Annotated in this window: 88 protein-coding genes, 1 tRNA gene and 1 pseudogene (2 of these 90 cut by a window edge); 35 read left to right on the forward strand and 55 right to left on the reverse strand. The window is 72.5% G+C overall.

Annotation, left to right across the window (positions count from 1 at the left end; all coding sequences use genetic code 11):
• Nucleotides 1-506, reverse strand: the 5' portion of a protein-coding gene (locus ABZ714_RS09915; protein ID WP_358824663.1) for an ABC transporter ATP-binding protein. It extends 265 nt beyond the left edge of the window; only the first 506 of its 771 coding nucleotides appear in the window; its start codon is at nt 504-506; its stop codon lies beyond the left edge, outside the window.
• Nucleotides 507-615: 109 nt separating this feature from the next.
• Here ABZ714_RS09915 and ABZ714_RS09920 point away from each other — a divergent pair, with 109 nt between their 5' ends.
• Both ABZ714_RS09920 and ABZ714_RS09925 read left to right on the forward strand, forming a co-directional pair.
• On the forward strand, nt 616-1,887 hold the full coding sequence (locus ABZ714_RS09920; protein WP_358824664.1) for a histidine kinase: 1,272 nt from the start codon (nt 616-618) through the stop codon (nt 1,885-1,887).
• On the forward strand, nt 1,884-2,549 hold the full coding sequence (locus ABZ714_RS09925) for a response regulator transcription factor (protein WP_358824665.1): 666 nt from the start codon (nt 1,884-1,886) through the stop codon (nt 2,547-2,549). The genes ABZ714_RS09920 and ABZ714_RS09925 overlap by 4 nt, the downstream gene beginning before the upstream one ends.
• 768 nt (nt 2,550-3,317) lie before the next feature.
• Here ABZ714_RS09925 and ABZ714_RS09930 read toward each other — a convergent pair.
• Nucleotides 3,318-4,415: a helix-turn-helix transcriptional regulator gene (locus ABZ714_RS09930; protein ID WP_358824666.1), complete on the reverse strand. Its 1,098-nt coding sequence runs from the start codon at nt 4,413-4,415 to the stop codon at nt 3,318-3,320.
• A 757-nt stretch (nt 4,416-5,172) separates the two neighbouring features.
• On the opposite strand from ABZ714_RS09930, the gene ABZ714_RS09935 reads away from it, so the two are divergent.
• Nucleotides 5,173-6,039: a MerR family transcriptional regulator gene (locus tag ABZ714_RS09935; protein WP_358824667.1), complete on the forward strand. Its 867-nt coding sequence runs from the start codon at nt 5,173-5,175 to the stop codon at nt 6,037-6,039.
• A gap of 57 nt (nt 6,040-6,096) precedes the next feature.
• Here ABZ714_RS09935 and ABZ714_RS09940 read toward each other — a convergent pair whose 3' ends face one another.
• The 4 genes from ABZ714_RS09940 to ABZ714_RS09955 form a co-directional block, all read right to left on the reverse strand.
• Nucleotides 6,097-8,316, reverse strand: a complete 2,220-nt coding sequence (locus tag ABZ714_RS09940) for a 3-hydroxyacyl-CoA dehydrogenase NAD-binding domain-containing protein (RefSeq protein ID WP_358824668.1) — start codon at nt 8,314-8,316, stop codon at nt 6,097-6,099.
• A 76-nt stretch (nt 8,317-8,392) separates the two neighbouring features.
• The gene (locus ABZ714_RS09945) at nt 8,393-9,613 is read right to left on the reverse strand and encodes an acetyl-CoA C-acetyltransferase (RefSeq protein WP_358824669.1); all 1,221 of its coding nucleotides are present in this window, start codon (nt 9,611-9,613) and stop codon (nt 8,393-8,395) included.
• A gap of 89 nt (nt 9,614-9,702) precedes the next feature.
• A complete protein-coding gene (locus tag ABZ714_RS09950) occupies nt 9,703-10,932 on the reverse strand; it encodes a CaiB/BaiF CoA-transferase family protein (protein ID WP_358824670.1) in 1,230 nt (409 codons plus the stop codon).
• 303 nt (nt 10,933-11,235) lie between these two features.
• Nucleotides 11,236-11,856, reverse strand: coding sequence for a TOPRIM nucleotidyl transferase/hydrolase domain-containing protein (locus ABZ714_RS09955; RefSeq protein ID WP_358824671.1), 621 nt, complete (start codon nt 11,854-11,856; stop codon nt 11,236-11,238).
• A gap of 117 nt (nt 11,857-11,973) precedes the next feature.
• On the opposite strand from ABZ714_RS09955, the gene ABZ714_RS09960 reads away from it, so the two are divergent.
• Nucleotides 11,974-12,438, forward strand: coding sequence for an NUDIX domain-containing protein (locus ABZ714_RS09960; RefSeq protein WP_358824672.1), 465 nt, complete (start codon nt 11,974-11,976; stop codon nt 12,436-12,438).
• 25 nt (nt 12,439-12,463) lie between these two features.
• Here the strand turns inward: ABZ714_RS09960 and ABZ714_RS09965 are convergent, their stop codons facing one another.
• The gene (locus ABZ714_RS09965; RefSeq protein ID WP_358824673.1) at nt 12,464-13,165 is read right to left on the reverse strand and encodes an endonuclease V; all 702 of its coding nucleotides are present in this window, start codon (nt 13,163-13,165) and stop codon (nt 12,464-12,466) included.
• A 101-nt stretch (nt 13,166-13,266) separates the two neighbouring features.
• On the opposite strand from ABZ714_RS09965, the gene ABZ714_RS09970 reads away from it, so the two are divergent.
• The 5 genes from ABZ714_RS09970 to ABZ714_RS09990 all read left to right on the forward strand — a co-directional run bounded on the left by ABZ714_RS09970 (nt 13,267) and on the right by ABZ714_RS09990 (nt 20,193).
• Nucleotides 13,267-13,566 carry a YciI family protein gene (locus ABZ714_RS09970; protein WP_358824674.1) on the forward strand — a complete coding sequence of 100 codons (300 nt, stop codon included), beginning with the start codon at nt 13,267-13,269 and terminating at the stop codon, nt 13,564-13,566.
• Between the two features lie 203 nt (nt 13,567-13,769).
• Entirely contained in the window at nt 13,770-14,192 is a 423-nt protein-coding gene (locus ABZ714_RS09975) for an SsgA family sporulation/cell division regulator (RefSeq protein WP_358824675.1), read from the forward strand.
• A 735-nt stretch (nt 14,193-14,927) separates the two neighbouring features.
• Entirely contained in the window at nt 14,928-16,595 is a 1,668-nt protein-coding gene (locus tag ABZ714_RS09980; RefSeq protein WP_358824676.1) for an ATP-binding cassette domain-containing protein, read from the forward strand.
• 128 nt (nt 16,596-16,723) lie between these two features.
• Nucleotides 16,724-19,036: an excinuclease ABC subunit UvrA gene (locus ABZ714_RS09985; RefSeq protein WP_358824677.1), complete on the forward strand. Its 2,313-nt coding sequence runs from the start codon at nt 16,724-16,726 to the stop codon at nt 19,034-19,036.
• A 182-nt stretch (nt 19,037-19,218) separates the two neighbouring features.
• Nucleotides 19,219-20,193: an acyl-ACP desaturase gene (locus ABZ714_RS09990; protein ID WP_358824678.1), complete on the forward strand. Its 975-nt coding sequence runs from the start codon at nt 19,219-19,221 to the stop codon at nt 20,191-20,193.
• A gap of 29 nt (nt 20,194-20,222) precedes the next feature.
• Here the strand turns inward: ABZ714_RS09990 and ABZ714_RS09995 are convergent, their stop codons facing one another.
• The 3 genes from ABZ714_RS09995 to ABZ714_RS10005 form a co-directional block, all read right to left on the reverse strand.
• A complete protein-coding gene (locus tag ABZ714_RS09995) occupies nt 20,223-20,468 on the reverse strand; it encodes a WhiB family transcriptional regulator (protein ID WP_358824679.1) in 246 nt (81 codons plus the stop codon).
• 159 nt (nt 20,469-20,627) lie between these two features.
• Nucleotides 20,628-21,425: a VOC family protein gene (locus ABZ714_RS10000; protein ID WP_358824680.1), complete on the reverse strand. Its 798-nt coding sequence runs from the start codon at nt 21,423-21,425 to the stop codon at nt 20,628-20,630.
• A 236-nt stretch (nt 21,426-21,661) separates the two neighbouring features.
• On the reverse strand, nt 21,662-22,645 hold the full coding sequence (locus ABZ714_RS10005) for a multicopper oxidase domain-containing protein (RefSeq protein ID WP_358824681.1): 984 nt from the start codon (nt 22,643-22,645) through the stop codon (nt 21,662-21,664).
• A gap of 287 nt (nt 22,646-22,932) precedes the next feature.
• On the opposite strand from ABZ714_RS10005, the gene ABZ714_RS10010 reads away from it, so the two are divergent.
• Entirely contained in the window at nt 22,933-25,359 is a 2,427-nt protein-coding gene (locus ABZ714_RS10010) for a ThuA domain-containing protein (protein WP_358824758.1), read from the forward strand.
• 92 nt (nt 25,360-25,451) lie between these two features.
• Entirely contained in the window at nt 25,452-27,692 is a 2,241-nt protein-coding gene (locus tag ABZ714_RS10015) for a family 16 glycoside hydrolase (protein ID WP_358824759.1), read from the forward strand.
• 54 nt (nt 27,693-27,746) lie between these two features.
• Here ABZ714_RS10015 and ligD read toward each other — a convergent pair whose 3' ends face one another.
• Nucleotides 27,747-28,820 (reverse strand): non-homologous end-joining DNA ligase, encoded by a 1,074-nt coding sequence (ligD, locus tag ABZ714_RS10020; RefSeq protein ID WP_358824682.1) that lies wholly within the window; start codon nt 28,818-28,820, stop codon nt 27,747-27,749.
• 62 nt (nt 28,821-28,882) lie between these two features.
• Here ligD and ABZ714_RS10025 point away from each other — a divergent pair, with 62 nt between their 5' ends.
• Nucleotides 28,883-29,956 (forward strand): ATP-dependent DNA ligase, encoded by a 1,074-nt coding sequence (locus ABZ714_RS10025; RefSeq protein ID WP_358824683.1) that lies wholly within the window; start codon nt 28,883-28,885, stop codon nt 29,954-29,956.
• A gap of 204 nt (nt 29,957-30,160) precedes the next feature.
• Complete coding sequence (locus ABZ714_RS10030; RefSeq protein WP_358824684.1) at nt 30,161-30,418, forward strand: hypothetical protein; 258 nt, start codon at nt 30,161-30,163, stop codon at nt 30,416-30,418.
• A gap of 82 nt (nt 30,419-30,500) precedes the next feature.
• Here the strand turns inward: ABZ714_RS10030 and ABZ714_RS10035 are convergent, their stop codons facing one another.
• The 4 genes from ABZ714_RS10035 to ABZ714_RS10050 all read right to left on the reverse strand — a co-directional run bounded on the left by ABZ714_RS10035 (nt 30,501) and on the right by ABZ714_RS10050 (nt 35,975).
• Nucleotides 30,501-30,938, reverse strand: a complete 438-nt coding sequence (locus tag ABZ714_RS10035; RefSeq protein ID WP_358824685.1) for a YchJ family protein — start codon at nt 30,936-30,938, stop codon at nt 30,501-30,503.
• 32 nt (nt 30,939-30,970) lie between these two features.
• Nucleotides 30,971-34,264 carry a hypothetical protein gene (locus ABZ714_RS10040; protein WP_358824686.1) on the reverse strand — a complete coding sequence of 1,098 codons (3,294 nt, stop codon included), beginning with the start codon at nt 34,262-34,264 and terminating at the stop codon, nt 30,971-30,973.
• Nucleotides 34,265-34,388: 124 nt separating this feature from the next.
• Nucleotides 34,389-35,048, reverse strand: a complete 660-nt coding sequence (locus tag ABZ714_RS10045; protein ID WP_358824687.1) for an isochorismatase family protein — start codon at nt 35,046-35,048, stop codon at nt 34,389-34,391.
• A gap of 141 nt (nt 35,049-35,189) precedes the next feature.
• A complete protein-coding gene (locus tag ABZ714_RS10050) occupies nt 35,190-35,975 on the reverse strand; it encodes a TSUP family transporter (protein WP_358824688.1) in 786 nt (261 codons plus the stop codon).
• A 151-nt stretch (nt 35,976-36,126) separates the two neighbouring features.
• Here ABZ714_RS10050 and ABZ714_RS10055 point away from each other — a divergent pair, with 151 nt between their 5' ends.
• Complete coding sequence (locus ABZ714_RS10055) at nt 36,127-36,720, forward strand: hypothetical protein (protein WP_358824689.1); 594 nt, start codon at nt 36,127-36,129, stop codon at nt 36,718-36,720.
• 241 nt (nt 36,721-36,961) lie between these two features.
• Here the strand turns inward: ABZ714_RS10055 and ABZ714_RS10060 are convergent, their stop codons facing one another.
• Both ABZ714_RS10060 and ABZ714_RS10065 read right to left on the reverse strand, forming a co-directional pair.
• Nucleotides 36,962-37,198: a DUF397 domain-containing protein gene (locus ABZ714_RS10060; protein ID WP_358824690.1), complete on the reverse strand. Its 237-nt coding sequence runs from the start codon at nt 37,196-37,198 to the stop codon at nt 36,962-36,964.
• On the reverse strand, nt 37,199-38,059 hold the full coding sequence (locus ABZ714_RS10065) for a helix-turn-helix transcriptional regulator (protein ID WP_358824691.1): 861 nt from the start codon (nt 38,057-38,059) through the stop codon (nt 37,199-37,201).
• Between the two features lie 127 nt (nt 38,060-38,186).
• On the opposite strand from ABZ714_RS10065, the gene ABZ714_RS10070 reads away from it, so the two are divergent.
• The 3 genes from ABZ714_RS10070 (at nt 38,187) to ABZ714_RS10080 (ending at nt 39,721) form a co-directional block, all read left to right on the forward strand.
• Nucleotides 38,187-38,678 (forward strand): ATP-binding protein, encoded by a 492-nt coding sequence (locus tag ABZ714_RS10070; protein WP_358824692.1) that lies wholly within the window; start codon nt 38,187-38,189, stop codon nt 38,676-38,678.
• 287 nt (nt 38,679-38,965) lie between these two features.
• Nucleotides 38,966-39,352 carry a hypothetical protein gene (locus ABZ714_RS10075; RefSeq protein WP_358824760.1) on the forward strand — a complete coding sequence of 129 codons (387 nt, stop codon included), beginning with the start codon at nt 38,966-38,968 and terminating at the stop codon, nt 39,350-39,352.
• A 75-nt stretch (nt 39,353-39,427) separates the two neighbouring features.
• The gene (locus ABZ714_RS10080; RefSeq protein ID WP_358824693.1) at nt 39,428-39,721 is read left to right on the forward strand and encodes a hypothetical protein; all 294 of its coding nucleotides are present in this window, start codon (nt 39,428-39,430) and stop codon (nt 39,719-39,721) included.
• Nucleotides 39,722-40,239: 518 nt separating this feature from the next.
• Here the strand turns inward: ABZ714_RS10080 and ABZ714_RS10085 are convergent.
• Nucleotides 40,240-41,316 (reverse strand): transcriptional regulator, encoded by a 1,077-nt coding sequence (locus ABZ714_RS10085; RefSeq protein ID WP_358824694.1) that lies wholly within the window; start codon nt 41,314-41,316, stop codon nt 40,240-40,242.
• A gap of 235 nt (nt 41,317-41,551) precedes the next feature.
• On the opposite strand from ABZ714_RS10085, the gene ABZ714_RS10090 reads away from it, so the two are divergent.
• The 3 genes from ABZ714_RS10090 to ABZ714_RS10100 all read left to right on the forward strand — a co-directional run bounded on the left by ABZ714_RS10090 (nt 41,552) and on the right by ABZ714_RS10100 (nt 44,412).
• On the forward strand, nt 41,552-42,235 hold the full coding sequence (locus ABZ714_RS10090) for a helix-turn-helix transcriptional regulator (RefSeq protein ID WP_358824695.1): 684 nt from the start codon (nt 41,552-41,554) through the stop codon (nt 42,233-42,235).
• Between the two features lie 122 nt (nt 42,236-42,357).
• Nucleotides 42,358-42,894, forward strand: a complete 537-nt coding sequence (locus tag ABZ714_RS10095; RefSeq protein WP_358824761.1) for a toxin-antitoxin system, toxin component — start codon at nt 42,358-42,360, stop codon at nt 42,892-42,894.
• 297 nt (nt 42,895-43,191) lie between these two features.
• A complete protein-coding gene (locus tag ABZ714_RS10100) occupies nt 43,192-44,412 on the forward strand; it encodes an ROK family protein (RefSeq protein ID WP_358824762.1) in 1,221 nt (406 codons plus the stop codon).
• A 22-nt stretch (nt 44,413-44,434) separates the two neighbouring features.
• On the opposite strand, the gene xylA is transcribed toward ABZ714_RS10100, so the two are convergent.
• Nucleotides 44,435-45,628: a xylose isomerase gene (xylA, locus tag ABZ714_RS10105; protein ID WP_358824696.1), complete on the reverse strand. Its 1,194-nt coding sequence runs from the start codon at nt 45,626-45,628 to the stop codon at nt 44,435-44,437.
• A 182-nt stretch (nt 45,629-45,810) separates the two neighbouring features.
• Between xylA and ABZ714_RS10110 the strand changes: the two genes are divergently transcribed.
• From ABZ714_RS10110 to ABZ714_RS10125, 4 genes are all read left to right on the forward strand, one after another.
• Nucleotides 45,811-47,349 carry an FGGY family carbohydrate kinase gene (locus ABZ714_RS10110; protein WP_358824697.1) on the forward strand — a complete coding sequence of 513 codons (1,539 nt, stop codon included), beginning with the start codon at nt 45,811-45,813 and terminating at the stop codon, nt 47,347-47,349.
• Nucleotides 47,350-47,952: 603 nt separating this feature from the next.
• Complete coding sequence (locus ABZ714_RS10115; RefSeq protein ID WP_358824698.1) at nt 47,953-48,423, forward strand: TrkA C-terminal domain-containing protein; 471 nt, start codon at nt 47,953-47,955, stop codon at nt 48,421-48,423.
• A 3-nt stretch (nt 48,424-48,426) separates the two neighbouring features.
• Nucleotides 48,427-49,776, forward strand: a complete 1,350-nt coding sequence (locus ABZ714_RS10120) for a cation:proton antiporter (RefSeq protein WP_358824699.1) — start codon at nt 48,427-48,429, stop codon at nt 49,774-49,776.
• Entirely contained in the window at nt 49,773-50,594 is an 822-nt protein-coding gene (locus tag ABZ714_RS10125) for an N-formylglutamate amidohydrolase (RefSeq protein WP_358824700.1), read from the forward strand. The genes ABZ714_RS10120 and ABZ714_RS10125 overlap by 4 nt, the downstream gene beginning before the upstream one ends.
• Nucleotides 50,595-50,704: 110 nt before the next feature.
• On the opposite strand, the gene ABZ714_RS10130 is transcribed toward ABZ714_RS10125, so the two are convergent.
• The 10 genes from ABZ714_RS10130 to kdpF all read right to left on the reverse strand — a co-directional run bounded on the left by ABZ714_RS10130 (nt 50,705) and on the right by kdpF (nt 65,397).
• Nucleotides 50,705-51,220: a hypothetical protein gene (locus tag ABZ714_RS10130; RefSeq protein ID WP_358824701.1), complete on the reverse strand. Its 516-nt coding sequence runs from the start codon at nt 51,218-51,220 to the stop codon at nt 50,705-50,707.
• A complete protein-coding gene (locus tag ABZ714_RS10135; RefSeq protein WP_358824702.1) occupies nt 51,217-52,152 on the reverse strand; it encodes a hypothetical protein in 936 nt (311 codons plus the stop codon). The genes ABZ714_RS10130 and ABZ714_RS10135 overlap by 4 nt, the downstream gene beginning before the upstream one ends.
• A complete protein-coding gene (locus ABZ714_RS10140) occupies nt 52,149-52,625 on the reverse strand; it encodes a hypothetical protein (protein WP_358824703.1) in 477 nt (158 codons plus the stop codon). Before ABZ714_RS10140 ends, ABZ714_RS10135 begins: the two co-directional genes overlap by 4 nt.
• A 1-nt stretch (nt 52,626) precedes the next feature.
• Entirely contained in the window at nt 52,627-56,709 is a 4,083-nt protein-coding gene (locus ABZ714_RS10145) for a hypothetical protein (RefSeq protein ID WP_358824704.1), read from the reverse strand.
• A gap of 326 nt (nt 56,710-57,035) precedes the next feature.
• The gene (locus ABZ714_RS10150) at nt 57,036-58,802 is read right to left on the reverse strand and encodes an ABC transporter ATP-binding protein (protein ID WP_358824705.1); all 1,767 of its coding nucleotides are present in this window, start codon (nt 58,800-58,802) and stop codon (nt 57,036-57,038) included.
• Entirely contained in the window at nt 58,799-60,610 is a 1,812-nt protein-coding gene (locus tag ABZ714_RS10155) for an ABC transporter ATP-binding protein (RefSeq protein WP_358824706.1), read from the reverse strand. Before ABZ714_RS10155 ends, ABZ714_RS10150 begins: the two co-directional genes overlap by 4 nt.
• 216 nt (nt 60,611-60,826) lie before the next feature.
• The gene (locus ABZ714_RS10160) at nt 60,827-61,504 is read right to left on the reverse strand and encodes a potassium-transporting ATPase subunit C (RefSeq protein WP_358824707.1); all 678 of its coding nucleotides are present in this window, start codon (nt 61,502-61,504) and stop codon (nt 60,827-60,829) included.
• Between the two features lie 5 nt (nt 61,505-61,509).
• Nucleotides 61,510-63,615, reverse strand: a complete 2,106-nt coding sequence (gene kdpB, locus ABZ714_RS10165; RefSeq protein WP_358824708.1) for a potassium-transporting ATPase subunit KdpB — start codon at nt 63,613-63,615, stop codon at nt 61,510-61,512.
• On the reverse strand, nt 63,612-65,300 hold the full coding sequence (kdpA, locus tag ABZ714_RS10170; protein WP_358824709.1) for a potassium-transporting ATPase subunit KdpA: 1,689 nt from the start codon (nt 65,298-65,300) through the stop codon (nt 63,612-63,614). Before kdpA ends, kdpB (ABZ714_RS10165) begins: the two co-directional genes overlap by 4 nt.
• 7 nt (nt 65,301-65,307) lie before the next feature.
• Nucleotides 65,308-65,397 carry a K(+)-transporting ATPase subunit F gene (gene kdpF, locus ABZ714_RS10175; RefSeq protein WP_358824710.1) on the reverse strand — a complete coding sequence of 30 codons (90 nt, stop codon included), beginning with the start codon at nt 65,395-65,397 and terminating at the stop codon, nt 65,308-65,310.
• A 301-nt stretch (nt 65,398-65,698) separates the two neighbouring features.
• On the opposite strand from kdpF, the gene ABZ714_RS10180 reads away from it, so the two are divergent.
• Entirely contained in the window at nt 65,699-67,699 is a 2,001-nt protein-coding gene (locus tag ABZ714_RS10180; RefSeq protein ID WP_358824711.1) for an amino acid transporter, read from the forward strand.
• A gap of 88 nt (nt 67,700-67,787) precedes the next feature.
• On the forward strand, nt 67,788-68,768 hold the full coding sequence (locus ABZ714_RS10185; RefSeq protein WP_358824712.1) for an endonuclease/exonuclease/phosphatase family protein: 981 nt from the start codon (nt 67,788-67,790) through the stop codon (nt 68,766-68,768).
• A 15-nt stretch (nt 68,769-68,783) separates the two neighbouring features.
• Here ABZ714_RS10185 and ABZ714_RS10190 read toward each other — a convergent pair whose 3' ends face one another.
• The 3 genes from ABZ714_RS10190 to ABZ714_RS10200 all read right to left on the reverse strand — a co-directional run bounded on the left by ABZ714_RS10190 (nt 68,784) and on the right by ABZ714_RS10200 (nt 79,333).
• The gene (locus tag ABZ714_RS10190; protein ID WP_358824713.1) at nt 68,784-75,458 is read right to left on the reverse strand and encodes a hypothetical protein; all 6,675 of its coding nucleotides are present in this window, start codon (nt 75,456-75,458) and stop codon (nt 68,784-68,786) included.
• Between the two features lie 62 nt (nt 75,459-75,520).
• The gene (locus tag ABZ714_RS10195; protein ID WP_358824714.1) at nt 75,521-77,851 is read right to left on the reverse strand and encodes a hypothetical protein; all 2,331 of its coding nucleotides are present in this window, start codon (nt 77,849-77,851) and stop codon (nt 75,521-75,523) included.
• 633 nt (nt 77,852-78,484) lie between these two features.
• Nucleotides 78,485-79,333: an NmrA family NAD(P)-binding protein gene (locus tag ABZ714_RS10200; protein ID WP_358824715.1), complete on the reverse strand. Its 849-nt coding sequence runs from the start codon at nt 79,331-79,333 to the stop codon at nt 78,485-78,487.
• A 63-nt stretch (nt 79,334-79,396) separates the two neighbouring features.
• On the opposite strand from ABZ714_RS10200, the gene ABZ714_RS10205 reads away from it, so the two are divergent.
• Nucleotides 79,397-79,738 carry a helix-turn-helix domain-containing protein gene (locus ABZ714_RS10205; protein ID WP_358824716.1) on the forward strand — a complete coding sequence of 114 codons (342 nt, stop codon included), beginning with the start codon at nt 79,397-79,399 and terminating at the stop codon, nt 79,736-79,738.
• 28 nt (nt 79,739-79,766) lie between these two features.
• Here the strand turns inward: ABZ714_RS10205 and ABZ714_RS10210 are convergent, their stop codons facing one another.
• Complete coding sequence (locus ABZ714_RS10210; protein ID WP_358824717.1) at nt 79,767-80,231, reverse strand: ATP-binding protein; 465 nt, start codon at nt 80,229-80,231, stop codon at nt 79,767-79,769.
• A gap of 166 nt (nt 80,232-80,397) precedes the next feature.
• On the opposite strand from ABZ714_RS10210, the pseudogene ABZ714_RS10215 reads away from it, so the two are divergent.
• Both ABZ714_RS10215 and ABZ714_RS10220 read left to right on the forward strand, forming a co-directional pair.
• Nucleotides 80,398-81,263, forward strand: a pseudogene (locus ABZ714_RS10215) (helix-turn-helix transcriptional regulator).
• Nucleotides 81,260-81,502: a DUF397 domain-containing protein gene (locus ABZ714_RS10220; protein WP_358824718.1), complete on the forward strand. Its 243-nt coding sequence runs from the start codon at nt 81,260-81,262 to the stop codon at nt 81,500-81,502. Before ABZ714_RS10215 ends, ABZ714_RS10220 begins: the two are co-directional and overlap by 4 nt.
• A 46-nt stretch (nt 81,503-81,548) precedes the next feature.
• Here the strand turns inward: ABZ714_RS10220 and ABZ714_RS10225 are convergent, their stop codons facing one another.
• The gene (locus ABZ714_RS10225; RefSeq protein WP_358824719.1) at nt 81,549-82,502 is read right to left on the reverse strand and encodes an oxidoreductase; all 954 of its coding nucleotides are present in this window, start codon (nt 82,500-82,502) and stop codon (nt 81,549-81,551) included.
• An 87-nt stretch (nt 82,503-82,589) separates the two neighbouring features.
• A complete protein-coding gene (locus ABZ714_RS10230) occupies nt 82,590-83,060 on the reverse strand; it encodes a hypothetical protein (RefSeq protein WP_358824720.1) in 471 nt (156 codons plus the stop codon).
• Nucleotides 83,061-83,348: 288 nt separating this feature from the next.
• On the opposite strand from ABZ714_RS10230, the gene ABZ714_RS10235 reads away from it, so the two are divergent.
• Nucleotides 83,349-84,053, forward strand: a complete 705-nt coding sequence (locus tag ABZ714_RS10235; protein WP_358824721.1) for an SDR family oxidoreductase — start codon at nt 83,349-83,351, stop codon at nt 84,051-84,053.
• A 30-nt stretch (nt 84,054-84,083) separates the two neighbouring features.
• On the opposite strand, the gene ABZ714_RS10240 is transcribed toward ABZ714_RS10235, so the two are convergent.
• The gene (locus ABZ714_RS10240; protein WP_358824722.1) at nt 84,084-84,821 is read right to left on the reverse strand and encodes a TetR/AcrR family transcriptional regulator C-terminal domain-containing protein; all 738 of its coding nucleotides are present in this window, start codon (nt 84,819-84,821) and stop codon (nt 84,084-84,086) included.
• Nucleotides 84,822-85,071: 250 nt separating this feature from the next.
• On the opposite strand from ABZ714_RS10240, the gene ABZ714_RS10245 reads away from it, so the two are divergent.
• Nucleotides 85,072-85,524 carry a DUF1801 domain-containing protein gene (locus ABZ714_RS10245; protein WP_358824723.1) on the forward strand — a complete coding sequence of 151 codons (453 nt, stop codon included), beginning with the start codon at nt 85,072-85,074 and terminating at the stop codon, nt 85,522-85,524.
• 63 nt (nt 85,525-85,587) lie between these two features.
• Here the strand turns inward: ABZ714_RS10245 and ABZ714_RS10250 are convergent, their stop codons facing one another.
• Nucleotides 85,588-85,995 carry a MerR family transcriptional regulator gene (locus ABZ714_RS10250; RefSeq protein ID WP_358824724.1) on the reverse strand — a complete coding sequence of 136 codons (408 nt, stop codon included), beginning with the start codon at nt 85,993-85,995 and terminating at the stop codon, nt 85,588-85,590.
• A 50-nt stretch (nt 85,996-86,045) separates the two neighbouring features.
• Between ABZ714_RS10250 and ABZ714_RS10255 the strand changes: the two genes are divergently transcribed.
• Entirely contained in the window at nt 86,046-86,951 is a 906-nt protein-coding gene (locus ABZ714_RS10255) for an NAD(P)-binding domain-containing protein (RefSeq protein ID WP_358824725.1), read from the forward strand.
• A gap of 582 nt (nt 86,952-87,533) precedes the next feature.
• Here the strand turns inward: ABZ714_RS10255 and ABZ714_RS10260 are convergent.
• Nucleotides 87,534-87,965, reverse strand: coding sequence for a hypothetical protein (locus tag ABZ714_RS10260; RefSeq protein ID WP_358824726.1), 432 nt, complete (start codon nt 87,963-87,965; stop codon nt 87,534-87,536).
• A 1,120-nt stretch (nt 87,966-89,085) separates the two neighbouring features.
• On the opposite strand from ABZ714_RS10260, the gene ABZ714_RS10265 reads away from it, so the two are divergent.
• Complete coding sequence (locus tag ABZ714_RS10265) at nt 89,086-93,000, forward strand: hypothetical protein (protein WP_358824727.1); 3,915 nt, start codon at nt 89,086-89,088, stop codon at nt 92,998-93,000.
• Between the two features lie 10 nt (nt 93,001-93,010).
• Here the strand turns inward: ABZ714_RS10265 and ABZ714_RS10270 are convergent, their stop codons facing one another.
• The 4 genes from ABZ714_RS10270 to ABZ714_RS10285 form a co-directional block, all read right to left on the reverse strand.
• Entirely contained in the window at nt 93,011-93,670 is a 660-nt protein-coding gene (locus tag ABZ714_RS10270; RefSeq protein WP_358824728.1) for an arylamine N-acetyltransferase, read from the reverse strand.
• Nucleotides 93,671-93,759: 89 nt separating this feature from the next.
• The gene (locus tag ABZ714_RS10275) at nt 93,760-94,041 is read right to left on the reverse strand and encodes a hypothetical protein (protein WP_358824729.1); all 282 of its coding nucleotides are present in this window, start codon (nt 94,039-94,041) and stop codon (nt 93,760-93,762) included.
• Between the two features lie 32 nt (nt 94,042-94,073).
• Complete coding sequence (locus ABZ714_RS10280) at nt 94,074-94,973, reverse strand: macrolide 2'-phosphotransferase (RefSeq protein WP_358824730.1); 900 nt, start codon at nt 94,971-94,973, stop codon at nt 94,074-94,076.
• A 75-nt stretch (nt 94,974-95,048) separates the two neighbouring features.
• Entirely contained in the window at nt 95,049-95,915 is an 867-nt protein-coding gene (locus ABZ714_RS10285) for an alpha/beta hydrolase (protein WP_358824731.1), read from the reverse strand.
• A 105-nt stretch (nt 95,916-96,020) separates the two neighbouring features.
• Between ABZ714_RS10285 and ABZ714_RS10290 the strand changes: the two genes are divergently transcribed.
• On the forward strand, nt 96,021-96,500 hold the full coding sequence (locus ABZ714_RS10290; protein ID WP_358824732.1) for a CGNR zinc finger domain-containing protein: 480 nt from the start codon (nt 96,021-96,023) through the stop codon (nt 96,498-96,500).
• Here ABZ714_RS10290 and ABZ714_RS10295 read toward each other — a convergent pair.
• On the reverse strand, nt 96,482-97,480 hold the full coding sequence (locus ABZ714_RS10295) for a WYL domain-containing protein (protein WP_358824733.1): 999 nt from the start codon (nt 97,478-97,480) through the stop codon (nt 96,482-96,484). The two genes, ABZ714_RS10290 and ABZ714_RS10295, sit on opposite strands and share 19 nt — an antisense overlap.
• Before the next feature lie 137 nt (nt 97,481-97,617).
• Here ABZ714_RS10295 and ABZ714_RS10300 point away from each other — a divergent pair, with 137 nt between their 5' ends.
• Nucleotides 97,618-98,040, forward strand: a complete 423-nt coding sequence (locus ABZ714_RS10300; protein WP_358824734.1) for a VOC family protein — start codon at nt 97,618-97,620, stop codon at nt 98,038-98,040.
• Between the two features lie 44 nt (nt 98,041-98,084).
• Here ABZ714_RS10300 and kdpB (ABZ714_RS10305) read toward each other — a convergent pair whose 3' ends face one another.
• From kdpB (ABZ714_RS10305) to ABZ714_RS10360, 12 genes are all read right to left on the reverse strand, one after another.
• On the reverse strand, nt 98,085-100,238 hold the full coding sequence (kdpB, locus tag ABZ714_RS10305) for a potassium-transporting ATPase subunit KdpB (RefSeq protein WP_358824735.1): 2,154 nt from the start codon (nt 100,236-100,238) through the stop codon (nt 98,085-98,087).
• Nucleotides 100,239-100,619: 381 nt separating this feature from the next.
• A tRNA-Leu gene (locus tag ABZ714_RS10310) sits at nt 100,620-100,707 on the reverse strand.
• 531 nt (nt 100,708-101,238) lie between these two features.
• Complete coding sequence (locus tag ABZ714_RS10315; RefSeq protein ID WP_358824736.1) at nt 101,239-102,381, reverse strand: sugar phosphate isomerase/epimerase family protein; 1,143 nt, start codon at nt 102,379-102,381, stop codon at nt 101,239-101,241.
• Nucleotides 102,382-102,458: 77 nt separating this feature from the next.
• Nucleotides 102,459-103,916, reverse strand: a complete 1,458-nt coding sequence (locus ABZ714_RS10320; RefSeq protein ID WP_358824737.1) for a nucleotide pyrophosphatase/phosphodiesterase family protein — start codon at nt 103,914-103,916, stop codon at nt 102,459-102,461.
• Nucleotides 103,913-105,094, reverse strand: a complete 1,182-nt coding sequence (gene eboE, locus ABZ714_RS10325; protein ID WP_358824738.1) for a metabolite traffic protein EboE — start codon at nt 105,092-105,094, stop codon at nt 103,913-103,915. Before eboE ends, ABZ714_RS10320 begins: the two co-directional genes overlap by 4 nt.
• Nucleotides 105,095-105,113: 19 nt before the next feature.
• Nucleotides 105,114-105,974 carry a TatD family hydrolase gene (locus ABZ714_RS10330; RefSeq protein WP_358824739.1) on the reverse strand — a complete coding sequence of 287 codons (861 nt, stop codon included), beginning with the start codon at nt 105,972-105,974 and terminating at the stop codon, nt 105,114-105,116.
• Between the two features lie 4 nt (nt 105,975-105,978).
• Nucleotides 105,979-106,617 carry an EboA domain-containing protein gene (locus ABZ714_RS10335; protein WP_358824740.1) on the reverse strand — a complete coding sequence of 213 codons (639 nt, stop codon included), beginning with the start codon at nt 106,615-106,617 and terminating at the stop codon, nt 105,979-105,981.
• Complete coding sequence (locus tag ABZ714_RS10340) at nt 106,611-107,477, reverse strand: sugar phosphate isomerase/epimerase family protein (protein ID WP_358824741.1); 867 nt, start codon at nt 107,475-107,477, stop codon at nt 106,611-106,613. Before ABZ714_RS10340 ends, ABZ714_RS10335 begins: the two co-directional genes overlap by 7 nt.
• Before the next feature lie 97 nt (nt 107,478-107,574).
• Entirely contained in the window at nt 107,575-109,704 is a 2,130-nt protein-coding gene (locus ABZ714_RS10345; RefSeq protein WP_358824742.1) for a UbiA family prenyltransferase, read from the reverse strand.
• Nucleotides 109,701-110,855 (reverse strand): inositol-3-phosphate synthase, encoded by a 1,155-nt coding sequence (locus ABZ714_RS10350; protein ID WP_358824763.1) that lies wholly within the window; start codon nt 110,853-110,855, stop codon nt 109,701-109,703. Before ABZ714_RS10350 ends, ABZ714_RS10345 begins: the two co-directional genes overlap by 4 nt.
• Nucleotides 110,856-111,237: 382 nt before the next feature.
• Complete coding sequence (locus ABZ714_RS10355; protein ID WP_358824743.1) at nt 111,238-114,951, reverse strand: ThuA domain-containing protein; 3,714 nt, start codon at nt 114,949-114,951, stop codon at nt 111,238-111,240.
• Between the two features lie 266 nt (nt 114,952-115,217).
• Nucleotides 115,218-115,343, reverse strand: partial view of a sugar phosphate isomerase/epimerase family protein gene (locus tag ABZ714_RS10360; protein ID WP_358824744.1) — the end only. It continues 879 nt past the right edge of the window; the window shows 126 of its 1,005 coding nt (coding positions 880-1,005); its start codon lies beyond the right edge, outside the window; the stop codon is at nt 115,218-115,220.

The raw sequence follows: 115,343 nt of genomic DNA on the forward strand, positions 1-115,343 counted from the left end.
ATGAGGGCCCGGGCGATGGCGACCCGCTGCTGCTGGCCGCCGGAGAGCCCGCCGGGCCGGTGCCGGGCGCGGTCGGCGAGCCCCACGCCGGCGAGGGCGCGGGCGACGTCGGCCGGGTCGGGGCGGCGTCCGGCGAGCCGGAGGGGAAGGGCGACGTTCTGCTCGGCGGTGAGCGCGGAGACCAGGTTGAACGCCTGGAAGACAAAGCCGACGCGGTCGCGGCGGAGCAGGGTCAGTCCGGTCTCGTCGAGTCCGCCGAGGTCGGTGCCGTCGATCACGATCCGGCCCGAGGTGGGGCGTTCGAGTCCGGCGGCGCAGTGCAGCAGGGTCGACTTCCCTGATCCGGAGGGGCCCATCACGGCGGTGAGGGTGCCTCGGGCGAAGGCCAGGTCGACGGCGTCGAGGGCGGTGACCTCGCCGTCTCCGGCGCCGTAGCGCTTGGTCAGGCCGTGCAGGGCGACGGGCGGGCGGGGTGGTGCCTGGGACGGGACGGTTTCGGTGGGCATGCCGTCGATTCCACCGGGGCGGCGGCTCCGGCACACGGGCCGCCGGACTACTTCTCGTACTCCATCTGGCACTACTGTGCCGGGTCTTCGCGGCGGATACGGTCGCGGGATGATTCCTCGTACGGCGCTGGAGGCGCTGACCCGGCGGCCCCTGCGGTTTCTCCTGACGTCCTGGCCCTGGCGGTCGGCCGGGTATCTCCTGGGCGGCGGGCTGCTGGGGGTGGGCGGCTGGGTGGCGGTCGGCGGGCTGCTGGCGGCCCGGTCCCGGCTGGGGCCGGGGGTGGCGGTGGGCGGTTCGGTCGCGGTCCTCGCGTTCGTCGTCGCGGTCGCGGGTCCGCTGGAGCGGCGCAGGCTGCGGCTGGTGGACCGGGACGCGGCCCGGGAGCCGGTCGGGAGGCCGTCGGCGGACCGGGGCCGGACCGGGTGGCGGGACACGGGCTACGGGGCGCTCTCGGTACTCGCCGCGGGCTGGGCGGATCTGGCTCTGCTGATCGTCGCCGGGGGCGTGCCAGCGTTTCTGCTGACCGCGCCGCTTCAGCCGTCGGCACCGCTGTGGGCCCGGATCGCGGGTCCCGTCGCCGGGGTGTTCGTGGTGCCGGTGGCGGCGTATCCGGTGACGGCGTGGGCGGGGGCACGGGCGATGGTGGCCCGGGCGGTTCTGCTGCCCCGGGAGGGCGAACTGCGCGAGGTGCGGCGGTCGCGGGCCCGGCTGATGGACGCCTACGAGTCGGAGCGCCGCCGGATCGAACGGGATCTGCACGACGGGGCCCAGCAGCGGCTGGTGGCGCTGTCGGTGAAGCTGGGGCTGGCGGGGCTCGATCTGCCGCCGGGGTCCCGGGCGGCGCGTGAGGTCGCGGAGGCGCACCGGATGGCGAAGGACGCGCTGGCCGAACTGCGGGAGCTGATCCGGGGCGTCCATCCGCAGGTACTGAGCGAGCGGGGGCTGGCGGCGGCGGTCCGGGACGTGGCGGGGCGCTCACCGCTGCCGGTCGATCTCGAACTGCGGCTGGCGGGGCGGCTGCCGTCGTCGGTGGAGGTCGCGGCGTACTACGCGGTGTCGGAGGCGCTGACGAACGCGGCCCGGCACAGCGGCGCGGCACGCTGCCGGGTCGGCGGCGCGCTGACGGGCGGCACGCTGGTGGTGGAGGTCTCGGACGACGGCCGCGGCGGGGCGGACCCGGGCGGCGGTACGGGTCTGACGGGGCTGGCGGACCGGGTGGCGGCGGTCGACGGCCGGATGCTGCTGTCGAGTCCGCCCGGCGGGCCGACCCGGCTGCGGGTGGAGATCCCGGTCGAGGGGGCGGTGGACGGCTTCCAGGATGCCGGGGCCGGTGTCGGGGCTGCGGGCGCCGTTTCGGCCGGTCGCGGGGTGGGCGGATGAGCGGCGGGCTGACGGTGGTCGTCGCGGAGGACTCGGTTCTGCTGCGCGAGGGGCTCGTGGGGCTGCTGGAACGGTTCGGATACCGGGTCGCCGCGGCCGTCGGTGACGGGCCGTCGCTGGTGGCGGCGGCGCTGGCGCACGACCCCGATGTGGTGATCGCCGATGTCCGGATGCCCCCGGGCTTCGGGGACGAGGGGCTGCGCGCGGTCCGGGAACTCCAGCGGCTGCGGCCGTCGCTGGGGGCGCTGGTCCTGAGCCAGTACGTGGAGCAGACCTTCGCCGACGAGCTGGTGACGGCCCGGCCGGGCGCGGGCACCGGATATCTCCTGAAGGACCGGATCGGGGACGTCGAGGAGTTCATGGCGGCGATCGCCCGGGTAGCGGCCGGGGGCACGGTGGTGGACCCCGAGGTGGTACGCCAGTTGCTGGCCCGCCGCCGCGATCCGCTGGCCCGGCTCACGCCCCGGGAGCGGGAGGTCCTGGCGCTGGTCGCGGAGGGGCGTTCGAACGCGGCGGTGGCCAGGGCGCTCTTCGTGACGGACGCGGCGGTCGCCAAGCACATCGCGGGCATCCTCCAGAAGCTCGACCTGCCCCCGGCACCGGACGACCACCGCCGGGTCCGCGCGGTCCTGGCCTACCTCCGGGACGCGGCCTCCCCCTGACGAGCCCTGCCGGTGGGCCCGCGGGCGTCACGGGCGGGTCCGGACACGACGCCCCGTACGCGCTCGCCCCCGTAGCGCTTCGGGCGCGGCAGGCGCCCCGGCGTCTCGGATGAGTGAGCGGCGTCCGGTGTGTGCGCCCGCGAGGCCCCGACCGCCGGCCCCGAGGGCAAGTCCACACGGCGGGCTCCGCCCCTGGGGCGTATCCGGAAGTCGCGCCTGGCACGCGACGCCCGGCACGCGCGCTCTCCTCCGTAGCCCTTCGGGCACGAACGGCTCCCCGATCCACCAGCCGGTGCCGGGCAGTCCCGCCGCCTGTACGTTGCCAGGGGACCCCCGGCGCCCCGGCCCTCCGGGGCACCGCCCCGAAACCACCCGGGCCGCGCCCGGCACCCTGGTGTTCTTCGCGGTCCGCGGACCGTGGTGGGCTGATCGCGCGGTTCCGCCCCCTACGCCTGGCGGCGTGGGGGGACCCCCAGCGCCCCTGGGTTGCCCTCCTCACCGCCCTCGCAGAGAGCCGGGTGCCCCTTGCCAGGGGCGACGCCGGGGAGAGTGTCGAGCGGCCCTGGTAGTCCCCCATCGCCGAAGGCATAGGGGGCGGAACCGCACGACAAGCCGGCCACGGTCCGCAGGCCGGGCGAAACCCGCAGACGCTGGGCACAGTCCGGGTAGTTCGGGGCGGTGCCCCTGAGGGCCGAGGCGCTGGGGCACGCGAGCCCCGGCAGGATCCGGACCGGCCGCGCGGCGGGCCGGCCCGCGACAATCCCGTCGTCACACCCGGGCCGAGGCGGCTCCCAGGGCGCTCATGTGCTGGGCCATCAGCAGGGCGACCAACTCGCGGCGGCTGCGGACGCCCGTTTTGGTGAAGACGGACTTCAGATGGTCCTGCACGGTCGCCGGGGTGAGATAGAGCGTACGGGCTATCTCCTGGGTGCTGTGGCCCCGGAGGGTGTGCAGCGCCACCTCCTGTTCCCGGGCGCTGAGCCGGTGTGCCATCAGGGTCAGGGGCATCACATCGAGCGGGGAGGCGGGCTGGGCCACCACCGCGACCCGGCCGTCCGCGCGGCCGTCGAGCAGGGACGCGTGCAGTGACAGCCACTCCCCGGCGGGGCCGCGCAGCCGGGCGACGGCAGGGGCGGTCGGGTGTCCGGCCGCGGCATTGGTCCGGGCCCGCTGGGCGACCACGACGACGGCGGTCGGCACCCCGCGGACCCGGGTCATGTCCTCGGTGAGCGCGGCCAGCAGCTCTTGGGCCTGCAGATCGGCGCTGACCAGCCGCCCGTCGGGGCCGACGACCAGTACGGCGGGGATCTGCGCGGGCCCGGTGAGTGTGCCCGGTGCGATGACGGCGGCGTCCCGCAGCGCCTCGGCGACCGCCCGCGCCACCCGTTCGGCCAGCCGGATCTCCCGGGGGGCGTACGGCCGGGCGTCCTCGCCCCGCATCAGGGCGGCGGCGCCCCACCGGCCGCCCTGGGCGTCGAGATTCATCCGCAGTTCGTCGGCGAAGCCGAAGCCCTGGAGGAGGTCGCGGTAGCGGACGCTCTCCTCGGGCCGGCCGCCGGTGGCCCGGTGGACGGTGTCGGCGAGCCGCCCGGTGCCCCGGATGCCGTGGAAGCGGGTGGGGTCGTCGGACCGGACCTCCAGCTCCACGGCCCGGTCGAACCCCTCGGGCGCGAGGTCGGTGGAGACGGTGGAGGTGATGAAGCCCGTGACGGGGTCGGCGCCGTGCCAGCACCCGGCGTCGAACCCGAGGACGGGCCGGAGCAGTTCGTGAACCTCCTGGAAGAACACCTCCAACGGCAGTCCCGCCCGGCCGAGTTCGGCGACGGCGCCCAGCGTTCTGCGTTCGACATCACGGAACGAGGTCACGGGACTACCATACGAGCGCGCCCGCCGACCTCCCACTTCACTGGGATGTCTTCGGCCATCGCCGGCCGACATGATCGGTCCCGGCTCCCCCGGCCCCAGGAGGAGCCGAGCCTCGTCGTCGCCCCACAGGTCGCCGCGCCGAACCGACGCGATCGTCTCTCGGCCCCTCACCGGGCCGGTCCGCCGTTTCGATCCGTCGTCGCACCACTGTTCCTCCTCCACACCGACCGCCTGACCGCCGCCACACTCCCGAGGAGTTGATGCCTTCACAGGGCCGCCGCGCGTCCTCCGGCAAGAGGACGCGCCACGCCGCCCCGGCCGCGCCGGGCCCGGAACGCCGACACCACGCATCCGGGCCCGGGGATTCCCGGCCGTCCCCGGGCCCGGCACCACGGACGGGCCCCACCACCCCGGCCGCACCGTAGCCGCGCCCACCGGAGCCCCGCCTCTTCCGCGAGAGGGGTGGGGCTCCGTCAGTCCCCGGACGCCGCCGCCGAGGCGCCCGTCGCCCGCCGCTGGAGACCCGGCACCGCCCGGAGCGCTCCGGTGTCCGCCCTCCGCGGACCGCCGGCCGGGGAACACCCTCCCCACCCGCTCCGTTGCCGCGTCGGCGTCCCCACGGATGTAGTCGATCGTGGACATGGCTCCACCGTAAGCACCGCCACTGACAGTGGCCCGGGTCTTTCGACAGTGCCGGTGAGACAGCAATACTGTGCCACCCGGGGTGTGGACGACGCCCGGGGAAGTGAGGCGCGAAATGGCTGGCGGCACCACCGCGGTCCACGGGACCGGCGGCGTGGACGGGCCGACGCTGACGGTGGACGAACTGGCCGCGCGGGCGGGTGTCACCGTACGGACCGTACGGTTCTACGGGACCCGCGGCCTGCTGCCGCCGCCGGTGATCGGACCGCGGCGGGTGGGCCGTTACGGGCCCGAGCATCTGTCGCGGCTCGCCCTGATCGAGGAGTTGCAGCGGCAGGGCATGACCCTCGCCGCGATCGAGCGGTATCTGGAGCAGTTGCCGCCGGATATCGGGGCGCAGGATCTGGCGATCCACCGGGCGCTGGTGGCGACCTGGGTGCCGGACTCGGCCGAGGTGGTGAGCCGGGACGGGCTGGCCCGGCGGCTGGGGCGGGCGCTCGACGACGCCGATGTGGAGCGGCTGGCCGCGATGGGGGCGGTGGCGCCGGGGCCGGAGCCGGGGACGTTCCGGGTCGATCCGGGGCTGTTGCCGCTGGCCGCGGAGCTGCTCGACATCCCGATCCCGTACGAGACGATTCTCGCCGCCCGGACGGTGCTGGTGGAGCATGCCCGTTCGGTGGCGTACGAGCTGACGCGGCTGCTCCGGGACGAGGTGTGGCAGCCGATCCGGGACCGGGGCGGGGTCGGCGGCGTCGGCCGGGACGGCGGGGCGGACGCGGTGGGCCCGGCGGACGCCGAGAGTGCCGCCGAGGATCTGCGGAATCTGTCGGCGCCGATCCGGCCTCTGGTGGTCCAGGCCCTGGTCACCGCCTTCCAGCGGTCCCTGAAGGAGGAGTTGCGTACCGCCTTCGCCGAGCCCGGGGCCGCCACGGATACCGGTACCGGGCCCGGCCCGGGCTCCGGCGCGCTGTCGGGCGGGTGAGGCGGGCGGCCGGCCCGGCTTCGTCGCCGGGGCCCGCCGCCCGTGCCGTTGGCCGCCCTACTCGGCCGCGTCCGTGAAGCGTTCGCCCCGCTCCGCCTTCGTCACCAGCAGCGCCGGGGGTTCGAACCGCTCGCCGTACCGGGCGGCCAGTTCGCGCGCCCTGGCGACGAAGCCGGGCAGGCCGCCCTCGTACCCGTTGGCGTACTGGAGGACCCCGCCGGTCCAGGCGGGGAAGCCGATCCCCGTCACCGAGCCGATGTTGGCGTCGGCGACCGAGGTCAGCACGTTCTCCTCCAGACAGCGCACCGCGTCCAGCGCCTCCGAGAAGAGCATCCGCTCCCGCAGGTCGTCGAAGGGGACCTCGGGGGCGTCCGGCCGGCCGAAGTGCTCCTTCAGTCCCGGCCAGAGCCCGGTCCTGGCGCCGTCGGGCCCGTACTCGTAGAAGCCCGCTCCCCCGGCCCGGCCGGTCCGGCCGAACTCGTCGACCATCCGGTCGATCACCGCGTCCGCCGGGTGCGGGCTCCATTCGCCGCCCGCGTCCGTCACGGCGCGCCGGGTCTCCTCGCGGATCCGGCGCGGCAGGGTCAGCGTCAGTTCGTCCATCAGGGCGAGGACCTTCGCCGGATATCCGGCCTGGGCGGCGGCCTGTTCGACGGAGGCGGCCGGTACGCCCTCGCCGATCATGGCGACGCCCTCGTTGACGAACCGTCCGATGACCCGGGAGGTGAAGAACCCCCGGGAGTCATTGACCACGATCGGGGTCTTGTTGATCTGCCGGACCAGGTCGAACGCTCTGGCCAGCGCCTCGTCCCCGGTCTTTTGGCCCTTGATGATCTCCACCAGCGGCATCTTGTCGACGGGTGAGAAGAAGTGCAGTCCGACGAAGTCGGCGGGCCGGTCGACGCCTTCGGCCAGTTCGGTGATGGGCAGGGTGGAGGTGTTGGAGCAGAGCAGCGCGCCGGGCGCGACGGCGGACTGTGCCTCGCGGAAGACCCGGTGCTTGAGCGCCGTGTCCTCGAAGACCGCCTCGATCACGGCGTCACAGCCCGCGAGGTCGGCGAGGTCGGCGGTCGGGGTGATCCGGGCGAGCAGCGCGTCCCGCTTCGCCGCCGTCGTCCGTCCCCGGGCGAGGGCCTTGTCGAGGATCCGGGCGGAGTACGCCTTGCCCCGCTCGGCGGCTTCGGTGTCGACGTCCTTGAGCACCACGTCGATCCCGGCCCTGGCGCAGGCGTAGGCGATGCCCGCGCCCATCATCCCGGCGCCGAGGACGGCGACTTTGGTGACGGGTCGCGGTTCGACGCCCCGGGGGCGGGCGGCGCCCGCGTTGACGGCCTGGAGGTCGAAGAAGAACGCCTGCATCATGTTCTTCGCGGTCTGCCCGGTGACCAGTTCGGTGAAGTAGCGCGCCTCGATGACCTGGGCGGTCTCGAAGTCGACCTGGGAGCCCTCGACGGCGGCGGCGAGGATGTTGCGCGGCGCGGGGTAGGGCGCCCCGCCGGTCTGCTTCTTCAGATTCGCCGGGTAGGCGGGCAGATCGGCGGCGAACCGGGGGCTGGCGGGGGTGCCGCCGGGGATCCGGTAGCCCTTGACGTCCCACGGCTGCCGTGACTCGGGATGGGTGTCGATATAGGCCCGGGCCAGGGCCAGCAGCTCCTCCCCGGTCCCAGCGACCTCGTCCACGAGTCCGTGCTCCAGGGCCCGGCGGGGCGGGTACTGGGTGCCCTGGAGGAGGACTTTGAGCAGCGCGTCGGCGATCCCGAGGAGCCGTACGGTACGGGTCACGCCGCCTGCGGCGGGCAGCAGGCCCAGGGTGACCTCGGGCAGGCCGATCCGGGCGCCGGGGGCGTCGAGGGCGATCCGGTGGTGGCAGGCGAGGGCGATCTCGTAGCCGCCGCCGAGGGCCGTGCCGTTGACGGCGGCGACGACGGGCACGCCGAGGGTCTCGATCCGGCGCAGGGCGCGCTTCACGGCCATCCCGGTCTCGAACGCGGTGGCCGCGTCCTCGGGGCCGAGCCGGATCATCTCCTTGAGGTCGCCGCCCGCGAAGAAGGTCTTCTTGGCGGAGGTGACGACGATGCCGCGGATGGTGTCGCGTTCGGCCTCGGCGCGGTCGGCGATCGCGGTGAGGGAGGCCACGAACGCCCGGTTCATGGTGTTGGCGGACTGGTTCGGGTCGTCGAGGACGAGGGTGACGACTCCGGTGTCGTCGGCTTCCCAGCGGATGGTGCTGCCGGTGGCGGTCTCGGTGGTCGCGGTGGTCGCGGTGCTGCTGGTCATGGCTGCGGTCTCCGGGAGGGTGGCGGAAGGCGGCGGCGGGGTACGGCGTCGGCGCGGACGTCTGGAGCCGTACGGGTCAGGACGTGACGCGTTCGACCACGGTGGCGACGCCCATGCCGCCGCCGACGCAGAGGGTCACCAGTCCGTACCGCAGCTCGCGGCGCTCCAGTTCGTCGACGAGGGTGCCGAGGATCATCGCCCCGGTGGCGCCGAGGGGATGGCCGAGGGCGATCGCCCCGCCGTTGACGTTGACCCGGTCGAGGCTGATGTCCATATCCCGGGCGAACCGCAGGACGACCCCCGCGAACGCCTCGTTGATCTCGATCAGGTCCATGTCGTCGATGGTGAGTCCGGCCCGGGCGAGCGCCTTGCGGGTGGCGGGCGCGGGGCCGGTGAGCATGATGGTGGGTTCGGAACCGGAGACCGCGGCGGAGACGATCCGGGCCCGGGGGCGGAGCCCGTACCGCTCGCCGGTCTCCGCGGTCCCGACGGCGACGAGGGCGGCGCCGTCCACGATGCCGGAGGAGTTGCCCGCGTGGTGGACGTGGTCGATCCGCTCGATCCAGTGGTACTTCTGCAGGGCGACGGCGTCGAAGCCGCCGAGGTCGCCGATACCGGCGAAGGCGGGCTTGAGGGCGGCGAGGGAGTCGGCGGTGGTGCCGGGGCGCAGATGTTCGTCCCGGTCGAGGACGACCAGGCCGTTGCGGTCGCGGACGGGGATCACGGACCGGTCGAACCGGCCGTCCTTCCACGCGGCGGCGGCCCGCTCCTGGGAGAGGGCCGCGTATTCGTCGACGTCGCGGCGGGTGAAGCCCTCGATGGTGGCGATCAGATCGGCGCCGATGCCCTGGGGGACGAAGCCGACGGTGTGGTTGGTCATCGGGTCGGCGAACCAGGCGCCGCCGTCGGAGGCCATCGGGACCCGGGACATGGATTCCACACCGCCGGCGAGTACCAGGTCCTCCCAGCCGGAACGGACCTTCATCGCGGCCATGTTGACGGCTTCGAGCCCGGAGGCGCAGAAGCGGTTCTCCTGTACTCCGGCGACGGTGTCGGGCAGTCCGGCGGCGATCGCGGCGATCCTGGCGATGTCGGAGCCCTGGTCGCCGACGGGTCCGACGACCCCGAGGACGATGTCGTCGACGGCGGCCGGGTCGAGTCCGGGGTGGCGTTCCAGCAGTTCCCGGATCAATCCGACGACCAGGTCGATCGGCTTGGTCCCGTGCAGGGCGCCGTTGGCCTTGCCGCGCCCGCGCGGGGTGCGGATCGCGTCGTACACATACGCTTCGGTGCTCAAGACGACTGCCTTTCGGGGAGGGTCCTTCGGGCGGGTGGTTGACGTCGACGGGGGGGGTACGGCGGCGGTACGGCGCCGGGCCCGGTGCCTCAGCGGTCGGCGGCGGGCCCCGGTGGCCCGGACTCGGCGGCGGGCTCGGAAGACCCGGCGGGCTCGGCGGCACCGGTCCCGGACGGCTCGCCGGTACGGCCGGGCAGCCCCCAGTCCCGGGCCACGGAGACGGCGTCGGCGCCGGGCAGCGCCGGTCCGGTCCGGACGGAGCCGGGGGTGGCGGAGAACCGGGGCGCGGGCGCGGGCTGGGTGATCCCGCCGTGCCGGACGAAGGTCCCACGGGCGGCGAGCTGCGGATGGCGGGGCGCCTCGCGCAGGGAGAGTACGGGGGCGACACAGGCGTCGGTGCCCTCGAAGACCTCGGTCCATTCGGCCCGGGTGCGCTCCGCGAACCGGGCGGCGACGGCGTCGCGGAGCTCGGGCCAGCGGTCGAAGTCCTTACGGGCGGGGATCCGGTCCGCGATGCCGAGGAGGGCCACGAACTCGTCGTAGAAGCGCTGTTCGAGGGCGCCGACGGCCATGTATCCGCCGTCGGAGGTCCGGTAGCAGCCGTAGAAGGGGCAGCCGCCGTCGAGGAGGTTGGCGCCGCGCCGGTCCTGCCAGCCGCCCGCGGCCATCATTCCGTGGATCATCGTGGCGAGATGGGCGGTGCCGTCGACCACGGCCGCGTCGACGACCTGGCCCGTACCGCCTTCGGTCCTGGCGTGCTGAAGGGCCGCGAGCACGCCGATCACGAGATAGAGGGAGCCGCCCGCGTAGTCGCCGAGGAGATTGGCGGGGACGGCGGGGGCCTCGTCGGCCTGCCCGATCATGCCGAGCGCGCCGGTGACGGCGATATAGCCGATGTCGTGGCCCGCGCGGTCGGCGAGGGGTCCGTCCTGGCCCCAGCCCGTCATCCGGCCGTAGACCAGCCGGGGGTTGCGGGCGAGACAGGCGTCGGGGCCGATGCCGAGCCGTTCGGCGACCCCGGGCCGGTAGCCCTCGACGAGTACGTCGGCCCGCTCGACCAGGTCGAGTACGGCGGCGGGCCCGTCGTCGGCCTTGAGGTCGATCAGCACGGACCGCTTGTTGCGATTGGTGAGGTCGTACGCGGGATCGATGCCGAGCCCGGCACCACCGGGCCGGTCCACCCGGACGACATCGGCGCCGAGGTCGGCGAGGAGCATCGCGGCGAACGGGCCCGGGCCGATCCCGGCGAGTTCGACCACCCGGACTCCGGCGAGCGGTCCGCCTCCCGTGGTCGGTCGGGATGTCGGCGGCGGTGTCATCGGGCCCCCAGCGTAGATATGACACAACTGATGTAACACCAGTGATGGTAAGAACGTGTTCCACCGCGGACAAGGGTTTCCCCGCGACGGCCGGGCCGATTCGCCCGCCCGGACTGTACGCGGCCGGACGGCGCGAGCGCCCGCGCCACCGGGCCCGGACGGCCCGGGTGCGTACGGATGCCCGAACGCGCGGGACGCGCGCACCGACGGATGCCTGGGGACGCGTACGGACATCCTGCCCCCGGCCGCACCGGTCCGGTCCGCGCCCCGCCGCGCGGCTTCCCCGTGCCGCGCCCGGCCGGGTCAGAGGTCCGCGAGCAACTGCTCCAGAGGGCGCGGTACGCGGTCGGGTTCCAGCGCCTCCACCAGCACCCGGCCGTAGTGGATCTTGCGGCCCTTCTTGGTGCCGAGGAACCGCCGCAGCCGCTGCCCCTCGGGGCGGGCCCGCTGCGCGGGCTGGCGCAGAAAGGTGTCCAGGGGGCGGCCGTCGCCCTCGGCGCGGATGATCTCGGCGACCCGCTCGGTCCCGAGCGCGCGGATCAGTTCGTCCTCCAGGTCGGCCGCGCAGACGAAGAACCCGGGCCCGCCCCCGGCACCGGCGCCTTCCCAGCCGCGCGCGTAATAGGGGCGTTCGGCCTCGTCGCAGAGTCCGGTCAGCCGGAGTCCCAGTCCGGTCGGGCCGAGGAACCGGGCGAACCGTCCGGCGTTCATCGCCCCGCCCATCGGGAGTACGTGCACCCCTTCGGCACCGGGGTCCCGGCCGTGGCGGGCGGCGAGCGCGTCGACGGCGGCGGCGTCGCTGAGCCCTTCGAGCAGGACGACCGTACGGATGCCCAGTCGCGCGGCCAGCTCCCGCGCGGGTTCGCCGGGGCCGCCGGCCGCCCAGCTCAGGACGGCGTGCTGAAAGGGTCTCGTATCGGTCATGGACCAAGTCTGGGCCGGTCACGGCCGTCCCCGGTAAGGATTTTCGGGGGTTGGGGATCTTCGGCCGGCCGGTAGCGTCGGTGGTTCGCGTCGTCAGGGGATCGGGGAGTGGGAGAGATGGCCGACACGGGCAGGGGGATCCGGCTCCGGGTCTCGGCCTATGCCGTCGTGGTGCGGGGCGACCGGCTGCCGCCGGCCCGGCTGGCGGAGTCGTCGCCCGTCTTCGAGCCGGGTCTCTGGCATCTGCCGGGCGGCGGGATCGACCCGGGAGAGCAGTCGGCCGAGGCGCCGGCCCGGGAGTTGTGGGAGGAGACGGGGCTGGAGCCGGCCGCCGTCAGGCTGCTCGACGCCCGGACCTACCCGGCCCGGCGGCTCGGCGTCGACTGGCAGCTGACGGGTCTGCTGTACGCGGTGGACGTGGCGCCGGGAGCCCGGGTGCGGGCCGAGACCGGCGGTTCGACGGACGCGGCGGTCTGGCTCCCGTGGGCGGGGTTGCGGGAGGCGGAACTCTCCCCGGCGGCGGCCGACGCGGTCCGGCTGCCGCGGTCCGGTACGGGCGGCGCGGCACCGGGCCTTCCGTAGCGGCGGGAGCGGTGCCCTCGCGCCGTCAACGGCCGGCGCCCACCGCCTCCGCGAGGGCGTCGCGGCAGAGCCGGTCGGCGTGCCGGGTGGTCTCGGGTATCCGGTAGCGGGGGGTGAGACGCAGGGTGTGGGCGCAGGCCGCGTCGAGGGTCACTCGGTGTCCCACGGAGACGTAGACCGGTTTCACCCCGTCCCTGGTGCGCAGGGCGCGGCCGACCTCCGTACCGTCGTCGGCGGTCAGGGGGCTGGTCGCGCCGCGTTCGGCGCCCGGGTCCGCGGCGGTGAGATGGAAGGGGTTCTTGGCGACGCCGATGGCGGGCAGTCCGGTGAGGACGCCCAGATGGCTGGCGAGTCCGAACCTGCGGGGGTGCGCGAGCCCGTAGCCGTCGCAGACGACCAGACCGGGATCGGTGCCCAGGGCCTCCAGCGCCGCGAGTACGGCGGGGATCTCCCGGAAGGCCAGCAGCCCTGGTACGTAGGGGAAGGCGACCCGGCCCACGGCGGTCGCCCGCGCCACCACGTCGAGAGTCGTCCCGTCGAGGGTGACGGCAGCCGCCGCGACCAGGTCGCGTTCGTCGTCGTACGCCACGTCGACCCCGGTCACCGGGCCCGTACCGACCGGCGGGCCGGGCTCGTCGGTGACCACCCGGTGGCGGAGTTCGTCCTGTACGGCCAGGGCCGCCGCCGCGTCGCGCGGCCAGCCCCCGGGAATGTCGATCAGCGTCATGGTGGGCCCACCCTATGTGCCGGTCACCCGGCGGCGGGCGGCCCCGGCGACGGCCGCCGGCCTCGGTGGACCGGCGCCTCCCGTGCCGTAGATTGACGGACATGTTCGTACTGGAGCTGACGTACACCGGACCCCTGGAGCGGGCCGACGCGCTGATGGACGCCCATATCGCGTGGGTGGACCGGCTGTTCGCGGAGGGTGTGTTCATCGCGTCGGGGCGGAAGAACCCCCGGGACGGCGGGGTGATCCTGGCCGTCGGCGACGACCGGGCGCGGATCGAGGAGATCGTCGCGGGTGATCCCTTCACGGCCGACGGTGTCTGCGTCTACCGGATCACCGAGTTCACGGTGGCCCGGACCGCCCCCGAGCTGGACCGTTTCCGGCAGCAGCCGGTCGGCTGACATCCGCCGTACCGTCGCCGGGCCGGGCGCGGGAACGGTCTCCGTGCCGGTATCGGAACCGGACGGGCCCGTTCGGTTCCGGCGGGAGACGGTGACGCAGCTCACGCACCCGGCCAGTGCACCCCTACCCCGGGTCCCCACGTCCTCATCTGTGTCAGGAAGGCGTCCACGGGCCCGAGCGCGTGCATCAGCAAGGGGGACCAATGTCCACAGTCACCGTCGTCGAGCAGACCGTGAGCGCCCGGATCGTCGCCTCGGCCCCGCGCGCCGAGCCCGTACGGGCCGTACTCCGGTACGAGACCCATGACCCGTACGCGGTCCGGATGGCGTTCCCGGCCGACGCGACCCTGGAGGGGAACGACCTCGCCTGGGCCTTCGCCCGGGAGTTGCTGGCCACGGGGACGGACCGGCCCGCCGGTGACGGCGACGTCCGGATCCGGCCGTACGGCTACGACCGTACGGTGGTCGAGTTCCACGCCCCCGAGGGCGTCGCCGTCGTCCATGTCCTCACCTCGGAGATACGGCGCTTCCTCGCGCGGGTGGAACTCCTGGTCCCGGCCGGAGCGGAGAGCCGCCACCTCGATCTGGACGAGGACCTGGCGGAACTCCTCCGCGACGCGCTCTGACCGCCGGGCCCGCCTCCCCCGGAGCCCCGCGCCCCGGGCCGCGCCGTCACCGGGCGCCTCTGCCCCGGGTCTCGCCCGGCGACCGCGCGTTGTTTGCGGTCTGCGGGCCGCCTGTGGCCGTTCGCGCAGTTCCCCGCGCCCCTGGTTGCTCCTCCTCTCGGCCCCGAAAAGCTGGCCCCCTTTCAGAGCGGCGCTGGGGAGAGCATTTAGGGGCTCGGGGAACTGCGAGACAAGCCACAGGCGGCCCGCAGGCCGCGAACAAGATCAGGTCGCCGGGCGCGGCCCGGAGGTGAAGCGGCAACCCGGAGGGCCGAGGCGCCAAGGCCCTTCGGCGCGGCACCCCGGGAGCGGCCCGGCCGCATGGCGCGAGTAAATACATTGCCGCCCCCGAAGCCGCCCCGTTACGCTTCACTCGTTCCTGTTGCCGCCGATTGGAGAAGGACGTTGCTCGACTGAGGTCCGGGACACCGTGCGCGGGTCACCGTCGTTTCCGACGGGTGGCCGCCGTGTGTGCGACCTCGGGCTACGAGCCGTTCTTCCGGGCCGGGAGCTCTCCCCGCCGAGCACCGTGACCGCCTTCCGAGCGCTCCGGTCGCTCCGTCCGTCCTGCCGTGCGCGCCTTGGTGGCCGCCTGCCGTGACGGGTTCCGGTCGCTCCCGGCCGGCTCCTCTCCGTCGGCGTACGCACCCGGTGTCTCCTCCGTTGCCCTCACCCCTCTCGCGACAGGAGACCTGTATGTCTACCGTTTCCACCCATATCAGCTGTGCCGATCTCGACTTCTCCTGGTCCGACGGTACGGAGGTGTTCCATGGCTTCCAGCTCTCCGTCGGCCCCGGCCGGACGGGTCTGATCGGCCGTAACGGCTCCGGCAAGTCGACCTTGCTGAAGCTGATCGCGGGTGAGCTGACTCCGGCGGGCGGCTCGGTCCGTGCCGTCGGCGAGATCGGCTATCTGCCGCAGAACCTGGTGCTGGACACCGGGATGCCGGTGGACCGGGCCCTGGGTATCGCCGAGACCCGTGCCGCGCTCCATGCCATCGAGGGCGGCGACGCCGACGAGCGGCATTTCGCCGTGGTCGGTGACGACTGGGACGTCGAGGAGCGGGCCCGGGCGGTCCTGGACCAGCTCGGTCTCGGCCGGATCGGGCTCGACCGGACGATCGGCGAGGTCTCCGGCGGCGAGGGCGTTCTGCTGCGGCTGGCGGCGCTGCTGCTGGCCCGGCCCGGTGTGCTGCTGCTGGACGAGCCGACGAACAATCTGGACCGGTTCGCCCGGCGGCGGCTGTACGACGCGGTCGCCGCCTGGTCCGGGGTGATGGTCGTGGTCAGTCATGACCGTGAACTGCTGGAGCTGGTCGACCAGGTCGCCGATCTCCGGGACGGCGGTGTCACCTGGTACGGCGGCACGTTCTCGGAGTACGAGGAGGCGCTGGCCGCCGAGCAGGAGGCCGCCGAGCGGATGGTGCGGGTGGCCGAGGCCGATGTGAAGCGGCAGAAGCGGGAGCTGGTGGAGTCCCGGACCAAGCTCGCCAGACGGCGGTCGTTCGCGAAGAAGGCCCAGATCGAGAAGCGGGTACCGAAGGTGATCGCGAACAATCGCAAGAGCATGGCGCAGGAGTCGGCGGGCAAGTACCGGACGTTGCACGTCGAGCGGCTCGCCGGGGCGCGGGAGCGGCTGGACGAGGCGCTGGAGGCGGTCAGGGACGACGACGAGATCCGGATCGAGCTGCCGTATACGACGGTCCATCCGGGCCGTGAGGTGCTGCGGCTCTCGGAGCTGCGGCTGGCGTACGGCACGGAGGTGCGCGGTGTCCTCGACATCCGGGGTCCGGAGCGGATCGCCCTGGTCGGGCGGAACGGTGCGGGCAAGACCACTTTGCTGCGGACGATCGCGGGCGAGCTGGCCCCGGTCTCGGGCGAGGCGGAGACGCTCGTTCCGCTGCGGTTTCTGCCTCAGCGGCTCGATGTGCTCGACGACGAGCTGAGTGTGGTCGGCAATGTCGCCCGGGTGGCGCCCGACGCGACGGCCAACCGGATCCGGGCCCGGCTGGCGCGCTTCCTCTTCAAGGGGGCGAAGGCGGACCAGCTCGCCGGAACCCTCTCCGGTGGCGAGCGGTTCCGGGCGGCGCTGGCGTCGCTGCTGCTGGCGGAGCCCGCGCCGCAGTTGCTGCTGTTGGACGAGCCGACGAACAATCTGGACATGGCGAGCGTCCAGAAGCTGACCAGCGCGCTGGCCGCGTACGAGGGGGCGCTGATCGTGGCGAGCCACGATGTGCCGTTCCTGGAGTCGATCGGGGTCACCCGGTGGCTGCTGCTCGACGGCGGGCTGTACGAGACCGACGCCGAGTCCGTCCGCGAGGGCGCCCTGCGGGCTCCGGAGCAGGAGGAGGCGGCGGGAGTGTAGCCGGTACGGTTCCGGCCCCGGGGCGCACCCGCTGCCCCGGGGCCGTACGGTCCCGCCGTGGAACCCTGCGACGGTCTTCGCCGGAATCCCGACAGAAGGTGTCGGGATTCCGGCTTAGCGTCGGCTCCATGCCTGAGCAGAACAACATCGTCATCACCGGGGCGCGGGAGAACAACCTGCGCGATGTCTCCCTCGCCGTACCCAAGAACAGGATCACCGTCTTCACGGGTGTCTCGGGCTCCGGTAAGTCGTCCCTCGTCTTCGACACCATCGCCGTGGAGTCGCAGCGGCAGCTCAACGAGACCTTCACCTCCTTCATCCGCAACCGGCTGCCGAAGTACGAACGGCCGCAGGCGGACGCCATCGACGAACTGTCCGTGGCGATCGTGGTCGACCAGAAGCCGGTCGGCGGCAACGCCCGCTCCACCGTCGGCACGATGACCGATATCTACTCCTTCCTCAGGGTGCTCTTCTCCCGGCACGGCACCCCGCCCGCCGGTCCGGCGACCGCCTACTCCTTCAACGATCCGACCGGGATGTGTCCCGACTGCGACGGGATCGGCCGGACCGTCGAACTCGATGTCGACCGGGCGATCGACGTCTCCCGCTCCCTGGCCGGTGGCGCGCTGTTGCTGCCGGGGCTCTCGGTCGGCGCCTGGGAGTGGAAGCTGTATGCCGAATCCGGCCATTTCGATGCCGACAAGCCGCTGCGGGAGTACACCCCGGAGGAGCGCGAGCTGCTGCTGTACGGGAAGGACTTCTCGGTCCGGCTGGAGATGAAGTCGGGCTCGTTCGACATGCGGTTCGAGGGCATCGTCAACCGCTTCACCCGGCTCTCCCTGAAACGCGACACGGGCGGAATGTCCGAGAAGCGCCGGGAGGCCATCGAACGGTTCACGGTCCGGCGGCCGTGCCGGGCCTGCGGCGGGGAGCGGCTCAACGCGGCGGCCCGGGCCAGCCGGATCGGCGGTCTGACGATCGCCGACTGGACCCGGATGGAGGTGGCCGATCTGGTGGGAGTACTGGCCCGGATCGAGGATCCGGTGGCCGCGCCGGTCGCCGCCGCCGCACGGGAGCGGCTGGAGCGGCTGGTGGGGATCGGTCTTGGCTATCTCTCCCTCGACCGGGAGACCACCACCCTCTCCGGGGGCGAGGGCCAGCGGCTGAAGATGGTCCGCCATCTCGGCAGCTCCCTCACCGGGCTGACCTTCGTCTTCGACGAGCCGAGCGTCGGGCTGCACCCCCGCGACGTGGGCCGGATGAACGACCTGCTGGTCCGGCTGCGGGACCGGGGCAATACGGTCCTGGTGGTGGAGCACGATCCCGATGTGATCGCGATCGCGGACCATGTGGTCGACATGGGGCCGCGCGCGGGCGTCCACGGCGGCCGGGTGGTGTACGAGGGCCCGGTGGGCCCGCTGCGGGCGGCCGACACCCTCACCGGGCGGTGTCTGCGCCGCCGTACGCCGCTCAAGGAGAGCTTTCGGACACCGTCCGGCTGGCTGCCGGTGACCGGGGCGGACCGGCACAACCTGAAGGGGATCGACGTCCGGTTCCCGGCCGGGGTGCTCACCGCCGTCACCGGGGTCGCGGGCTCCGGGAAGTCGACCCTGGTGTCGGAGGTCTTCACGGCCGCGTACCCGGAGGCGATCGTGATCGACCAGGGCGCGATCACCGCGTCGGTACGCTCCACCCCGGCGTCGTATCTGGGTCTGATGGACCACATCCGTACCGTCTTCGCCAAGGCCAACGGGGTGGAGCCGGGGCTGTTCAGCTTCAACTCGAAGGGCGCGTGCGGGGAGTGCTCGGGGCGGGGTGTGATCCATACCGATCTGGCGTTCATGGATCCGGTGACCACGGTCTGCCCGGTCTGCGAGGGGCGTCGTTTCCAGGATCACGTACTGGCCCACCGGGTCCGGGGGCGGTCGATCGTCGACGTCCTGGACCTGACGGCGGCCGGGGCGATCGAGTTCTTCGGCGACGAGCCCCGGATGCTGGGCAGGCTCACGGCGCTCGACCGGGTCGGCCTCACGTATCTCACGCTCGGGCAGCCGTTGAGCACCCTCTCCGGCGGAGAGCGGCAGCGGCTGAAACTCGCCACGCAACTGCACCGTACGGGCAGTGTCTACGTGCTCGACGAGCCGACGTCCGGACTCCATATGGCGGATGTCGACACCCTGATCGGGTTGCTGGACCAGCTGGTCGACGCCGGGAACTCGGTGATCTGCGTGGAGCACGACATGGATGTGGTCAAGCAGGCCGACTGGGTGATCGATCTGGGGCCCGACGGCGGAAAGCACGGCGGTGAGCTGGTCTTCGAGGGGACCCCGGCGGGGCTGCTGGAGCACCCCGATTCGTTCACGGCCGAATACCTCCGGCGCGATCCGGGGCTCATCGGTTCGGCGACCCGGCCGAGTGGTCTATCTCTCGTACGACGCTGAACCCATCCGAAACCGGCCAGGTGAACCGGCTCCCACCTGGGAATATCACCGAATGTGAGCGACGCGCTCCGGACCCGGCTTGGAGGAAGGCTTACCCCACCCTTAACCTACGGTCTCGTAACCTACGAATCCGTAGGTAGCGCCTGCCGACCAGGCGTCTCTCCCGTCCCCTGGAGCCACCCGTGACCATCACTTCTCCCCACCTCGGCAGTTCGGAAGCGTGGACCGATGCCCGGCTGCTGTTCGCGCTCGAAGAGGTGGTCGAGAAGGAGCTGAACCGTCATCTGAAGGTGGCGAAGGACTGGATGCCGCACGAGTACGTGCCGTTCTCGGACGGGCGCAACTTCCCGGGCCAGTTCGACGACGGGGTGGCCTGGGAGCGGGAGCAGTCGAAGGTCACCGACATAGGACGTATCGCGCTCGTGGTGAATCTGCTGACGGAGGACAACCTCCCCAGCTACCACCACGAGATCGCCACCCTCTTCGGCCGGGACGGCGCGTGGGGCACCTGGGTGCACCGCTGGACCGCCGAGGAGGGCCGGCACGGCATCGTGATGCGCGACTACCTGCTGACCTCGCGCGCCGTCGACCCGGACAAGCTGGAGCAGTTCCGGATGGCGCACATGGCGGAGGGCTTCGAGTCCGACAACCGGCATTCGATGCTGCACTCGGTGGCGTACGTCGCCTTCCAGGAGCTGGCGACCCGGGTCTCCCACCGCAATACGGGCCACCAGTCGGGCGACCCCGTCTGCGACCGGATGCTGGCCCGGATCGCCACGGACGAGAACCTGCACATGGTGTTCTACCGGAATCTGCTGAGCGCGGCCTTCGAGCTGGCTCCGGATCTGACCATGCAGGCCGTCCGGGACGTGGTGGTCAACTTCCGGATGCCGGGCCACGGTATGCCGGGCTTCGAGCGGGCCGCCGCGCAGATGGCGATCGGCGGGATCTACAACATGCGGATCCACCATGACGACGTGCTCGCGCCGGTGATCCGCTTCCTGAAGGTCATGGAGATCGGCGACCTGGGCCCGGAGGGTCTGAAGGCGCAGGAGGAGCTGGGGCTCTACATGGGCGGCCTGAACGCGGAGGCGGCCAAGTTCGACGAGCGCCTCGCCGCCCGCCGCGCCCGCCTGGACGCCCGCGCCGACCGCTGAGGGCGAGCGAGACGAACCGAGCCCGCAGATCAAGCAGCGCGGTTTTTCAGGATGTGGCGTTCTTTCTCGGAGAGGCCGCCCCAGACGCCGAACTTCTCGTCGTTCTCCAGTGCGTACTGGAGACATGCGACCCGGCCTTCGCAGGCCCGGCAGAGGCGCTTGGCTTCGCGGGTGGAGGAGCCGGGGGCGGGGAAGAAGAACTCGGGGCCGGTCTGGGCACAGAGCGCCGTCTCCTGCCAGGAGAGGTCCTCGGTGGCGGTGATGTTCTGCTGCATGGCCACCACGGTGGCCCATCGCGATAAACGCTTCATCAATGACGCATCAACACGGGTACCGGCCGGGCGTTGTCGCGGGTCGGGCGGGGCTTGTGCCGGGGTACCGGAGGCACCGCCGACGGGGCCCGGCGCGGGTGCCTTGCCCGTCCTGCCTGGTGGTCACGCCTGCTGTGGCGAGGGGGTCATGACGAAGAATCGCGCACCGGTCGGGTCGTCGATCATGGCGAATCTGCCGACGCCGGGCATGTCGACGGGTTCCATGGTGATGGTTCCTCCGGCGTCCCGGGCTTGGGTGACGGTGGCGTCGCAGTCCTGGGCGAGGAAGTACGGCAGCCAGGTCGGCTGGTGCAGCGGCCCTTCGTCGCCGAGTGGCGCGATTCCGCCGAACATGTCGTCGGCGGTCTGTCCTTCGGGGTGGATCATCGTGTAGCCGGGTCCGTCGCCGCCGCCCGGCATGGGCATGGTGGTGGTGCCCCAGGCGAAGACGGCTGAGTAGAAGGCGAGGGCGGCGGGTACGTCGGCGGTGTTGAGTTCGACCCAGAACAGGGCGTCGGGCGCGTCGACCAGGTCGAGGCCTTTGTTGGTGCCGGGTTGCCAGACGGCGAAGCCCGCGCCTTGGGGGTCGGCGAAGACGGCCATCCGTCCGAGGTCCATCACGTCCATGGGTTCGGCGACGACGGTTCCGCCGGAGGACTGGACGGTCGCGGCGGTGCGGTCGGCGTCGGTGGTCTGGAAGTAGAGGTTCCACGCGGTGGGTCCTTGGTCGGCGGGGACGGTCATGCCTCCGGCGACGGTCTTGCCGTCGAGTTGGAAGAGTCCGTATCCGCCGAATTCGGGCCCGCCGGGCTGGTGTGTCCAGCCGAGGACGGCCTGGTAGAAGCGGGCGGCGGCGTCGAGGTCGGGGGTGCTGATGTCCAGCCAGACGGGTGAGCCGGGCACATAGCGCGTGGTGAGCATGATGACTGGCGCCTCTCGTGTGGACGGATCCCCGCCCGCTCAGTCTCGCGCAGCCCCAGGGGGCCCGCATCCGGATCCCCGTACCCCCGGAACGGGGGCGACCGGCCCGGAGGTACGGCCGGTGAGCGGCCCGACGCGCCCCGTACACCCCGCCCCTTCGTACGCGTCTTTACGTGTCTTTGCGCGTCTCTACGTGTCTTTGCGCGTCGGCCCCGCGCCCGTATCCGCGCGGTCGCTCAGTGGTGACCGCCCGGACCGCCCGGGTCGTGGCCGGGGATCGTTCCGTCGGGTTTGGCGATCAGCAGCAGGCCCGCCATGCCCATGTCGGAGTGGCTCTGCACATGGCAGTGGTACATCCAGGCCCCGGCGCCCACCCCCTCCCCCGCGATGATCTGGAGGCCGAAGGAGTCCGCCGGGCCGGTGATCTTGTTGTCGATCACCCGGCTGGGGTCGTTGGGGCCGGTCAGCAGGCCGGTCCGGTTGTCGGCCCAGCGATGACCGTGGATATGGAAGGTGTGGTAGTACTCGCCGTGCGTGATCATGACGATCTCGACCCGGTCGCCCACCGTCGCTTTGAAGTCGGGACCGGTGTGCCCCGGCTTGTTGTTGATCGTCATGTCGTTGAAGACGACGGTGAACTGCTTGTCGGGCAGGATGTCGCCCTTGCGCCGGACGACGAGGGGGCCGTAGAGGCCCTTGCGGATGCCGCCGGTGCCGTGGTCCGTACCGACGACATGGTCGTGGTAGTGCCAGTATCCGGCGCTGCCCGCCCGCCAGGTGCCGTCGGCGCGGCGACCGGGGGCGTGGGTCCGCCAGGTGTGGGTCCGGGTGGCGCCGGGTTCGACATGGCTGCGGTTGAGCTTGGTGCCGTCGTTGTCGATGTCGAAGTCCACGCCGTGGACATGCAGGCTGACCGCGACGTCGAGCAGGTTCTCGAACTCGATGTGCAGGGTGTCGCCTTCGTTGAGTTCGATCATCGGGCCGGGGATGGTGGGTTTGCCCTTCTCCAGGCCGTAGCCGAGCTGACCGTCCGCCAGTTTCTCGGCGTAGAGCTTCATATGGCGGACCTTGCCCCCGGCGGGCGCGGTCCTGGGCAGGGTGGCGGCGAGTGGCCCGGCCGCCGCCGGGGCGCCGTTACCGGCGAGTGAGACCGAGGTGACCCCCGTGGCCGCGACCGCGCTTCCCGCCAGCACTTTCCGGTTGAAGCTCCGTCTGTCCATGGCGAACTCCCCACTCCGTTCGGGCGACTGACGGGGCGCGCGCCACCCCGGAGGACGGCCATACCGTAGCCCGGGGATCTTTGTTTATCCACACTCAGGACAAAGTTTGTTCTTCTACGGTCATACCTATTGGCGAACCGCGAAAAGAGGTCTAGCTTCCTTTGCTGTCGTCGGCTGCTGTCGGCTGGTGCCATGACCACCAAGGAATGGATGACCCCATGCAGCGCGCACCACACCACAGGTCCAGATCTCGAACCCGCGCCCCGGGGCGCGTCTGCGCGGCGGCCCTGGGGGTCGCCGCACTCACCGCTTCCCTGCTCGGCGGAGTATCGCCGGCCACCGCCGGTACCCCGCCGGAACCCCGGACGACAACGATGTCCCTGCCCTCGCCACCGGGCGGCAAGAACGTCCGGGTCCTGGTCTTCCACGGTTCGGCCACCGCCGAGTCCCCGCTGGTCGACGCCGGCATCGAGGCGGTGGAGTCGATCGGCCTCAGCGGGCCGGCCGCGGGCCGCTTCGCCACCGAGGCCACCGGCGACCCGGCCGTGTTCACCGACGCGGCCCGGCTCGGCCGGTTCAACGCGGTGGTCTTTCTGACCGGCGGCGGCGATGTGCTGGACCCGGAGCAGGAGGCGGGTCTCGAAACGTATCTGGAGGCCGGTGGCGGCTTCCTCGGAGTCCATGACGCGGCGCGGACGGAGCCGTACTCCGGCTGGTTCACCGGACTGATCGGGGCCCGGCCGACCGGGGCGCCGAGTCCGGTGCAGCGGGCCGTGATCGAGGTCGGGGACCGGCTGCATCCGGCCACCAAGTCGCTGCCGCTCCAGTGGAAGCGGCCGGACAAATGGTTCAACTGGGCGGTGAATCCATCGGGTTCGGTCCATACCGTGGCCCGGCTGAAGGAGAGTTCGATCACCCCGGCCGCCAAGCCCAACGGCTGGGACCACCCGGTGTCGTGGTGCCGGGACTACGACGGCGGCCGGTCCTTCTACACCGCTATGGGCGGTACGGTCGACAGCTTCGCCGAGACCGACTTCCGGGACCATCTGCGCGGGGCGCTGGCCTGGACGACCCGGTTGTCCCGCGCCGACTGCAAGGCCACCATCGACGCCAACTACACGGCCGAGCGGGTCACCAAGCCCAATCAGCCGGGGCGACACGATCAGATCGGGGAGCCGCACGGGCTGGTCACGGCCCCGGACGGCAAGGTGTTCTACATCGGCCGGGGCGGCGCCGACAGCACCAAGCCGGTGGTGACCGACTGGAGCGACCCGAATATCGGCAAGGGCGCCGGTGAGATCCATGTCTACGATCCGGCCACCCGGCAGGTGACCCTCGCGGGGGCGCTCTCCGTCTTCGGCAACAAGGGCGGCGGGGACGAGCTGATCAAGAACGAGGAGGGGCTGCTCGGGATCGAGCTGGACCCCGGCTTCGCGGCCAACGGCTGGATCTATCTGCATTACACCCCGCATTCGGAGATCGACCGGGAGAAGCGGATGGCGGACCGCCGGGTCTCCCGCTTCGTCTACGACCACACCACCGGCAGGCTCGACCCGGCCAGTGAGAAGGTCCTGCTGAGCTGGCCGGTGCAGATCCACAGCTGCTGCCACTCGGGCGGCGGGCTGGCCTGGGACTCGAAGGGCAATCTCTATATCGCCACCGGGGACAACAACTCGTCCCGGTTCAGCGACGGCTACTCGGGCAACAACCCGCAGCCGAACTACCAGGGGGTCTCCTTCGCGGACGCCCGTCGCACCTCCGGCAACACCAACAACCTCAACGGCAAGATCCTCCGGATCAAGCCACGGCCCGACGGTACGTACACCCTCCCGGCGGGCAATCTCTTCACCGGCGACGAGTCGGCCGAGGGCGGCGGGAAAACCCGGGGCGAGATCTATGTGATGGGTGTCCGCAACCCGTCCAGGATCTTCGTCGACAAGAAGACCGACATCCTCTACGCGGGCTGGGTCGGCCCGGACGCCGGGGCGCCGTCCCCGACCTGGGGCCCGGCCAAGTACGACACCTTCGCCGCCATCACCGAGGCGGGGAACCACGGCTGGCCGTTCTGTATGGGCAACAACCAGCCCTACCGGGACCGGGGACCCGCCGACCCCGCGAAACCTCTGGGCTGGTACGACTGCTCGGCGCCGAAGAACGAGTCGCCGAACAACGACGGTCTGGTGAATCTGCCGCCGGTCACCCCGAACACGATCTGGTACGCCCCGCAGGGCGGCGGCCCGGACTTCCCGCGGAACGCCGACGGCGTACCGAGCTACCAGCTGGCGGAGCAGAAGCTGCTGCTGCCCTGGCTGAAGGGCGGGGCGCAGGCCACCATGACGGGCCCGGTCTACCGCTACGACCCGGCGAGTACATCCGCCGTGAAGTGGCCCGCGCACTGGGACGGCAAGTGGTTCGTCGGCGACTTCTACGACGGCGACCAGCCCCGGCACGCCGTACTGACCGATCCGAAGACGGTCGGCAAGGGCGGTCTGCCGGTCCACGCCGAATCGCTGAAGAAGATCGTCCCGGTCGGCGCGAACGGCATCCGCAACCTCATGGACTGGAAGTTCGCGCCGGACGGATCGCTGTACGTCCTCGACTACGGGCGCGGCTTCTTCACCTCCGACGCGCGCTCGGCGCTCTGGCGGATCACCTACAAGGGCGGCGACGCGACCCCGTCGGCGGACCTGCTGGCACGGAAGGCGGCACGGTGAGCACGATACGGAAGAGCGGCCCGAGACCGCGCGGAGCGGGCGGTATCCGGCGCGCGACGGGCCCGTGGGCGGCCGTGGTGGCGGCCCTGGCGATGGTCGTCGGCCTGCTGTCGGCGGTGGCGTACGGCCAGGACGGCCCCGGCGGGCCGGACCGTACCGACCGGACCGCCGCAGCCGCCGCCGAGCAGGCCGTGCGGAGCGGACAGCAGGGCCGGGCGGACCGGCGTGCCGCGCCGGCCGCGGCGCAGACCCTCACCTGGACGGCGGGCGATCCGATCGACCGCTATCTCACCTTCCCGGCCACGGCGGTGGCGGGCCGGACCACGATCGTCTTCGAGAACAGCCGGGCGTCGGGGAACACCACGGGGATGCCGCACACCCTGACCTTCGACGTCTCGGACCCCGAGTTCAACAACGACGTACCGCTGAACATCCTGGCCAACCCCGGTGACGACCAGGGCGGCAAGCACACCGCCGAGGTGACCCTCACCCCCGGGCGCTATCGCTTCTACTGCACGATCCCCGGGCACGGCCAGATGCAGGGCATCCTGACGGTCTCCGATCCGGCGGGCGAGGACACCACGGCGCCGGTGACCGAGGCGAAGGTGACGGGCGACCGGAACTCCGACGGCGCGTACATCGGGGTCGCCACGGTCGCGGTGACGGCGACCGACGAGGGTTCGGGCGTCGAGCGGATCGAGTACGCCACCGGGACCGACGGCCCGTGGCAGTCGTACACCGGGCCGGTGGTCGTCAACACCGTCGGGGAGCACCGGATCCGCTACCGGGCCACCGACCGGGCCGGGAACACGGCGGCCGGGAAGTCGGTGGACTTCCGGGTGGCGGCCCCGCCGACCGGGGACCGTACGCCGCCGGAGACCTCGGCGGCGGTCAGCGGTGAACGCGACGCCCAGGGCCGCTATCTCGATCTGGCGACCGTGACGGTGACGGCGTCCGACACCGGTTCCGGCGTCAACACCATCGAGTACGCGATGGGCGCCGATGGTGCCTGGCAGCCGTACACCGCCCCGGTGATGGTGCATCAGCCGGGTACGCACACGGTCCGCTACCGGGCCACCGACCGGGCCGGGAACGCCGCCGCCCCGAAGTCCGCCGAGTTCACGGTGGTCACACCGCCGCAGCCGGACACCACCCCGCCCGTGACGGGCGCGGATGTGACGGGGCCCCGGAACTCCGACGGGGCGTACCTCGGCGCGGCCCGGGTCGCGGTGAGCGCCGCGGACCACGGCGGTTCGGGGGTGGAGCGGATCGAGTACTCCCTCGACGGCGGCCCCTATCTCGGCTACACCGGGCCCGTGGTCGTCGACCGGCTCGGCTATCACACGCTCCACTACCGGGCGACGGACAAGGCGGGCAATACCTCGGCGGCGCTGAAGGTCACGTTCACGGTCGCCGAGGGCGGCGGGGTTCCGGCGCCGAGCTGCCCCGAGTGGGACGAGCGGCTGACCGTGATCGTGGGCACCGTCGACTCCGGGGTGCCCAACCGGATGACCCGGTCCCGGTGCACGGTCAACGAGCTGATCGAGGACGAGAAGGCGTGGTCGTCGCACGCCCTCTTCCTCAAGCATGTCGACCAGGTGCTGGACCGGCTGCTGGAGGACGGGGTGATCGACGCCCGCGAGCACCGGAGGGTGTACGCGGCGGCCAAGGCGTCCGGACTCGGCAAGCCGGGGCGGAACACCGGCTACCAGGACCTCTTCGACGGGACACGGAAGTCGTTCGACCGCTGGCAGCACGTCGGCGGCGGCTCGTTCGCGCTCAATGAGGACGGCTCGATGACCAGCGGCACCACCCGGGGCGGGCTCGGCATGCTCTGGTTCCCGCAGCGCCGGTTCGGGGACTTCTCCCTCAAGCTCCAGTGGCGGGACGACGCCCCGGGTACGGGCCACGCCAATAGCGGGGTCTTCGTCCGCTTCCCGTATGTCCACGAGAATCCGGAGGAACCGCGTCCGGAGTGGGTGGCCATCAAGTACGGGCACGAGGTGCAGGTCCTGGACCGGCCGGACGGCGATATGTACAAGACGGGGTCCGTCTACGGCTTCGACCGGGTCGGGCTGGCCGGGGCCGGGGTGACGCCCAAGGGCACGTGGAACGACTACGAGATCCGGGTGGTCGGCCAGTCGTACTCGGTCTACCGCGACGGGGTGCTGATCAACCGGTTCGAGAACACGGCGGGTCAGAGCTTCGCGCCGCCGCGCTCGGGCGACGTCGGAACGGACGGCCGCCGGTACGCGCTCGGCCATCTCGGCCTCCAGGTGCACGGGACGACCGATGTGGTGTCGTACCGGAACATCCGGATCCAGGAGCTGTGACACCCGGTCGCTGACCGGACGGCGGGCCCCCGCTTCGGCGGGGGCCCGTTCGGGCTACGGCTGCTCGGCCTGTTCCGGGTCCGCCGCTTTCTTCGGGTCCGCCGGGCCGTCCGGCCGCTCCGGCTTCTTCGCCCGGCTGGGCTGGACCCGCTTCGGTTCGCCGGGCATCTTCGGATACTCCGGCGGATAGGGCAGATCTCCCAGGCCGTGGTCGGCCTCGTCCTTGCGGGCGACCTCCAGCAGCTCCTCCAGGCCGAACCGGTGGTCGTCCATATCGGCGTGGACGTCACCGATCTCGGCATAGCGGACGGGCATGGTCCGGATGTCGAAGTCCTCCGGCCGGGCGTCGTCGATCTCGTCCCAGCGCAGCGGCGCGGAGACCGGGGCGTGCGGACGCGGGCGGACGGAGTAGGCGGAGGCGATGGTCCGGTCGCGGGCGGTCTGGTTGTAGTCGACGAAGATCCGCTCGCCGCGCTCCTCCTTCCACCATTTGATGGTCACCCGGTCCGGCATCCGGCGCTCCAGCAGCCGGCCGCAGGCGATGGCGGCCCGGCGGACCTGGACGAAGGTCCAGTCGGGGGTGATGGGGACGAAGACATGCAGCCCGCGTCCGCCGGAGGTCTTGGGCCAGCCGCGCAGCCCCACTCCGTCCAGGACGTCCCGCAGCTCGTGGGCGGCCCGGACGGCGTCCTCGTAGCCGGTACCCGGCTGGGGGTCGAGGTCGATCCGGAGTTCGTCCGGGTGGTCGGTGTCGTCGCGCCGTACCGGCCAGGGATGGAAGGTGACGGCGCCCAGATTGGCGGCCCAGACGACGGCAGCCGGTTCGGTGGGGCACATCTCGTCGGCGGACCGGCCGCTGGGGAAGGTGATGTGGGCGGTGGGAATCCAGTCGGGCAGATACTTGGGGGCCCGTTTCTGGAAGAAGGACTCCCCCGTCACTCCGTCGGGGTAACGCTCCAGGGTCGTCGGGCGGTCGCGCAGGGCGCGGGTGATGCCGTCGCCGACGGCCAGGTAGTAGCGGACCATGTCCAGCTTGGTGTATCCGCGCTCGGGAAAGTAGATCTTGTCGGGGTTGGAGACCTTGACGGTCCGCTCCCCCACTTCCAGTTCCATCGCTCGGCCGGCCATGTCCGTCAGGGTATGCCGGGCCGACTTTTGCCGCATTCCATGTGATACCTGACAATCCTGCTATGGATCTCCCGGTGATGCCGCCCGTCAAGCCGATGCTGGCCAAGTCCGTGAAGACCATCCCGCCCGATATGCAGTACGAGGCCAAATGGGACGGCTTCCGGGCCGTGATCCACCGGGACGGCGACGAGATCGTCATCGGGTCCCGGACCGGTAAGCCGCTGACCCGCTATTTCCCCGAACTGGTGGCGGCGCTGGCGGCCGAACTCCCGGACCGCTGCGTGGTCGACGGCGAGATCGTGATCGTGCACGGCGGCCGGCTCGACTTCGACCGGCTCACCGAGCGCATCCACCCCGCCGACTCCCGGGTCCGGATGCTCGCCGAGCGGACCCCGGCCTCCTTCGTCGCCTTCGATCTGCTCGCCCTCGGCGACGACTCCCATCTCGACACCCCCCTGGCGGAGCGCCGGGTCCTGCTCACCGAGGCGCTGCGCGCCGCCCGGCCACCGGTCCATCTGGCGCCCGCCACCACGGACCGGGAGCTGGCCCTGACCTGGTTCGACCGGTACGAGGGCGCGGGCCTCGACGGAGTCGTCGCCAAACCGCTCGATCTGCCCTACCGGCCCGACACCCGGCTGATGTTCAAGATCAAGCACGAGCGGACGGCCGATGTCGTCGTCGCCGGGTACCGCTTCCACAAGAGCGGCCCGATCGTGGGGTCCCTGCTGCTCGGGCTCCACGACTCCACCGGCGCGCTCCAGCACGTCGGGGTCTGTGCCGCGTTCCCGATGAAGCGCCGGGCCGAACTGGTGGCGGAGCTGGAGCCGCTGCGGATGGACCCGGCCGACGACCATCCCTGGGCGGCCTGGGCGGACGCGAGCGCCCATGAGTCGTCCCGGCTGCCGGGCGCGGTGAGCCGCTGGACCGGGAAGAAGGACCTGTCCTGGGTGGCGCTGCGGCCGGAGCGGGTCGCGGAGGTGGCGTACGACCATATGGAAGGCACTCGATTCCGCCATACGGTCCAGTTCCGCCGCTGGCGCCCCGACCGGACCCCGGCGAGCTGCACATATGCCCAGCTGGAGGAGCCGGTGGGCTATGACCTCGGTGAGGTGCTGGCGGCACCGGGCGGGGCGTGACACACCGTCAGCGGTCAACCCTGGGCGTCAACTCCCCGACGTCGTATGATGATCGATTCGGGTGTGCGGTGCACATTGTCGTAAGGTATGTCGCCGGTGCGGCCGGTGGCACGGGCCCGGGCGAGTCCCCGCGGTGCGCACCTCCCGTACGGCCCCGTCGCTCCGGTCGAATCCGACCGCCGGGCAAGAGAAGGACTGGACACCGTGACCGCGTCACCACTCGTTCCCGTACCGATTCCCGACCGTGTCGCGGCTCTGATCGGCTCCTGTATGCCCACCCATGTACTGACGGCCGAGATGGAGGCGGACAGCGCGATGCGGGAGATGATCCTGCTGCGGGCGCCGCTGCCCGGCCCCGCCTGGGCGGACCGGGAACGGCTGCTGTCGGAGGTGGCCCGGGCGAACAAGGTCCTGGCGGCTTACAACCCCCGGCTGATGGTGCTCCCGGACGGCCACCACTGACAGCCGTCCCGGCCTCCGGTCACTGCCGGGTCACTCGGGTTACCGCGTTTGCTCCGGTAACTCCGGTTACTCCGTACTCCGGCTACTCGATGAAGGTGCCGTCGATGTAGACCCATGCCCCGTCGACCCGGCCGAAGGTACTGCGCTCGTGCAGCTCTCCGCGCTGCCCCCGCTGCCGGTAGCGGGCCCGGAAGGTGACCGTGCCCGTGGTGTGGAACGCGCTCCCCTCGGTGGTGTCGGTGATCTCCAGCCCCTCCCAGACCGTCCGCAGGTCGAGTTCGAGCGCCGGCGGACGGGTGTCCGGGTGCCAGGTCCGCAGGAGATACGGGACGTCCCCGGCGACGAACGCGGTGTAGCGGGAGCGCATCAGCAGCTCGGCGGTGGGCGCCGCCGCCGTACCGGAGTGGAACCGCCCGCAGCACTCCCCGTAGGCGGCGGGCAGCCCGCAGGGACAGGGCGTCTCGGCGGTGAGCCGTTCGGGAGCGGGCGCGCGCCGGGCGCGGGCGGGTCGTGAGGCCATGGGTCCATTGTCGTGCGCGGGCGGTCGGGGGACTAATCGACGGGGTCGCCGGATATCCGCGGGTTCTCGGCGAGGAAGCGGCGGGCACGGTCGATGACGAGGGATCCCTCGTTGGCTGCGGCCTGGTCCGTCTCCAGGGCCTCGGCGACGACGGTCCGGAGCAGTTGCCGGGCGTCGTAGCCGAGCGGCAGATCGCAGAGCTCCACCAGGTCCGGGATGTCCCGGGCCGCGAGATAACGCAGTTGGCTCAGAACGTCGTCACGGAACCCCTGGTCGTCGCCGTGGCCCTCCATCGCCCGGAGCATCAGCCGGGCGGTCCGCTGGTAGTCGTAGATCCCGGTCTCGGCCAGTCGGCGGAGGGTCTCGGCCGGCAACCGGTCCGCATCGCGCTCCAGTTGTCGGTAGAGGAGCCCCGAGAGAGCCCTTCTGCCCTCCATCGGCATCTCACCGCCCCGGCTCACCGAGGCGAGACAGTTCCAGTACGCCTCGGCCAGCGTCTCGCCGTCCGCGCGCGTACCGCTCAGCAGCCACAGCTTCGTCAGCCGGTGGGCGACCGAGCTGACCTCGCCGTCCGGGCCGCCCGTGAACGTCGTCACCGCCTCCGGCATCAGGCTCAGGAACGGGTCCACCGCGTGCAGCACGATCGAGTCGTTCTTGCCGCCCGAGACCACCATCTTGTGGCGGATCTGCTCGGGCCTCGACCGGACCCAGTCGGCGGTACGGCCCGGGACGTCGTCCGTCAGCCGGACGCCCTGGAACCAGTCGAGCCGGACCGGCTCCTGGGTGATGCCGTCGAAGGCCGGGGTGATCTCCAGATCCTGGTGCTCACCGCGCCAGGCCTGCCGGATCGAGAGGGCGAGGGCGAACTCCGTCCACTCGGACTCCCGGAACGCCGCTCGCCAGAGCAGGGCCCTGCGGTGCCACAGGGCGGCGGTGTGTTCCATGCCGGGGAAGAGCTGGCTCGCCAGCAGCCGACCGGTGACCAGGACGGTCAGCAGGACGATGTTCGCCGAGTACAGCCCGTGCCGGGAGGAGGTGGCGCGGGTCTCGGGGCGGTAGTCGGCATAGCCGTGTTCGGTTCTGGTGCGGTGGTCGGTGAGGACGGTGAGCAGCAGGCCGCCGAGGCGTTCCCGGTCGGCCTCGGGGATCCGGGCGATCCGGGCGGCGGCGAAGGGGAGGATCTGGCGGGAGGCGAGGGTGGCGTACGACAGCACGACGTAGAGCAGGTCGTCCTCGACCCGGGTCCGGCCGACGGCGAGGGCCGGGCGCTGGCCGAGCAGCGATTCCAGGAGCTGGACGGCGAGCCGGGCGACCAGATACTCGCCGAAGGTGGCGTGCAGGAACTCGAACGTCACCATCCGCTCGTTGTCGCGGAACGCCTGGGCGCGCTGGACGAAGAAGAACCGGCCGAGGGCGATCTCGCCCCGGCTGAGCGAGCTCTGGAAGTCGTGGGCGACGGCGGCCTCGCGGCCCAGGATCGCCGCCAGATCCGCTTCGGCCTCCTGGGAGGTGATCCACTGGCGGCGGCGGTTGAGCATGCCGAAGGAGATCAGGGAGAGCCGCTGGATCTCCTGCTCGGCCCGGTCCTCCAGCTCCCGCTTCGGCAGCCCCGGATTGGACTTCATCACCTCTCGGGTGGCGAAGGAGGTCAGCAACTCCTCGTAGAGCGCGGCCTCGTCGAATTCGACCCCGGGGCCCGCCGCCCGCTGGAGGGCGTTGTCGGTGCCGTCGTAGAGGGCGAGCATCAGCAGCAGCAGCGGCTGGGAGGCGAGGGCCGGATGCCGTATCGCGACCTCTGCGGGGAGCGGGGCGAGGCCGCGGCCGGCCAGATATCCGGCGTTGATCCGGTTCCACCAGCCGAGCCAGAGTTCCACCTGCCGGGCGGTGAAGGGTTCGAGGCGGAGGGCGACCGTGCCCTCCGGGTAGCGGGGGCGGTCGGCGACGGCGGTCCGGCTGGTGACGATCGCGTAGACCGGGCGGCCCTGGTCGGCCTCGCGTTCCTGGAAGCGGGTGACGCGGGTGAGGAAGTCGGACTGGCTGACGCCGGTGGCCTGGAGGAGTTCGTCGTAGCCGTCGAAGAGGAGGACGGGGACGGCGTCCCCGGCGGCGCGGACGAGTTCGGGCCAGGTGACGCGCTCCCCGGTGGCCGCGCGCACGGCGTACTCGATCTGGTCCTGGACGTCGGCGTCGGCGGGGACCTCGCGCAGCAGGACCCGTACCGGCAGATAGCCCGCCTGCGGCAGCCGGGCCGCGAGGATCTTCGTCAGTACGGATTTGCCCGCACCGGGCTGGCCGAGGACGACGAGCGGGGTCCGGGTGTACTGGGGCTGGGTGAACAGCCCGGCCAGGCATTCGGGGAGATCGGATCGGACGTCCGCCGGGCTCCACCAGTTCTCGTCGGCGGGGCCGTCGGCGCCGGGGACGACTTCGCGGAGCCGGAAGTCGGGGTCGATGTAGCCGTCGCCGAGGCTGGGCAGCATGACTCCGGCGGGGGCGTTGCCCTCGGCGAGGATGGCGCGGTCGAGGGCGGCGCGGTAGCCGGTGACGAGGGACGCGGCGGCGTGGCGCGGGGCCTGGGCGGCGGTCAGTCCGTGGAGGGTCGACTCGATTCCGGTGAGGGACTGGCGGACGGCGACCCGGGTGGCCTGGTGCTCGATCTGGCCGGACCAGAAGCCGAACTCGGGGACTTCCTGGGCGAGCTGGGTGTACAGCTCCTGGTAGCGGTCGACGGCCCGGTCGGCGAGGGAGTCGTCCATCCGGGCGATCCGGGTCCTGGCGGTGTCGTCGAGGCCGTCGTAGAGCGCGAGGCCCCGGACGAAGTCGGTGAGGGCGCGCCAGAAGTGCCCGTAGTGGGCGTGGACCTGTCCGAGGTTCTCCTCGTACGGCCGGTGGGGTGCGGGCGGGCCGACCGGGAAGTCGGCGAGGGCTCCGAAGAGGTCGGGGCCGGGGGCGCCGCCCCCGCCGGTGACCGCGACCTGTTCACGGCCGGTCAGCTCCAGGTCCTGGAGCCGGAAGGGCAGTTCGGTCTCGCCGAGTTCCTCGAACCACGCGGTGATCACCAGCACGGTGTGGGCGGCGGCGATCCGTTCCGTACGGGTCGCCCGGTCGGCGTCGTTCAGTCCGCCGCGCAGCTCGGACGTCAGCTCGCGGCCGAGCCGCAGTACGCGGCCCTGGACGTCGAGCAGATTGAGCACGGCGTCGCTGACGCCGCCCGTCGCCACGGAGAGCGCTCCCCCGAGCGCCCGGTCCGCGGCGGCGAGTCCGGCGCCGTCACCGGTCAGGATCGCCACCGCGTCCCGGTAGTTGAGCTGTCGCCGTCCCCGCACCCCGAACCCCCGTCATTCCCCTGCCGCCTCGTCCGGGCGGCCCTGTCCGCGTCCGGTCTACCACGGGCCCGGAGGTCGCCGAGGGGATCCCGGACCATCGTTGTGATCTGTCCGTCCGATACGGTCATGCGCCGTGCCCGGGCGGTTCGTCACCGGCCCCGGGGCCGGTGAACGGTACGTGCTCCGCCGCCGTCACGAACTCCGGGTCGGAGCCCAGGGCGTGTTCGGCGACGCGGGAGACCACGGTCGGCGGGATGTCGTCCAGCCCGTAGGTGGCATGGGTGTCATGGGGCAGGACGACGCGCAGTCCGTGCTCCGTCGCGCCGAAGGCCGTGGCGCTGACGCACATCTCCGACAGCACGCCCGCTATCACGACGCTCCGCACTCCGTGGCGGTCGACGAGGTCCCCGAGGCCGGTGCCGTCGAAGCCGTCGTCGGACGATTTGGCGACCACCACCTCACGGACCGACTCGATCACCGGGAGATACAGCTCCCAGCCCGGCGCGCCGGGCTCGTCCACGGCGTCCGGCTCCCCGTCATTGCGGAGATGGACCACGAGGGCGCCCGCCGCGCGGGCCCGCTCCAGCAGCCGGGTGAGCCGGTCGACCAGCTTTCCGGCGTCGGGCACGGCCTCGGGACCGGCGAGGAAGGCGGTCTGCGCGTCCACCAGGATCAGGGCGTCGACGGGGGCGGTGGCCACGGCTCTGCGGGGCACCGAATGCCATACGCCGTCCCGGACGAACCCACCGCCGTCGGAGGGCTCGGGCTCCGCGGATTCCACCATGCTCACACCGCCTCGTACTCGAAGGTGATCACACCGTACGTGATCGCGGCGGATCGCTCCCGGGCCTGTGGACAAACCGCTGACCGGCCCGGAAACGGCTGCCGCGGAAGCCGGAGGACCCGCCCGGCGACCGGCCCGGCGTCAGCCCGCCCACTGGTCGAACGCCAGCTTCGCCACCAGGCCCAGGACCACCGTCAGCAGTACACCCCGGACGAAGCCGCTGCCCTTGCTCAGCGCCATCCGGGCCCCGACGGTCGCCCCGGCGAGATTGAACACGGCCAGCGCGGCGGCCAGTTGCCACAGGACGGAGCCCTGGTAGGCGAACATCGCCAGCGCGCCCGCGTTGGTGCACACATTGACCACCTTCGCCGTGGCGGACGCGGCCACCAGATCGAGATGGAGTACGGCGGTGAGCGCGAGGACCAGGAACGTGCCGGTGCCGGGGCCGAAGAGGCCGTCGTAGAAGCCGATTCCGCCGCCGACCAGGACGACCGCGGTCAGGATCCGAGCCCGGGTGATCTCGGCCGGCCGCTCCGTGCCCGCGGTCCCGAACCCGGGGCGCAGCAGGACGAAAGCGGCCACGCCGACCAGGACGACCATGATGACGGGCCGCAGGACGGAGCTGCTGATGCCCGCCGCGAAGAAGGCCCCGAGCGTCGATCCGGCGAGCGCGGCCAGTCCGATCCGTACGGCCGTACGGATGTCGACGGTGGCCCGGCGCAGATAGGTGACGGCGGCGCCCGTGGTGCCCACGATGGCCACGGCCTTGTTGGTGCCGAGGATCTGGGCCGCCGGGGCCTGCGGCAGGCCGAGCAGGAGGGCGGGGAGCAGCAGCAGTCCGCCGCCGCCCACGACGGCGTCGATCCAGCCCGCCGCCGCGGCGGCGACGGCGAGGGCGATCAGGGTGGTCATCGGTATATCGGGCACGCGGCGACCCTAGATCGCCTGGTCGGGCAGGATCGCACCGGGTCGGACCGTACGGCCGCGCGAATCGCCGGAAGGCCCCGGGCGCGGAGTCCGGGTGCTCCCGGCGACGCGCCGGTGCGGATCTCCCGCCCCGGTCGATACGGTGGCGCCCATGGACGAGGAGCAGCACCGCGAGATGTCCGACCGGATCCTGAACTCGGCGGCGACGATGCTGGCGTCAGTCGGCTACGAGGACCTGGGGATACCGCGGATCGCGGCCGGGGCGGGGGTGCCCGAGCCGGTGGCGCGGGAGCTGTTCCCGGACCGGAACGCGGTCGTCGTGACGCTGGTCGGCCGGTGGCTGCGGCAGGATGTGGAGATCGCGGAGCGGGTTCTCGGCGGCCCGCTGCCGGAGCGGCCCCGGCAGTTGATCACCTTGCTGCTCGACGCGTACGCGGAGCGCTTCCGGCGGTATCCGGGCTATCACCAGGTGTGGTTCGTGGGGCCGCGGATGGCGGCGCTCAAGGACGAGGCGCGTCGTACGGACGAGGCGATCGCGGAGCTGGCGCACCGGGTGCTGGTCCGGGAGTACGGAATGCCGGACGACGAGGAGTCGCGCCGCCGGGTGGGGCTGGCGGTGCAGGTGGCGAGCAATCTGCTGGATCTGGCCTTCCGGGAGGACCCGGCGGGCGATCCGGGGGTGCTGGCCGAGGCGGGCGGCATGCTGGGCCGCTACTTGTTCGCCCCGGACGACGACCGGGACTGAGGCACGACGGGGACTCCGGGCCGGGGACGATCCGCGCCCGGCCCCGATCCCGGCCGGGCCCGGAAACGACGAACGGCGTGCGGGGCCGGGCCTGCACGCCGTTCGTCGTTTCCGGACGACTGGGATAACGAGGGTAAACAGCCGTCGGACGGGGATCTGTCGGTCATGGGAACCATCAATATCGGTGAGCGGAAGCGAATCCGGAACGGAATGGAGCGGGGAGCGGGAACCGGAGGGCTGCTCAGGTGAGCAGGAAATCGGCCTTGCCGGACTTGGCGCCCTGGATGAAGGCGGCGATCTCGCCGGGGGTGTAGATCAGCGCCGGGCCTTCGGGGTCGGCGGACTGTCTGACGGCGACCCGGCCGTCGGCCAGCTTCATCGTCTCGAAGCAGTTGCCGCCGTTACCGCCGCTCCACGGCTTGTGCCAGCCCACGTCGCCCAGCTCGGTGGCGGGCATGCCGTTGTATACGTGTTCCATTCATAGCTCCTTGCGGAGATCGTTGAGGATCTCCTTCGTGCGTTGTGCAGTCGCGGCCTGGGCCGCCATGCGGTCCAGAACCTCAAGGTGCGAGGCGACCTCGGGGCGGGCGTCGAGATAGACGGCCCCGCTGAGGTACTCGCTGTACACCATGTCCGGGAGCTCGGGGACTGCGAACCGGAACAGCACGAACGGCCCGTAGGTGCCGGGGTGGTGTCCGGACGCGAACTCCGCGATCTGCAGGGTGACATGGGGCAGTTCGGCGCCTTCGAGCAGTCGGTCGATCTGCTCGCGCATGACGCCGGGGCCGCCGACGGGCCTGCGGAACACCGTCTCGTCCATGATCACCCACAGTCTGGGTGCGTCGGGCTGGAGCAGCAGGGACTGCCGCTCCATCCGCAGCGCCACATGGCGCTCGATGTCATCGGGGTCGGTCTGTCCGATGGCTCCGCTGAGCATGATCGCCCGGGAGTAGTCCTCGGTCTGCAGCAGACCGGGGACGAAGTGGGGCTCGTACGCCCGGATCAGGCTGGCCGCGCCCTCCAGGCTGACGTACATGCTGAACCAGCCGGGCAGGACGTCGTGGAACCGCTGCCACCAGCCGGGCTTGTTGGCCTCCTCGGCGAGTTCGATGAAGCCGCGGGCCTCCTCCTCGCTGATGCCGTAGGCGTCCAGCAGCAGTTGGACGTACGGGATCTTCAGCGCGACCTCGGCGGTCTCCATCCGGCGAATGGTGCCCGCGGCGACCCGGAGGACCTTCGCGGCCTCCTCGCGCCTGAGTCCGGCGCGCTCGCGCAGATCCTGCAGGCGCTTGCCGAGGACGACCTGCCCCACCGTGGGGGCGGACCGCGGTTCACTCACTTCGAAGACCTCCCCACGTGCTGATGCGTGCAGTGTGCCACGCGCCCAGTGTCGCTGAATATGCCCACTCTGAAAAATTCACAGTGACCCTTGCCAAAATGTCGATTGCAGCGCGACAGTGTTGGTTGTGAACCACGACACGCGCCACGCCCCACTCCTGGATCCGTGCTCGGAGGCCGACCACCACCGGTACGGCTTCGAGCTCCCGGCGCGCGTCGAGTACGTCTCCAGAGCCCGCCGTCTCACCGGGGACCGGCTGCGCTGCTGGGGGATCGGCGGGGACACCCACGACACCGCCATGCTGGTGATATCCGAGCTGGTGACCAATGCCGTGGTGCACAGCGGCAGCCATCTGGTCGCCTGCGAACTGCTCAACGGCGTGGAGCAACTGCGGATCAGCGTGCGGGACCAGGGGTGCGGCCCCTCGGGCCCGCAGGTCTGCCATTCACGCGAGGCGGAGGAACGGGGCCGGGGACTGCTGCTCGTGGAGGCGGTCTCCAGCTCGTGGGGCGCGCATTCGGCCCTGTACGGCGCCGGCCGGACCGTCTGGGCCGAGCTGGCGCACACACACATTCCGTACGGCGTCTCCTTCCCGAGGGGTTCGGAGGGGCCGTGCTGAGGCACTACGCGGTTCTCCACCGGGCCGGTCGCGGGGGCGCCGGGGTCGTCGTCGGGGCACACGCCCCCGGCGCGGACCGAGGCACGCCGACCGTACGCGGGTATCGCCCGCGGTACGTCGCCGGGTACGGGCCGGATGCCCGCACCCGCTCCGGGCCCGGGCCCCGTACGCTCGCCGGTCCCGAGCCCCGTACCGTCTCCGGCGGTCCGGAGCACCAGGGCCGCGGGTCCGCCATCCGCACCACGGTGGTCACGTACGGTCACCGCGCCGGGCGTGGTGCCGAAGCCATCGGCACCACGGGCGGCCCGGACGACCGGGACCGTACGATCCGGCTCGAACTGCCGCCCGTCCTCCTGCCCGCCCTGGGCAGGGACGCGGTCGGGGTGCCCGCCCGCTTCGGTTTCCGGCTGCTGGGCGGGCTGCCGAGGAGCGGCTGTGTCTACGCCGACGCGGACTGGTGGTGGTGGATCGTCCCCGCCGGGTCCGACGACGGGGTGACCTGGCCGCTGCCCGCGCACTACGCCCCCGGGGCACGGGTCCCGGGGATCCGTCCCCGGCTCGTCCACCGGCCCGACGACCACAGTCCCTACACTCCGCCCATTCCTCTCTATCTGCTGGCCTGCCAGCTCACCGGTACCGCGCCCCGGTGGGCGGGCGCCGGTGGAACCGGTTAGCCGGAACCGGCCGTGATCACTCCGGATCCGGTCACCGAACCACTCGCCATGGGCCGGGCGGATAGGCTTTCCCGCATGTCGGAAGCCAATTCGGCCCCCGAACGAACGGGGCTCACACCACGCCAGGCACGCCGGGTACGCGTCGTCCTCTCCACCGTGATCATGGTCGCGGTAGGGGCGGTGCTGACCCTGCGGCTCGGCAGCACGCATTCGGTACTGACGATGGGCTTCTACGGTGTCGCACTGATCATGTCGGGCAGTGCGCTGGTGCTCAGCAAGGCCGGACGGACCAGAGTCGCCACGGCGGTCCTCGGCGCCGGGGTCGCCCTGGTGCTCGCCGCGGAATGGGCCGTGGCTTCGTTCCGGTGACCCGCCCCGGGCGACGACGGCGCCCGGGAGCACTCGGGACACCGGGGCGGAGGGGGGAAACGGGGGAACAGGGGGAAAAGGGGGGAATGGGGAAGGGGGAGAGGTCCGGGCCTCCGCTTGGGGAAGTCGGGGGCCCGGACCTCGAACACCTCGGCCGAAGGGCGCCGTCGGGACGCCGTAGGCCGTTCGCGGCCCGGCCCGTACCACGGGCCGGGCCGTTTCTCCGCGCCCTCCTGACGGCTCCCCCGCCCGCCGGCGGGAAAGCAGGCGGCGACACCGGCCACGGGCTGTACGGCAGACCGGACGGCCACCGCGCGCAGAGGCGCTCACCGCTGGATTACGGGGCGGGCCGACGGGCCGCCCGGACGCTCCGCCGCTCCGGCGGAACTCTGCTGGGACATGCGGACATGCTGCTGCCGCCGGTCGGGCCTGACAAGGCCCTCACCCTTCGGAGTGGCCAATTCCGGATATTTTCGGCCTCGGTGACATACCGTCACCGTCGCGGGGTGTCCGGCCGCTCAGGCCCCGCCGACCGCACGCAGATGCGTCTTGGACTTCTTCCGCCGGGCGTCGGGCGCGCCGGGTGTGCCGAACTCCCGCAGGACCAGGGTCATCCGGGTGTAGCCGCACTCCTCCAGCGTCGCCGGGGTCTCGTCGACGATCCGGCACTCCGCCCGGCCCCAGCGGGGGTCGGGGTGGTAGACCGTCCGCACGGCGCCGTCGTGATGGACGGCGGCGGCGCCCGTGGCGCGCACCCAGTGCGGCAGCCCGCTGCGGAAGGCCGCGTCCATGATGGGGTCGTCCTCGATGTCCCGGCGAATGGCCTGAAGCACACCGTCGTCGGCGTACCGCTCCAGCGCCGTCTCCAACTGGGCCAGCAGCGGCAGGCACCAGCCGGTCTCCCGGTCGGCGAGCACCGATCCGGCGTCCGGGTGGAAGAGGACGAACCGCAGGAAGTTCTGGTCCGGCATCGCGGTGGGATGCGCCCCGACCTCCCGGAACAGCTCCTCGAACGCCGGGTTGGCATGGGCCACGTCCCAGCGCCGGTCGAAGAGGACCGAGGGCAGCGGGACGGCGTCCATCATGACCGCGTAGTCCCGCAGATAGGCCTGGGTGGCGGGGTCGGCGGGCGGGGTCGGCGCCGAGCGCGGCGGCGGGGACGTGATCGGCGGGAACGGCAGCAGCGGACCGACCGGGGTACGCCGCGGGAAGGCGGCGCCCGAGGGCCGCGCGGGCCCCAGTGGCAGGACGTCCTTGCGGGCGGGCGGCTGGGCGGAGGCCGGCATCTCCCGGTCGACAGCCAGCCGGAACAGCCAGCCGCCCTCCTGGTCGGTCATCTCCAGCGCCTTGACCAGAGCGTGCAGCCGCTCCTCGGTCCACTCGTGGGCGGGGGTACGCTCCCAGCTGCCGTACGCCCCGGTGCTGATGTCCAGCCGGGCCGCCACATCGGCCTCGCTCAGACCCAGCTCCTCACGGCGCCCGCGGACCAGGTCGGCGAATCTCCGCGACCGCAGACTGCCCCGGCCGCTCCCGGTCCCCGTGCATCCCCGACGCCCGTGGACACCAGGACGGTCGACCCCCGTCTCATGTGTCATCGAGAACGCCACCCTTCTCGAATTTCTCGCCGCGGCGGCGTCATTGATCTTCACCCCGCCCCGCGATCCTGCTCCTGCTCAGCAGAGCATGTCAACTATCGTGGCATTCTGCGCCCCTGACCGCATGGATCCCGCCACAGCTGTGGCAAAAGCTGGTTGACCGGCTCCGAAACCGTTAATCTCCGGGCAGCCAACTGTGTGCGGAGCCCTCTCGCGTGATCTAGGAGACCTACTGGTGACAGACGGCTTCTCGGTTCCGGGTCCGGCAGCCGCGGACACCCTGGCGGCTTCCGTGACCCGTGTCGCCGAACTCGCGGACCGACTCGGACTGAGCCACGGCGAGGTCTTCGACGTCCATCAGCTCTCGGAGGCGTCCGGTGTGCCCGCCGATGTGGCCACCGCCCTCCTCGAAGGGCGCCCGGCCGGGGAGCCCGACCTCCAGGCGCGCTTCCTCCAGCGCCTCGACCTGCTCCGCACCACCCGGCTGAAGCCCAACGGACGCCGCTACACCCAGCAGGAGATCGCGGACGGCGCGGGGATGTCCCGCCAGCAGGCCGGTGCCCTGATCAACGGCGACCGGCGGCCGACCATGGAGCACTGCGACGCGATCCAGCGGTTCTTCGGCGTCCATGCCGGATTCCTCACCGCCGACGACACCCAGGCGCTCAACGACGCCCTGCTGAGAACCGAGCAGCGGCTGCTGACGGACTTCGCCGTGGACGGCGATCCGCTGGAGCGGCTGCTGCTCGACCACGGGGTACGCGGGATCGCCTGGCGGGCGGCCCAGCTCCCCACGGACAAACACCGCGACAAGGTCACCGAATGGCTCGACATGCTGCTGGAGAGCGTCAAGCCGACCGGGCGCGGCGAATCGGCCGATTCCGGCCCGGCGAACGGCCTGAACCAGACGGAAACCTGACTTCAGCACCGGCCCCGGTTCGCGCGAGGATGCGGAGGGGCCGGTCCGCGGAGCGCGCGGACGCGGCCGGACGGCGAGGGGCGCCGAGGGGGGAGAGGAGAACGGTGAGCATAGGCAAGCAGATGCGTCGGCTCTGCGGTGAGCTGGTAGCCGCGATCGATCTGCCCGCGCCCGCGGAGCCCGCCGATCTCTACGCGGCCCTCTGCGCCGGGATGAGCGCGCAGCGGGGCCGGCCGGTGCTGTTCCGTACGGCCGTCTTCCCGCCGGGGACCGCGAGCGGTCTCTGGCTCGACATGACCGAACAGGATCTGATCGTGATCGAGGAGCGAACCGCACCCGATCATCAACTGGTCATCCTCGGTCATGAGTTGTGGCATATGAAGGCGGGGCACCGCTCCCACCATGTGGAGGGCGCCCAGGTCGCCGCCCGGCTGCTCTCCGACGACGCCGATCTGCGGGACACGGTCCTCTCGGTGGCCGCCAGGACCCGCTTCGACCAGTGCGAGGAGAACGAGGCGGAGAGCTTCGGACTGCTGCTCGGCAGCCGCTGCCGCCCCTGGCTGGCCGGTCCCGGACCGGCCGGGCGCGGCACCCACCCGCGCGACGGGCTCGCGGGCCGTATCGAGGCGTCGCTGGGTTACCGCGGACCCCAGGGCTGACGCCGTATGGACAGAGCCGCGCGATCCGCGCGGGCCGACCACCCGGTGACGCACCGGGCCGACGTCCCGCTCCCCTCCCCCGGGCCCGCCCCGGCGACGCTCCCGGGCCCCGGTCCAGGTCCCGGACCCGTGGCGGCGGGGCCCGGTCCGGCCGCCCCCGGGGCGACGGCGGGAGGCCCCGCCGGAGGAGCGGCGGGGGCGGCGGGGGGATCCGCCGGGATCGCCGCCACCTCCCGGGGCGGGGCCGCCGCGAGCCGCCCGGCCCCGGGCGGAGCCGTACGTTCCGGTCGTGATCCGCTGGAGCCCAAGGCCGGGCGGGACACCGTACGGCGCCATAACCTCAGCCTCGTCCTGCGCGCGGTCCGCGACGCCGGGGAGACCACCCGCGCCGGGGTCTCCGCCCGGGTCGGACTGACCAGGGCCGCGATCTCGTCCCTGGTCGAGCAGTTGCTGGAGGCGGGCTTCCTCTCCGAGTCGGGCAAGACGTTCAGCGGCCAGGCGGGCCGGCCGGGGACGGTACTGAAGGTGGCCAGGACCGGAGTCGCGGGCCTCGGCGTCGAGATCAATGTCGACTACGTCTCCGTCTGCGTCGTCGATCTCGCGGGCACCGACCGGGTCCGCCTGGTGGAACACCTCGACAACCGGGGCGCGGCCCCCGCCCGGGTCCTGGCCCGGGCGGCCAGGATCGCCTCCCGGGCCCTGGTCTCCGCCGCCGAACAGGAGCTCCATCCGGTCGGCGCGGCGCTCGCCCTCCCCGGGCTCGTCGCCTCCGGAGCGGTCCGTTCCGCACCCAATCTCGGCTGGAACCGGGTGCCCGCCGAGACCCTGTTCGCCGAGTCCCTGGCCGCCCAGCGCCCCCGGCTGCCCGCCCTCCCGGTCCGCGCCGAGAACGAGGCGAACCTGGCGGCGCTGGCCGAGCTGTGGTTCGGCGGCCTCGGCGACGCCCGTACCTTCGTCTATCTCAGCGGGGAGATCGGGGTCGGCGGCGCGCTGGTACTCGGCGGCGAACTGCTGCGCGGCGCACACGGCTTCGCCGGGGAGATCGGCCATGCCGTGGTGGCCCCCGACGGGCCCGAGTGCCGCTGCGGCGCCCGGGGCTGCCTGGAGCAGTACGCGGGCCAGTCGGCGCTGCTGCGGGCCGCCGGGCTCGACGAGTCCGACGGTGCCACGGCCGTCGCCGAGCTGGCCCATCGCGCCCGCGCGGGCGACGAGCGGGCCCTGCTCGCGCTGGCCCGGGCGGGGATGATGCTGGGCCGGGTGCTCGCGGCGGCGGTCAATCTCTTCGACCCGGACGCGGTGGTGCTGGGCGGGATCTACCGGCCGCTGAGCCCCTGGCTGGGCCCGCCCGCCTCCCGTGAACTGGCGGGGCGGGTGGTCTCGGGCCTCTGGCCGGTGGCCGCCGCTCGGCTGCGGGCGTCGTCCCCGTCGACGGACGCGGTCCGGGGCGCGGCGGGCCTGGTCGTCCAGGACGTCCTCACGGATCCCCTGGCGTACACGGGCCGGGTGACGGCCGGCTGACACACCGGCCGGCGGGAGCGGGTCAGCCGACGCCGAGCAGATGGTCGAGGGCGAGCTGGTCCAGCGCCTCGAAGGCCATTCCGCGTTCCGCCGCCGCCTCGGTGTCGAAGAGTTCGTACGCGGACGGGTCCGCCAGCAGCCCTTCGAGTCCGTCGGCGGCGGTGGGGACGGCGAGTTCGCCGAGCCGGGCGGCGCGCAGCGCGTCCCGGACCCGGGGGTCGGCCCGGAAGGCGGCGGCCCGGTCCTTGAGGATCAGATAGTTCCGCATACATCCGGCGGCCGAGGCCCACACCCCGGTGGTGTCCTCGGTGCGCGGCGGTTTGAAGTCGAAGTGCCGGGGGCCCTGGTATCCCGCCGACTCCAGCAGGTCGACCAGCCAGAAGGCGGAGCGGGGGTCGGCGGCGCCGAAGCGGAGGTCCTGGTCGTATTTGACGCCGCTCTGGCTGTTGAGATCGATATGGAGGAGTCTGCCCGCCCACAGGGCCTGGGCGACGCCGTGCGTGATGTTCAGTCCTGCCATCTGCTCATGGCCGACCTCCGGATTGACCCCGAAGAGGGCGGGTCGCTCCAGCCGTTCGATGAAGGCGAGGACGTGGCCGACGGTCGGCAGCAACAGATCCCCCCGGGGTTCGTTGGGCTTGGGTTCGAGGGCGAACCGCAGGGGCAAGCCCTGGGCGGTGACATAGTCGGCGAGCAGGTCGAACGCTTCCTTCAGCCGGTCGAGCGCGGTCCTGACGTCCTTGGCGGCACCGGACTCGGCGCCCTCGCGCCCGCCCCAGGCGACATAGACCCGGGCCCCGAGTTCGGCGGCGAGGTCGATATTGCGGATGGTCTTGCGGAGCGCGTACCGCCGGATGTCGCGGTCGTTGGCGGTGAAGGCGCCGTCCTTGAAGACGGGGTGGGTGAAGAGGTTGGTGGTGGCCATGGGGACGACGAGGCCGGTGGTGTCGAGGGCGGCACGGAAGCGGGCGATCCGGCGATCCCGCTCGGGCTCCGAGGCGTCGGAGGGGATGAGGTCGTCGTCGTGGAAAGTGACTCCGTACGCCCCGAGGCCGGCGAGGCGGTGCACGGTCTCGACCGGGTCGAGGGGCGGCCGGGTGGCGTCGCCGAAGGGGTCACGGCCCTGCCAGCCGACCGTCCAGAGTCCGAAGCTGAACCGGTCCTCCGGGGTGGGGAGATATCTCCCGGCCGTCGTTGCGCTGCCTGCTGCCGACATGGTGGTGACCGCCTTCGATCGCGAGGTGACGAGATGTTTGTTCGGTCGGATGACTAATGCGATACCAAGGAAGCACAGCGACCGTGAGATGCGATAGGGGCACAACCCCTGTCGCCTCGGCGGAGGTTGGCGTAATTTGTTCGCCGGACATCCAAATGGATCGCGCACAAAGAGGTGGAGCGATGCCCGCTCGGGCCGTGGTCATCGGTGTGGACAGCTCGACCCAGTCGGCGAAGGCGGTGGTCACGGACGCGGAGACCGGTCGCGCGCTGGCCGTCGGCCGGGCCGCGCACGAGGTCGGCGGGGTCGGGGGCGCCCGGGAGAGCGATCCGGAGGGGTGGTGGTCGGCCCTGCGGGACGCCGTCGCGCGCGGACTCTCGGAGGCGGGCGTTCCGGCGTCGGCGGTGACGGGGATCGCGGTGGCGGGCCAGCAGCACGGTCTGGTCGTCCTCGACCGGGCGGGCCGTCCGGTCCGTCCGGCCCTGCTGTGGAACGACACCCGCTCGGCGCCGCAGGCCGCCGCGCTGACGGAGGCGTTCGGTGAGGCGTTCGGCGGGTCACCGGACGGCACGGCGTACGGCGACGGCAGCGACGACGACGGCGCTCGCGTATGGGCCTTCCGGACCGGTTCGGCCCCGGTCGCGGCGGTCACCGCGGCCAAGTGGCGCTGGCTAACCGAGCGCGAACCGGAGTCCGCGTCCGCCGCGGCGGCCGTACGGCTCCCCCACGACTTCCTCACCGAGCGGCTCTGCGGGGTCGCGGTGACCGACCCGGGCGACGCGTCGGGCACCGGCTGGTACGCGACGGGCACAGGGGCGTACGACCCCGAAGTCCTCGCGCTCATCGGACTCGACCCGGGGCTGCTGCCCGAGGTCGCCCCGACCGGCGGGACCCGGGCCGGGACCCTCACCGCCCCGGCGGCGGACCACCTCGGACTGCCCCCGGGGATCGCGGTCGCCGCGGGCACGGGCGACAACATGGCGGCGGCCGTCGGGCTCGGTCTCGGCGGGGCGGGTCTGCTGGACTCCCCCGTACTGAGCCTCGGTACGTCCGGCACGGTCTACGCGGCGACCCGGGTCCGGCCCGTGACCCCGGCGCTCTCCGGATTCGCCGCCACCGACGGTACGTATCTGCCACTGGCCTGCACCCTGAACTGCACGCTCGCGGTGGACCGGATCGCGGAACTGCTCGGGCTCGGCCGGGAGGCGGCCGAGGCCGGTGGCGAACTGGTCCTGCTGCCGTATCTCGACGGCGAACGGACCCCCGATCTGCCGGGCGCCTCCGGAACGCTGACCGGACTGCGGCACGCCACGTCCCGTCAGCAGATCCTGGGCGCCGCGTACGAGGGGGCGGTGGTCTCGGTACTGCGCGCCCTGGACGAAGTCCTCGCCGCCTGCGGTCTCGACCCCTCCCGGCCGGAGACGGCGGCGCTGCCGCTGCGGTTGATCGGCGGCGGGGCGCGGGGGCGGCACTGGGTGGAGACCGTACGCCGCCTCTCCGGCCGCCCCTTGATCCTGCCCGCGGCGACGGATCCGACGGCCCTCGGCGCGGCGGCGCTGGCCGCGGCGGCGGTGTCGGGGGCTGACCCGGTCGCGATCTCCGCCGCCTGGGCCGAGGCGGGCCCGGCACCGACGGAACTCCCCGGGCTGGAGCGGGACGCCGGGACGTGGGACCGCGTCTCGACGGCGATCGACGCGCTGGCGTCGGAGCGCCGCCTCTGACAACCGGGCCGCGCCGCGCGCCTTCCGGACCGGCCCGCGCCCTGTGCCTTCGGCGATGGGGCCCCAGCGTCTCGGCCCTCCGGGTGAGGCCCACGCCATCCGCCCGGCCGGGCGAAGGCCGTCGGGCGACCGCGCGCCTTCTGTGGCTGGTCGCGCAGTTCCCCGCGCCCCTCAATGCTCCCCCGAGCGCCGGCCCTGAAAGGGGCCCGCCCACGGCAGGAGGGACCCGCCTCCGGGAAAGAGCGGTCAGGAGGGCGACCCAGGTGGCGCGGAGGGTCCCCCCACGCCGCCAGGCGTAGGGGGCGGAACTGCGAGACCAGCCACGGACGGTCCGCAGGCCGCCGACAACATCAGGGCGCCGGGCCGTCCTGGGCCGAGCGCGCGATTCTCCGCACCCCAAAGGACTCTCCGCCGCCCGAAAGCAGGGGGCACAGCTCAGGGCCCCAGGGGCGCGGGAACCCCGCATACCTCAACGGCGCCAGCAGAGCCCCGGCATGTACACCGTAAGATGCGTCCGTTCTACCCACCTTTCGCCGCTCGACGGCCCGGCGCATCCCCTGCGGCGGTCCCGCGGGCGGCTCTGTCACGCCCCGGGAGGCGACCATGGGCACTCGTCGGACCTCATTGCCGGGAGTCGGTACGCAATACGACTTCACGACCGAGGCGGGTCGGCATATCTCCGTCGTCGTACACCACGACGGACGCCGGTTCCTGGGCTTCTACAAGTCGGACGACCCCGACGCCTGTGTGGTGGAGGTCCCGTTGTCCTCCGCCGAGGCCACGGCGCTGGCGCATCTGATCGACCCGGAGCCGATCGACGCCGTCCGCACCGACGGCATCGATCTGGTGACCGAGCACATCCTGATCGGCACCCGCTCGCCTTACATCGGCGAGGTGCTGGGCGAGACCCGGGCCCGGGCGCGTACCGGTGCCTCGATCGTCGCCGTACTGCGCCGTACGGGGGCCCACCCCTCCCCCGGCCCGGACTTCCGTTTCGCCCTCGGGGACACCCTGGTAGCCGTCGGCACCCGTGAGGGTGTCGACGCCCTCACCGAGATCATCGCGGAAGGCTGAGCCGTGCACCACACCACGACACTCCTGATCGAACTCGGGGCGATCATCCTCGGGCTCGGTCTGATAGGCCGGTTCGCGGGCCGGATCGGGCTCTCCCCCATTCCGCTGTATCTGCTGGTGGGGCTGGCGTTCGGGACCGGCGGACTGCTGCCGATGAGCGCCAGTGAGGACTTCGTCGCGGTCGGCGCCGAGATCGGCGTGATCCTGCTGCTGCTTCTGCTCGGTCTGGAGTACAGCGCCTCCGAACTCGTCGGCAGTCTCAAGACGCAGTATCCGTCCGGTCTGGTGGACTTCGTCCTGAACGCGGTGCCGGGCGCGGCGGCGGCGCTGCTGCTGGGCTGGGGCCCGGTCGCGGCGGTCGCCCTGGCGGGCGTCACCTGGATCTCCTCCTCCGGCGTGATCGCCAAGGTGCTCACGGACCTGGAGCGGCTGGGCAACCGGGAGACCCCGGTGATCCTGGGCATCCTGGTGATGGAGGACCTGGCGATGGCGGTCTATCTGCCGCTGCTGACGGCCCTGCTCGCCGGGGTCGGTCTGGCGGGCGGCAGTGTGACGCTGCTGATCGCGCTCGGGACCGTCGGTATCGTGCTCTATCTGGCGCTCCGTCACGGCCGGGTGATCAGCCGGGCCGTGAACTCCGACAATCCGGAGATGCTGCTGCTGGTGGTGCTGGGGCTGACGCTGCTGGTCGCGGGCGTGGCGCAGGAGCTCCAGGTGTCGGCGGCGGTCGGCGCGTTCCTGGTCGGTATCGCGCTCTCGGGCGAGGTCGCGGAGGGCGCCCGCAAGCTGCTGACGCCGCTGCGTGACCTGTTCGCGGCGGTGTTCTTCGTCTTCTTCGGTCTGTCGACGGACCCGACGGAGATCCCGCCGGTCCTGCTGCCCGCGCTGCTGCTGGCGGTCGTCACGGCCGCCACCAAGATCGGTACGGGCTGGTACGCGGCGAAGCGCGCGGGCATCGGCCCCAAGGGGCGGCTGCGGGCGGGCGGCGCGCTGGTGGCGCGCGGCGAGTTCTCCATCGTGATCGCGGGCCTCGCGGTGGCGTCGGAGCCGAGGATCGGCCCGATCGCGACGGCGTACGTCCTCATTCTGGTGATCCTGGGTCCGCTGGCCGCGCGCTGGACGGAGCCCTGTCTGCTGCGGTTCGTGGACGGCGGCGGGCCGGTGGCCGCATCCGCTCCGGCTCCGGACGACTGCGAGCCCGCACAGGTCGTGGTGGCCCCGAAGACGGCCGATGACACCCCGTCCACGGCGAAGACCGCCGAGGGGATCTCCGTGGAGGACGCCGACCCCGTACGGGACCCGGTGGCGGCCGAGGACCCCGTGGTCCGCCGGGCCGCCGAGGACCCGGCGTGACTCCGGAGCCGTACCGGCTGATCCCCGGCGCCCCGGACTCCCCGGTCCTGCTGCACGTCCCGCACTCGTCCCGGACGATCCCGCCGGACGTCCGATCGGCCCTGCTGCCGGACGACGCGGCGCTGGCCCGGGAGCTGGACCACATCACGGACGCGCATACGGCCCCGCTCGCCGAGGCCGCCGCGAGGCGCTGCGGCGGCCGGGAGCCCTGGCGGTTCGTCAACGGGCTCTCCCGGCTCGTGGTCGACCCGGAGCGGTTCCCCGACGAGCGGGAGGAGATGCTCGCGGTCGGTATGGGCGCGGTCTACACCCGGACCACCCACGGCGAGCCGCTGCGCCCGGCGGACACGGATCCGGGCCCGCTGGTCACCCGGTTCTTCGAGCCGTACGCCCGGGCCGTGACCGAGGCGGTCGCGGACCGGATCGCGGCGACCGGGCGCGCGGTGCTGGTCGACGTCCACTCCTACCCGAGCGCCCGGCTGCCGTACGAACTCCACGGCGACGGGCCGCGTCCGCCGGTCTGTCTGGGCACGGACGCGGGCCACACCCCGCCGTGGCTGGTCGCCGCGGCGGAACGGGCCTTCGGCGGTTTCGGCGGTACGGCCCCGGACACCCCGTTCGCCGGGACGTACATCCCGCTGGCGTACTACGGGGACCCGAGGGTGACCGGTCTGATGATCGAGATCCGCCGGGATCTGTATATGACGGAGCCGGGCGGCGAGCCGCATGACGGCCTCGACGCCCTGGCCACGGCTCTCGCCGCCCTGGTGGACGCGATCGGCGCGCACCGGGACCGAACGGGGACCGAGCGGGACTGAACGGGGCCGTACGGCACCGGCCAGGCGACGGGCGGCCCCGGCCGGAACGTGGGAACACGCTCCGGCCGGGGCCGTCTTCGTTCACCGCCCGGTCGGGCCGGCGGACACGGTCACAACCTGGCGGACGAGGCGTTGTTGTTCTTGACCCCGGAGTTCAGGTCGACCGCGGGCCAGTAGTCCCCGCAGGTCGGACCGAAGGTCTGGTTCGGACCGCTGTAACCGGAGTTGTAGTACACCCGGTACGACACCGAGCACTCCCCGTTGGCCGCCGAAGCCGCGTTGTTCTTGACCGGCTGGCCGTCACCGCTGTTGCTGAGGACACAGACGGCGGCGCTCCAGTTCATCTGGCCGGCCGTGAAGACGTACACCACCTGGGCCACACCGTTCGGCGAGTATCCGGCGTGATTGGGGATGTCCTTGTTCGAGACGAAACAGGGGCTGTCCGAGTACCAGGTCTGGCCACCACGGCTGTTGTAGTGCAGGGCGAAGCAGTAACGGTTCCCCGAGGAGCCGCAGGCGTCCGCCTCGTAGGAGATCGGCACCGCCGCCGCGGGGGCCGGTGCCGGGCCGAGCGCGGCCAGGGCTCCGGCCGCCACCACTCCGGCGGTCCTCTTCCAGATGGTCATCGCTCGGCCCCCGTCTCGTATGCCCGTCGTGCCTGTGCCGTACCGGTGTCCTTGGTCCGCTTCTCGGCGGCGAGCCGGTCCGCGTCCGCCTGGATCGCCGTCCGCTGCCGGGCGGTCTCCTCACCGTGCCAGATCCCGATCAGCCCGGTCCGCTCCTTGCAGGTGACATCGGCGACCGCGTGGGCGATCTCCTTCGTGTCGGGCTTCGGGTTCTGCAGCCGGATGCCGTACCGCTCCAGGTCGTCCAGCGGATGCTCCCGGTCGTAGCCTTCCGCCTTCATACAGGCCGCCCAGCGGCCGACCGCGGCCACCACCGCCGGAGCTTCGCGGGACGCCTCGAAGGACTTCAGGCCGAGCCGTTCCGCATGGGGTGACCGGGGTACGGGGAACATCCGGCGCGCCTCGCCCCGGCAGCCGCCTTCGGGTACCGCCCGCCCCTGGTACGCCCCGTCGACGAGTTGCTCCCCCGCCCCGGTGAAGACGGCGGTCTCCGCGCCCGGCGCGGGCTCCCAGTGGGGTGCCTCGGGTACGTCCCTGGGCAGGTGATAGCCGTACTTGGTGACCGAGGCGAGGTCGGAGACCCCGTAGCGCCGCCCCAGTCCGGTATCGACCTGGACGGCGACGGACCGCGGATCGGCCCGCGGGGGCCCGAAGTCGGCGAATCCGTAGCGCGCCATGCACGAGCGCCACTGGTCCGCCACGACTGTCTGGCGGACGTAGCCGTCGGCGGGCTGAACGATGTACTGGTCGACGGGGAGGGCCAGGCCCTTGGTCAGGCCGCTCCCGGGCGCCGTGGGCAGGGCGGTGGCCGCGACCGGTGGCGGGTTTCCCGGGGCGGCACCACCGGAGGAACCTTCCGTTTGTGGTGTTCCACAGCCGGCGAGCACCGCCGCGATCGCCGCGGCGCTCACCGTGATGGACAGCTTTCTCACGTCACGAGACCTTTCGGTGTGGTGGACGGATCGGCATGGGGGGAGGGCGACAGCCGCTCGTCGCAGCCGTCTCCGGGCCGTGGCAGGGTTACCCGGGTGCCGCTGTTCAGCGGCAGTGGAACGACGAAGCGATAGCAGCGGGCGGGCGTGTCCCCGGTCGCCGGATAGACGACGGTGATACCGAGAGCGGTGGACCCGGTGTCGGTCCGCCACTGCCCGTTCCGCGCCGCGTGGGCGATGTCCTCGGTGCTGAGGTCTCCGTCGCGCGCGGCGTACTCCAGCCGGTTTCGCGTCACCTCGGCGGCGGCGGCCGTCGTGGGCTTCTTGGGCGGTTCGGCCGAGCGGCCGAAGAATTCGGTGGCCGCCAGGGACACCAGTACGAGGAATCCGGCGGCCAGGAGTGCGGCGATCGCCGGGACGACGGCGCACCCACCCGCCACGGAGCGGGTGCGCCGACGGGAGTCCTCCGTCATCTCAGGGCGTTCCTTGATATCCGATGGCCTGCAGCCGTGCTTGCATGACCGTCGCGTAGCCGGTGGTCCCGGCGTTCTTGGGGTGGAAGGATTCACGGCTCAGGCACTTGCCGCCCAGGGCGCCCCAGAGGCAGGCGGCCGGGACGGCGGCGGGGTCGCCGAGATGGAAGTCGCCGTCACCGTTGGGGCCGAGGACGAATTTGTTGATCCATTCGTCGGTGTCGCAGCCGCCGTGGCCGACGAAGGCGCTCACCGGGTCGGCGTAGTCGATCTTCATCTGGCCGGGACCGGTCCGCAGGAGGTCGGTGAGCGTCCGCTGCCGGGTGTTGGCGTAGCCGACCAGTTCCGCCAGGGCCTGCACCTCCGTCAGGTCGTAGTAGAGCGATCCGCTGCACTTCTCGGTACGGCTCAGGAGTTCCGGATAGCCCATCAGAACGATCCTCGCCTGCGGCGCCCGGGCCGCCACCGTCGCGAGGACGGCTTCGAGGTCGGGGATCATCCGGTCGACGACACCGCGGTACTTGGGCAGGAACCCGGCGTCGTTGGCGCAGTTGCTCAGTCCTCCGCACTCCTGCATGGCGGCGGCGAAGCCGCCCTCGTCATTGCCGCCGAGGGTCAGCATCACCAGGGTCGTATCGGGGCTGAGCACTCCCGAGTCGGTCTGGAGGACCTCGCCGAACCGGCCCTCCCGGTGCGGCTGCGGCAGATTGCCGCTGGGTACCGCGGCGACATCCTTCGTCATCGCCCCGGAGCAGGCCGTGAAGCCCAGTTCGGCGGCGGTTCCGAAGCCGTCGGTGAGGGTGCCGAGGGGAGTCGTGTTACCGGGGAGCACCAGCTTCCGGGCCCAGGCGTTGTCGCTGCGGCGGCAGGCGTTCCACTGGGCGGTGCCGTGGTCCTTGTCGCTCTCCCGGGAGTACGCCCCCGCGCCCTCGCCGGAGGTGAAGGAGTCACCGAGTACCGCGACGACATGTCTGGGTTTGGCGGGCAGCGGCTGGAAGGCGACGGCGTCCCACGCCACGTCCTCGTCACCGGTGCCGTCCAGGGCCGTACTCGCGAGTCTCACCCGTGGGGTGCCGTTGACCCGGTAGACGCCGAGGGAGACCCATTTGTTGGACTTGTGTTCCTGGCCCAGGGTTCTGCTGCGGGTGAAGGCGCCCGTGCCGGTGTCGATCTCGTACCGGGCCTGTTGGGTGTGCGCGCCGTGGTCGGGGACGTGGACCAGGATCCTCACCCACTGGTCGAAGGTACGGCTCGGGGTCCAGGTCCCGGTGGTCAGCAGCCGTTGGCCGTCGGCGGAGGAGGGTTTGCGGGTATGGGTGAACCAGAAGTGGTCGCCGTAGCCCGCCCCGATCTGATGGAGGTCCATCTTCCCCGGATAGTGGCCGTTGGAGGCGGCGAAGGTGAAGCCGAATGTTCCACCGGATCCGCTCGCCCCACAGGTATGACCGGATTGGCCGGTTGGCGTGACCCCGCTGGGGATGTCGTCGACGACGACGGTTCCGGCCGGAAGCCCGTGGTCGCACCTCGGCGGGTACGAGGTGTTCTCATTGGGTTGCTCCGGGTAAGTGGTGTTGAACCGGTGGACCGGGTATCCGCATTCGGCGGCGGCCTCACAGTTCTTCCAGGTGACCTCGTGATGCCACCAGCACTTCAGATACAGCGGATTGTTCTCGTCGGGGTCGCCGGGCAGCAGGCAGGGGCCACGGCCGGTCTGGTTGGACGCGCCGTCACTGATCTTCCCGGGGTCGCAGTCGTTGGCGGCCGTGCAGAAGAGCATGTTCGGGGGCTTGGCCCGGGTACGGAAGGCATTGTTGTTCCACCAGGCGGGCCGGTAGCCCACCACCATCTCACCGGGCTTGGCCATCGCCGAGATCGGGCGGCCCGCCCAGCCGATCACCTTCTCCTGGTAGGGCCAGTCCTGCGGGTGCGCGGCGTGCGAGTAGTCGTCGCCGCCACCGGCCGCTTCGAGGAAGGGCAGCCGGTTCTCCTTCCACAGCGGGTTGGCGGGGTTGTTGGTCCAGCCCACGCCCCATTTACCGCTGTTGTGTCCGGCCGCCGACTGGGGGTAGAAGCCGGAGTTGTAGGCCCACAGCGCGAAGAACCAGCTCTCGATGTGCTTGGGATTGCCGCCGTTGACGGTCATTCCCGCGATCCGGGTCTCATTCCACTTGGAGGCCAGGATCTGCGCTCCGTAGGCGATGTTCGCGGAGTAGTCGAGTGCGGCGGCTTCCTTCTGCGCGGTGGTCAGGGTGTGATCCGCCAGCCGCATTCCGTCGGTGACCTGGGAAATGCCGTAGCCGCAGTCGGCTTTCGACCAGTTGACGGCCCAGGGGTCGGACTGGTTTCCGTCGGACGAGTAGGAGACTCCGTAGTAATTGCCGATCAGCGAGTTTCCGGTGAGTCCCGGCACCACCGTCCGGGTGGCCTGCCACATATTGGACTCCTGCGCGGTCACCCCGAGCATGATCTGGGACGGGATGTGGTATTCGTCCGCGCGGTCGACCACGCCGTTGGGATCGCCCTCCAGAACGGGGAGCGGGAAGAGCACCTGGGGGGAGTAGGCCGACATCCCGGTGTTGTTCCAGTTGGCCGGCCGGTTCGCATGCCGGTACAACTCGTCGATCACGGCCTGGTTGACGGCCCATTCCACCTGGCGCGGCGTCGGCTGAAGTGCCTGTTTGCGAGGATCACCGCGCGGCACGGAGCAGGTCCGCTCGGCTTCCACCGGGTTGGTGGGCGAAGCGGCGAGGACGGAAGCGCCGCCGTCGCTCCGGGGACGGGGCAGCGCCGGTGATGTCGCGGCACCGGCCTGTACGGCGTCCCGTGCCACCGGCAGCGCGCCGGGCACGGCCTCCAGGGTGATCTTCGCCCCGGTGCGGATGGCGTGCAGCCCGGTCCGCAGGGTCCGGGCGCCGTCGGCGGCCGGGCGTGCGGAGGTGGCTTCGGGGCCCGCTGCCCCGGTTCCCCGGGCGCTGGAGGCGGTCGGCCGGGAGGTCGAGACGGCGGTCTCGCCCAGGGTGGAGATCCGGTCGTCCTTGCCGAGGGTGCCGGGATTGCGGACGGCCGCGGGCAGGGGCCCCTGAGTCCGGGCGCTGCCGGTCACGTACACCGTTCCGTCGGCGGCGGCGGACAGGTCCCAGGAGGTGAGGGGGCCGCGGGCCAGCGTGGCCGGGGTGGCCCGGCCTCGGGCGATCTGTTCGGCGCTGACCCGTCGGGCCACGCTCTCCGTGAGGTCCGTGCCCGGCGAAGACGGCAGGCGCTCGGCGAAGACGACGCCGCCGGACCGGTCGGGGCGCAGCTGGAAGGGAACGGTTCGGGTCCGGGCGATCTCCCGTACCCGGCCGTCGTCGCCGATCCGTACGAGCCCGTGGCCCCGGGCGGCCACGATGCCCTGCTCGGTGGGGACGGCGGAGGTGACCTGACCGCCGACGCGCACCGGAGCGGAGGCCCGGCCCCGCGCGGCGTCGACCCCGATGAGCCGGGTCCCGGTCTGTTTGTCCTTGTCATGGGTGAGCTGGGTGAAGACGGCGCGCTCGCCGGCGCCGCAGCCGGGAGAGAAGTAGGCGAGCGATACGGTCTTGGGGAGTTTGGTGACCTTCCCGGTCGTCAGGTCCACCACTGCCGCGAAGGCCCCGCGGACCATCAGTTCGGGTTTGTTGGTGAAGGTCCGGGGCGCGTACGCCACGGCGGCGCGCTTCCCGGAACGCGTCACGCACGCGTTGCCTATCCAGGAATCGGCTTCGAAGCCCGGTTCCTTCAAGGTGGCGGCGGTACGCCAGGCGTAGCCGTTCTCGGCGTCGGCGACCATCACATGGAAACCGTCGGCGTCACCCGCCGTGGTCCAGGCGCGGTCCCGCGAGGTCCCTCGGGACGCGCCCGGGAAGTCGGCGCGCCGCTCCGCGGGAATCGCGCGCGGGGTGCCGGGGCCGTCGGTACGGCTGGTCCGCTCCTGGTGCTCGGCGTCCCCGGCGGGGCGGGGACCGGCCGCGAGGGCGGTGCCGGGAAGCAGTGTGGCGAGGAGTGCGACGGTGCACGCGCCGATCAGATGGGATGCCGACCAGGTGCGGCGGTTTCCGAATAACACGGTTCTTCGGTGGCGCTGACGAGGTATCACGGAGGACGTCCTCTCGGGTGCCAGTGTTTCACGGACACGACAACGACCTTTGTGAAAGGCGCACTTCCGGCGGGTACGGCCGTTCACGGCACCGAATCCAACCACAGCCGAAAGGAAGAATCCGGGCCCATTACGTGCTCGGCGCACGCATCTTGTCGGGGTGCGGAAAGTGGATCTCGGCCGTGACCGGCCCATTGATTCCGCGGAGCACTGTCACCGAGCGGTGGGCGGCGAACCATATCCCCGTGCGATAGCGCCGTTATCCCGCGTGTGAAGTCACCGCGGGACAACGGGGATCAGCCGGTCTCCCCACCGTGCCAGGAGTGCCAGAGCGCCGCATACGCTCCCCCGGCCGCGACGAGTTCGTCGTGGGTGCCGAGTTCGGTGAGGCGGCCGTCCTCCATGACCGCGACGCGGTCCGCGTCGTGGGCGGTCTGGAGGCGGTGGGCGACGGCGATGACGGTACGGCCCGCGAGGACGGCGGCGAGGGCGCGTTCGGTGTGGCGGGCGGTACGGGGGTCGAGGAGGGCCGTCGCCTCGTCCAGGACCAGGGTGTGGGGGTTCGCGAGGACGACCCGGGCCAGGGCGAGTTGCTGGGACTGGGCGCCGTCGAGGACATGGCCGTCGACGCCGATCTCGGTATCGAGTCCGGCGGGCAGTTCGGTGAGCCAGTCGGCGCCCACGGCGGCCAGGGCGGCACGCAGTGCCGTGTCGTCGGCGTCCGGGGCGGCGATCCGGAGGTTGTCGCGGACGGTGCCGAGGAAGATGTGGTGTTCCTGGGTGACGAGGGCGATATGGCGGCGCAGCCGGGCCGGGTCGAGGGCGGCGACGGGGACCCCGCCGACGGTGACGGATCCGGTGTGCGGGGTGTCGAGTCCGGCGAGCAGCCGTCCGAGGGTGGTCTTTCCGGCGCCGGACGGTCCGACCAGGGCGAGTTGTTCCCCGGGTCGTACGGTCAGCTCGACGCCTCGGACCACGTCGCCGCCGCCGTCGTAGGCGAAGTGCGCGTCGCGGATCTCGATCCGCTCGCCGTCGGGTTCGGGCGCGGGCGGTCCGGTGTCGGTACGGGGGACGAGTCCGAGCCCTTCGACCCGGGCGAAGGCGACTTTGGCGCTCTGGAGTTGTTCGACTCGCATCAGGACGGCGTCGAGGGGCTGGGCGAGCTGGCGCAGATAGAGGGCGGCGGCGACCACGGCGCCGAGGGTGACGGTGCCCCGGTCGACGAGGACGGTACCGAGCATGACGACGGCGGCAACCGGCAGCAGATAGGAGATGTCGATACCGGTGTAGAGGACGGAGCGCAGATGGAGGGTGCGCAGCCGGGTGCGGAGGCAGTGCCGGACGACCGTCTCGGCGGCGTCGATCCGGCGCTGCTGGAGGCCGAGGGCTTCGACGGTCCTGGAGCCGGTGGCGGTCGCGGCCAGTTCCTCGGCGAGATCGGAGTTGGCCGTGCCCTCCTCGTGGTAGGCGCTTTCGGCCCGGCGCAGATACCAGCGGGTGACGAGCCAGACTCCGATCAGTCCGATCAGTCCGACAGTGCCCAGCAGGGGGTCGACGGTAAAGACGGCGGCGACCAGGAAGAGCGACTGGACGCTGTTGACGAGGACGTCGGGCAGGGCGTCGCGGAGTCCGCTGCCGACGGTGGCGACATCGGTGGTGCCGCGGGCGGTGAGGTCGCCGGTCCCGGCGCGTTCCACGACGGACGCGGGGGCGGCGAGGGCGCGTTCGGCGTACTCCTCGCGGACCCGGGCGATGCTCCGTTCGCCGAAGCGGTGGCCGATGTACCGGGCCCAGCGGGTGAGCAGCAGTTGGGCGACGGCGAAGCCGACGATGGCCAGGGCGAGCCGGTCGACGGTGCCGGTTCCGGCGCCGTCGCGGACCTCGTCCACGATCCGGCCGACGAGCCAGGGGGCGGCGAGGGCTGCGGCGGCGGCGAGGGCGTTGACGGCGAGGATCGTGAGGAAGGCGCGCCGTTCGAGCCGGATCAGCCGGAGGGCGGCGCGGCGGACGGCGGCACCGGTCGCGACGGGCAGCGCGGACGTGGGGGTCGTGCCGGTGGTCATCGGGCTTCCCCTGTCGGTGCGGTGGTACGGGCCCCGGGCGCACCGGTCACGGCCTCCGTGTCGTCAGTATCTTCGGGGTCGTCGCGGGCGACGAGCCGCCGGTAGCCGGGCTGGCGGGCCAGCAGCTCCCGGTGGGTGCCGTGGTCGACGGCCGCGCCGTCGACCAGGTAGTAGACGGTGTCGGCCCGGTCCAGGACGAGTGGCGACGTGGTGGTGACGACGGTGGTACGGCCCTGCCTGGCGGTGGCGAGCCGTCCGGCGACGGCGGCTTCGGTGGGGGCGTCGAGCGCGGACGTCGGTTCGACGGCGATCAGCACCTCGGGGTCGGCGACCAGGGCGCGGGCGAGCCGGATCCGCTGGCGCTGGCCGCCGGAGATGTTGCGTCCCCCGGCCCGGACCGGGGAGTCGAGTCCGGCGGGCAGGCCCCGGACCACATCCTGGGCGAGTGCGGTCCGCAGGGCTTCCTCTATCTGTGCGTCGGTGGGCCGGTGGCGTCCGGCGAGAACGTCCCGCAGGGGTCCGGCGAAGATCGCGGCGTCGTTGTCGGCGACCAGGATCCGGCTCCGTACGGCATCGGTGTCGACGGTGCCGAGGGGGACGCCGCCCCAAGTGGTGTCGGAGGGGCGGAACCGGCCGAGGCGGTCGGCGACCCGGGCGGTCTCGGCGGTGCGGCCGGAGACCAGGGCCGTGAGGACACCGGGGGCGGCGGTGACCCCGGACGCGGGGTCGTGCAGGGGTGCCGGTCCGGCGGGGGCTTCGGCCCGGGCCGCCCTGGTGCGCAGGGGGTCGGGTTCGAGGTCGAGGAAGCGGATCACCCGGCGGGCGGCGACCAGGGCTCGGCTGATGTCGTTGCCGCTGTCGATGAGGAAGATCACGGGGAGGCCGAGGACGGCGGTGTAGCCGTAGACGGCGACCAGTTCACCGACGGTGATCTCGCCCTGGGCGGCCATCCGGGCGGCGAGCCAGGTCACGACGGCGAGGAAGAGGGTGGGCAGCCCGTAGGTGAGGGCTTCGAGCCAGCTGTTGACGGCGCCGACGCGATAGCCCTGGGACCGGAGTTCGCGGGAGCCGCGCCGGTAGCGGGCGGCGTACTCCTCCTTGCCGCCGACGGCGTTGAGGACGTGCAGTCCGCCCGCGATGTCGCCGAAGCGGGCGGCCAACTCGCCCTGCCGGGTGCGGTAGGCGGTTTCGGCGCCCTGGAGCCGGCCGAGCAGGGGGCCGACGCAGAGCGCGCCGAGGGGGACGCCGAGCAGGACGACGGCGGCGAGCGCCGGGGAGACGTCGAGCAGCAGTACGGCGATCGCTCCGCAGCTGACGAGGGAGCCGATGCCGGGGCCGAGGAAGGTGAGGGCGTTGCCGATGGCGGCGGCGTCGCCGAGGCCGACGGTGACGATCTCCCCGGCGCTGACCCGGCGTTGCAGTACGGCGCCGAGCCGGGTGGAGTGCCGGACGACGACGCGTACGGTACGGAACGCGGCGTCGACCCTGGCCCGGGTCATGGTGCGGTGGCGGAGGGTGCCGACGACCGCGGTGACCACGGCGGTGACGAGGAGGGCGGCGACCCATCCGGCGGTGGCCCGGCGGTCGCCGCTCTCCAGGCCGTCGTCGACGGCGCGGGCGAGCAGATAGGGGACGAGGGTCAGTCCGGCCAGCCAGCCGACGGAGTACAGGGCTCCGGTGGCGACCCTGGTCCATTGGGCGCGGGCGGTCCAGGCGAGGTAGCGGACGGGGCCGCGGCGGTCCGGGGTGCCCGGGTCGTCGCCGCCGCCGAGGATGTCCACCAGTTCGGCCTGTCGTCTTCGCCCCATGATCGCCACCCTAGGGCGGCGGGGCGGGGGCATCGACCGGTTTTTGCGGCAATCCGGTACGGGGCTTCCGGCACCCGCCCGAAGCCCCGCCCCGGTCCGTCACGGCCCGCCCCGAGTCCCGGGCGATCCGTCACGGCCGCCCGACCGGAGGCCTCGCCCCCGGTCGGGCCCGGTGCACCGCCCGGTCCGTCCCGGACCCGCTCGCACGCCCCGGCGTCACTTGTCCCCGAGCGATTCCCGCAGGGCCACATTGAGTTCGAGGACATTGACCCTCGGTTCGCCGATGAAGCCGAGGATCCGGCCGTCGGTGTGCTCCTTCACCAGCTTCTCCACCCGCTCGACGGGGATGCCGTGGCGTTCGGCGACCCGGCGGATCTGGAGTTCCGCGTACGCGGGCGAGATATGCGGGTCGAGTCCCGAGCCGGAGGAGGTGACCGCGTCCGGCGGTACGTCCCCGGCTTCCGGCCGCCATCCCTTGGTGGTGTTGTCGGCGATCACCGCCGCCTTGGCCTCCTTCACCCACTGGACGAGTTCGGTGTTGTTCCCCGCCCGGTTGGTGGCGCCGGAGAGGATGAGGGAGTACTGGGTGTTGACCGTGTTGGTCCCGAGCCCGTTGGACGGCCGGGGCTGGAACCAGCGCAGATCGGGCCGGGGCTTCTCGTCGGGATCTTCGGGATTCTCCTTCGGCAGCAGATAGGACTGGCCGATCAGGGATGATCCGACGACCTTCCCCTCGGAGCTGATCTCCGAGCCGTCGGCCTTGCCGGGGAAGAGGGCCTGGGCGGCGCCGGTGACGGCGAGCGGATAGACCACCCCGCAGACCAAGGTCAGGACGAGGAGGGCCCGCAGCCCGGCCGAGAGCAGTCGGCCCGTGTTCCGTACGGAGGTGTTCATGGTCGTCACCCGATGCCAGGGATCGCTGAGATGAGCAGATCGATGATTTTGATGCCGATGAAGGGGGCGATCAGTCCGCCGAGTCCGTAGACCGCGAGATTGCGGCGGAGCATCCGGTCGGCGCTCATGGGCCGGTAGCGCACTCCGCGCAGGGCGAGCGGTACCAGCGCCACGATGATCAGCGCGTTGAAGACCACGGCGGCCAGGATCGCCGACTCCGGCGAGGAGAGCCGCATGATGTTGAGGGTGTCGAGGCCGGGATAGGCGGCGGTGAAGATCGCCGGGATGATCGCGAAGTATTTGGCGACGTCGTTGGCGATGGAGAAGGTGGTCAGCGCGCCCCGGGTGATCAGCAGTTGCTTGCCGATCTCCACGATCTCGATGAGTTTGGTGGGGTTGGAGTCGAGGTCGACCATGTTCCCGGCCTCTTTGGCGGCCGAGGTGCCGGTGTTCATGGCCACGCCGACATCCGCCTGGGCGAGCGCCGGGGCGTCGTTGGTGCCGTCGCCGGTCATGGCGACCAGCTTGCCGCCCGCCTGCTCCCGTTTGATCAGGGCCATCTTGTCCTCGGGGGTGGCCTCGGCGAGGAAGTCGTCGACACCTGCCTCCTCGGCGATGGCCCGGGCCGTCAGCGGGTTGTCGCCGGTGATCATCACGGTCTTGATGCCCATCCGGCGCAGTTCCTCGAACCGGTCGCGCATCCCTTCCTTGACGACGTCCTTGAGGTGGACGACGCCGAGGATCCGGGCGCCGTCGCGGTCCTCGACGGCGACCAGCAGCGGCGTGCCGCCCGCGTTCGCGATCTCGTCGGTGAGCCGGTCGGTGTCGTCGGTGACGGTGCCGCCCTGTTCGCGTACCCACTTCACCACCGAACCGGTGGCGCCCTTGCGGACCTTGCGGCCGTCGATGTCGACCCCGGACATCCGGGTCTGGGCGGTGAAGTCGATCCACTCGGCGCCGGCCAGTTCGCCCCGGTGCCGTTCGCGCAGCCCGTACTTCTCCTTGGCGAGGACCACGATCGAGCGGCCCTCGGGGGTCTCGTCGGCGAGTGACGACAGCTGGGCGGCGTCCGCGAGTTCGGCGGCCGTGACACCGCCGACGGGGACGAACTCGGCGGCCTGCCGGTTGCCGAGGGTGATGGTGCCGGTCTTGTCGAGGAGCAGGGTCGAGACGTCGCCCGCGGCCTCGACGGCCCGGCCGGACATGGCGAGCACATTCCGCTGCACCAGCCGGTCCATGCCCGCGATGCCGATGGCGGAGAGCAGGGCGCCGATGGTGGTGGGGATGAGGCAGACCAGCAGGGCGGCCAGCACGATCATCGACGTCTGCTCGTCGGCCCCGGCGAAGACCGCGAAGGGCTTGAGGGTGACGACGGCCAGCAGGAAGACCACGGTCAGCGAGGCCAGCAGGATGTTGAGGGCGATCTCGTTGGGGGTCTTCTGCCGGGCCGCGCCCTCGACCAGGCCGATCATCCGGTCGATGAAGGTCTCCCCCGGCTTGGTGGTGATCTCCACGACGATCCGGTCGGAGAGCACCTTCGTACCGCCGGTGACGGCGCTGCGGTCGCCGCCGGACTCCCGGATGACGGGCGCGGACTCGCCGGTGATGGCGGACTCGTCGACGGAGGCGACGCCTTCGACCACATCGCCGTCGCCGGGGATGACGTCTCCGGCCTCGCAGACGACGCGGTCGCCGATCCGGAGTTCGGTGCCGGGCACCCGCTCCTCCGTCGTGCCGGCGAGCCGGCGGGCGACGGTGTCGGTCTTGGCCTTGCGCAGGGTGTCGGCCTGGGCCTTGCCGCGGCCCTCGGCGACGGCCTCGGCGAGATTGGCGAAGATCACGGTCAGCCAGAGCCAGCCGGTGATCGCCCAGCCGAACCAGTCGCCGGGGTCGGTGAGGGCCAGTCCGGTGGTGAGTACGGAGCCGATCAGCACCACGAACATCACGGGTGCCTTGGCCATCACCCGGGGATCGAGTTTGCGCAGCGCCTCGGGGAGCGACTTCAGCAATTGCCGGGGGTCGAAGAGTCCCCCGCCGACCCGGCCGTCGGCGGGCTTGTGGCCGGTGGGCAGATCGGAGTGGGGTGCTCTGGGCGGAGTTATCGTGCTCATGACGCAAGCCCTTCGGCGAGCGGGCCCAGCGCGAGCGCCGGGAAGTAGGTGAGTCCGGTGATGATCAGGATCGTGCCGACCAGCAACCCGGTGAACAGCGGCTTCTCGGTCCGGAGGGTTCCGGCGGTGGCCGGGACCGGCTTCTGCTCGGCCAGCGATCCGGCCAGCGCCAGAACGAAGACCATCGGCAGGAAGCGGCCGAGGAGCATCGCGAGACCGATGGTGGTGTTGAACCACGGGGTGTCGGCGTTGAGCCCGGCGAAGGCGGAGCCGTTGTTGTTGGCGCCGGAGGTGTAGGCGTAGAGGATCTCGGAGAAGCCGTGCGCCGCCGAGCCCCCGACCGCGTTCTCCGCCGTGTTGGTAATCGACTCCGGCGGGGTCGACAGGGCCACGGCCAGGGCGGTGAAGCCGAGGACCAGGGCCGGGGTGATCAGGATGTAGCAGGCGGCGAGCTTGATCTCCCGGGTGCCGAGCTTCTTGCCCAGGTACTCGGGGGTGCGGCCGACCATCAGTCCGGCGATGAAGACCGCGATGATCGCCATGATCAGCATGCCGTAGAGGCCGGAGCCGACGCCGCCGGGGGCGATCTCCCCGAGCTGCATGCCCAGCATGGTGATTCCGCCGCCGTAGCCGGTGAAGGAGGAGTGGAAGCTGTTGACGGCGCCGGTGGAGGTGAGGGTGGTGGCCACCGCGAAGATCGACGAGCCGCCGACCCCGAACCGGACCTCCTTGCCCTCCAGCGCGCCGCCCGCCTCCTGGAACGCGGGCCCGGGGTGGGCGAACTCGGTCCACATCATCAGCGCCGTGAAGCCGATCCAGATCAGCGCCATGGTGCCGAGGATCGCGTACCCCTGCCGGACGTTGCCGACCATCCGGCCGAAGGCGCGGGTGATCGAGAACGGGATCAGCAGGATGAGGAAGATCTCCAGCAGATTGGAGAGGGGCCCGGGGTTCTCGAAGGGGTGGGAGGAGTTGGCGTTGAAGTAGCCGCCGCCGTTGGTGCCCAGCTCCTTGATGACCTCCTGGGAGGCGACCGCGCCGCCGTTCCACTGCTGCTCGCCGCCGGTGAACTGGCCGACGTCGTGGATGCCCGCGAAGTTCTGTACGGCCCCCAGGGAGACCAGCAGGATCGCGCCGATCACCGAGATCGGCAGCAGGATCCGGACCACTCCGCGGACCAGGTCGGCCCAGAAGTTGCCCAGTTCACCGGTGCGGCTGCGGGCGAACCCGCGGACCAGGGCGACGGCGACCGAGATACCGACGGCGGCGGAGACGAAGTTCTGTACCGCGAGGCCGCCGGTCTGGACGACGTGGCCCATGGCCTGCTCGCCGTAGTAGGACTGCCAGTTGGTGTTGGAGACGAAGGAGGCGGCGGTGTTGAACGCCTGGTCCGGGTCGATGGAGCTGAATCCGAGCGACCCGGGCAGCGACCCCTGGATCCGCTGGAGCAGATAGAGGAAGAGGACCGAGACGGCGGAGAAGGCGAGCACCCCGCGCAGATAGGACGGCCAGCGCATCTCGGTATTCGGGTTGGCCCCGATCGCGCGGTAGATCCACTTCTCGACCCGCAGATGCTTGTCGGCGGAGTAGACCCCGGCCATGTAGTCGCCGAGGGGACGGTGCACCAGGGCGAGCGCCACGATCAGCGCCAGGAGCTGGAGCACTCCGGCAAGTACGGAACTCATGTCGGGGCTAGAACCTCTCCGGGTACAGAAGGGCGAGGACGAGGTAGCCCAGCAGGGCGACGGCGATGATCAGGCCGACGACGTTCTCGGCGGTCATAGCTTGGCCACCCCCTTGGCGATGACGGCCACCAGCGCGAAGACCGCGACCGTGGTGACGACGAAGGCCAGGTCGGCCATCGTGAGCTCCTGTTTGTGATCGGAACTGCTTGGTTTCGGACTGTTCGAGGAAACCCCGTTTCGTCCGGTTCGCCGCCGTCGTTGACACGTCCCTTACGGGTGGGTCGCCCCTCTTGACGCTTCCTGTACGGAGCCCGTACGGGCTGCCGGGAACACAGCCGGGGGCGAGGATGGCGGAGAGGTCCGGAACGATCGGATCCGGCCGATTCCGAGGAGGGCGGATGAGTGGGCGGACGAGTGGTTCGCGGCCGGCCGCCGCCGCCCCGGAATCCGCTCCCCCGCGTGGCGGTACGGCCGCCGCCCGCTGCCGCGCCTGGCTGCTGGAGGGCCTGAGCGAGCAGACCGCCCGCCACCCCGGGCCGCACGGCAGACCGCCAGCCGAGGCGAAGGGCCACCGCTGGTACCGGGTGATGTGCCTGACCGGTGTCGACTACTTCTCCAGCCTCGGCTACGCCCCCGGGATCGCGGTACTCGCCGCCGGTCTGGTCGCCCCGCTGGCGACCCTGGTCCTGATCGCCCTCACCCTCTTCGGCGCGCTGCCGGTCTACCGCCGGGTGGCCCGGCGCTCACCGCACGGCGAGGGCTCCATCGCCATGCTGGAGCGGATGCTGCCGTGGTGGACGGGGAAGCTGCTGGTCCTGGTGCTGCTGGGGTTCGCGGCCACCGACTTCATCATCACCATCACCCTTTCGGCCGCCGACGCCTCCGCGCATATCGTCGAGAACCCCTACGCTCCCGGCTGGCTGCACGGCGAGAACCTGTGGATCACCCTCTTCCTGATCGGGCTGCTCGGCGCGGTCTTCCTCAAGGGCTTCCGGGAGGCCATCGGGGTCGCGGTCCCCCTGGTCGCCGTCTTCCTGCTGGTGAACCTGGTGGTGCTCGCCGCCTCGGCCCGGCGGATCCTGTCCGAGCCGTTCGTGGTCGGCGACTGGTGGGACGCCATGCTCGGCGAGCACTCCTCGTCCCTGGCGATGGTCGGCGTGGCGCTGATCGTCTTCCCGAAGCTGGCCCTGGGCATGTCCGGCTTCGAGACCGGGGTGGCGGTGATGCCGCAGATCAAGGGTGATCCATCCGATACGTACGAGAATCCGGCGGGGCGGATCCGGGACACCCGCAAGCTGCTCACCACGGCGGCGCTGATCATGAGCTGCTTTCTGCTGCTCTCCAGCCTGACCACGGTGACGCTGATCCCGGAGGCGGAGTTCGCCCCCGGGGGCCCGGCGAACGGCCGTGCCCTCGCCTATCTGGCCCATCAGGAGCTCGGCGAGGTCTTCGGCACGGTCTACGACGTCTCCACGATCTGCATCCTCTGGTTCGCGGGCGCCTCGGCCCTGGCCGGGCTGCTGAACCTGGTCCCCCGGTTCCTCCCCCGCTACGGCATGGCACCCGAATGGACCAGGGCGGTCCGTCCGCTCGTCCTGGTCTTCATGGCGATCGCGGTCGGTATCACCGTCTACTTCGACGCGAATGTCGACAAGCAGAGCGGCGCCTACGCCACCGGGGTCCTCGTCCTGATGCTCTCGGCCGCCCTCGCGGTCACCGTCTTCGCCCATCAGGCCGGTCACCGCCCGGCGACCATCGGCTTCGGCGCCATCACGGCCGTCTTCGTCTACACCACGGTCGCCAATGTCATCGAGCGCCCCGACGGCATCAAGATCGCGACCCTCTTCATCCTGGCGATCCTGATCACCTCCTTCGCCTCCCGGATCCACCGGGCGTTCGAGCTGCGCGCGGCGGACGTCGTCTTCGACGGCACGGCCGAACGGTTCGTCCGGGAGGCGGCGGCGAAGGGCCCGGTCCGGATCATCGCCAGCGACCCGACCGAGCACACCAAGGCCGAGTACCGGGCCAAGGAGTACCGCAAACGCGAGGAGACCCATATCCCGGGCAAGCGCCCGGTCCTCTTTCTGGAGGTCGTGGTCCGGGACTCGTCCGACTTCACCGAGGACCTCGCCGTCCACGGCTCCGAGAAGTACGGCGTACGACGGCTGCGGGTCACGGGCCCCACGGTCCCCAACACCATCGCGGCGGTCCTGATGCGGATCCGCGACGACACCGGCGAGGTCCCGCACGCCTATTTCACCTGGACGGAGGGCCATCCGGTGAGCCATCTCCTCCAGTTCCTGGTCTTCGGCGAGGGCGAGACGGCCCCGGTCACCCGCGAGGTCCTGCGCCGCGCCGAACCGGACCCGGCCCGCCGCCCCCGGATCCACGTGGGCTGACGGGCCCGGCGGCCCGGACCGGGCGGAACTGCCCGCCCGGCCCGCGCGTCGTTCACGGGAGGCAGGACACCCGTGACAGGAGAGGCGCATGAGACGCGACGCCGGATCCCCATCCCCGGAGGGGCCCCCGCGGCGGTGGCTGAGAGGTGGGCAGTGGCGCCGGGAGCGGGTGGTGATCGGTCTGGTGGCCGTGGTCACCCTGCTCTCCGCCGGTCCGGGGCTGGTCCCGAACGCCGGGCCCCGGCTGGGCAGTCTGCTGGAGACCTTCCAGCCGTGGCTGCCGCTCGCGGCCGTCCCGCTGGCGGCCGCAGCGGTCTGGCGGCGGTCGGCCCTCGCGCTCGGCGTCTGCGCGGCGCCGGGGGTGGCCTGGCTGGTGGTGCACGGCGGCACCCTCACGGCGGACGCCGGACGGCACGACCTGACGGCACTTCAGCACAATGTGAGCGATGTCAACCCTGATCCGGCGGGCACGGCCCGGAAGCTGCTGGCGGCGAAGGCCGATGTGATCGCCCTGGAGGAGGTCACGCCCGGGGCGCTGCCGGCCTACCGGAGGGAGCTGGATCCGGCGTATCCGCATTTCGCGGCGGACGGCACGGTCGCCCTGTTCTCCCGCCACCGGCTGACCGATGTCCGCCCGGTCGACATCCGCCCCGAGGACGTCCCGGCCGACTGGCGGCGCGGGCTGCGGGCGACGGCCCACACCCCGTGGGGCGAGATCGCGGTGTACGTGGCCCATCTGCCGTCCGTACGGCTCTCGCCCCTCTCCGGGTTCGGGACCGCGCGCCGGGACGAGTCCGCCCGCTATCTGGGCACCGCGATCGAGGCCGAGGAGACGGAGCGGGTACTGCTGCTCGGCGATCTCAACTCCACGGTCGGCGACCGGGGGCTGACCCCGCTGACGTCCCAGCTGCACGCCCCCGACGGCGCGTTCGCGTTCTCGTGGCCCGCGGCCCGGCCGCTGGCCAGGATCGATCAGGTGCTGGCGAGGAAGGCCCGGGTCACCCATGTCCGGGCCCTGGGCAGGACCGGGAGCGACCATCTCCCGGTCCTGGCGGGGATCCGGTTCTGAACCGGGGCGCCCGGCTCAGGCGTCCGCCTCGACCTCGACCTCGACCCCGGACTCCGCACCCGCATCCGCATCCGCATCCGCATCCGGTACGGATCGCGACAGTTCCAGCGCCTCCAGGGCCCGGTGCAGTACGGATTCCACCCGCAGCCGGTCGCCGCCGTCCCGGTCGAAGACCTGAAGGGTCTCCAGACAGACCAGGACCCATCGCGCGTCCCCGCCGGACCCGACGGCCAGTTCGACCGCCGCCCCGACGTCGTCCCGCCGGTTCCAGCCGGTGCCGAGTTGGGCGACGACCATCCGGTATCCCGCGTACACCGCCTCGTCCCGCAGGATCCCGGTCGCCTCGGCGAGTTCCCCGGCGCCGTCCTCCCGGGCCGTGGTCCGGGCCAGTTCGCCGAGGACGGTGTCCTGGTCGTGCCCGTTCCGCCGCAGTTCCAGGGCCCGGTCGAGCAGCAGCGGCCAGCCGCCGGTGAGTTCGGCGAGCCGGGCGAGCCGGTCGTCCGTCTCGCAGAAGCTCTGCCGTCTGCTCCAGTCCTTGAGCGCCCCGGCGTCGTACCGCCGCAGGGTGACGACGGTGCCGTCGCCGTCCGCCGTCCGGTCCCCGGTCAGCAGCTCCCGCCAGAAGGCGAGCTGCCGGGTGCCCGATACGAGCACCACGGACCGGGTGGCGTCGGGCCGGTCGGGGGCCGTCGTCCGGGCCATGGCGAGCGATTCGCGGCACGGTTTGGCCCGTTTCCCGGTCAGGTCGCTGACCACGAGCCGCCGTTCTCCCCGGACGCCGTCGGCCAGCGCCTCCCGGTAGGCGTGGGCGCTGCCGATCTCGGGCGCCGTCCAGCCCTCGATCCGGCCGGTCGCGCCGCGCAGGGTGCGGACGACGTCGCCGACGCCGGTGGCCGGGCTGCCGAGGACGACCCGTACCTGGTTGCCGCCGTCGCCGAGGAGGTAGTCGATCTGGTCGACGGTCAGTGGCGCGGACCGGCCGTCGGCCAGGTCGGGGCGGCTCTCCCGGACCAGGGTCTCCTCCAGCCGGCAGTCCCGTTCGGCGCCTTCGAGCCGGGCCTCGATCTCCTGGGCCGTACCGATCATCCGCAGGGCGTTGGGGCCGCGGAGATGCCATCCCCGGCCGTCGTTGTTGGGGGCGAGGACGCCGAGGCCGACCATTTCGAGGAGGTAGGCGCGGAAGCCCTCGCTGTCGAGGCGTTCGAATCCCTCCCGCCACCACTGGCCGCATTCGTCGCGGAGTTCGTGGTCGCTGAGCCGGGTCTCCAGGCCGCTTTCCCGGGCGTGCCGGGCGAGGACGTTGGCGACGACGAGATAGCGGTGGTCGAGTTCGAGGGTCTCCTTGAAGGCGGCCGTGATGTCGGAGCGCAGGGACGCGTCCTGTTCGACGGCGTCGACGTCGGCGGCGTCGATGGCGTACGGCGGTCCGGCCGCCGCCCGCCGGGCCCGTTTGCGCTGCATGCCCTCGACCAGCCGACTGCCGAAGATCTGGAGCAGGAAGGGCTGGTACGAGCAGAAGCCGAGGACCCGGTTGACCAGGTCGGCGTCGGCGAACTCGAAGCCGAGGGCGCGCAGCGGATGGACCAGCAGATCGGCGGCGAACTGCGGGGAGAGCGGTCCGACGACGGCGGGGGTCTGGGCGAGGTGCCCGAAGGGCCCGTTGCGGGCGAGCCGGGTGAAGCGCTGGACGGAGTGGAGTCCGGCGAAGACGACCTTGGCCCGGCCCCGGGAGTCCTCGCCGAGGCCGCGCAGCCGCCGGGTCTCGATGCATTCGGGGACGTCGGCCTCGAAGAAGAGATCGCATTCGTCGAGCAGGATCAGCAGCCGGCGTTCGGGGTCCCGGTCGAGCCAGCCCTGGACGCCTTCGGTGACGCGTTCCCACGCCTCGCGCCGGGGGCCGCGCCGCCGGGGCTCGTCCAGTACCTCCATCCGGGTGAGTTCCCGGTCGAGGGTGGTCCAGATCGCGGCGGCGCCGAGGGCCGTGGCCTTCCCGATGCCGATCTTGTCGAGGTTGAGGTGGAGGGTGCGGTGGCAGCCGGGGAGCTGCCGTTCGAAGTGGTCGCCCGCGTCGGCGAGGAGCGCCGACTTCCCGAGGCCCCGGCCGCCGTAGAGGATCTGGGTGCCCGCCGGGTCGATGATGCTCTTCCGTTCGCGGTCGCGCCCGTAGAACATCTCCCGGCCGATCTGGCCGCGTTTCTCCTTGATGTACGGGTTCACGGCGGAGAACGGCAGCAGGGTCTCGGTGGCGGCGTCGACCCGCCGGTTGCCCCGGGCCGCGAGGTAGGCGAGTGCCGCGTCGTCCACGACGACGACGGGTTTGGCGGTGTCCCGGGAGCGGGCGGCGAGTTCGGCCCTGGTCCGGCTGTCGAGGGTGCCGAAGTGGACGACGAGGAGGCTGGCGTCGCTCGGGTCCTGCCGGATCCGGCTGAGCAGCAGATCGGCGGCGGGCCTGCCCCAGATGAGCAGGGCCCGCAGTTTGTCGCCCCGGGCGGCGAGACCGGAGCCGAAGGCGGGTGCCCAGGCGCGTCCGGTGACCTGGACGTCGACGATGTCGAAGAACTTGTAGTCCTTGCCGCGCGGCAGCCCGTCCAGGGGGCGGATGCCCTTGGATTCGTAGCCGAGGAGGCCGAGGGCGGGGCTCAGGTCCTCGCGGGGGTTGATCCGGCCCCGGTCCTTGGTGGTGGCGAGCTTCCGCCAGCGGCCGAGGGCGGCGGCGGCCCGGGCGGCTTCCTCGGTGGAGAGGGCGGTGTAGTCGAGTGCGGCGACGGACCGGTGCCTGCCGCCGGTGCGGACGGTGGTCACGAGCTGTTCGGTGATGCCGCCGGGCAGCCCGTCGGGTACGGCCGGGTAGAACACCTCCAGATGGGATTCCTCGGACCGGATCTCGGGCACGGGTTCGCCGAGTTCGAGGTAGTAGAGGAGTTCGGCGGCGGTGGCGAGGCTGTCGGCGTCGAGATGGCGGCGGATGTGGTCGCGGTCGGCGGCGCCGACGCCGGTGAGCCCGTCGAGCCGGGCCCGCAGCCGGTCGGCGGCCTCGGCGCGGTAGCGGGGCAGCAGTTCGGCGACCCGGTCCAGGTTGCGCCGGATGGCGGCGGGTTCGCGGGCCTCCCCGGCGGGCGTGGCGGGTGCCGCGTCGGCGAGGAGTTCCTGGAGTCCCACGTCCTGTTCGACGGTGAGGGCGCCGTCGGCCTGGGCCCGGCGCAGGTCGGCGGCCTGCCGGGCGGCGATCGCGGCGAGTGCCGTACGGCGTTCGTGTTCGCGGCGTTCGATCCGGGGCCGGTCGGCGACGGCCGGGGTCAGTCCGTGCGCGGCGGGCAGCGCTCCGGCGTCGGCGAGCCGGAGGACGGTGTGGACGGCGGTGAACCCGTCCCGGGAGAGCAGGAGTTCGACGGCCCGGTCCCAGGAGGTGTCGACGGCGGTGAGGAGTTCGGCGACGGTGGGCGCGCCCGCCCCGGTCCCGGCCGGGCCGGTCCTCGGCGGGACCTTCAGCAGTTCGGCGTCGAGTACGGCTCCGGCGTCGGCTTCCGTGCCGGTGGGCGGGTGCGGCGGCTTGCGGCCGGGTTCGGCCAGCTCGTCCAGGACGCGGGTGAAGACGACGGCGGCCCGGTTGGCGGCGGCCCTGGTCAGGGGGTCGGCGGTCCGCCGTTCCTGGGCGGCGAGGTCGTCGGTGATCCGGTCGCGCAGACCGAGCATCCGCCGCCGCAGCCCGGCGACGGCTTCGTAGGCCCAGGCGTTCCCGGCGGATTCGCGGGTCCGCGTCTCGCGTTCGGCCGCGCGCCAGCGCCGTACGGCGTCCCGGACACGTTCCATGAACTGCCGTACGTCGGCCCTGGCCGCGCCCTGGATGGTCCGGCCGCCGGGACTGCGCAGCTCGCCGTCCATCCGGTCGACGGCGGCCTCGATCTGTGCGGGGCGTCCGAGCCCTTCGAGCAGGTCGTCGGCGTGTTCGGCGGCTTCGGGGGCGCCGTTGACGACGGCCCCGAGCACCCGTCCGAACTCTCCGGTGGGCGCGAGCAGCCGACGGGCCATCTGGGTGGCCCGCTGGAACCGCATCCGGGGTACGGCGAGCGCCGTACGGCATGCCTCGACGGCCTCCTCCAGGCGTTGTTCCTGCCCGGAGACATCGGCGCCGACGGCATCGAGCGGGGCGATCAGCAGGGCCCCGGTGAGCGCCGGTTCGGCGAGTTCGGCGGCGACTTCGGCGAGCGCCCCGGAGAGCCGCTGCGCGAGTGCCTTGAGCTGGGCGCCGACGACGGGTTCACCGGTCACGACGGCGGCGTTCACCAGGGCGGGCAGCACGAGCAGCGGCGAGACGTCGGCCTCGGAGCTGTCGGGGCCGTCCGGACCGTCCGGGCTGTTGTTATCGGGCGCCGCCAGGACATCGCCGTCCCTGAGCAGCTCCGCGATCGCGTCGGCGGCGGAGTCGGACCGGTTCCGCAGTACGCCCCCGAGCCCGGCGAGCCGTAACGCGGCGACCTCCGAGGGCCGCCGCCGCGCGGCGGCGGAGAGCCGTGCCGCGAGCCCGTACCGCTCCTCCACGACGAGCCGCGCGAGCACGAGCCCGATCTCGACGGACCCGGGCCCGGTCTCGCCTCCGGCGGGGGTGGAGGGGGGCCGGGACACGGCGGGGCCGGGCGGGATCCCGACACCCGGGCCGGGGTCGGACAGGGACTCGGCCGACAGGGTGGCGATCAGCTTCGTTCCGGCCCCGGGCCGGGGGAGGCACTCGGCTACGGGCCCGGCTCCGTCCCCGGACCGGCTGGGCAGGGCCGGGCCGGGCGGCGGGACTTCCGGAACGTCATCGGTACGCCCCGGGCCCCGGCCGGAACCGGGCGGGAGCGGGCCGCCCCGGCTGACAGCCGTGGGCGGTTCGGCGGACCCGGACTCCGGGACACGTCCGGGCCCCGAGGGTGCGGCCGACTCGGTGCCGCTACGGATCACACCCCCGCCGGTTCCGGTGGCGTCCGGCGACCGAGGGGAGACGGCACGGCCGTTCGCAGCCGGGGCCGACGCGTCGCCGGTGCGGCACGGGGTCCCACCGGAACCGGCCGGGCCGCCGGTCGCCGGCGCGGGCGGGTGATCCCGCCCGGCGCCGCTGCGGGACGGCGCCCCGGCGGCTTCGGATCCGGCCGGACCGGTGGACTCGTCGGCACGGCCGGGCCGGTGGTCCGGCTCTTCGGCGCTGCGGGTCGCCGTCTTCCGGCGCCTCCGGCGGGGGTCGCCGGGCGCGGTGGCGGGAGTCACGGCCCCGGTGCCGCCCGTACACCCGTCGCCCGGCCGGTCCGGGGCGGGCGGTGAAGGCGGACTCTCGGATGGTTCGGCCGACTCGTCCCGGCCGCCTCGGGCGGGGAGTCGGGCCGGAACGGCCGTACCGGTTCCGGGGGCGATCTGGTCGTGGAAGACGGCCACCACCGCGTACGGCGGATGGGCCCGGGTCAGCCGCCGCTGGAGCTCCTGGATCTCGGCGGGTGTGCCGCCGTCGGCTCCGGCCCGTACCAGGGCCCCGATGAGGGTCAGGGCCTCGGCCGCCGCGTGGTCGGCTTCGGACCAGTCGTCCTCGGCGAGCAGGGCGGCGGCCCGTGCCACGGCCGGTTCGAGGACGTCGGCGACCGGTCCTCCCCGGGGGCAGGTGAAGGCGGCGACGGCGGCCAGTGCCGTACGTGTCTCCGCGTCGCGCCGGACGGCCGCGCAATGGTCCGCGACCGCCCGGACGATGTCGTCGAGCCGGGCGGGTACCCCGGTGGCGCCGAGGGCGGCGAGGGTTTCCACGACCCCGTCGAAGGCCGGGTTCACCCGGGCCAGCAGGGCGAGATCGGGCCCGGCGGGCGGCCGGCCGTCGGCGAGGGCGGTACGGATCCGTTCGGCGGCGGCCGACGCCTCCGGCACGGCGGTCGTCAGTACGTCGGTCCGGGCGGCCAGTTCGGCGAGATCCTGTTCCCGGCCCGAGACGGCGGAGCGCCCGGGGTCCGGGGGGCACGGCAGGTCCGGCGGGTCCGGCAAGTTCTCCGGCTCCTCGGGCCGCTCCCCCGCCGCGTCTCCGGGCCGCCCCGGCACGGCGGCCACCGCGTAATCCGGCGGGCCCGCCAACGAGCCCGCCGCCGCGTGCGGGCAGGCGAACCCGGGCTCGTCGCCGGAGGTCTCGGCGACGCGCTCGGCGGCGGCCCGGACCGCTTCCAGCGCCTCCGGTTCGGCGCGGACGCCGAGCCAGTCGCGGTCCGCCGCCCAGAGCACGGCCCGCGCGGTCTGCCGCGAGCCGTCGGCCCAGGCGAAGAGGGTGAGCCTGGCGAGCCGTACCCCCCACCGTTCGACGGGATCACCGGGCGGGTGCTGTCCGTCGCCGCCCGCCGCCGCTTCCTCGATCTCCTGCCGGATCCGCTGGGTCAGCCAGCGGGCGGCCTCGGCCTGTTCCCGGGCCGGTTCGAGCCGCTGGACGCGCTTGAGCACCTGCTCGCTCAGGACCCGGCCGAACCGGCGCGGCTCGACCTTCCGGAACTTCAGGTTCTGCAAGATCACCCGCCGTTCCCGCTGGGCGAGCAGATTGAGAACGAGTTCGGTCTCACCCGCCGTGATCTCCCCCAGCGTGAGCGGGATCATCTCCCCGAGCGCGCGCAGCGCGGCATAGAGGTCGGCATGCGGGGTGGTCATCACCATCAGGGGTGTGATCGTGGCCGTGGTCGGCTCAGCCGTCATCCTTCGGTTCATCCGTTTCTGTCGTCCGTCGCGTCGTCGTTCCGTGAGGCGCGCCGGTGGCGTCAACGGCCCCGGTAGTGGGGGCCGACGAACGTCCGGCCGGGCGGCAGGTCGGTGCCGTCCGCCTTGCCGACCTCCCGGCAGTACGCGCGGTACGCCTCCTGCTGGCGCGCGGAGGGCGCGCTGCCCCGGGGCAGTCGGCGGACGAAGGCGCTGACGAGATGAGGCGTCGCCGCACCGGTACCGGTCGGCGCGGCCGTTTCGTCGCCTTCGGCGGACTCGGCTCCGGGTGCGGTGACGGGCCGGGGGTCGGGGTCGTAGCCCACGAGCGGTATCGGCGGTTCCGAGGGCCGGGCCGGGTAGTACGGATCGCCGTCCGCGCCCCGGCTGCCGACGGCCGCGTAGAGGAACCCGTTCCCGATCAGCTCCCCCGCCGCGCGGTCGAGTTCGGCGGCGGTGATCCGGCCGCCCCGGCGGTCGCCTCCGGTCCGCCGTCCGCCGGGGCCGGGGTCGGGCGCGGTGTCGAGTTCGAGCAGGTGGACGGCGCGCGGCAGGGCCGCCCGGTCGAGCAGGGCGTGGCCGTCCTCGGTCAGCAGTCCGCAGCGCCGTACGGCTCGGAGGACGAGTACGGGCGGCCCGGGTTCGGCCCGGCCGGGACAGGAACGGGGTCCGGGTCGGGGGTCGTACGGTCCGTACCGGGTCAGGACGCGGGGGTCGTACCGGTGGCGCAGGATCATTCCGTCGACCGTGACCGGCGTCTCCAGGAGTGTCGTGCGCATCGTCAGCCGGGTACTCCCCCGGATCCACTCCGCGTCGATCAGCAGACCGGGACAACTGCCGTCGGGCCACCGCACCCCGGCGAGACCCGGGACACCGTCCCGGTCGGGGGCGACCCGGACCCGCCGGTCAGGTTCAGGGTCCGGCTCTCCGTCATGGGTGAACTCCAGCACCGTGAACCGGTTCACGGTGCCGAGCGCGCGCAGCTCCTCGGCGACGGCGGCGGGCAGGGGCGCCCGGGACGCGCGCAGGGCGCCGGGCCCGAGGGCGAAGGTCCAGCGGACGGAGCGGGGGTCGTCGCCCGTCACCCGGGGCCCGCCGAGCCGCGCCCCTTCGTACGAGGCGGCGGCACCGACACCGGCCGCCGCGCGGTCCTGTTCGGCGACGCCCGGGTGGTGGGAGCGCCAGATCCCGCCGCTCTCGAAGGCGTCCGCCAGGGCGACCCGTACCCCGGTCTCGGGAAAGAGACCCCGGTCGGTGTCGCGGACGACGTCGCCCATCGCCAGATTGGTCCGGCAGACGGCGACCGCGTAGCCGACCCCGCCGAGCTGGCCTTCCGCGCCCGCGACGGACCGCAGCCAGGGGCCGACGGCGGTATGGACGGTCTTCGGTCCGGTCCGGCCGTGGCGCCGGTGTCCGGACGGAACGCAGCCGCGTACGAGGGAGTTGGCGAGGGTCCCCAGATCGGACCGGCCCAGCGGGCCGTCCCGGAGCAGCCCTTCGGCGACCTTGGTCCGGCTGAGGGCGTAGCCGTTCCACAGGCGGACGGAGTCGCTGGTGGCGAGGGCGTGGGCGACGGTGCCGAGCAGCCCGTGGAGGACGGCGCGGAGCCGTCGCGGGTCGTCGTCGCCCGCCAGCCGGGCCAGGGGGGCGGGGACGGCCGGGCCGAGGCGGCCGTCCCGGCCGGGGCCGAGGAGGTGGGCGACGAAGTGCTCCGTCTCGCCGCGCGCGGCGGCCGGCGCGCCCGGGGCGGACCGGACGGCGTACCGGATGTGGCCGTCCTCGGTGAGCCATTTGCGGTGGGCCCGGAGCCGGTCGGTCTTGCGGGTCTCCACCTGGAGGCCGGAGCCGAAGGCCGTGAAGTCGGGTACCAGCAGTTCGGGCCGTACGGACGGTGTGCCGTCACCGCCGGCGCGCTCGCCGGTTCCGTCCGTGCCCCCCACGGAAACGCCGCCCGGTACGGCTCCGCCCGGTAACGCGCCCTCGCGGTAGACGATCTCCGCGTAGAGGGGTTCGGAGCCGGTCTCGACCCGGACGAAGGCGCCGACGGGCAGTACGGCGGCCCCTGTTCCGTCGCAGGTGACGGAGGGGAAGGCGTCGATGTCGAGGGCGCAGCCCCCGTAGCCGTCGCCCGTGGTGTCGTAGCCGAGGCAGGCCGCGTTGAAGGCGACGGTGGTGTGGACGGGCCCCGGCCGGGTCTCGACCACGCGTTCCAGATACCGGCGCAGTGCGGCGAGTTCGGTGGGGTCCACCGCGTGGGGGCCGTTCGCCATGCCGGGGGTGAGGACGGACCGCCCCGCGGGGCCGGTCGAGTCGAAATGTCTCGCGGTTCTTCTGTCGGGGCTCGCGCCGAAGGGGGTGGTTCCGATTCCACCACGGGCATGAGCCATCGTCATATTCCGTCTCCCCTCGCAGGAATCACCAGGCAGAGAGCCCGGGATGTCGATCGCGTTCAGGTGGGGGCGGTCGACGCTACGCCTTTCGGATCGCCCGTGGGCGGCTTCGACGGGATCCGGTCGCGCCACCCCGGCAGGGTCGGCAGGATCAGGCTGATAACCCGCCGCAATCGCACATCAGTACGGGCACGGTCCGGCTGTCGCCTTTCCGGGGAGTTTCCCGGAACTCTTCGGCGGAGATCGATTTATGGTCTAGATTCCGCATGGAGACCGAGCAGTGAATTCGTCGCGCGACGCGGGAGACGGGGCAGGGCGATGGGAAGCGGTACGGGCCGAGAAGGATGGCCGGCTCCCTGCGGAGGGGGCCGCCCCCGACCCTGCCGTGCCCACGGCCCCCGAACCAGTTGGTCCGGCCTCGCCGAGACCGCGTACTGCCGCAATCCCCGGCCGGGAGCGGCAGCGCGAATCATTCACGCCGCCCTGCGCCCCCGCGCCGCCCGCCCAAGCCAGTCGGCCCGGGGACAGCAGCTCTTCGGCGCGCTCCCGCCGCGACGGGTCCGCGCCCTGGTTCCTCGTTCCTCGCCCCGAGCCGGGCGGAGCCGGGCCCGATAGGACAGGCCCGGCCGCGCGGGGTCACACGCCGAGGTCGGCCAGCCACTCCCCCGTGGTCCGGGGCTTCAGCCCGAGCAGCTCCTGGGCCGAGTTCTCGGGCGTGATGGCATGGTCGGGCAGGGTGCCGATGGCCCGGTAGAGCCCGGCCACCCCGGCGGCAGTCGGCGCCCCGAGCAGCGGGGTGATCAGTTCGGCGAAGGCGTCCGGGGTGATGCCCTCGTACGTCACGTCCCGCCCGAAACGGGCCCCGAACGCCTCCGCGAGAGCCGCCCCGGTGATCGCCGGGTACTGACCCACGGTGACCGTGCCGGTGACATCCGTACGGTCCACCAGCAGCGCGGCGGCGGCGTCGGCGACGTCCAGGTGGGACGACCACGAGACGTCGAAGCCGTCCGCGAGGGGATACCGCAGCACGCCCTCCGACCGGGCCCCGCCGACGACCGGCGGCAGCAGCAGGTTCTCCAGGAACAGCTTCGGCGCCAGTACGGCGTACGAGAGCCCGCTCGCCGCGACGCCCGCGATCAGCTCCGCGAGCGCCGGATCCGTACCGGGCCCCTCGGCGAAGGAGCCGCTGGTGGAGATCACCACCCGGCCGGGCCGGGCCCGCTCCACCGCCGCGACGATATGCCGCGCGTACGTCAGTCGGTCGTCGGGCGCGCCCAGCGGCAGATGGGCGAAGACCCCGGCCGCGCCCTCGTAGGCGGCGGCGAGCTGGTCGGCCGACGCGTAGTCGGCGGTGACGGCGCGTACGCCCTCCGGTACGGCGCCCGCGTCCCGGACGACGGCCGTCACCGGCTGCCCGGTGGCGGCGACGGCGGCGAGGACGGGGGCTCCCTGGGCGCCCGTGGCGCCGTGGATCACATAGTTCATGAGGCCAATGGTGCATACGATGCACCGGTTACATCAACTGCACCAATGGCGTACCGTCGCACTATGAGCACATCATTGCCGAGCTGCGGGGTCGCCCGATTCCTCACGCTGCTCGACGGCCCGTGGGCGACCCTGATCGTCCGAGAGCTGCTCAGGGGCCCGCAGCGCTTCACGGAGCTGCGCTCGTCCCTGCCGGGGATCAGTCCTCATACGCTGACGAGCCGGCTCCGCCAGTTCGAGACCCACGGAATCGTGACCCGTACGGTCCACGCGGAGGTTCCGCCACGCGTGGTGTACGAGCTGACGCCGCTCGGCAAGGAGCTGCGTACGGTGCTGGACGCGATGGCCGCCTGGGCGATGGCGATACCCGTCGCGGAGACCGCCGAGGGCGTCGGCGCGGGATAGCCGGGGCGGGGCGACAGACCCGGCGGTGTCACGGGCCGAGATCGATCTCGGCCCAGACCGTTTTTCCGCTGGGCGGGTACGGCTCCCATCCCCAGCGGCTCGCCAGTACCGCCACCATCAGCAGCCCGCGCCCGGTCTCGCCCTCGCCGTCCGCGAAACCGTCCACGAACCCTCCGGCGTAGCCCTCGATCGGCACCCGGGGCAGCCGCTCCCCGCGCGGATCCGTGATCTCGACCCGGACGATCCCCGCCAGCCGGTCCAGACTCAGCCCCAGCTTGAAGCCCCGCCCGGCGACCCGGGCGTGCCGTACCGCGTTCGCCGCGAACTCCGCGACCACCTGCTCCGCCCGGTAGGCGGCGTCGTGCTCGATCTCCCACGCCCGGAAGTGGGCCCGCGTCAGGGCCCGGGCCCGGTGCGCCCCGCGCGGCGAGGAAATCAGCCGCTGCGCGAACACACGTACGGTGACCGGGAGATCAGGTGCAGAAGTGTTCATGGAGGCTACGGTGGCGCGCATATGCCTGCGGCGACCAGCACTTAGCTCCGTACGCGGAATCACCGTACGGAGCTGTTCTATAGACGGTACGGTCAACATCCGGTCACGCTGGGTGAGTTCGGCGCGGCTCTCCGCGCAGTCTCACGCACCACGGAGGTGGCCGCGAATGACCGAAAACACCGGCGACACCGAAGGGACACCGGACCGCGACGACTGGGAACGGGAACCCGACCCGTCGGACAGTCTGCGCACGTTCGGGGCAGTAGTCCAGGCCCTTCGGGAACACGCGGAGCTGAGCCGCGAACAGTTCGGCGACAGGGTCCGCTTCTCCAAACACACGGTGGAGTCGGTGGAACTGGGGCGCAGGATGCCGGACGTCGCCTTCGTGGAGCGGGCGGAGGAGGTGCTGGGGAACACGGGGGCGCTGAGGCGGTCGGCGAAGCACCTGTCCCGGGGCGAGCAAGGCATCGCGGCATGGTCCGCCAGTGGGCGCGGCTCGAACGTTCAGCCATCAGTATCTGCTCCTACGAGTGCAGGCTCGTCCCAGGACTGCTGCAATCGGAGGGCTATATGCGGGCACTCTGCGAGAACGACATGCCACCACTGGCGGACGATGCCGTGGAGGCCACGGTCCTGCGACGCCTGGAACGTCAGCGTCTCCTCACCGAACGCCCCAGCACGAGCTTTGACTTCATCATCGAAGAGTCTGTCTTGATGCGCAGGTTCGGCGGACTGAGCGTCACCCGTGATCTGTTCGACCACATCCTCAGGGCAACTCAGCTCAGGAACGTGACGCTTCAGATCATGCCTGCCAACAGTGAGCATCACGCTTGCCTCGCGGGGCCCATCCGCTTGCTTGAAACACCTGAGGCACGGCGCCTCGCCTACTGCGAAGGACAGGAAAGCGGGCGGTTGATCTCCAATCCGAAACAGGTCGCCGTGCTGTACCAGCGGTATGCGAGACTCCGCTCACAGGCCCTCAGCCCCCTCGAATCCGTGGGCCTGCTGGAGCGCATCCGAGGAGCACTATGAGCGACACCCCTGGACTGGCTTGGTTCAAGTCCAGCTACAGCAGCGCACAGGGCGACGACTGCATCGAGATCGCTTGGTCCAAGTCCAGCTACAGCAGCCCTGACGGCGACAACTGCATCGAGGTCCACGCCTCCACCGCCGCCGTGCACGTCCGCGACTCCAAGGACATCGCCCGTCCCCACTTCACGGTCGGGCCCACCGCCTGGACGCAGTTCATCGGGTACGCCTCGCACGGCTGACCCGTACAACTGGAGCATCGAGCCCCCCCCCCCGGAGCCGTAGGCGTCACGCTCCGGGGGTGTTCGGGATCGTGAAGGCGACGCCCGTCAGGCGTTCGGACAGCTCCCAGAGGCGGCGGCCGTTCTCGGGGTCGGTCACGGCCTTGGCGGGGCGGGCCCGGCGGACGCCCGCGCCCCGGATCTCGAAGGGCCCGTCGGGGCCGAGGTAGTCACCGCCGCGTACGTCCGGGCCGGTGGCCGCGCGCAGTTGGGGCAGGACGCCCCGGGCGACGGGCTGGCCGAGCCGGGCGAGGTCGCCCAGGCGGCCGATGACCTTCATCGGGCCGGTCTGATCGGCCGAGAACAGCGCCGTCGCGGCATAGCCGGGATGGGCGAGCACGCTGGTGACGGGGCTCGCGGCGGCGGCGAGACGGCGGTTCAGCTCCGTACCGAAGATCGCGTTGGCGAGCTTGGACTGGTAATAGAAGCCGGTCGGGGAGTACGAGCGGGCGCCGTCGAGGTCGTCCCAGTGGATCCGGCCCATGTGGTGGGTGACGGAGGTGATGGTCACCACGCGTGGATCGTCGCCGGTCAGCAGGTCGAACAGCAGGCCGGTCAGGGCGAAGTGGCCCAGGTGGTTGGTGGCGAACTGGATCTCGTGGCCCTGGGGGCTGAGGGTCCGGGGCGGGGCCATCAGACCCGCGTTGTTGACCAGGATGTCGAGCCGGTCGCACTCCTCGCGGAACGCGTCGGCGAAGGTGCGTACGGAGTCGAGATCGGCCAGGTCGACTATGCGTACCCGCAGTCGGCCCGCCGGGTCCCCGGCGGGTAGTCCGGCGGCTATCTCGGCTCGGGCGCGCTCGCCGCGTTCCTTGTTCCGTACCGCGAGAACGACACTCGCACCATTTTTTGCGAGCGCCTTCGCCGTCGCGAGCCCGAGACCGCTGCTGGCGCCGGTGACGACGGCGACGCGACCGGTCTGATCGGGTATCGGTTCCGCCGTCCACACCTTCTTCGACATGGTGTCAAAAGTGCCCGACGCACGCCCGGCGCACAACGGCCCGCGCAGGGCGGATTCGCCGGACGCGGCGCGCCGCCGGGTGGCTGGTCACCATCCGCCGGGTCCGGCCGGGGGCCGGGCCGGAGGGGCGGGCGGAACGGGCGGGGGCGGCGGGTGGTGAGCGGGGTACTCCTGATGGACTCCGTAGGCTTCGATGAACCCCTGGATGGTCCGCAGATCGCCCGCGAAGGACATGGACCGCCATTTCTCCTTCCGGCCGTCGCGGTGGACGAGGTCCAGCCACACATCGAGGCTCGCCATCATGCTGTCGGAGGAGGTACTCGCCGCAGCCTTCAGGGTCACGTCGGTCAGATCGTCGAAGTCGACCACCTTCAGCGGCTTGCGGTCGTCCTTGTACTCGACGGCCTCGTCGGGCGTGATGACCAGCAGCGGATCCGGGTCGTCCGACGTTCCGCGCAGAAAGCCGGAGATCTTTCCCCGCTTCTTGGTGAAGACCCGCCAACTCTCCGGTACGGGGCCCTGGCTCGCCCGAGTCAATACGGTTCGGGGATTCGTCACAGCGGCACCTCCCGCTTCGTACGGCAGCGCCTCGCGAACGTCGTACCGGGTCCGGGCGGGGTCGAGAAGAGCCGAGCGGACAGGCCGGAAAGCCGGGGCGGCCGAGGTCTGTTCGCCGACATGCGAGGCGGACCGGTTCGTCCGGCACCCACTTGAATTCTCCTTTTCCCGGCCGGGGTGTGCCACTTGGGCGCCCCGCGTCGACACCCGCACCACTGGTACATTGATCGAGTCACTAGAACAACGTTCCAGTAGCCCGATCAATGTACGCACCCTGAGGAGGAGCGCGTGAAACTGATCATCTTCGGCGCCAACGGACCCACCGGCAGGCTGACGACCCGGCAGGCGCTGGCGGAGGGGCATACGGTCACGGCCGTCACCCGCCGCCCGGACGACTTCCCGATATCCGAACCGGACCGGCTGCGGGTGGTACGGGCGGACATCGAGGACGCGGCGGCGGTCCGCGAGGCGGTGGCCGGGCACGACGCGGTGATCTCGACGGTGGGGGTCTCGTACACGAAGGAACCGGTGACGGTCTACTCACGCGGTACGGCGCATGTGATGGCGGCGATGGAGAAGCACGGCATCCGGCGGCTGGTCTGCGTCAGTTCGATCGGCGCGAACTATGTGGAGGCGCCGGGTGAGTCCCTGGTCTTCCGCAAGGTGATCGTGCCGACGCTGCTGCGGATGGGGCGGACGCTCTACGACGACACGAGCCGGATGGAGGACCTGGTGGAGGCCAGTGACCTGGACTGGACGGTGGTCCGCCCGGCCGGGCTCTTCGACGCGACGACGGCGACGAGGTACTCCGTACACACCGGGCGCCGGCCGGGGTGGTTCACCTCGCGGGCGGACCTGGCGGACGTCCTCGTACGGGAGGCCGTGGAGAACCATCACGTCCGGGCCCGGATCGAAGTACTGACCACGGAGGGCGCGCCGCGCTACTACAAGGTCTTCCTCAAAGAGGCGCTGGGCGTCGGCAACGGGCGGTGAGCGGTAGAGGCAGTCCGGACGGCCGTCGGGTCAGGAGGCTTCGGCGGCGAGCCGGGCCTCCAGGCCGTCGAGGACGTAGCAGAGCCCGAGCCGGAAGTTCTCCTCCCAGCCGTCGTCCAGGACGTAGTCACCGGCGACGAGGGTGGGGTAGCGGTCGGCCTCGGCGCGCAGCCGCTCACGGGCGGCCAGCCGGTCCTCCTCCGGCCAGTGCAGGCTCGACTGGCTCGCGGTGGAGCACTGGACGTGGTTGTAGAGCACCCAGCAGGCGGCCTGTACGGACTGGCCCCGGAACCCGGCCCTGACCAGCGTCGACTGAAGGCACTCCAGCCAGCCGAGGAAGTTCGGGCCCATGGAGGGACGGCGGCGCAGCGGCAGGGCGCCGGACCACGGGTGCCGGAGCAGCATCGCCCGGCAGCCGGTGAGCAGGGCGACCACGTCGTCGCGCCAGCCGGCGTCACCTTTTCCGTGCGGGTGCCCGGTGAGCGGGGCCTCGCCGAAGATGGCGTCGAAGGCGAGGTCGACCACGTCGTCCTTGGTCTCGACGTGCCAGTAGAGAGTGGTCGCCCCGGCGCCCAGGCGCTCCGCGAGACGCCGCATGGTCAGCCGGTCCATGCCCTCGTCGTCGAGGAGGGCGACGGCCGCCGTGACGATCCGGTCCCGGCTCAGCGGTGGCTCGGCCCGGGCCTGGCGCGGGGGACGCAGCCAGACGCTGCCGGACGCGGCTCCGCCGCCCTTGGCCGTACCGCCGCCGCTTGCCGCCGTGCTCACGATGACCGGCCACCCCTCTCGCTCCGTTTCGGCGCCATGCTAGTACGGCGCTCCGGCGGCCCGGCGCCCGGACGGCCCGCCCGCTGGAACGGGCCGGTCCGGGCGGGGGCGAGTGGCGCGGATGGTGGACGTTTCCGCAGATCAGTCGGATTGTCAGTGGTCGCGGGTACGGTTTTCGCAGTGGTCGGGAATCGGGCCGTGGGTCTCGATTCGGGCCGTGTATCGCGATTTCCGGAAGGGGTGTTCTGTCATGGGCAAGAGCAATAGCGGTGAAGAGGTCGGGCTCTCCGCCGATGAGCGGGCGGCGTTGAAGGAGCACCTTCAGGAGAAGAAGAAGGCCGCGCGCCGGATGTCGCGGGCGGAGAAGGAGGCGGAGGCGGCGCGGGACGTGGTCGCGAAGATCGCCGAGATGCCCGACGAGGACCGGGTGATCGCCGAGCGGATCCATGCCGTGGTGACGGCCGCCGCGCCGTCCCTGGCCCCCAAGCTCTGGTACGGAATGCCGTCGTACGCGCTGGACGGCAAGATCGTCTGTTTCTTCCAGGCTGCGTCCAAGTTCTCCGCTCGCTATGCCACGCTCGGCTTCAACGACCCGGCGAAGCTGGACGACGGCTCGATGTGGGCGACGTCCTTCGCGATCACCGAGATCACGCCGGAGATCGAGTCCAGGATCGCGGCCCTGGTGAAGACGGCGGTGGGCTGACCCGGGCGCGCCCCGGGCAGCCCTCCCCCGGCGGCTCCCGCTCCCTTAGTTCCCGCCCCTCGCTCAGGCGGGGACGGGCTTCTGGTCGCTGCCGTCGAGCGGCGGATAGCTGGCGTCGCCCATACGCTCGGCCGCCGCGATGTAGTCGGTCAGGGCGGCCCGGGACCGGGCGATCCGGGTCATCTCGTCCTCCAGCCGCCGCAGCCGGGACCGCATCGCGGCCAGGAAGTCCGGACATCCCGGCAGCTCCGGGGCCTCGCCCTGGGCGCAGGGCAGCAGAAAGGCGATGTCCTCCGACGACAGCCCGGCGTCGAGCAGATGCCGGATCTGCCGCACCTTCAGTACGGCTCCCTCGTCGTACTCGCGGTAGCCGTTGGCGCCGCGCTCCGGCTCCAGCAGGCCCTGGGCCTCGTAGTACCGCAGTTGGTGGGCGTTGACGCCCGTCCGTCGGCTCAGTTCCCCGATCAGCACGCGACCCCCGATTTGACCTTCATACCGGTATGAACGTCGACGATGCTGCCATGAACGACGACACCGAAGCACCTGTCACCCCTTCCACCGTTTCCGGCGCCCCCGTCACCGTCCTCGGTCTTGGCCTGATGGGGCAGGCCCTGGCCCGCGCCTTCCTCGCGGCCGGACACCGCACCACGGTCTGGAACCGTACGCCCGCCAAGGCCGAAGCCCTGGCCGCCGAGGGCGCCTACCGGGCCGCCACCGTCACCGAGGCGCTCGGGGCGAGCCCCCTGACCGTGCTCTGTCTCACCGACTACCACGCCGTCCACGACCTGCTCGGCACCGCCGGACCGGCCCTGAGCGGCACGACTCTGGTCAATCTCACCTCGGGCAGCTCCGACCGGGCCCGGGAGGCCGCCGACCGGTTCGGCGGGCACGGGGCGCGCTATCTGGACGGCGCGATCATGGCGGTCCCGCCGGTGATCGGCACCGCCGAGGCGGTCGTCCTGCTCAGCGGCCCGCAGCCGGACTTCGCCACGCACGAACCGGCGCTCGCCGCCCTCGGCACCCTCGCGCACCTGGGCACGGACCCCGGTCTGGCGTCGCTGTACGACGCGGCGGGACTGACCATGATGTGGGCCGTGCTCAACGCCTGGCTCCAGGGCACCGCCCTGCTCGAAACGGCGGGCGTCGACGCCACCGTCTACGCGCCCTTCGCCCAGCAGATGGCCACCGGCGTCGCCGGCTGGCTCCCCGGCTACGCCGAACAGATAGCCCGGGGCTCCTTCCCCGCCGAGGTCGCGGCCCTGGAGACCGACGCCCGGTCGATGGACCATCTGATCGAGGAGGCCGTCTCGGCGGGCGTCAACGCGGAGCTGCCGAGACTCTTCAAGGCCATGGCGGACCGGGCGATCGCCCGGGGGCGCGGCGGCGAGCAGTACCCGGTCCTGATCGAGGAGTTCCGCAAGCCCTGACCCCGACGCGGGCCGCCTGCCGTCGCCGCCCGCCGCCCGCCGCGCGGCGGCGACCGGCTCGCGGTGACGACGACCGGCTCACGGCAGTCAGCTCACGGCAGTCAGCTCGCGGTGGCGTCCGGCCGGGTCCGCAGCCAGTAGGCGCGCAGAGCGACGACGAGCGCGACACCGTAGCCGCAGAAGCCGCCGACCCCGGGCCAGGCGGCCAGCAGGGCGTCACCGGAGCTGGGGAAGTCCCCGCCCGCATCGTGACCGCACCGGCCGTGGCGAGGGCGCAGCGGCCGAGCCCGATCACCCCGTACGGGGCGAGACTCGCCGCCCCGACCGTGCCGGGGACCAGCAACAGGGCACGGGGCACGCGTCGGCCGCCCAGCCCCGGGACCCGGCCCGGGAAGACCCGGCCCCAGGGCCGGACCAGAGCCCACAGCAGCGGCACCCCGAGCCCGGCGAGCATTACGGTCCCGTCGATACCCCGGGACTCCAGGGCCGGCCAGAGCCCGGAAGCGCCGTTCTCCCGGGACGCCTCGCGCAGTTCGGCGCCGCTGAGCCCGGCATACGTACCGCCGGACGTCCACCACAGTTTCATCGCCACACAAGGGACGAAGGCCACCGTCCCGGCGGCGGCGACGATCCACTCCTGCCTTCCCCCGGCCCCTCCGTCCGCGCCTGTGCCTGTGCCGGGGTCCGGGGCGGCGCGGGCGGCCGTCCGGACCGGGCGGCGACCAGCGGCAGGGGTACCCCGGCCGCCGCCACGGCGTGCTGTGCCGCCGCCCAGTCGTCCGGCGCCGCGCCCGACAGCAGCACGACCAGATCCGTCAACAGGCCGGACGCCGCGACACCGAGCAGCCCGCAGAGCACCAGCAGGGGTACGCGGACCACCACCCGCGCCCCTCGCCGTACCGCCACCAGACAGAGCGCCGCCGCCGCGCCCACCCCGGCGACGGCCCAGTCGTATCCGGCGGGCAGCTCCAGCACGCCCGCCCGGAGCAACGGCGTTCCGGTCAGCGCGGCCACGGTGCCGAAGGCCGTACAGCCGACGGCCCACGGCAGGGCGCACCGGGCCGCCGCCCGGTGCGCGGCGGCCGGTGCGCGGCGGCCGGTCCGAACGGCCGCCCGGCGAGTTCTTCCGCAGTCATGCCCCGAGCGTCGCGCCAGCCCGGTGCCGGGGCGTCGCGCGGACGGACGATCCCGCCCCGCCGCCGGGCGGAGCCGGGGTACGCCTCAGGTCGCCCCCGCGCGGCCCGCGTCGGCGGGCCCGGAACGCGCGGTGGCCTCCGGAGACGATCCGCCGCCCATGGCGTCGCGAACCGTCCCCGGAGGCCGTTTCCCCCATTTCCCCCCTTCCCTCGTTTCCCCCGTCCCCCGTTCCCCCCGATTTCCCCCGTTGTTCCCCCGTTCCCCCGTTCCCCCGTTGGCTTACGGGCCTTGCCGCACTTGCCGGGGCCGTCCTGCGGCCAGGCCGGGAAGTTCAGACCTTTGAGCTTGCTGTAGTCGCCTTTGAGCTTCTCGGCGTTCGCGGCGCTGCGGATCGTCGTCCAGCCACCGCCCCGCCACTTCGCCCGGAGCAGTACGTGCTTCTTGTCGTCCTGGTAGTCGTGGAAGGTGTCCCGGAGATTGCCGTAGTACGTCTTGCCGTCGGCGCCGCGGCGCCAGGTCCGGAAGATCTTGGCCGAGCCGGCCCGGCCGCTGGTGCGGAGGGCCCCGTCGGCCTTGCCCCACGCGACGGCCCGGAGACTCATATCGCCGCCTTTCACCCTGGTCGGGGACGGCGATTTCGGATGCGGGATCGGCGGCGGCGGGTGCCCCGGGGCACGACGGCCGCGCCGAGCACCACGGTCGGGACGATGGCGGTGGTCCGCTTGCGGATGCTCATGATGGCGATTCCTCCGTTGATGTGGACGGCCGTGCCGTGCCGTGCTGTGCCTGTGGTGCGGGATCACTCCGAGTTTTCGGGGGCGGGGCATTGGTGCGCAGGAGTGTCGGGAGCGCGTATCAATGCGTGTCGTACGGGAGGCGCTACGACATGACGGCCTAGGCCGGATTTGCCCGCTTGCCGGAGTTCCGGCCGCTCAGTACGTTCGCCGGTGACGCGGAGCCCGGTGCGCCCGCGACGGCAGGCGTGGAAGAGGGACCCGTGGCCGGACGTCCTGAGAAGCCGCTGGATCCCGGGGCGGGCCCCGTACAGCGGTTCGCGTACGAGCTGCGGAAGCTGCGCGCCGGCGCGGGCGGCCCGACCTATCGCGAGATGGCCCGCCGCGCCCCCTACTCGGACACCGTGCTCTCCCGCGCGGCGGACGGGAAGCGGCTGCCGTCGAAGGAAGTCGCCCTCGCCTACGCGACCGCGTGCGGCGCGGACCCCGCCGAGTGGGAGCGGCGCTGGCACGAGGCGGCGAACGAGGCGCTGTCCCCGGCCGACGACGGCACGGCCTCGCCCTATCCGGGGCTCACCCGGTTCGAGCGGGAGGACGGGGAACGGTTCTTCGGCCGGGAGCGGCTGATCGACGACATGATGCGCCTGGTCGGCACCCACCGACTGGCCGCGCTCGTCGGCGCGTCCGGCAGCGGCAAATCGTCACTGCTGCGCGCCGGGCTGATCCCCCGTCTGCGGGAGCCGGACGACGGCCGGACCGACGGGACCGTCCGGCGGACCGGGCGCACCGGAGCCGTCCGTCCCGGAGCCGTACGCCTCGCCGAGCAGGCCCGGACTCCCGGACAATCACCGCCCCCGCCACAGCCTGCGCCGCCCCCGGCGCCCTCGCGGACCGGGGCCCCGTACCCGCGCATCGCCCGGATCGTCGCCGATACGCCGGGCCCACGCCCCACCCGCGTCCTCGAAAGGCTGCGACAGGTACGGGAGGAGAGTCACCGGGAACCGGGCGACGTCGTCGTCCTCGTGGACCAGTTCGAGGAGATCTTCACCCTCTGCCAGGACCCGGCGGAGCGCACCGAGTTCCTGGACGGCCTGCTCGACGCGGTACTGCGGCCCGGCAGCCGGATCCGGGTCGTCGTCGCGGTCCGCGCCGACTTCTACGCCCGCTGCGCCGAACACCGCCCGCTCGCCGACGCACTGCGCGAGACGACCCTGCTGGTCGGCCCGATGACCCCGGCCGAACTGCGCCGGGCGGTCGTCGGCCCGGCCCGGGCCCACGGGCTCTTCGTCGAACGGGCGCTGACCACCCGGCTGGTGGAGGAGGTCGCGGGGCGGCCCGGCGGACTGCCGCTGCTCTCGCACGTCCTGCTGGAGACCTGGCGCAGACGACGCGGACGTACCCTCACCATGGAGGCGTACGAGGCGGCGGGCGGGGTCGACGGCGCGATCGCCGCCACGGCGGAGGAGGTCTGCGCCCCGCTCTCGGCGGAACAACTGCGGCTGGTGCGGGGAGTGCTGCTCCGGCTGATCACCCCGGGCGAGGGAGCCCAGGACACCCGGCGCCCGGCGCCCCGCGCGGAGTTCGAGACGGTCGGCGGGGACGGCACGGGCCCACAGGCGTCGCGGCGGGCGGCGGATGTCGTCCTGGTCCTCGAACGCCTGGCGCGCGCCCGGCTGATCACCCTCGACGACAACGGGGTCGACCTCGCCCACGAGGCGCTGATCACCGGCTGGCCCCGGCTCCGGGCCTGGATCGAGGAGGACCGCGACGGCATCCTCACCCACCGGCGGCTCACCGACGCGGCCGGGATCTGGGCCGACCTCGACCGGGACCCCGGCACCCTCTACCGGGGCACCCGGCTGGCCGTCGGCCGGGAGTGGGCGGGCCGGAACGGCCACCGGGAGGAACTGACCGCAGTGGAACGGGAATTCCTCGACGCGAGCGCCGCCGCGGAGGACCGGGAACAGGACGCGATCGCCCGCAGCGCCCGCCGGCTGCGCCGACTCGTGGTGGGGCTCGCCCTGGTGCTGACCGTGATGGCGGTACTCGGCGGGGTGGCGTTCACCCAGTGGCGCGGCGCCGACGCCGCCCGGAACGACGCCCTGGGCGCCCAGGACGCCGCGCTCTCCCGGCAACTCGCGGCCCAGGCGCTGAATCTGGTGGACTCCCGGCCGGGTACGGCGATGCTGCTGGGGGTGGAGGCGTACCGGACCTCGGACACGCCGGAGGCGCGCGGCGCCCTGCAATCGGTGTCGGCCCGCCGGTTCTTCCAGACCGAGCTGAGCGGTCACACCGACGCCGTGTCCCAGGTGGCGTACAGCACGCGCGGGACGCTCGCCAGCGCCGGACGGGACGGGAAGATCGTCCTGTGGGACACCTGGCGGCGGATCCGGACGGCGACCCTGTCCCAGCACTCCACCTGGCTGCGGACGGTGGCGTTCAGCCCGGACGGGCGGCGGCTGGCCGGCGGTGGTGACGACGGCAAGGTGGTGCTGTGGGACGTCCTGGGTCTGAAGCCGACGGCGACCCTGACGGGGCACCGGGGCCCGGTCCGGAGCGTGGCGTTCAGCCCCGACGGCAACGGTCTCGCCACCGCCGGTGACGACGGCACCGTCGTCATCCGGGACGCCGCGAACCGGCGTCGGCTGACCCTGACCGGACACACCGGCCGGGTCTGGTCCGTGGAGTACGGCCCCGACGGACGTACCGTCGCCACGGCGGGCGCCGACCGTACGGTCCGGCTGTGGCGCACGGCCGACGGGAAGCCGCTCGCCCGGCTCACCGGGCACACCGCGTCCGTGGACTCCGTGGCCTTCAGCCTCGACGGAAAGCTCCTCGCCAGCGGCGGCCAGGACCACACGGTCCGGCTCTGGGACGTCGCCCGGGGCAGCCGGGTCGCCGTACTGCCCGGCCACGGGGCGGAGGTCAGAACGGTCGCGTTCAGCCCCGACGGGCGGACCCTGGCCAGCGGCGGCCAGGACCATACGGTCATCCTGTGGGACATCCGGCGGCGCGCCCCCCGGGCCACGCTCGCGGGTCACGGCGCCAACGTCTACGGGCTCGCCTTCAACCCGCCGGGGCGACAGCTCGCCGTGGCGGGGGAAAGCGGGACGATCACCCTCTGGGACGCCACCCAGGGGCCGCTCAACGGACACCGGGGCCGGGTCCACGACATCGCCCTCAGCCCCGACGACCGGACCATCGCCACCGTCGGCCAGGACGGGGCGACCATGCTGTGGGACCCGGAACGCCGTACCCGCCCCCGGATACTCGCCCGGGAGCCGGGCCAGGTCAGGGCCGTCGCGTTCAGCCCCGACGGCCGCACCCTGGCCACGGCGTCGGGCGTCTCCGCCGACAGCGCGGGCGGCCCCGCCCGGCCGCCGGACCCGGGGAGCCAGGCGCTCACCCTCCACGACCTCACCGGCCGCGCCCCGCCGGTCCGGCTCACCGGCCACTCCGAACGGCTGACGGACGTGGCGTTCAGCCCGGACGGCGGCCTCGTCGTCACGGCCAGCGCCGACCGGACGGTCGTCGTCCGGGACGCCCGGCGGCATACGGTCACGGCCCGGCTGACCGTCGGCACCGGCCCGGCGGGCAGCGGGGTCAACGCGGTGGCGTTCAGCCCCGACGGCCGCACCCTCGCCACCGCCGACTACGACGGCCGGGTCACCCTGTGGGACACGGCCCGATGGGTCCGTACGGCCGTACTTTCGGGCCACACCCGCCAGGTCCGCGCGGTCGCGTTCAGCCCCGACGGGCTCACCCTCGCCTCCGCGAGTATCGACCGGACCGTGATCCTCTGGGACACCGTCCGCCGCACCCGCCGCTCCACCCTCGCCAGCAGCGCCGGAGCCGCGCACTCCGTCGCCTTCAGCCCCGACGGCCGCACCCTGGCCACCGCCAACGCGGAGACATCCGTCATGCTCTGGGACCTCACCGACCGCACACTCCTCGCGACCCTCACCGGCCACGCCGCCCAGATCCGCGCGGTCACCTTCAGCCACGACGGCCAAACCCTCGCCACCACGGGCGACGACCGGACGGCCCGCCTCTGGGACACGGACCCGGGCCACACGGCGGCCGGGCTGTGCGCGACCCTCGCCCGCGATCTGACACCCCAGGAGTGGCGGCAGTTCATCCCGGACCGGCCGTACCGCGCCACCTGCGGGGCCGGCTGACGGCCACGGCTCACCCCGGCTGCCCGGCCGCCCATTTCTCGTGCGCGGCCCGGACGCGCCGCCACAACCCGGCCCGGGCGGGGGCGTCGGCATCGCCCAGATCCAGCCCGAACACCCCCGTCAGTACGTCGAACCAGTCGTCGGCCGCGTGGATGGTCCGCTCGTCGGTCCCCCCGGCCCGGATCCGGCTCGGCACCCGGCCGCGCAGCACGTCCACGCCGTCCGCGCGCCGCACCTGAGCGGTGACGACCCGGACGAACGGGGAGTCGGGCGAGGTCGACAGCCGTAGATGCTCCGCCCCGAAGGACGCCGGCTCCACCGGGTCCGGCGCGAAGTCCATCGCCGTGAACGCCCCGCGCGGATCGTGTACGAACCGCCATCCGCCGGGCGCCGCCGACGACGGCACCATTCCATAGCCGAACGGGCCCTGGACACAGGTGCCCGCACGCAGCGGCAGCGGCTCGTAGACCGCCGTACCGAGCCCCGTATCGACCAGCCACGGCTCGCCGTCGAGCCGTACGGTGAGGGCCAGATGATTGCCCTGGACACCCGCCGGATCCTCCGGGGCGTCCCGCACCCCGGCCCGGTGCAGCGCCCACAGCCCTTCGGCATCGGCCCGCCGCGGCCGGTCCACACCGAGTACCCGCAGATACCCGTCGACATCGATCACACCGCCCCGCGATTCGAACGCATGATCACCTTAGTCGCCGGTGCCGGCGTCCGGGCAACGCCTTTCGGCCGGTCAGCCATGACGGCGGCTCAGGGTCGGGGCCCGGAATGCCCATCGGTCCCCGGCGCGGGCGGCGGGGGCGGCCCTCGGTCCAGGAGCAGACGCAGGGCGGCCCGGGAGCGCTCCTGGTTCCGCTTCTCCTGGCGGCACTGGACGTAGATGATGACGGGGCCGTACAGGGCCGACAGGATGCCGAGCCCGACGGCGAGGGCCTCGATCGTCGCCGGTACGGAGGGACGGCGAGCGGCGCCCGGGGTCGCACCCCGCGGCGCGGAGACGGCGGGACGACGGGCCCTCCGTACCGCTGCCACCCGTCCGGACGCCGCCCGCGGACCGGAGATCGTCAGGCTTCGGGGTTCAGCATCGCCGCGGCGGCCGTCAGGTCGGCCTCGGCGCCGGTGGTCAGCGCGTACAGGGCGTACCCGACCGGCGAGGCGTCCCACAGCCGCGCCGCCTGGGCCGCCAGACCGGGGTAGGCGTACCCGCCCGCCCGCTCGTACGCGTCGATCGCGGCCCGCAGCATCTCCTCGCCCGCCGCGCCGTACTGGGCGGACAGGTCCCGGGCCGGGTCGTCCACCCGGGCGGTGGTCCAGTCCAGGACGCCGGTGATCGCGCCCTCGCCGTCGAACAGCACATGCGCCGGGTAGATCTCGCCGTGCGTCATCACGGTCCGCTCGGGCCAGCAGAAGTCGTCGTCCAGCCAGGCCCGCCAGCCCTCGGCCACGGCGGGCGGGACGGTGAACGCCTCGGCCACCCGGGCGATGTCGTCCCGCCACGCCTGCCGCACCCGCTCCGGGCTCCGTACCTCGACGCCCGCGGCCCCGGCCCGCTCCGGGCCGATGGAGTGCAGCCGGGCCAGCAGCCGCCCCAGCCGCCCGGCGTACTCCGGATCGGCGGGATCCATCTGCCATGCGGGCTCCCCCGCGTCGGTCAGCGTCAGCCCGGGCGCCCCGGGCAGGGCCGGATAGGCGATCAGCTCGGGCGACCGGATCCGCCAGTCGGGCACGGCGACCCCGGCCTCGGCCAGTACGGGCCGGACCAGATCGAGGATGCGTGTCTCGGCGGCCATTCCCTCGGAGACATCGGCCCGCCGCGGGACCCGCAGCACCCATCTCCGGCCGCCCGCGTCGGAGGCCATGACGACCCGGTAGTCGAGCCCGGCTTCGTTCAGGGTGGCGCCCCGCGCGGACAGTCGGCGTCCATGGGCGGCGGCCAGGGCGATGACGTCGTCGATCGTGCTCATGGACCCACGCTCTCACCGGCACCCGGGCCGCTTCCGGATCTTGCCCCGACCCGGCCGCGCCGCTGAAGGCCCCGCCTATCGCAGGACGCGCCCGAGGAAGCCGCGCAGATAGCCCGCGACGACGTCCAGGTGGCTCTCCAGCAGGAAGTGACCGCCGTTGATCAGATGCACCTCCGCGTCCTCGGCGTCACGGGCGAAGGCCCGCGCGCCCTCCGGGGCGAAGATCTCGTCGTTACGGCCCCAGACGGCGAGGACCGGGACACCACTGGTGCGGAGGAACTCGTGCAGGAGCGGGTAGAGCGGGCGGTTGTTCCGGTAGTCGCGGAAGAGCGCGAGCTGGATCTCGTCGTTGCCCTCGCGGGAGACGAGGGCGATGTCGTGCTCCCAGGTGTCCGGGCTGACCAGGCTGGGGTCGGGCACGCCGTGCAGATACTGCCAGCGGATGGAGTCGGGGCTCAGCGCGGCGCGGACGGCGGGCTCCGTGTCGGGGCCGGGGTTCGCCCCGTAGGCCCACAGTCCGGCCCAGAAGGAGTCGACGAAGCCGCCCTCGTAGCCGTTGCCGTTCTGGGTGACGAGGGCGGATATCCGTTCGGGGTGCTTGAGCGCGAGGCGCCAGCCGATGGGGGCGCCGTAATCCTGGACGTAGAGGGCGTAGCGGTCCAGGCCCAGCTGGTCGAGGAGGGCGGAGGTGAGGTCGGTGAGGGCCTCGAAGGTGTAGTCGAACTCCGATACGGGCGGGGCGTCGGAGTGGCCGAAGCCCAGGTAGTCCGGCGCTATGACGCGGTAGTCGTCGGCGAGCAGCGGGATGAGTTCACGGAACATGAACGAACTCGTCGGGTAGCCGTGCAGCAGGACGATCGCGGGGGCGTCGGCGGGGCCGGCCTCGCGATAGAAGATCCGATGGCCGTCGACAGTGGCGGTCCGGTGGCGCACCGAGCTCATTTCTAACCCCTTCGAGGAATCAATCCGGTTAGGTCTCCGTTATGCAAGCACGGGTGGGTTAACCTGTCAAACGATTGGATCTGGTTAGAAAGAGAGAAGCGGCCGATGGACACGCTGCTGGAGCTGCTCAACAGCAGGTCACTGGTCGACGGCGAGGTACGGGACGCGCTGGACGACCCGGCCGAGGGCAGCCGCTGGGCCCGGGAGCGCGGCGGCGACGGCAGCCCAGAGGAGCTGGCGCTGCTGCGCCGGGCCCGGGACACCCTGGGGGACGTCGTACGGGGAGAAAGCCCGCCGACCGCACTGGGCCCGCTGCTCGAAGGGGTCCGCCGGATCCCGGAAATCACCCCGGACGGCCTCCGGTGGACGATCGAGACCCCTCCGCACGCCCGGCTGGCCGTCGAGGCGGTACTCGCCTGGGCCGCCACCGAGGAAGAACTGCCCGGCCGGCTGCGCCCCTGCGCCAACGACGCGTGCTGCCTCTTCCTGCTCGACCGCAGCCGCGCCAACCGGGGCCGCTGGTGCTCGATGGCCCTCTGCGGCAACCGCGCGAAGGCCCGCCGCCACTACGAACGCAACCGCTGAGACGCTTCCAGCGGGTCGGGCTCGGTGGCGGCGGCGTAGCGGCGGGCGAGGGCGGCGCAGGCTTCGCGGAGGGCCGGGGGGCCGATGACGCGGAGGTCCGCGTCGAATCGGCCGAGGCCGGCGGCGAGGGCGGTCCAGGACCAGGATCCCGTGATGAGGCGGCACCGCGTGGGCCCGAGCGGCTCCACGATGCCGTCGGCGGCGTGGGGCACGACTTCGGAGGCGGGGAGATCCAGGACGACCTCGCCCCGGCAGGGCCAGGCGGCTCCCGTTCCGTCGGAGCCCCGGAACCGGCTGGTGACGAACGCGGCGACATCTCCGCCGGGCAGCCGGCGTGCGGTGAAGCGCGGCCCGGTCGGCGTACGCGGGGTCATGCGGTCGGTGCGGAAGGTACGCCAGTCCTCGCGGTCGAGGTCCCAGGCCAGCAGATACCAGTGGGTGCGCCGGGCCACGAGGTGATGGGGTTCCACACGGCGCCGCCGCGGCGCGGCCCCCTCGTGCGGGGTGTAGTCCAGGCGCAGCACTTCGCGACGCCGGATCGCGGTACTCACGGTGGTGAGCAGGTCCAGGGCCCGGGCCGGTGGGGCGCCGGGACCGGGCGGGCGCACGGTGGTGACATCAAGTGCGTCGACGCGCTGCCGCAGGCGCGGGGGAAGGACGTTCCGGATCGTCGCGAGCGCCCGTTCGGCGCCCTCCGCGATCCCGGGGTGGGCGGCGCTCCGGAGCGCGACGGCCAGCGCGACGACCTGCTCGTCGTCGAAGAGCAGCGGCGGCATCCGCGATCCGGGACGTAGCCGGTATCCGCCGCCCGGGCCCTTGTCCGTGGCGACCGGGTAGTCCAGCGCGCGCAGCCGGTCGATGTCGCGGCGCACGGTGCGCACGGTGACCTCCAGCCGCTCGGCCAGATCGTCGCCGCTCCACTCCGGTCGCGCCTGGAGCAGGGAGAGCAGGGTCAGGAGCCGTGAGGACGTCTTCTGCATGCCGCCGAGCCTGGCATCAGTACAGGACACAAGCTGTCCTGTACTGATGCCAGGCTCCACCACGGATTCCGAGGAAGGGCATTTCGCCCGTCATCCGCGTGTGCCTCATCCGGCGCATTTCAAGCCAGGAGCAGACCATGTCCGTCACCACCACCACGCACTTGAACTTCCGCGGCTCGGCCCGTGAGGCGCTGGACTTCTACCAGTCCGTCTTCGGCGGGCACACCGTCGCGGTGACCTACCGGGACGCGGGCAACGTCCAGAACGAGAACGAGGCGGACCAGGTGATGTTCGGCCAGGTCGTCGCCGACAACGGCTTCCGCGTCATGGCCTACGACGTGCCCTCGGCGATGCCGTACGAGCCGGGCACCAACCCGTTCTTCGTGTCGGTGCGCGGCAAGGACACGGACGAGATCAGCACCCTGTGGCACCGCCTGGCCGCGGGCTCGAACGTACTGCGCCCGCTGGAGCCCGCGGCCTGGGCCCCGCTGTACGGCATGCTGACCGACCGCTTCGGCGTCACCTGGGTCCTGGACGTCGCGGCCCCCTACAACGGCTGACCCCCTCCGGGGCGGGCAAGCCGGGACGGGCGCCCGTCCCGGCTTCAGCCGATACCGGGGATCGTGGACACCAGCAGGTCGATGAGTTTGATGCCGACGAAGGGCAGGATCAGGCCGCCGAGGCCGTAGACCCCGAGGTTGCGGCGCAGCAGGTCGTGTGCGGAGGCCGGCATGTAACGGACTCCGCGCAGGGCGAGCGGGATCAGGGCGACGATGATCAGAGCGTTGAAGATGATCGCCGAGGTGATGGCCGAGGTCGGGCTGTGCAGGCCCATGATGTTGAGGGCTTCGAGGCCGGGATAGGCGGTGGTGAACATCGCGGGGATGATCGCGAAGTACTTCGCCACATCGTTCGTGATCGAGAAGGTCGTCAGTGCGCCGCGGGTGATCAGGAGTTGCTTGCCGATCTCGACGATGTCGATGAGCTTGGTGGGGTTGGAGTCGAGGTCGACCATGTTCCCGGCTTCCTTGGCGGCCGAGGTGCCGGTGTTCATGGCCACGCCCACATCCGCCTGGGCCAGGGCGGGAGCGTCATTCGTGCCGTCGCCCGTCATCGCGACGAGCTTGCCGCCGTCCTGCTCCCGCTTGATGAGCGCGAGCTTGTCCTCGGGGGTGGCTTCCGCGAGGTACTCGTCGACACCGGCCTCGGCCGCGATGGCGCGGGCCGTCAGCTCGTTGTCCCCGGTCACCATGACGGTACGGATTCCCATGGCGCGCAGCTCCGCGAACCGCTCCTGGATGCCCTCCTTGACCACGTCCTTGAGGTGGACGATCCCGAGGACACGCGGGCCGTCCCCATCGTGGACCGCCACCAGCAGCGGGGTCCCGCCGGACTCGGAGACGGCGGCCGACCACGCCGCGGCCTCGGGCGGTACCGCCCCGCCGCGTGCCACCACCCATTCGCAGACCTGTGTCACCGCGCCCTTGCGGATCGCGCAGCCCGCGCCGTTGTCCCAGCTCAGGTTGATGCCGCTCATCCGGGTGCGGGCACTGAACCTGGTGAAGCGCGGCCGGCTCAGATCCTCGACGGCCATCGGCTCCAGCCCGTACCGCCGGGCGAGGGCCACCACCGACCTGCCCTCAGGGGTGTCGTCGGCGAGAGAGGACAGTTGAGCGGCGTCCGCGAGTTTGACGTGGTCCGTGCCGGGGAGCGGGATGAAGGCCTCGGCCTCACGGTTTCCGAGGGTGATGGTTCCGGTCTTGTCGAGGAGCAGGGTGTTCACATCACCGGCCGCTTCCACGGCTCGGCCGCTCATGGCGATGACATTGCGCTGGACGAGCCGGTCCATGCCCGCGATGCCGATCGCGGACAGCAGGGCACCGATGGTGGTCGGGATGAGGGTGACGAGGAGGGCGACCAGGACGGTCGTGGACTGGGGAGTGTCCGCGAAGGCGGCCATCGGCTGGATGGCGAGGACCACCAGCACGAAGGCGACAGTGAGCGCGGCCAGCAGGATGTTCAGCGCGATCTCGTTCGGGGACTTCTGCCGGGTGGCGCCCTCGACCAAGCGGATCATGCGGTCGATGAAGCTGTGCCCGGGGCGCGAGGTGACCCGTACGACGAGAGTGTCGGACAGTACGGTCGTCCCGCCCGTCACACCGGACCGGTCGCCGCCCGATTCCCGGAGCACGGGGGCCGATTCTCCGGTGACGGCGGACTCGTCCACCATCGCGGCGCCGTCGACCACATCGCCGTCAGCGGGGACGAGCTGCCCCGCGGACACCAGGACGAAGTCGAACGGCTGGAGATCGGCCGGGGTGACCACCTCGGTTTCGGCCCGGCTCAGGTTCGCCCCGTACGTCCAGTGGATCAGGCGTACCGCGACCGTGTCCGTACGGGCCTTGCGCAGGGATTCGGCCTGGGCCCGGCCACGGCCTTCGGCGACCGCCTCGGCCAGGTTGGCGAACAGCACGGTGAGCCAGAGCCAGACGCTGATCACCCAGGTGAATACGGACGGGTGGACGAGCGCCGACAACGTAGTCAGAACGGACCCGGCGGCGACGACGAACAGCACGGGCTTCTTCGCCAGTTCGCGCGGATGGAGCTTGGCCCAGGCCTCCCGCGCGGAGGCGGCGAGAAGGTCGGGATCCACCGTGCTCACCCGGTCGGAGCGTTTCCGGGCGTGCCGGGTGACCAGAGCCCGGGAAGGGGTATCAAGACCGGAGGGAACGTGCTGCCCAGAGGTGACGGGAGGCATGGAGCGACCTTCTGATTCAGATCGGGGCGCGGCAGGCCCGGCGGTTCACGGCCGGGACGGCGCGGGCGAGGGGTGTCGCTGCCGGGAGCTGAATCCTGGACCCCCTCGGCCGTCACGTGAATAGGCGAGACCCCGGCGGCGCGACAGGCAGGAAACTACTGCCGGACTCCGGGGAGACGTCCCGCCGCGTGAGGGAATTGGCGCCTTCTTGACAGCGGCGTACGGGACGCGTCAAGGCACGATCAAGGACGTGTCAGTGTGTGCCATCGGATCGGCCTCTCGCCCCGGCCCGACCAGGGCACCTTCCGGGCCGCTGGTCACGCGGCTGGTCACGCCATCACTCCGAAACGCAAAAAACCCCAGATCAACTGGGGTTTTTACTGGTGTCCGAGGGGGGACTTGAACCCCCACGCCCGATAAAGGGCACTAGCACCTCAAGCTAGCGCGTCTGCCATTCCGCCACCCGGACTCAGGTGACCGCCTCGGGGGTGTTCCCCTCGGCGACATGGACAACAATACCAGGGGATCGGGGCGCCTATCGACCACGTTTTCCGTGGTCAGTGGGGTGCGCGGGGGTTTTCGGGGATCGCCGGGCAGGCGGCGGAACGAGCCGTTACGGAACGTTACCTACCGTGATCGTACGGGGCTCCCCGGGACGGTGCCGGGGAGCCCGGTCGGGGCCGTGGCCCGGGCGGTCAGTCGGCGACCCGGCCGTTGCCGGCCGCCTGGAAGCGGAGGAAGTAATGCGTGTTGTCGGGGACGTCGTAGGCGATCACGGTCCAGCTGTTCGCGGGGCCCAGGTCCAGCCCTCGCAGGTCTCGGTCGCGATCCAGCAGACCCTGACCTCGACCCCCTGGGTGGGTCGGAGAGTCTCCCCGGAACGTAGTGACGGACGCGACGGGAGTACAGACGCGATCCGGCCGGTCGTGGGTGGCCTCCCGGTGGGGCGGAGGGGGTACGGGAGGCCACCCGGGGTCACCGGGGCGTAACGCGGGGGGCATCAGTGGCGGCGGAGGGCCGCGAGGTTGCGGTAGCCGGTGCGGGCGTACTCCAGGGACTGGCCGGGAACCGACCCGTTGGGGGCGTTGTCCTGTTCGACCATCGGGTTGTGGTGGTTCCGCTCCCCCACGCGGGAGAAGAAGCGGCGGTAGTCGATGTCGCCGGTGCCGAAGGGGACCATGTCGTAGCCCATGCCGCTCGCCGGGTTCACCACTCCGTCCTTGGCGTGGAAGAGGGGGTAGCGCTTGTTCTGGCGGGCGACCAGGGCGGCCGGGTCGAAGATCCGGCGGACGCGGGTGCCGTCGTGGGCGGTGAAGGTGTGGAACTTGTACTGGGCGACATGGGCCCAGAAGACGTCCATCTCCAGATAGACGTTCCCGGGGTCGGTGCGGCGGAGGAAGTACTCCAGCTTGCGGATGCCGGAGCTGCGGGTGGGGCGGCCCTGGGCGTCGAGGGGCCCGCCGTCGAGGAGGAAGTCGTAGGCCGTGTCGTGGTTGTGGGTGTAGAGCTTGATGCCCGCGCGGCGGGCGATCGCGCCCAGCGTGTTCCACTTGTCGGCGGCCTCGTCCCATTCGGCCCTGGTGGAGCCCCAGGTGGGGTCGCCGCCGGTGCCCATATGGCCCGTACCGAGGATATTGGCGATCTCCAGCGCCTGCTTGAAGCGGTCCAGGTCGGGGGTGGTGAGCGGCCAGGAGCCGGGGATGAAGCCGTGGTTGCCGCGGGCCCGGAGGCCGTAGTCGTCCAGCCAGGAGCGGAGGAGGCGGGCTCCGGCGACGGAGTCCAGGTTCGCGCCGCCGGGGGCGTTGGCGTGCTGGCCGTAGCCCGCGAACTCGACCTGGCGGTAGCCGTAGCGGGACAGCTCGCGGAAGACCTCGCGGAAGCCGGACGGCAGATCGGTGGTGCCGGGGTCGCGGCCGATGGCGTCGCGGACCGTGTAGAGGATCAGACCCCGCTTGTCGGCGGGGACGAGCGCCTTCCGGTCATGGCCGTGCTCATGGCCGTGGCCGTGGTCGTCGTCGTCCCGGCCGCGGCCGTGGGCCAGGGCGGGCGAGGCGCCGAAGACGGGGGCGGCGACGGCCGCCGCGCCCACCGCCGTACATGTGGTGAGGAAGCGGCGGCGGTGGACTCCCAGCGCCCGGCGCAACGATTCATCGGAGGAAGAGGAGGAAGAGGAAGGGGACGAAGGGGACGAAGGGGAGGAAGATCTGGGGAAGAGCACGGTCACTCGCTTTCTTCGGGTGCTTCGGGGTGCGCGGTGCCGAGTCCGGCGAGCCGCAGCAGCAGGGACTTCACATCGGTGGCCGCCACTCGGCCCTCGACGGCGCGGGGGGTGGAGCACAGCAGGAGCGGACCTTCGTCGTCGCTCGCGGGGAGGCGGCCGTGGCTGCCGCGGATCGGGGCCGGGTCGAGGGGGACGACCGCCAGCCGGTAGCGCATCCCGAGCTTCTTCCGGGCGATCGCCCCCGCCGCCTTGAGGCGGACACAGGGGTCGTTCGGGTCCATGAAGAGTTCGACCGGGTCGTAGCCGGGTTTGCGGTGGATCTCCACGAGCCGGGCGAAGTCGGGGGCGCGGGCGTCGTCCAGCCAGTAGTAGTACGTGAACCAGGCGTCGGGCTCGGCGACGGCGACGAGTTCACCGGAGCGGGGGTGGTCGAGCCCGTACTCCTTCTTGCCCTCGTCGTCCAGGATCTCCCCGACCCCTCGCAGCCCCTCCAGGACCTCCCGGACCGCCGGTAGGTCCTCGGGCCGCTTCACGTAGACATGGGCGGTCTGGTGGTCGGCGACGGCGAAGGCGCGGGAGGCCATCGCGTCGAGGTACTCCATCCCGTCCTGGGTGTGGACCTCCAGGAACCCGGCGCGGCGCAGGGCGCGGTTGATGTCGACGGGGCGGGAGACCCGGGTGATGCCGTACTCGGAGAGGACGACGACGGTCCGGCCCTCGCGCCGGGCGTCCGCGAGCAGGGGGGCGATCACGGTGTCCAGTTCGGCGGCGGCCCGGTGCGAGCGGGGGTCCTCGGGGCCGTACCGCTGGAGGTCGTAGTCCAGATGCGGCAGATAGCAGAGGGCGAGGTCGGGGCTGCGGGTGTCGAGGATGTGGCGGGTGGCGTCGACGATCCACCGGCTGGAGACCAGATCGGCGCCGGGGCCCCAGAAGTGGAAGAGGGGGAAGGTGCCGAATCTGGACGTCAGCTCGTCGTGGAGGGCGGGGGGCCTGGTGTAGCAGTCGGGTTCCTTGCGGCCGTCGGCGTAGTAGACGGGGCGCGGGGTGACCGTGATGTCGGTGTCGGCGCCCATCGCGTACCACCAGCAGATATTGGCGACGGTGTAGCCGGGGTGGACGCGGCGGGCCGCGTCCCAGAGCTTGTCGCCGGAGACGAGTCCGTTGTGCTGCCGCCAGAGCAGGACGTCGCCGAGTTCGCGGAAGTACCAGCCGTTGCCGACGATGCCGTGTTCGGCGGGGAGGGTTCCGGTGAGGAAGGTGGACTGGGCGGCGCAGGTCACGGCGGGCAGTACGGTCGACAGCGGGGCCCGGGAGCCTTCGTCGCCGAGCCCGCGCAGCGTCGGCATGTGGTCGAGGAGGGCGGGGGTGAGCCCGACGACGTCCACGACCAGGAGGGGCGTGGGCCGGTCCGGAGCTTCGGCGGGCGGCTCCGGCGGCTTGGGCGGCACGGCTGTCACGGGAGTTCCTTCAGGCCGAGGTCGGTGAGGAGGTCGCGGGCGAGGGCGAGTTCGGCGGCGATGCCGTCGGCGAGCTGGGCGCGGGTCCGGGGCCGCAGTTCGGCGGGGAGCGCCTGCCAGGTGTAGGTCTCGACCTCCAGGTGGTGGGTGAGCGGGGAGGGGCCGACGAGCCGGTTGAGGGCGTCGCGGAGGACCGGCAGGGTGGAGGTGAGCGGGGGCGTCGGCGGGGCGTGCAGGGGTACGTGGAAGTGGGAGCGCCAGGGCCGGTCGTCGGGCAGGGGCCCGTCGGGGCGGACGGCTTCGGCGAGGTCGTCGGTGCCGAGGAGGCCGCCGCCGGGGGCGCGGGTCCGGGTCTGGTGGAGGAAGCGGGGTTCGGCGAAGGCGGCGAGGGCGTCCCGTACGGCGGGGAGGTGGGGTTCCTCGGCGTGGAGGGCGGCGGAGAGCTGGGCTTTGGGGACGGTGATTCCGGCGGCGGTGAGGGCGTCGAGGGCGGTGGCCGGGTCTTCGAAGGAGGTGGCGAGATGGCAGGTGTCGAGGCAGAGGCCGATGCGCGGTGAGCCGACGGCGGTGAGCGGGGCGATGGCGTCGGCGGTGGTCTCGACGACGCAGCCGGGTTCGGGTTCGAGGGCGATCCGGATGGATTTGCCGGTGAGTTCGGCGAGGGCGTCGAGGCGTTCGGCGAGGGTGCGCAGGGCCTGGTGAGCGGCGACGGCGGGGGCGGTGGCGGCGGGGTCGAAGCGGGTACGCCAGCCGAGGGGCAGGGTCGAGATGGTGCCCTCGGTGATGTCGTCGGGGAGGAGGGCGGCGAGGACTCGGGCGAGGTCGGTGGTGTGGGCGAGGCGTTCGGGTTCGGTCCAGTCGGGCCGGTAGACCCGGTACTTGACCTCGCCGGTGCCGAAGCCCTCGTAGGGGAAGCCGTTGAGGGTGACGACCTCCAGGCCGCGGCGGTCGAGTTCGGCGCGCAGGGCGCGGAGCGCGGCCGGGTCGGTGGTCAGGGCGCGGGCCGCGCCCCTGGCGAGCCAGAGCCCGATCCCGAGGCGGTCGCGGCCGAGGCGGCGCCGGACGGGTTCGCAGTCGTCGCGGAGCTGGGCGACGACGCCGTCGAGGGTTTCGGCGGGGTGGACGTTGGTGCAGTAGGAGAGGTGGACGGTGGAGCCGTCGGGGTGGCGGAAGCGCATCGTCGTCGGCCTCCCCGGCTCATTCCCCGCCGCGCAGGACGGAGTTCCCCTCGTGGAGGGCGCCCGCGGCCGTCCCGGCGGTGGGGAGGTCGAGCCGGAGTCTGCCGCTGAGTCCGTAGAAGTCGACGGGGTTCCGCCAGAGCACCCGGTCGACGTCGGCCGCGGAGAATCCGGCGGCGAGCATGGCGTCACCGACGCGGCGGGTCTTCAGGGGGTCGCTCCTGCCCCAGTCGGCGGCGGAGTTCACCAGGACGCGTTCGGTGCCGTAGGTGGTGAGGAGGGCGACCATCCGGTCCTCGTCCATCTTGGTGTCGGGGTAGACGGAGAAGCCGAGCCAGCAGCCGCTGTCGAGGGCGAACTCCACGGTGGTCTCGTTGAGGTGGTCGAGGAGGACCCGGTCGGCGGGCAGCCCGGACTCCCGGACGACGTCGACGGTCCGCCGCAGGCCGGTGAGTTTGTCGCGGTGCGGGGTGTGGACGAGGGCGGGCAGGCCGTGTTCGGCGGCGAGTTGGAGCTGGGCGGCGAGTGCGTCGTCCTCGGCCGGGGTCATCGCGTCGTAGCCGATCTCGCCGACGGCGACGACGCCGTCCTTGACGAGGTAGCGGGGCAGTTCGCCGAGTACGGGGCGGCAGCGGGGGTCGTTGGCCTCCTTGGGGTTGAGGGCGATGGCGCAGTGGTGGGCGATGCCGTACTGGGCGGCGCGGTACGGCTCCCAGCCGAGCAGGGCGTCGAAGTAGTCGTAGAAGGTGCCGGGCGAGGTGCGGGGCTGGCCGAGCCAGAACGCGGGCTCGACCAGGGCGCGGACCCCGGCGTCGGACATCGCCCGGTAGTCGTCGGTGGTGCGGGAGGTCATATGGATATGGGGGTCGAAGATGCGCATGGGGTCAGACCTCCTGGTGCGGCGTGCCGGTGAGGGTGAGGGCGGCCGTCAGATCGGGGGGTACGGGGCGGGCGGCGGCGGTGCGCTCGGCGGCGTAGTCGGTGAGCATCCGGGCGAGTTCGGTATCGCCCCGGGCACGGCGGGCGAGGCCGTCGACGGCGGTCAGCGGGACGCCGGTGAAGAGGCATTTGAGTACGGCGTGCCGCCAGGTGTGGGGGTCGAGATGGGCGGCGCCGTACGGGCCGACGGCGGCGGCCACCAGCCGGGTGTCGTTGGTCCGCAGGGCGTCCTCGACCAGGGCGAGGGCGGCGCCGGGGTGGTCGGCGAGGCCGCGGAGGTGGGGCAGGGCGAGGAGGACGGCCCGGCGTTCGGCGGCGGTGCCCCGGTGGTAGAGCCGGGCGAGGGTGTCGGGGTCGGCGTCGGCCTCGGTGAGGAGGTGGACGCGTCCGGCGTCGGTGTGCGGGGCGCCGAGCTGCCGTCCGGCGGCGGCGAAGGCCGACTCCCAGGTGGCGGGGGCGGGGGCGGTGTCGTTACGGGCCTCGCGCGCCTCCCGGGCCGTACGCGCCTCGGCGAGTGCCGCGGTGAACCAGTCGCGGGCCGCCGGTTCGAGGGCCGCCACCGGCTCCCGGCGGGACGTCAGCACGCGACCGCCCCCTTCGTCGCCGCCCGGCGGAGGAAGTCGATCGAGGCGGCGGCCTGTTCGGGGCCCGCGTGGGAGTGCCGGGGCAGTTCGACCACGGTCAGCCCGGCGTAGCCGGTGCCGGCGAGTGCGTCGAGTACCGGCGGGAAGTCGATCTCGCCGTCGCCGAACGGCAGATGCTCGTGGACGCCCTGGCGCATGTCCTCGATCTGTACGTGGCGGAGCCAGGGCGCGGCCGATCGGACGCAGTCGGCCGGGCTCTCCTCCTCCAGGCACCGGCAGTGTCCGATGTCGAGGGTCAGCCCCAGCGGCTCGGGGTCGCCGAGGAGTTCCCGGAGCCGGTGGAAGTCGGCGATCCGGGCGAGCAGATGGCCGGGCTCCGGCTCCACGGCGAGGGGGATCCCGGCGGCCCCGGCGGCGTCGACCACCGGTGCCAGCGCGTCGGCGAACCGGCGCCAGGAGGTATCGGGGTCGGTATCGGGGTCCGGCGGGGCGATTCCGCTGAAGCAGTGCACGGCCGTGGCGCCGAGATCGGCGGCGGCCCGGACGGCGGTGACGAGCAGGGCGGTGCGGGCGGCCCGGCCCCCGGGGTCGGGGTCGACCAGGGACGGGCCGTGCTTGCGGCGCGGATCGAGGACGTAGCGCCCCCCGGTCTCGACGGCGACGGCGAGCCCGTACCGGTCGAGCAGGGCGGCGGTCTCCCCCGTACGCCGGGCGAAGTCGGGCGCGAGGGGGTCGAGATGCATATGGTCGAGGGTCAGCCCGACGCCGTCGTAGCCGAGGTCGGCGAGGAGCGCGAGGGCGTCGGGGAGCCGGAGGTCGGTCAGTCCGTTGGTGCCGTATCCGAGGTTCAGCCGGTTCATCGCGGCTCTCCTTCCGTGTGCGTACGCGGGTGGACGCGGTCGCTTCCGGCCGCGGTGGGGCGCCCGGCGGGGGTGTGACGGCCGGTGGAGGCGGACGTCATGTCGGGCTCACCCGGCGGGCCAGCGCGCGGGCGGCCGGCGGCAGGGCCATCAGGGCGAGGGCGGTCACCGTGCCGGACGGCTGTCCCGTACGGGCCGCGAGCAGGGCCTGGAGGGGGATGACGGCCCGGATGCCGCCGCCGACGGCCCGTTCGGTCAGCGGGGGCGACGGGTTGAGGGCGGCATGCGCGTACGGCACGGCGGCGGTACGGGCGTACGCGACGGCGAGCGCCGTCGGGACGGCCCGGCCCTCCCGGGCGGCGGCCCCCGCGATCCCGGCCACCACGGCGAGCGCGCCGAGCGGCGCCCGTACCGAACCGCCGTACACCTCGTGCCGTGAGACGGCCGTGACGGCGCAGGTGTGCGCCGCGAGGACGGCGGCGGCACGCAGGACGGCCGGGAGCTGTCCGGAGAGCCGGGGCGGGTGGTCGGCGGTGGTCGTACGCGGCCGGGCGGGTCCCGGTCCCGGGCGGCCACCGGTCGGCGCGGACGGGCGCGCGGCGGCCGGGCCTCCGGCGCCGGGACGGAACGGTACGGCCACGCGGCCGGGTCCGGCGCCGGGTAGCGGACGGTCCGCAGGGCGCGGCACCGACCACCGGGACACGGCCGGGGGCCCGTCAGCACCGGGACGCGACGAGGAGGGTACGACTCCGGAACCGAGGCGTCCACCGGCCGGCGCGAACGAGGGTGCGGCGGACCGGCCCCCGACGTCCGGACGGGCCGGTGGCGGTACGGCCCCGGAACCGGCGCGGGCGCCGGGCGCCGGACGGCCCACCGCGCGCGGCGCTGACGGGCGGGACGCGGCCGGGTCCGGTACGGCCCGGGAGCCGGGCGCGCGGCGCTCCCGGGTGCCCGTCGCCGCCGCTCCCAGCAGGAGATCGAGGGCCCGGGCGGTGGCCATGGCCGCCGGGCCGAACCGGGTGTGCTTCCAGTGCAGGTCGTACGACCAGACCGTGGCCGCGAGCGCCGTCGCCACGGCGGCGGCGGGACGGCCCGCGCGGGCGGCCAGGGCCAGGCCCGTCGCCGTGAGGGCGGTGGCGGCGGCGAGCGCGGCGCCGGGGGCGATCCGGCCGGAGGGCACGGGCCGGTGGGGGCGTTCGGCGGCGTCCTCGGCCCGGTCGGCCCAGTCGTTGAGCGCCATGCCCGCCTCGTAGAGGCAGACCGAGGCGCCGACCGCGAGCAGGGTGCCGCGATCGGGCCGCAGGCCCCGGGCGGCCGCGCCCGCGAGGGCGTCACCGGGGACGGAGAGCACGGCGGAGACCCGGAACAACTCGGCCCAGGCACGGGCCCGGTCGCCGACGGCGGGCCGGACGTCCCGGGAGTGCGCCGACCGCACCCCCGGGACGGAGCCACCCGCCGCACGGCCGGGTTCGTGGCAACGCCGACGGTGGGCGGGAGCATAGAGCCCCCGGCGCCCGCGGTCGACGGCATCGACGTCTCCGGCGGACGGGGATGGCCGATTGAGGGACGTCTCCCCGGCGGACGGAGCCGCCCCGGAGATCCGGCCGTCCCGGGTGAAGGACCGCCCGTCACCGCCGCCGGGGCCGGGGCCGGGGCCGGGGCCGTCGATCGCCCCGGTGTCCCGACGGACCGATGCGCCGGGCCCGCCCCGGCCGCTGCCGGCCGCTTCCCCGTTGCTGGCTCCGGGGGCGGGAGGTACGACGGGGTCCGACGGACCGCCGGAGGCGAAGTCACCGGCCGACAGGGCCACCCGCCGGGCGGATGGTCCGAGGCCGCCGGCAGGCGCGGACGACCCGTCGACAGGGCGCCGGTCCAGGGCGCGGCGCTGGCCGGGGATCACCGGGATCGTCGTATCCGCTCGCCCGGGGTCGGGTGAGCCGCGGCGGTCCGGCCGCCGCCCCGCGTCCTCCGCCCCGCCGTTCGGGACCGGTTCCGCCGCGCGCGGCGGTTGCGAAGAGCCGCTGGCGGCCCGGCGGCCACTTCGCGCGGGCGCCGGAGGGGCGACGGGCCGGGCGAGCCGTCGTACGAACGCGAAGCCGGACCGGGACGCGCCCCGCTCCCCGCCGCCCGGGGCGACCAGCGCCGCGAGCAGCCGGGCGATCCCGCCCGCCGGGGCGCGCCCGGTGGCGGGGGCCGCGATCCGGCCCAGCAGCGTCGCCGGGCTCATCGCGGGTCCCGCAGCCGGTCCGCGAAGCCGAGGAGCGCCGTGAACTGGTCGGAGAGCGACGACGAGCCGCCGTCCGGGTCCTTGAAGTAGAAGCCGAGTTCGGGGAGCGGGCCCGCGATGCCCCGTTCATGGGCCCGGGCCACGAGCCGGACCAGGTCGAGGACGAGCGGCGCGGCCAGCGCCGAGTCACAGCCCTGCCAGATGGTCTGGAGGATCATCCGGGAGCCGAGGAAGCCGTCGAAGGCGATGTGGTCCCAGGCGGTCTTCCAGTCGCCGAGCGCCGGGACGTCGTCGATGTGCACCATGCCTTCGGGTGTGGTGCCGAGGACGTCCGCGAGTACGCGTTCCTTGCCCGCGTTCTTCGCCGCCGCGGCGGCCGGGTCGGCGAGGGCCGCCCCGTCCCCGCCGCCCAGGAGGTTCGTACCGGACCAGGCCCGGACGGTGAGGGCGCGCTGGACGAACATCGGCGCCAGGACGGAACGGAGCAGCGTCTGGCCGGTTTTGCCGTCGCGGCCCGCGTGGGGAAGGCCGCGGGCCGCGGCGGCGGCCAGGAGGGCGGGGGTCCCGAGCCCGGTGGAGGGGGTGAAGTTCACGAAGGGGCAGCCGGCCCGGATCGCGGCGGCGGCGTACAGCGACGAGGGCGCGAGCCGGGTCGCGCCCGGTTCGGGTACGGGCTCGGTGCTGGAGACGTTGACCACGACCACGCGGGCGAGCCGGTGCCGGTCCCGGAAGGCGGTGAGGTCGGCGGTGAAGGCGGTGATCAGCTCGTCGTCGGTCCGGGGGTCACCGGGCTGGGGGCCGCCGGGCCTGATCCCGGCGTCCGCGGCGGCCAGGTCGGCGTGGACCGCGCGGACCAGTCCGGGCGGCAGGACGCCCGCGTCGGTGAGTTCCTCGGCACGTTTGGACAGCGGGACGCAGACGGTGTCGTGTCCGCCGAAGACGAGGGAGCGGAGGGCGGGCAGTCCGGCTTCGGCGAACGGCGGGGTCTCGGTGACCATGCCGGTCGGCGGGCGGAGTCCGGCGGTGAGGGCCGCGCAGCCCGCGACGGCGGTCGTCGCGACGGAGCCGCGCGCTCCGACCAGCCAGACCCCGGTCCGTACCACGTGGTCGGGGGTCGGGGCCGGGGTGGCGTCCGGGGTGGCTGCGCGCATGGGGTCGGGTTCGCCCGGGGCGGATTCCTGCGGCACGGCTCTCTCCTCGCGTCGTTCCTGTTTCCGGGGCGGGGATCCCGGCCCCGCCGACGGGCAGACGGGCAGGGGCGGGGACGGTCGGGGTGGACGGGGTGGACGGGGTGGACGGGGTCCGTGGGAGGGCGCCTCCGCCACGGACCCGGGCTCATTCGGCCCCGGCCGGTCGATTCCGCCGGGCCGGTCGGCCGGTCGGCGGACCGGTGGGTGACGGCGGGCGGGGGGTACGGCGCCTCCCCGCCCGCCGCCGTTCTCGGCGGGGCCGCCCCCTGCCGTACCGGGTGGATCGGGCCGGACTCACGAGCCCCCGGGGGCGGGTTCGTCCGGCCGATCCCTGCGGCACCGGCTAGGAGGGCAGCTCCTTGAGGGTGATGTTCCGGAAGGACACCTGGTCGGCGGCCCCGTGGTTCTGAAGCCCGATATGGCCGTCCTTCAGACTGCGGTTCGGGTCCGTGTTGGTGAAGTCGTTGATCTTCGCGCCGTTGAGGAAGAGCTGGATCCGCTCCCCCTGGACCTTGATCTCGTACGAGTTCCACTGGCCCGGCGGCCGGAGCACCCGGTCACGGGCCTTGAGGTCGGCCGACTTGAAGCCGTAGACCGAGCCCGTGGTCCGGGCCGGGACGTCGGTGGCGTCGATCTGGATCTCATAGCCCTTGTTCACGGCCGACCAGGGGTCGTCGGAGGCGGGGAAGCCCACGAAGATCCCGGAGTTGTCGTCGCCCGCGAGCTTCCAGTCCAGCTTGAGGCTGTACGCCTTCAGCTCCCGGGCCTGGTACCAGAGCAGCCCCATGCCGCCCTCGGACCGCAGCTCGCCGTCGGCGACGGTGAACTTCCCGGGTCCGGCCTGCTTCCAGCCGTCGAGGGTCTTGCCGTTGAAGACGGCCCGCTCGCCCTTAGCGGGCTTGCAGTCGGCCTTGATCTGGCCGGAGACGGTCCGCAGCCCGCCGAGCAGATGCTGCCGGAAGGCGGGCTCGGCGTACGACTCCTCGGTGTGGCCACCGCCGGTGTAGAAGGACCGGCCGCCCTCGTAGGTCTGGCACCAGGCGATCGGGTGGTCGCCCTTCATGGTGCCGCCCTGATAGGTGGTCTCGTCGAGGGTGGCGAGGACGCGCACCCGGTCGCGCGGGTTGGCGCGATAGTCGTACCACTCGTCGGTACGGGTCCACTCGGCGTCCAGGTGCTTGGTCGCGGGGTGGCCCCGGTCCTCGACCCGGACGGTCGCGGACTGGATCTGCGGATGGCTGCTGAAGTGGGCGCCGACCAGACCGCCGTAGAACTTCCAGTCGTACTCGGTGTCGGCCGCGGCGTGGACGCCCAGATAGCCGCCGCCGGTGCGGATGTAGTTCTCGAACGCCTTCTGCTGCTCGGCGTTCAGCACGTCACCGGTGGTGGAGAGGAAGACGACGGCGTCGTAGCGGGCCAGGTTGCTGGTGGTGAACTGGGCCGCGGACTCGGTGGCGTCGACGGTGATGTTGCTGCCCTTGCCGAGTTCCTTCAGGGCCGCGACCCCGGCGGGGATGGAGTCGTGCCGGAAGCCTGCCGTCTTCGAGAAGACCAGTACGCGCTTGGCGGTCCGGTCCGGCGGGCTGTTCGAGAGGGTGAAGTCGTCGATGTCGTAGAGGGCTCCGGCGCCGCCCTTGAAGACCAGGAAGAGTTCGGTGGACTTCTTCGGGACGCCCCGCAGGGGGATGTCCACGTCCTGGAAGACCTCCCAGCCGCCGGTCACCGGGATGGGCCCGGAGCCGAGGATCTTCCCGGTCGGGGAGCCGGTGCGGACTTCGAGGAAGCCGCCGGCGCCGCCGGAGGAGATCCGGGCGGTGAGCTTGGTGGACCCGGCCAGGTTGTAGGGCTTGAAGGAGATCCAGTCGTCGTTGTCGATGTCGCCGACGGTCCGGCCGCCGTTGGCGGTGGGCTTGTCGTACGTACGGATCCCGGACTGGGCGCCGAAGTGCTCGGCCTGCCGGTGGCGGGGCTGGAGCTGGAGTTCGTCCTTGGCGGTCAGCGCCTCCTGGCCGCCCCCGGCCCGGTCGGTGTACTCGGCGACGAGGACGCCGTAGATATTGGCGTTCGGGTCGTGGCCGCCGTCTCCGGGTGTCTTGATGGTGCCGGAGCAGCCGTTGGCGCTGGTCAGCTTGTGGGCATGGCTGTCGTGGCCGAGGAAGTAGCTGACGGTGACCTTCGAGCAGTCCACTCCTCCCGAAGCCTGGTCCTCGGGGTCGGTGACCTTCACCTTGAAGGGGACCTCGTCGCCGAAGGAGAACAGGGCTCCGTCGGCGGGCGCCTCCAGGACGACCGTGGGCGCGGTGTTGCCGACCACGACCCGGACGCTCGCGCCGCCGATCCGGCCGGTGGGGTCCTCGACCGTGAGGGTGGCGGTGTAGGTGCCGTTCTTGCGGTAGGTGTGGGTGGGGTTCGGGGCGGTCGAGCCGGCGCCGTCGCCGAAGTCCCAGGCGTAGGTCAGGGCGTCGCCGTCCGGGTCGGTGGTCCCGGCCGAGGAGAACGCGACCCGCAGGGGGGCCTTGCCGGAGGTCCGGTTGGCCTCGGCCTCCGCCGACGGGGAGCGGCCCCCGGTGGCGTTCTCGATCCGGTAGAGGGCGGAGTGCTCGTTGCCGCCGAACCAGGCGGTGCCGTAGTCGAGGACGTACAGCGCGCCGTCCGGGCCGAACTGCATGTCCATGACCTGGGTACCGGTCCACGGGAACGGATTGATCTTCGCGACGGTCCCATCGGCATTCTGCTCGATGCGCTTGATCCAGCGGCGGCCGAACTCCCCGGCGAAGTAGTCGCCGTCGTACGCCTCCGGGAACTTCACCGGCGACGGGTTGTCCGGGTCGTAGCGGTAGACGGGGCCGCCCATCGGGGACTCGCCGCCGGTGCCGAACTCGGGGACCGAGCCGCCGTCGTACGGGATCCAGGCCTTCTGCGCGGGCGGCAGGTCGGCCAGGCCCGTGTTGTGCGGGGAGTCGTTCCTCGGCGCCTGGCAGTCGAAGGTCGCGCCGGGCTGCTTGGTGGCGAAGTCCCAGTCGGTGTAGGGCTGGTTGAAGGTGTTGCAGAAGGGCCAGCCGAAATTGCCGGGCTTGTCGACCTTGACGAAGCCGACGGCTCCGGCCGGGCCCCGCTCGGGGTCGGCGTTGGCGGCGTCGGGGCCGTAGTCGCCGACGTACGCGGTACCGGTCTTCGGGTCGACGCTGAACCGGAACGGGTTGCGGAAGCCCATCGCGTAGATCTCGGGCCGGGTCTTGGGCGTTCCGGGGGCGAAGAGGTTCCCCTCGGGCACGGAGTACGATCCGTCGTCGTTCACCTTGATCCGCAGCAGCTTGCCGCGCAGGTCATTGGTGTTGCCCGAGGTGCGGCGGGCGTCGTAGGCGGGGTTGCGGCCCGGCCGGTCGTCGACCGGGGTGTAGCCGTCGGAGGCGAAGGGGTTGGAGTCGTCGCCGGTGGAGAGCCAGAGATTGCCCTGGGCGTCGAAGTCGATGTCGCCGCCGACATGGCAGCAGATGCCCCGGGTGGCGGGGACGTCGAGGATCTTCTTCTCGCTGGCGTTGTCGAGGGTGCCGTCCGCCTCGAGGACGAACCGGGAGAGCCGGTTGACCCCCTCCCACTTGGCGAACTCCTCCGCCGTGCCCTCATTGGGGGCGTCACCGGCGGGAGTGTTCATCGGGGGTGCGTAATAGAGATAGACGAAACGATTCTGCGCGAACTTGGGATCGAGGCCGATCCCCTGGAGCCCCTCCTCGTCGTGCGAGTAGACCGGGATCTTGCCGACGATCCGGGTCGCGCCCGTGAAGTCGGTCATCCGCAGCTCGCCGTTGCGGGAGGTGTGCAGCACGCTCCGGTCCGGCAGTACGGCCATGGACATCGGTTCGCCGGTCTCCGCCGCGCCCTTCGCGAGGGTGACCTGCTGGAAGGAGTCGGCGGCCGGCTCGGCGGCGGGGGTGGTCTCGGGGGCGGCGGACGCGGCCTGCGGCGCGGTGACGGTGAACGAGCCCGCGGCGAGAAGGGCTCCGGTCAGGAGCGCCAGGGCTCTGCGCGCTCGTGGTCTGCTTCGTTTCGGGTGCACGAATCTCCTCCGGTAGGGACCGGTCGAACGGGCGGGAAACCGTGGAACCGGAGTGCGCCGTCACACCGGGACCACCTAGGGCGTGAACACATCAAGGACGGTAGACGGGTTCGTCCCGGACGGAAAGCCCTTACGCAGCGGGGAACTTCAACTTTTCCCCACCACAGGACAAAGAGGGGTGCGGGCAGCCCGGACCGACCCGGCGGCGCGAGCGGCCACCGGATCGAAGAACCCGGGCTCACCTGCCGGGTTACCGACTCAAGGGCTCAGTCCGAGCTGCTGAAGGCGGCGTCGAAGGACGCGGCGGGCGGTTCGAAGTCAAAGCGCTTCAGGGCGGAAAGCGCTTGCGGCGCTCCGGTCAGCCGGTCCATCCCGGCGTCCTCCCACTCCAC

Origin of the sequence: Streptomyces sp. NPDC006798 (assembly GCF_040635975.1) — a bacterium.
GTDB lineage: Bacteria > Actinomycetota > Actinomycetes > Streptomycetales > Streptomycetaceae > Streptomyces.

Bases quoted from the DNA above. Each gene is read 5' to 3' on its own strand.
- ABZ714_RS09920 (WP_358824664.1), top strand. From the start codon at position 616: ATGATTCCTCGTACGGCGCTGGAGGCGCTGACCCGGCGGCCCCTGCGG.
- ABZ714_RS09925 (WP_358824665.1), top strand. From the start codon at position 1,884: ATGAGCGGCGGGCTGACGGTGGTCGTCGCGGAGGACTCGGTTCTGCTG.
- ABZ714_RS09935 (WP_358824667.1), top strand. From the start codon at position 5,173: ATGGCTGGCGGCACCACCGCGGTCCACGGGACCGGCGGCGTGGACGGG.
- ABZ714_RS09940 (WP_358824668.1), bottom strand. From the start codon at position 8,316: ATGACCAGCAGCACCGCGACCACCGCGACCACCGAGACCGCCACCGGC.
- ABZ714_RS09950 (WP_358824670.1), bottom strand. From the start codon at position 10,932: ATGACACCGCCGCCGACATCCCGACCGACCACGGGAGGCGGACCGCTC.
- ABZ714_RS09955 (WP_358824671.1), bottom strand. From the start codon at position 11,856: ATGACCGATACGAGACCCTTTCAGCACGCCGTCCTGAGCTGGGCGGCC.
- ABZ714_RS09960 (WP_358824672.1), top strand. From the start codon at position 11,974: ATGGCCGACACGGGCAGGGGGATCCGGCTCCGGGTCTCGGCCTATGCC.
- ABZ714_RS09965 (WP_358824673.1), bottom strand. From the start codon at position 13,165: ATGACGCTGATCGACATTCCCGGGGGCTGGCCGCGCGACGCGGCGGCG.
- ABZ714_RS09970 (WP_358824674.1), top strand. From the start codon at position 13,267: ATGTTCGTACTGGAGCTGACGTACACCGGACCCCTGGAGCGGGCCGAC.
- ABZ714_RS09975 (WP_358824675.1), top strand. From the start codon at position 13,770: ATGTCCACAGTCACCGTCGTCGAGCAGACCGTGAGCGCCCGGATCGTC.
- ABZ714_RS09980 (WP_358824676.1), top strand. From the start codon at position 14,928: ATGTCTACCGTTTCCACCCATATCAGCTGTGCCGATCTCGACTTCTCC.
- ABZ714_RS09985 (WP_358824677.1), top strand. From the start codon at position 16,724: ATGCCTGAGCAGAACAACATCGTCATCACCGGGGCGCGGGAGAACAAC.
- ABZ714_RS09995 (WP_358824679.1), bottom strand. From the start codon at position 20,468: ATGCAGCAGAACATCACCGCCACCGAGGACCTCTCCTGGCAGGAGACG.
- ABZ714_RS10000 (WP_358824680.1), bottom strand. From the start codon at position 21,425: ATGCTCACCACGCGCTATGTGCCCGGCTCACCCGTCTGGCTGGACATC.
- ABZ714_RS10005 (WP_358824681.1), bottom strand. From the start codon at position 22,645: ATGGACAGACGGAGCTTCAACCGGAAAGTGCTGGCGGGAAGCGCGGTC.
- ABZ714_RS10015 (WP_358824759.1), top strand. From the start codon at position 25,452: ATGGTCGTCGGCCTGCTGTCGGCGGTGGCGTACGGCCAGGACGGCCCC.
- ligD (WP_358824682.1), bottom strand. From the start codon at position 28,820: ATGGCCGGCCGAGCGATGGAACTGGAAGTGGGGGAGCGGACCGTCAAG.
- ABZ714_RS10025 (WP_358824683.1), top strand. From the start codon at position 28,883: ATGGATCTCCCGGTGATGCCGCCCGTCAAGCCGATGCTGGCCAAGTCC.
- ABZ714_RS10035 (WP_358824685.1), bottom strand. From the start codon at position 30,938: ATGGCCTCACGACCCGCCCGCGCCCGGCGCGCGCCCGCTCCCGAACGG.
- ABZ714_RS10045 (WP_358824687.1), bottom strand. From the start codon at position 35,048: ATGGTGGAATCCGCGGAGCCCGAGCCCTCCGACGGCGGTGGGTTCGTC.
- ABZ714_RS10055 (WP_358824689.1), top strand. From the start codon at position 36,127: ATGGACGAGGAGCAGCACCGCGAGATGTCCGACCGGATCCTGAACTCG.
- ABZ714_RS10060 (WP_358824690.1), bottom strand. From the start codon at position 37,198: ATGGAACACGTATACAACGGCATGCCCGCCACCGAGCTGGGCGACGTG.
- ABZ714_RS10080 (WP_358824693.1), top strand. From the start codon at position 39,428: ATGTCGGAAGCCAATTCGGCCCCCGAACGAACGGGGCTCACACCACGC.
- ABZ714_RS10085 (WP_358824694.1), bottom strand. From the start codon at position 41,316: ATGACACATGAGACGGGGGTCGACCGTCCTGGTGTCCACGGGCGTCGG.
- ABZ714_RS10095 (WP_358824761.1), top strand. From the start codon at position 42,358: ATGCGTCGGCTCTGCGGTGAGCTGGTAGCCGCGATCGATCTGCCCGCG.
- xylA (WP_358824696.1), bottom strand. From the start codon at position 45,628: ATGTCGGCAGCAGGCAGCGCAACGACGGCCGGGAGATATCTCCCCACC.
- ABZ714_RS10110 (WP_358824697.1), top strand. From the start codon at position 45,811: ATGCCCGCTCGGGCCGTGGTCATCGGTGTGGACAGCTCGACCCAGTCG.
- ABZ714_RS10115 (WP_358824698.1), top strand. From the start codon at position 47,953: ATGGGCACTCGTCGGACCTCATTGCCGGGAGTCGGTACGCAATACGAC.
- ABZ714_RS10130 (WP_358824701.1), bottom strand. From the start codon at position 51,220: ATGACCATCTGGAAGAGGACCGCCGGAGTGGTGGCGGCCGGAGCCCTG.
- ABZ714_RS10140 (WP_358824703.1), bottom strand. From the start codon at position 52,625: ATGACGGAGGACTCCCGTCGGCGCACCCGCTCCGTGGCGGGTGGGTGC.
- ABZ714_RS10150 (WP_358824705.1), bottom strand. From the start codon at position 58,802: ATGACCACCGGCACGACCCCCACGTCCGCGCTGCCCGTCGCGACCGGT.
- ABZ714_RS10155 (WP_358824706.1), bottom strand. From the start codon at position 60,610: ATGGGGCGAAGACGACAGGCCGAACTGGTGGACATCCTCGGCGGCGGC.
- ABZ714_RS10160 (WP_358824707.1), bottom strand. From the start codon at position 61,504: ATGAACACCTCCGTACGGAACACGGGCCGACTGCTCTCGGCCGGGCTG.
- kdpB (WP_358824708.1), bottom strand. From the start codon at position 63,615: ATGAGCACGATAACTCCGCCCAGAGCACCCCACTCCGATCTGCCCACC.
- kdpA (WP_358824709.1), bottom strand. From the start codon at position 65,300: ATGAGTTCCGTACTTGCCGGAGTGCTCCAGCTCCTGGCGCTGATCGTG.
- kdpF (WP_358824710.1), bottom strand. From the start codon at position 65,397: ATGACCGCCGAGAACGTCGTCGGCCTGATCATCGCCGTCGCCCTGCTG.
- ABZ714_RS10180 (WP_358824711.1), top strand. From the start codon at position 65,699: ATGAGTGGGCGGACGAGTGGTTCGCGGCCGGCCGCCGCCGCCCCGGAA.
- ABZ714_RS10185 (WP_358824712.1), top strand. From the start codon at position 67,788: ATGAGACGCGACGCCGGATCCCCATCCCCGGAGGGGCCCCCGCGGCGG.
- ABZ714_RS10190 (WP_358824713.1), bottom strand. From the start codon at position 75,458: ATGACGGCTGAGCCGACCACGGCCACGATCACACCCCTGATGGTGATG.
- ABZ714_RS10195 (WP_358824714.1), bottom strand. From the start codon at position 77,851: ATGACGATGGCTCATGCCCGTGGTGGAATCGGAACCACCCCCTTCGGC.
- ABZ714_RS10200 (WP_358824715.1), bottom strand. From the start codon at position 79,333: ATGAACTATGTGATCCACGGCGCCACGGGCGCCCAGGGAGCCCCCGTC.
- ABZ714_RS10205 (WP_358824716.1), top strand. From the start codon at position 79,397: ATGAGCACATCATTGCCGAGCTGCGGGGTCGCCCGATTCCTCACGCTG.
- ABZ714_RS10210 (WP_358824717.1), bottom strand. From the start codon at position 80,231: ATGAACACTTCTGCACCTGATCTCCCGGTCACCGTACGTGTGTTCGCG.
- ABZ714_RS10220 (WP_358824718.1), top strand. From the start codon at position 81,260: ATGAGCGACACCCCTGGACTGGCTTGGTTCAAGTCCAGCTACAGCAGC.
- ABZ714_RS10225 (WP_358824719.1), bottom strand. From the start codon at position 82,502: ATGTCGAAGAAGGTGTGGACGGCGGAACCGATACCCGATCAGACCGGT.
- ABZ714_RS10245 (WP_358824723.1), top strand. From the start codon at position 85,072: ATGGGCAAGAGCAATAGCGGTGAAGAGGTCGGGCTCTCCGCCGATGAG.
- ABZ714_RS10255 (WP_358824725.1), top strand. From the start codon at position 86,046: ATGAACGACGACACCGAAGCACCTGTCACCCCTTCCACCGTTTCCGGC.
- ABZ714_RS10280 (WP_358824730.1), bottom strand. From the start codon at position 94,973: ATGAGCACGATCGACGACGTCATCGCCCTGGCCGCCGCCCATGGACGC.
- ABZ714_RS10285 (WP_358824731.1), bottom strand. From the start codon at position 95,915: ATGAGCTCGGTGCGCCACCGGACCGCCACTGTCGACGGCCATCGGATC.
- ABZ714_RS10290 (WP_358824732.1), top strand. From the start codon at position 96,021: ATGGACACGCTGCTGGAGCTGCTCAACAGCAGGTCACTGGTCGACGGC.
- ABZ714_RS10295 (WP_358824733.1), bottom strand. From the start codon at position 97,480: ATGCAGAAGACGTCCTCACGGCTCCTGACCCTGCTCTCCCTGCTCCAG.
- ABZ714_RS10300 (WP_358824734.1), top strand. From the start codon at position 97,618: ATGTCCGTCACCACCACCACGCACTTGAACTTCCGCGGCTCGGCCCGT.
- kdpB (WP_358824735.1), bottom strand. From the start codon at position 100,238: ATGCCTCCCGTCACCTCTGGGCAGCACGTTCCCTCCGGTCTTGATACC.
- eboE (WP_358824738.1), bottom strand. From the start codon at position 105,094: ATGCGCTTCCGCCACCCCGACGGCTCCACCGTCCACCTCTCCTACTGC.
- ABZ714_RS10330 (WP_358824739.1), bottom strand. From the start codon at position 105,974: ATGCGCATCTTCGACCCCCATATCCATATGACCTCCCGCACCACCGAC.
- ABZ714_RS10340 (WP_358824741.1), bottom strand. From the start codon at position 107,477: ATGAACCGGCTGAACCTCGGATACGGCACCAACGGACTGACCGACCTC.
- ABZ714_RS10345 (WP_358824742.1), bottom strand. From the start codon at position 109,704: ATGAGCCCGGCGACGCTGCTGGGCCGGATCGCGGCCCCCGCCACCGGG.
- ABZ714_RS10350 (WP_358824763.1), bottom strand. From the start codon at position 110,855: ATGCGCGCAGCCACCCCGGACGCCACCCCGGCCCCGACCCCCGACCAC.